General features: G+C 68.6%; 104 protein-coding genes, 2 tRNA genes and 1 pseudogene (1 of these 107 cut by a window edge). 66 read left to right on the top strand and 41 right to left on the bottom strand.

Features of this window, described 5'->3' with window-relative positions; translation table 11 throughout:
• Positions 1-212, bottom strand: the 5' portion of a protein-coding gene (locus tag Q9R27_RS14690; RefSeq protein WP_311253143.1) for a DUF202 domain-containing protein. Its footprint begins 136 nt before the window's first position; the window shows 212 of its 348 coding nt (coding positions 1-212); the start codon lies at positions 210-212; its stop codon lies off the left edge, out of view.
• 268 nt (positions 213-480) lie between these two features.
• Here Q9R27_RS14690 and Q9R27_RS14685 point away from each other — a divergent pair, with 268 nt between their 5' ends.
• The 5 genes from Q9R27_RS14685 to Q9R27_RS14665 all read left to right on the top strand — a co-directional run bounded on the left by Q9R27_RS14685 (position 481) and on the right by Q9R27_RS14665 (position 6,515).
• Positions 481-1,374 carry an IclR family transcriptional regulator gene (locus tag Q9R27_RS14685; RefSeq protein ID WP_311253142.1) on the top strand — a complete coding sequence of 298 codons (894 nt, stop codon included), beginning with the start codon at positions 481-483 and terminating at the stop codon, positions 1,372-1,374.
• A 195-nt stretch (positions 1,375-1,569) separates the two neighbouring features.
• Positions 1,570-2,463, top strand: a complete 894-nt coding sequence (locus Q9R27_RS14680) for an alpha/beta fold hydrolase (RefSeq protein ID WP_311253141.1) — start codon at positions 1,570-1,572, stop codon at positions 2,461-2,463.
• Positions 2,463-4,229 (top strand): FAD-binding protein, encoded by a 1,767-nt coding sequence (locus Q9R27_RS14675; protein WP_311253140.1) that lies wholly within the window; start codon positions 2,463-2,465, stop codon positions 4,227-4,229. The genes Q9R27_RS14680 and Q9R27_RS14675 overlap by 1 nt, the downstream gene beginning before the upstream one ends.
• A 118-nt stretch (positions 4,230-4,347) precedes the next feature.
• Positions 4,348-5,532 carry an acyl-CoA dehydrogenase family protein gene (locus tag Q9R27_RS14670; RefSeq protein WP_311253139.1) on the top strand — a complete coding sequence of 395 codons (1,185 nt, stop codon included), beginning with the start codon at positions 4,348-4,350 and terminating at the stop codon, positions 5,530-5,532.
• A gap of 59 nt (positions 5,533-5,591) precedes the next feature.
• On the top strand, positions 5,592-6,515 hold the full coding sequence (locus Q9R27_RS14665) for a VOC family protein (RefSeq protein WP_311253138.1): 924 nt from the start codon (positions 5,592-5,594) through the stop codon (positions 6,513-6,515).
• Positions 6,516-6,749: 234 nt separating this feature from the next.
• On the opposite strand, the gene Q9R27_RS14660 is transcribed toward Q9R27_RS14665, so the two are convergent.
• The 10 genes from Q9R27_RS14660 to Q9R27_RS14615 all read right to left on the bottom strand — a co-directional run bounded on the left by Q9R27_RS14660 (position 6,750) and on the right by Q9R27_RS14615 (position 19,889).
• Positions 6,750-8,291: an AMP-binding protein gene (locus tag Q9R27_RS14660; RefSeq protein ID WP_311253137.1), complete on the bottom strand. Its 1,542-nt coding sequence runs from the start codon at positions 8,289-8,291 to the stop codon at positions 6,750-6,752.
• Positions 8,278-9,075 (bottom strand): enoyl-CoA hydratase-related protein, encoded by a 798-nt coding sequence (locus Q9R27_RS14655; protein ID WP_311253136.1) that lies wholly within the window; start codon positions 9,073-9,075, stop codon positions 8,278-8,280. Before Q9R27_RS14655 ends, Q9R27_RS14660 begins: the two co-directional genes overlap by 14 nt.
• A gap of 64 nt (positions 9,076-9,139) precedes the next feature.
• Positions 9,140-9,793, bottom strand: a complete 654-nt coding sequence (locus tag Q9R27_RS14650) for a hypothetical protein (protein WP_311253135.1) — start codon at positions 9,791-9,793, stop codon at positions 9,140-9,142.
• A gap of 49 nt (positions 9,794-9,842) precedes the next feature.
• The gene (locus Q9R27_RS14645; protein WP_311253134.1) at positions 9,843-10,604 is read right to left on the bottom strand and encodes an SDR family NAD(P)-dependent oxidoreductase; all 762 of its coding nucleotides are present in this window, start codon (positions 10,602-10,604) and stop codon (positions 9,843-9,845) included.
• Positions 10,605-10,832: 228 nt separating this feature from the next.
• The gene (locus Q9R27_RS14640; RefSeq protein ID WP_311253133.1) at positions 10,833-11,630 is read right to left on the bottom strand and encodes an SDR family oxidoreductase; all 798 of its coding nucleotides are present in this window, start codon (positions 11,628-11,630) and stop codon (positions 10,833-10,835) included.
• Positions 11,620-14,094, bottom strand: coding sequence for a penicillin acylase family protein (locus Q9R27_RS14635; protein WP_311253132.1), 2,475 nt, complete (start codon positions 14,092-14,094; stop codon positions 11,620-11,622). Before Q9R27_RS14635 ends, Q9R27_RS14640 begins: the two co-directional genes overlap by 11 nt.
• Positions 14,095-14,126: 32 nt before the next feature.
• Positions 14,127-15,206, bottom strand: coding sequence for an acyl-CoA dehydrogenase family protein (locus Q9R27_RS14630; RefSeq protein WP_311253131.1), 1,080 nt, complete (start codon positions 15,204-15,206; stop codon positions 14,127-14,129).
• Positions 15,203-16,417 carry an acyl-CoA dehydrogenase family protein gene (locus Q9R27_RS14625; protein WP_311253130.1) on the bottom strand — a complete coding sequence of 405 codons (1,215 nt, stop codon included), beginning with the start codon at positions 16,415-16,417 and terminating at the stop codon, positions 15,203-15,205. Before Q9R27_RS14625 ends, Q9R27_RS14630 begins: the two co-directional genes overlap by 4 nt.
• Positions 16,414-17,175, bottom strand: coding sequence for an SDR family NAD(P)-dependent oxidoreductase (locus Q9R27_RS14620; RefSeq protein WP_311253129.1), 762 nt, complete (start codon positions 17,173-17,175; stop codon positions 16,414-16,416). The genes Q9R27_RS14625 and Q9R27_RS14620 overlap by 4 nt, the downstream gene beginning before the upstream one ends.
• A 107-nt stretch (positions 17,176-17,282) precedes the next feature.
• Positions 17,283-19,889 carry a LuxR C-terminal-related transcriptional regulator gene (locus tag Q9R27_RS14615; RefSeq protein ID WP_311253128.1) on the bottom strand — a complete coding sequence of 869 codons (2,607 nt, stop codon included), beginning with the start codon at positions 19,887-19,889 and terminating at the stop codon, positions 17,283-17,285.
• A gap of 234 nt (positions 19,890-20,123) precedes the next feature.
• Here Q9R27_RS14615 and Q9R27_RS14610 point away from each other — a divergent pair, with 234 nt between their 5' ends.
• The 5 genes from Q9R27_RS14610 to Q9R27_RS14590 are packed head-to-tail and all read left to right on the top strand — an operon-like array spanning position 20,124 to position 26,769.
• Positions 20,124-21,752, top strand: a complete 1,629-nt coding sequence (locus Q9R27_RS14610) for an ABC transporter substrate-binding protein (protein WP_311253127.1) — start codon at positions 20,124-20,126, stop codon at positions 21,750-21,752.
• Positions 21,749-22,690, top strand: a complete 942-nt coding sequence (locus Q9R27_RS14605) for an ABC transporter permease (protein ID WP_311253126.1) — start codon at positions 21,749-21,751, stop codon at positions 22,688-22,690. Before Q9R27_RS14610 ends, Q9R27_RS14605 begins: the two co-directional genes overlap by 4 nt.
• Positions 22,687-24,669 carry a dipeptide/oligopeptide/nickel ABC transporter permease/ATP-binding protein gene (locus Q9R27_RS14600; RefSeq protein WP_311253125.1) on the top strand — a complete coding sequence of 661 codons (1,983 nt, stop codon included), beginning with the start codon at positions 22,687-22,689 and terminating at the stop codon, positions 24,667-24,669. Before Q9R27_RS14605 ends, Q9R27_RS14600 begins: the two co-directional genes overlap by 4 nt.
• A 40-nt stretch (positions 24,670-24,709) precedes the next feature.
• Positions 24,710-25,705: an oligopeptide/dipeptide ABC transporter ATP-binding protein gene (locus Q9R27_RS14595; RefSeq protein ID WP_311253124.1), complete on the top strand. Its 996-nt coding sequence runs from the start codon at positions 24,710-24,712 to the stop codon at positions 25,703-25,705.
• On the top strand, positions 25,696-26,769 hold the full coding sequence (locus Q9R27_RS14590) for an LLM class F420-dependent oxidoreductase (RefSeq protein WP_311253123.1): 1,074 nt from the start codon (positions 25,696-25,698) through the stop codon (positions 26,767-26,769). The genes Q9R27_RS14595 and Q9R27_RS14590 overlap by 10 nt, the downstream gene beginning before the upstream one ends.
• Here the strand turns inward: Q9R27_RS14590 and Q9R27_RS14585 are convergent.
• The 5 genes from Q9R27_RS14585 to Q9R27_RS14565 form a co-directional block, all read right to left on the bottom strand.
• Positions 26,750-28,156 carry an alpha-L-fucosidase gene (locus Q9R27_RS14585; protein ID WP_311253122.1) on the bottom strand — a complete coding sequence of 469 codons (1,407 nt, stop codon included), beginning with the start codon at positions 28,154-28,156 and terminating at the stop codon, positions 26,750-26,752. The genes Q9R27_RS14590 and Q9R27_RS14585 overlap by 20 nt on opposite strands.
• A gap of 3 nt (positions 28,157-28,159) precedes the next feature.
• Positions 28,160-29,725: an AMP-binding protein gene (locus Q9R27_RS14580; protein WP_311253121.1), complete on the bottom strand. Its 1,566-nt coding sequence runs from the start codon at positions 29,723-29,725 to the stop codon at positions 28,160-28,162.
• Positions 29,718-30,632, bottom strand: coding sequence for an SDR family NAD(P)-dependent oxidoreductase (locus tag Q9R27_RS14575; protein ID WP_311253120.1), 915 nt, complete (start codon positions 30,630-30,632; stop codon positions 29,718-29,720). The genes Q9R27_RS14580 and Q9R27_RS14575 overlap by 8 nt, the downstream gene beginning before the upstream one ends.
• 117 nt (positions 30,633-30,749) lie before the next feature.
• Positions 30,750-31,580 (bottom strand): enoyl-CoA hydratase, encoded by an 831-nt coding sequence (locus tag Q9R27_RS14570; protein WP_311253119.1) that lies wholly within the window; start codon positions 31,578-31,580, stop codon positions 30,750-30,752.
• Between the two features lie 54 nt (positions 31,581-31,634).
• The gene (locus tag Q9R27_RS14565; RefSeq protein ID WP_311253118.1) at positions 31,635-32,753 is read right to left on the bottom strand and encodes an alpha/beta fold hydrolase; all 1,119 of its coding nucleotides are present in this window, start codon (positions 32,751-32,753) and stop codon (positions 31,635-31,637) included.
• A gap of 167 nt (positions 32,754-32,920) precedes the next feature.
• On the opposite strand from Q9R27_RS14565, the gene Q9R27_RS14560 reads away from it, so the two are divergent.
• Both Q9R27_RS14560 and Q9R27_RS14555 read left to right on the top strand, forming a co-directional pair.
• Positions 32,921-33,694 (top strand): class I adenylate-forming enzyme family protein, encoded by a 774-nt coding sequence (locus tag Q9R27_RS14560; RefSeq protein ID WP_311253117.1) that lies wholly within the window; start codon positions 32,921-32,923, stop codon positions 33,692-33,694.
• Positions 33,691-33,903, top strand: a complete 213-nt coding sequence (locus Q9R27_RS14555; RefSeq protein WP_311253116.1) for a hypothetical protein — start codon at positions 33,691-33,693, stop codon at positions 33,901-33,903. Before Q9R27_RS14560 ends, Q9R27_RS14555 begins: the two co-directional genes overlap by 4 nt.
• Before the next feature lie 23 nt (positions 33,904-33,926).
• Here Q9R27_RS14555 and Q9R27_RS14550 read toward each other — a convergent pair whose 3' ends face one another.
• The 3 genes from Q9R27_RS14550 to Q9R27_RS14540 are packed head-to-tail and all read right to left on the bottom strand — an operon-like array spanning position 33,927 to position 36,050.
• Complete coding sequence (locus Q9R27_RS14550) at positions 33,927-35,120, bottom strand: thiolase family protein (RefSeq protein WP_311253115.1); 1,194 nt, start codon at positions 35,118-35,120, stop codon at positions 33,927-33,929.
• Complete coding sequence (locus Q9R27_RS14545; RefSeq protein WP_311253114.1) at positions 35,113-35,577, bottom strand: MaoC/PaaZ C-terminal domain-containing protein; 465 nt, start codon at positions 35,575-35,577, stop codon at positions 35,113-35,115. Before Q9R27_RS14545 ends, Q9R27_RS14550 begins: the two co-directional genes overlap by 8 nt.
• Positions 35,574-36,050, bottom strand: coding sequence for a MaoC family dehydratase N-terminal domain-containing protein (locus Q9R27_RS14540; protein ID WP_311253113.1), 477 nt, complete (start codon positions 36,048-36,050; stop codon positions 35,574-35,576). The genes Q9R27_RS14545 and Q9R27_RS14540 overlap by 4 nt, the downstream gene beginning before the upstream one ends.
• A 421-nt stretch (positions 36,051-36,471) precedes the next feature.
• Between Q9R27_RS14540 and Q9R27_RS14535 the strand changes: the two genes are divergently transcribed.
• The 3 genes from Q9R27_RS14535 to Q9R27_RS14525 are packed head-to-tail and all read left to right on the top strand — an operon-like array spanning position 36,472 to position 38,797.
• A complete protein-coding gene (locus tag Q9R27_RS14535; RefSeq protein ID WP_311253112.1) occupies positions 36,472-37,638 on the top strand; it encodes a Rieske 2Fe-2S domain-containing protein in 1,167 nt (388 codons plus the stop codon).
• Complete coding sequence (locus Q9R27_RS14530; RefSeq protein ID WP_311253111.1) at positions 37,638-37,991, top strand: hypothetical protein; 354 nt, start codon at positions 37,638-37,640, stop codon at positions 37,989-37,991. The genes Q9R27_RS14535 and Q9R27_RS14530 overlap by 1 nt, the downstream gene beginning before the upstream one ends.
• Positions 37,988-38,797, top strand: a complete 810-nt coding sequence (locus tag Q9R27_RS14525) for an SDR family NAD(P)-dependent oxidoreductase (RefSeq protein ID WP_311253110.1) — start codon at positions 37,988-37,990, stop codon at positions 38,795-38,797. Before Q9R27_RS14530 ends, Q9R27_RS14525 begins: the two co-directional genes overlap by 4 nt.
• A 42-nt stretch (positions 38,798-38,839) precedes the next feature.
• On the opposite strand, the gene Q9R27_RS14520 is transcribed toward Q9R27_RS14525, so the two are convergent.
• From Q9R27_RS14520 to Q9R27_RS14510, 3 genes are read right to left on the bottom strand one after another with little or no spacing between them, the layout of a single operon-like run.
• Positions 38,840-39,718 carry a CoA ester lyase gene (locus Q9R27_RS14520; protein WP_311253109.1) on the bottom strand — a complete coding sequence of 293 codons (879 nt, stop codon included), beginning with the start codon at positions 39,716-39,718 and terminating at the stop codon, positions 38,840-38,842.
• Positions 39,715-40,710: a MaoC family dehydratase gene (locus tag Q9R27_RS14515; RefSeq protein ID WP_311253108.1), complete on the bottom strand. Its 996-nt coding sequence runs from the start codon at positions 40,708-40,710 to the stop codon at positions 39,715-39,717. The genes Q9R27_RS14520 and Q9R27_RS14515 overlap by 4 nt, the downstream gene beginning before the upstream one ends.
• A gap of 29 nt (positions 40,711-40,739) precedes the next feature.
• Positions 40,740-41,663, bottom strand: coding sequence for a LysR substrate-binding domain-containing protein (locus Q9R27_RS14510; protein ID WP_311253107.1), 924 nt, complete (start codon positions 41,661-41,663; stop codon positions 40,740-40,742).
• 81 nt (positions 41,664-41,744) lie between these two features.
• Between Q9R27_RS14510 and Q9R27_RS14505 the strand changes: the two genes are divergently transcribed.
• The 4 genes from Q9R27_RS14505 to Q9R27_RS14490 all read left to right on the top strand — a co-directional run bounded on the left by Q9R27_RS14505 (position 41,745) and on the right by Q9R27_RS14490 (position 47,163).
• Positions 41,745-42,959 (top strand): acyl-CoA dehydrogenase family protein, encoded by a 1,215-nt coding sequence (locus Q9R27_RS14505; protein WP_311253106.1) that lies wholly within the window; start codon positions 41,745-41,747, stop codon positions 42,957-42,959.
• On the top strand, positions 42,956-44,104 hold the full coding sequence (locus Q9R27_RS14500) for a CaiB/BaiF CoA-transferase family protein (RefSeq protein ID WP_311253105.1): 1,149 nt from the start codon (positions 42,956-42,958) through the stop codon (positions 44,102-44,104). Before Q9R27_RS14505 ends, Q9R27_RS14500 begins: the two co-directional genes overlap by 4 nt.
• A gap of 139 nt (positions 44,105-44,243) precedes the next feature.
• The gene (locus tag Q9R27_RS14495; protein ID WP_311253104.1) at positions 44,244-45,740 is read left to right on the top strand and encodes a sulfatase; all 1,497 of its coding nucleotides are present in this window, start codon (positions 44,244-44,246) and stop codon (positions 45,738-45,740) included.
• A 49-nt stretch (positions 45,741-45,789) separates the two neighbouring features.
• Positions 45,790-47,163: a GH1 family beta-glucosidase gene (locus tag Q9R27_RS14490; protein ID WP_311253103.1), complete on the top strand. Its 1,374-nt coding sequence runs from the start codon at positions 45,790-45,792 to the stop codon at positions 47,161-47,163.
• Between the two features lie 21 nt (positions 47,164-47,184).
• Here the strand turns inward: Q9R27_RS14490 and Q9R27_RS14485 are convergent, their stop codons facing one another.
• The gene (locus tag Q9R27_RS14485) at positions 47,185-47,976 is read right to left on the bottom strand and encodes an SDR family oxidoreductase (protein ID WP_311253102.1); all 792 of its coding nucleotides are present in this window, start codon (positions 47,974-47,976) and stop codon (positions 47,185-47,187) included.
• A gap of 145 nt (positions 47,977-48,121) precedes the next feature.
• On the opposite strand from Q9R27_RS14485, the gene Q9R27_RS14480 reads away from it, so the two are divergent.
• Genes Q9R27_RS14480 through Q9R27_RS14460 form a run of 5 tightly spaced genes read left to right on the top strand, consistent with a single transcriptional unit; the run spans position 48,122 to position 51,954 of the window.
• Positions 48,122-49,114, top strand: coding sequence for a thiamine pyrophosphate-dependent dehydrogenase E1 component subunit alpha (locus tag Q9R27_RS14480; RefSeq protein ID WP_311253101.1), 993 nt, complete (start codon positions 48,122-48,124; stop codon positions 49,112-49,114).
• The gene (locus Q9R27_RS14475) at positions 49,111-50,088 is read left to right on the top strand and encodes a pyruvate dehydrogenase complex E1 component subunit beta (RefSeq protein ID WP_311253100.1); all 978 of its coding nucleotides are present in this window, start codon (positions 49,111-49,113) and stop codon (positions 50,086-50,088) included. The genes Q9R27_RS14480 and Q9R27_RS14475 overlap by 4 nt, the downstream gene beginning before the upstream one ends.
• The gene (locus Q9R27_RS14470; protein ID WP_311253099.1) at positions 50,088-50,375 is read left to right on the top strand and encodes a muconolactone Delta-isomerase family protein; all 288 of its coding nucleotides are present in this window, start codon (positions 50,088-50,090) and stop codon (positions 50,373-50,375) included. Before Q9R27_RS14475 ends, Q9R27_RS14470 begins: the two co-directional genes overlap by 1 nt.
• Positions 50,365-51,501, top strand: coding sequence for a mandelate racemase/muconate lactonizing enzyme family protein (locus Q9R27_RS14465; RefSeq protein WP_311253098.1), 1,137 nt, complete (start codon positions 50,365-50,367; stop codon positions 51,499-51,501). The genes Q9R27_RS14470 and Q9R27_RS14465 overlap by 11 nt, the downstream gene beginning before the upstream one ends.
• Positions 51,502-51,513: 12 nt before the next feature.
• Complete coding sequence (locus Q9R27_RS14460) at positions 51,514-51,954, top strand: VOC family protein (protein ID WP_311253097.1); 441 nt, start codon at positions 51,514-51,516, stop codon at positions 51,952-51,954.
• 96 nt (positions 51,955-52,050) lie between these two features.
• Here the strand turns inward: Q9R27_RS14460 and Q9R27_RS14455 are convergent, their stop codons facing one another.
• Positions 52,051-53,265 carry a dihydrolipoamide acetyltransferase family protein gene (locus Q9R27_RS14455; protein WP_311253096.1) on the bottom strand — a complete coding sequence of 405 codons (1,215 nt, stop codon included), beginning with the start codon at positions 53,263-53,265 and terminating at the stop codon, positions 52,051-52,053.
• A gap of 80 nt (positions 53,266-53,345) precedes the next feature.
• Here Q9R27_RS14455 and Q9R27_RS14450 point away from each other — a divergent pair, with 80 nt between their 5' ends.
• Together Q9R27_RS14450 and Q9R27_RS14445 are read left to right on the top strand one after the other, a co-directional pair.
• A complete protein-coding gene (locus tag Q9R27_RS14450; RefSeq protein WP_311253095.1) occupies positions 53,346-54,128 on the top strand; it encodes an SDR family NAD(P)-dependent oxidoreductase in 783 nt (260 codons plus the stop codon).
• Positions 54,125-55,021: an amidohydrolase family protein gene (locus Q9R27_RS14445; protein WP_311253094.1), complete on the top strand. Its 897-nt coding sequence runs from the start codon at positions 54,125-54,127 to the stop codon at positions 55,019-55,021. Before Q9R27_RS14450 ends, Q9R27_RS14445 begins: the two co-directional genes overlap by 4 nt.
• Before the next feature lie 27 nt (positions 55,022-55,048).
• Here the strand turns inward: Q9R27_RS14445 and Q9R27_RS14440 are convergent, their stop codons facing one another.
• Together Q9R27_RS14440 and Q9R27_RS14435 are read right to left on the bottom strand one after the other, a co-directional pair.
• On the bottom strand, positions 55,049-55,831 hold the full coding sequence (locus tag Q9R27_RS14440) for an IclR family transcriptional regulator (protein WP_311253093.1): 783 nt from the start codon (positions 55,829-55,831) through the stop codon (positions 55,049-55,051).
• Positions 55,832-55,884: 53 nt separating this feature from the next.
• Positions 55,885-58,431, bottom strand: coding sequence for a LuxR C-terminal-related transcriptional regulator (locus tag Q9R27_RS14435; RefSeq protein ID WP_311253092.1), 2,547 nt, complete (start codon positions 58,429-58,431; stop codon positions 55,885-55,887).
• A 389-nt stretch (positions 58,432-58,820) separates the two neighbouring features.
• Here Q9R27_RS14435 and Q9R27_RS14430 point away from each other — a divergent pair, with 389 nt between their 5' ends.
• The 4 genes from Q9R27_RS14430 (at position 58,821) to Q9R27_RS14415 (ending at position 64,144) form a co-directional block, all read left to right on the top strand.
• Positions 58,821-60,236 (top strand): ABC transporter substrate-binding protein, encoded by a 1,416-nt coding sequence (locus Q9R27_RS14430; protein ID WP_311253091.1) that lies wholly within the window; start codon positions 58,821-58,823, stop codon positions 60,234-60,236.
• 44 nt (positions 60,237-60,280) lie between these two features.
• Positions 60,281-61,198, top strand: coding sequence for an ABC transporter permease (locus Q9R27_RS14425; RefSeq protein WP_311253090.1), 918 nt, complete (start codon positions 60,281-60,283; stop codon positions 61,196-61,198).
• The gene (locus tag Q9R27_RS14420) at positions 61,195-63,186 is read left to right on the top strand and encodes a dipeptide/oligopeptide/nickel ABC transporter permease/ATP-binding protein (RefSeq protein ID WP_311253089.1); all 1,992 of its coding nucleotides are present in this window, start codon (positions 61,195-61,197) and stop codon (positions 63,184-63,186) included. The genes Q9R27_RS14425 and Q9R27_RS14420 overlap by 4 nt, the downstream gene beginning before the upstream one ends.
• Positions 63,187-63,277: 91 nt before the next feature.
• On the top strand, positions 63,278-64,144 hold the full coding sequence (locus Q9R27_RS14415; RefSeq protein ID WP_311253088.1) for an oligopeptide/dipeptide ABC transporter ATP-binding protein: 867 nt from the start codon (positions 63,278-63,280) through the stop codon (positions 64,142-64,144).
• A gap of 17 nt (positions 64,145-64,161) precedes the next feature.
• Here Q9R27_RS14415 and Q9R27_RS14410 read toward each other — a convergent pair whose 3' ends face one another.
• On the bottom strand, positions 64,162-65,673 hold the full coding sequence (locus Q9R27_RS14410) for an FAD-dependent oxidoreductase (protein WP_311253087.1): 1,512 nt from the start codon (positions 65,671-65,673) through the stop codon (positions 64,162-64,164).
• 151 nt (positions 65,674-65,824) lie between these two features.
• Between Q9R27_RS14410 and Q9R27_RS14405 the strand changes: the two genes are divergently transcribed.
• From Q9R27_RS14405 to Q9R27_RS14380, 6 genes are all read left to right on the top strand, one after another.
• On the top strand, positions 65,825-66,433 hold the full coding sequence (locus Q9R27_RS14405) for a TetR family transcriptional regulator (protein ID WP_311253086.1): 609 nt from the start codon (positions 65,825-65,827) through the stop codon (positions 66,431-66,433).
• A 199-nt stretch (positions 66,434-66,632) separates the two neighbouring features.
• Complete coding sequence (locus Q9R27_RS14400) at positions 66,633-67,376, top strand: SDR family oxidoreductase (protein ID WP_311253085.1); 744 nt, start codon at positions 66,633-66,635, stop codon at positions 67,374-67,376.
• A gap of 188 nt (positions 67,377-67,564) precedes the next feature.
• A complete protein-coding gene (locus Q9R27_RS14395) occupies positions 67,565-68,488 on the top strand; it encodes a 3-oxoacyl-ACP reductase (protein WP_311253084.1) in 924 nt (307 codons plus the stop codon).
• 318 nt (positions 68,489-68,806) lie between these two features.
• Complete coding sequence (locus tag Q9R27_RS14390; RefSeq protein ID WP_311253083.1) at positions 68,807-69,982, top strand: steroid 3-ketoacyl-CoA thiolase; 1,176 nt, start codon at positions 68,807-68,809, stop codon at positions 69,980-69,982.
• A 3-nt stretch (positions 69,983-69,985) separates the two neighbouring features.
• A complete protein-coding gene (locus tag Q9R27_RS14385) occupies positions 69,986-72,220 on the top strand; it encodes an acyl-CoA dehydrogenase (protein WP_311253082.1) in 2,235 nt (744 codons plus the stop codon).
• The gene (locus Q9R27_RS14380) at positions 72,217-72,885 is read left to right on the top strand and encodes a PaaI family thioesterase (RefSeq protein WP_311253081.1); all 669 of its coding nucleotides are present in this window, start codon (positions 72,217-72,219) and stop codon (positions 72,883-72,885) included. The genes Q9R27_RS14385 and Q9R27_RS14380 overlap by 4 nt, the downstream gene beginning before the upstream one ends.
• A 48-nt stretch (positions 72,886-72,933) precedes the next feature.
• Here the strand turns inward: Q9R27_RS14380 and Q9R27_RS14375 are convergent, their stop codons facing one another.
• Both Q9R27_RS14375 and Q9R27_RS14370 read right to left on the bottom strand, forming a co-directional pair.
• On the bottom strand, positions 72,934-73,428 hold the full coding sequence (locus tag Q9R27_RS14375) for a nucleoside deaminase (protein WP_311253080.1): 495 nt from the start codon (positions 73,426-73,428) through the stop codon (positions 72,934-72,936).
• A gap of 159 nt (positions 73,429-73,587) precedes the next feature.
• Complete coding sequence (locus Q9R27_RS14370; protein ID WP_311253079.1) at positions 73,588-75,231, bottom strand: class I adenylate-forming enzyme family protein; 1,644 nt, start codon at positions 75,229-75,231, stop codon at positions 73,588-73,590.
• Positions 75,232-75,387: 156 nt separating this feature from the next.
• Here Q9R27_RS14370 and Q9R27_RS14365 point away from each other — a divergent pair, with 156 nt between their 5' ends.
• The 3 genes from Q9R27_RS14365 (at position 75,388) to Q9R27_RS14355 (ending at position 78,826) form a co-directional block, all read left to right on the top strand.
• Entirely contained in the window at positions 75,388-76,149 is a 762-nt protein-coding gene (locus Q9R27_RS14365) for an SDR family oxidoreductase (RefSeq protein WP_311253078.1), read from the top strand.
• A gap of 186 nt (positions 76,150-76,335) precedes the next feature.
• Positions 76,336-78,063: an AMP-binding protein gene (locus Q9R27_RS14360; RefSeq protein WP_311253077.1), complete on the top strand. Its 1,728-nt coding sequence runs from the start codon at positions 76,336-76,338 to the stop codon at positions 78,061-78,063.
• A 25-nt stretch (positions 78,064-78,088) separates the two neighbouring features.
• Entirely contained in the window at positions 78,089-78,826 is a 738-nt protein-coding gene (locus tag Q9R27_RS14355; protein WP_311253076.1) for a hypothetical protein, read from the top strand.
• 15 nt (positions 78,827-78,841) lie between these two features.
• On the opposite strand, the gene Q9R27_RS14350 is transcribed toward Q9R27_RS14355, so the two are convergent.
• Positions 78,842-79,447, bottom strand: coding sequence for a helix-turn-helix domain-containing protein (locus tag Q9R27_RS14350; protein WP_311253075.1), 606 nt, complete (start codon positions 79,445-79,447; stop codon positions 78,842-78,844).
• Positions 79,448-79,562: 115 nt separating this feature from the next.
• On the opposite strand from Q9R27_RS14350, the gene Q9R27_RS14345 reads away from it, so the two are divergent.
• The 11 genes from Q9R27_RS14345 to Q9R27_RS14295 all read left to right on the top strand — a co-directional run bounded on the left by Q9R27_RS14345 (position 79,563) and on the right by Q9R27_RS14295 (position 91,135).
• Positions 79,563-80,723 carry an acyl-CoA dehydrogenase family protein gene (locus Q9R27_RS14345; protein WP_311253074.1) on the top strand — a complete coding sequence of 387 codons (1,161 nt, stop codon included), beginning with the start codon at positions 79,563-79,565 and terminating at the stop codon, positions 80,721-80,723.
• The gene (locus Q9R27_RS14340) at positions 80,720-81,733 is read left to right on the top strand and encodes a MaoC family dehydratase N-terminal domain-containing protein (RefSeq protein ID WP_311253073.1); all 1,014 of its coding nucleotides are present in this window, start codon (positions 80,720-80,722) and stop codon (positions 81,731-81,733) included. The genes Q9R27_RS14345 and Q9R27_RS14340 overlap by 4 nt, the downstream gene beginning before the upstream one ends.
• Entirely contained in the window at positions 81,733-82,875 is a 1,143-nt protein-coding gene (locus Q9R27_RS14335; protein ID WP_311253072.1) for an acyl-CoA dehydrogenase family protein, read from the top strand. Before Q9R27_RS14340 ends, Q9R27_RS14335 begins: the two co-directional genes overlap by 1 nt.
• Positions 82,872-83,324: a MaoC family dehydratase gene (locus Q9R27_RS14330; RefSeq protein ID WP_311253071.1), complete on the top strand. Its 453-nt coding sequence runs from the start codon at positions 82,872-82,874 to the stop codon at positions 83,322-83,324. Before Q9R27_RS14335 ends, Q9R27_RS14330 begins: the two co-directional genes overlap by 4 nt.
• Before the next feature lies 1 nt (position 83,325).
• Positions 83,326-84,495 carry a lipid-transfer protein gene (locus Q9R27_RS14325; protein ID WP_311253070.1) on the top strand — a complete coding sequence of 390 codons (1,170 nt, stop codon included), beginning with the start codon at positions 83,326-83,328 and terminating at the stop codon, positions 84,493-84,495.
• A gap of 4 nt (positions 84,496-84,499) precedes the next feature.
• Positions 84,500-85,315 carry a MaoC/PaaZ C-terminal domain-containing protein gene (locus tag Q9R27_RS14320; RefSeq protein ID WP_311253069.1) on the top strand — a complete coding sequence of 272 codons (816 nt, stop codon included), beginning with the start codon at positions 84,500-84,502 and terminating at the stop codon, positions 85,313-85,315.
• A 219-nt stretch (positions 85,316-85,534) separates the two neighbouring features.
• Positions 85,535-86,485 carry an ABC transporter permease gene (locus Q9R27_RS14315; protein WP_311253068.1) on the top strand — a complete coding sequence of 317 codons (951 nt, stop codon included), beginning with the start codon at positions 85,535-85,537 and terminating at the stop codon, positions 86,483-86,485.
• Positions 86,478-87,500 carry an ABC transporter permease gene (locus Q9R27_RS14310; RefSeq protein ID WP_311253067.1) on the top strand — a complete coding sequence of 341 codons (1,023 nt, stop codon included), beginning with the start codon at positions 86,478-86,480 and terminating at the stop codon, positions 87,498-87,500. Before Q9R27_RS14315 ends, Q9R27_RS14310 begins: the two co-directional genes overlap by 8 nt.
• A complete protein-coding gene (locus tag Q9R27_RS14305) occupies positions 87,497-88,576 on the top strand; it encodes an ABC transporter ATP-binding protein (protein ID WP_311253066.1) in 1,080 nt (359 codons plus the stop codon). The genes Q9R27_RS14310 and Q9R27_RS14305 overlap by 4 nt, the downstream gene beginning before the upstream one ends.
• Position 88,577: 1 nt before the next feature.
• Positions 88,578-89,687, top strand: a complete 1,110-nt coding sequence (locus Q9R27_RS14300; RefSeq protein WP_311253065.1) for an oligopeptide/dipeptide ABC transporter ATP-binding protein — start codon at positions 88,578-88,580, stop codon at positions 89,685-89,687.
• The gene (locus Q9R27_RS14295) at positions 89,687-91,135 is read left to right on the top strand and encodes an amidase family protein (protein ID WP_311253064.1); all 1,449 of its coding nucleotides are present in this window, start codon (positions 89,687-89,689) and stop codon (positions 91,133-91,135) included. The genes Q9R27_RS14300 and Q9R27_RS14295 overlap by 1 nt, the downstream gene beginning before the upstream one ends.
• A 449-nt stretch (positions 91,136-91,584) precedes the next feature.
• Here Q9R27_RS14295 and Q9R27_RS14290 read toward each other — a convergent pair whose 3' ends face one another.
• Together Q9R27_RS14290 and Q9R27_RS14285 are read right to left on the bottom strand one after the other, a co-directional pair.
• The gene (locus tag Q9R27_RS14290) at positions 91,585-93,102 is read right to left on the bottom strand and encodes a glycoside hydrolase family 13 protein (RefSeq protein ID WP_311253063.1); all 1,518 of its coding nucleotides are present in this window, start codon (positions 93,100-93,102) and stop codon (positions 91,585-91,587) included.
• 3 nt (positions 93,103-93,105) lie between these two features.
• Positions 93,106-93,903, bottom strand: a complete 798-nt coding sequence (locus Q9R27_RS14285) for a hypothetical protein (protein ID WP_311253062.1) — start codon at positions 93,901-93,903, stop codon at positions 93,106-93,108.
• Positions 93,904-94,009: 106 nt separating this feature from the next.
• Between Q9R27_RS14285 and Q9R27_RS14280 the strand changes: the two genes are divergently transcribed.
• Positions 94,010-94,696, top strand: coding sequence for a metal-dependent transcriptional regulator (locus Q9R27_RS14280; RefSeq protein ID WP_311253061.1), 687 nt, complete (start codon positions 94,010-94,012; stop codon positions 94,694-94,696).
• A 42-nt stretch (positions 94,697-94,738) separates the two neighbouring features.
• Here the strand turns inward: Q9R27_RS14280 and Q9R27_RS14275 are convergent, their stop codons facing one another.
• Positions 94,739-94,975 (bottom strand): hypothetical protein, encoded by a 237-nt coding sequence (locus tag Q9R27_RS14275; RefSeq protein WP_311253060.1) that lies wholly within the window; start codon positions 94,973-94,975, stop codon positions 94,739-94,741.
• Positions 94,976-95,091: 116 nt separating this feature from the next.
• Here Q9R27_RS14275 and Q9R27_RS14270 point away from each other — a divergent pair, with 116 nt between their 5' ends.
• The gene (locus Q9R27_RS14270) at positions 95,092-95,946 is read left to right on the top strand and encodes a sigma-70 family RNA polymerase sigma factor (RefSeq protein WP_311253059.1); all 855 of its coding nucleotides are present in this window, start codon (positions 95,092-95,094) and stop codon (positions 95,944-95,946) included.
• 2 nt (positions 95,947-95,948) lie between these two features.
• On the opposite strand, the gene Q9R27_RS14265 is transcribed toward Q9R27_RS14270, so the two are convergent.
• Positions 95,949-96,836: an NAD-dependent protein deacetylase gene (locus tag Q9R27_RS14265; RefSeq protein WP_311253058.1), complete on the bottom strand. Its 888-nt coding sequence runs from the start codon at positions 96,834-96,836 to the stop codon at positions 95,949-95,951.
• The gene (locus Q9R27_RS14260; protein ID WP_311253057.1) at positions 96,833-97,102 is read right to left on the bottom strand and encodes a DUF2277 domain-containing protein; all 270 of its coding nucleotides are present in this window, start codon (positions 97,100-97,102) and stop codon (positions 96,833-96,835) included. The genes Q9R27_RS14265 and Q9R27_RS14260 overlap by 4 nt, the downstream gene beginning before the upstream one ends.
• 127 nt (positions 97,103-97,229) lie before the next feature.
• Here Q9R27_RS14260 and Q9R27_RS14255 point away from each other — a divergent pair, with 127 nt between their 5' ends.
• Positions 97,230-98,399: a saccharopine dehydrogenase NADP-binding domain-containing protein gene (locus Q9R27_RS14255; protein WP_311253056.1), complete on the top strand. Its 1,170-nt coding sequence runs from the start codon at positions 97,230-97,232 to the stop codon at positions 98,397-98,399.
• Positions 98,400-98,477: 78 nt separating this feature from the next.
• Entirely contained in the window at positions 98,478-98,708 is a 231-nt protein-coding gene (locus Q9R27_RS18775; protein ID WP_397219780.1) for an AbrB/MazE/SpoVT family DNA-binding domain-containing protein, read from the top strand.
• 101 nt (positions 98,709-98,809) lie between these two features.
• On the opposite strand, the gene Q9R27_RS14250 is transcribed toward Q9R27_RS18775, so the two are convergent.
• A tRNA-Arg gene (locus Q9R27_RS14250) sits at positions 98,810-98,882 on the bottom strand.
• A 173-nt stretch (positions 98,883-99,055) separates the two neighbouring features.
• Here Q9R27_RS14250 and Q9R27_RS14245 point away from each other — a divergent pair.
• Both Q9R27_RS14245 and Q9R27_RS14240 read left to right on the top strand, forming a co-directional pair.
• Positions 99,056-100,273: an LCP family protein gene (locus tag Q9R27_RS14245; RefSeq protein ID WP_311253055.1), complete on the top strand. Its 1,218-nt coding sequence runs from the start codon at positions 99,056-99,058 to the stop codon at positions 100,271-100,273.
• Positions 100,274-100,283: 10 nt separating this feature from the next.
• Entirely contained in the window at positions 100,284-100,553 is a 270-nt protein-coding gene (locus Q9R27_RS14240) for a hypothetical protein (protein WP_311253054.1), read from the top strand.
• Between the two features lie 174 nt (positions 100,554-100,727).
• Here Q9R27_RS14240 and Q9R27_RS14235 read toward each other — a convergent pair whose 3' ends face one another.
• Together Q9R27_RS14235 and Q9R27_RS14230 are read right to left on the bottom strand one after the other, a co-directional pair.
• The gene (locus Q9R27_RS14235; protein ID WP_311253053.1) at positions 100,728-101,093 is read right to left on the bottom strand and encodes an MscL family protein; all 366 of its coding nucleotides are present in this window, start codon (positions 101,091-101,093) and stop codon (positions 100,728-100,730) included.
• A gap of 69 nt (positions 101,094-101,162) precedes the next feature.
• Complete coding sequence (locus tag Q9R27_RS14230; RefSeq protein WP_311253052.1) at positions 101,163-101,795, bottom strand: SAF domain-containing protein; 633 nt, start codon at positions 101,793-101,795, stop codon at positions 101,163-101,165.
• Between the two features lie 129 nt (positions 101,796-101,924).
• Here Q9R27_RS14230 and Q9R27_RS14225 point away from each other — a divergent pair.
• Positions 101,925-102,017, top strand: a pseudogene (locus tag Q9R27_RS14225) (FmdB family zinc ribbon protein); the annotation flags it as partial.
• Positions 102,018-102,079: 62 nt separating this feature from the next.
• Here the strand turns inward: Q9R27_RS14225 and Q9R27_RS14220 are convergent.
• A complete protein-coding gene (locus tag Q9R27_RS14220; RefSeq protein ID WP_311253195.1) occupies positions 102,080-102,289 on the bottom strand; it encodes a hypothetical protein in 210 nt (69 codons plus the stop codon).
• 26 nt (positions 102,290-102,315) lie between these two features.
• Between Q9R27_RS14220 and Q9R27_RS14215 the strand changes: the two genes are divergently transcribed.
• On the top strand, positions 102,316-105,012 hold the full coding sequence (locus tag Q9R27_RS14215; RefSeq protein WP_311253051.1) for a penicillin acylase family protein: 2,697 nt from the start codon (positions 102,316-102,318) through the stop codon (positions 105,010-105,012).
• Between the two features lie 127 nt (positions 105,013-105,139).
• On the opposite strand, the gene Q9R27_RS14210 is transcribed toward Q9R27_RS14215, so the two are convergent.
• The gene (locus Q9R27_RS14210) at positions 105,140-105,736 is read right to left on the bottom strand and encodes a 5-formyltetrahydrofolate cyclo-ligase (protein ID WP_311253050.1); all 597 of its coding nucleotides are present in this window, start codon (positions 105,734-105,736) and stop codon (positions 105,140-105,142) included.
• A gap of 167 nt (positions 105,737-105,903) precedes the next feature.
• Between Q9R27_RS14210 and Q9R27_RS14205 the strand changes: the two genes are divergently transcribed.
• From Q9R27_RS14205 to Q9R27_RS14170, 8 genes are all read left to right on the top strand, one after another.
• Positions 105,904-107,283: a UTP--glucose-1-phosphate uridylyltransferase gene (locus Q9R27_RS14205; protein WP_311253049.1), complete on the top strand. Its 1,380-nt coding sequence runs from the start codon at positions 105,904-105,906 to the stop codon at positions 107,281-107,283.
• Complete coding sequence (gene glp, locus Q9R27_RS14200) at positions 107,276-108,493, top strand: gephyrin-like molybdotransferase Glp (RefSeq protein ID WP_311253048.1); 1,218 nt, start codon at positions 107,276-107,278, stop codon at positions 108,491-108,493. The genes Q9R27_RS14205 and glp overlap by 8 nt, the downstream gene beginning before the upstream one ends.
• Before the next feature lie 63 nt (positions 108,494-108,556).
• A complete protein-coding gene (gene moaC, locus Q9R27_RS14195; RefSeq protein WP_311253193.1) occupies positions 108,557-108,997 on the top strand; it encodes a cyclic pyranopterin monophosphate synthase MoaC in 441 nt (146 codons plus the stop codon).
• 5 nt (positions 108,998-109,002) lie between these two features.
• Positions 109,003-109,476 carry a molybdenum cofactor synthesis domain-containing protein gene (locus Q9R27_RS14190; RefSeq protein ID WP_311253192.1) on the top strand — a complete coding sequence of 158 codons (474 nt, stop codon included), beginning with the start codon at positions 109,003-109,005 and terminating at the stop codon, positions 109,474-109,476.
• Positions 109,473-110,060 (top strand): GNAT family protein, encoded by a 588-nt coding sequence (locus tag Q9R27_RS14185; protein ID WP_311253047.1) that lies wholly within the window; start codon positions 109,473-109,475, stop codon positions 110,058-110,060. Before Q9R27_RS14190 ends, Q9R27_RS14185 begins: the two co-directional genes overlap by 4 nt.
• 107 nt (positions 110,061-110,167) lie before the next feature.
• Complete coding sequence (locus Q9R27_RS14180; protein ID WP_311253046.1) at positions 110,168-111,007, top strand: hypothetical protein; 840 nt, start codon at positions 110,168-110,170, stop codon at positions 111,005-111,007.
• A 135-nt stretch (positions 111,008-111,142) separates the two neighbouring features.
• A tRNA-Ala gene (locus tag Q9R27_RS14175) sits at positions 111,143-111,218 on the top strand.
• Between the two features lie 76 nt (positions 111,219-111,294).
• Positions 111,295-111,783 carry a hypothetical protein gene (locus Q9R27_RS14170; RefSeq protein WP_311253045.1) on the top strand — a complete coding sequence of 163 codons (489 nt, stop codon included), beginning with the start codon at positions 111,295-111,297 and terminating at the stop codon, positions 111,781-111,783.
• A 46-nt stretch (positions 111,784-111,829) separates the two neighbouring features.
• On the opposite strand, the gene Q9R27_RS14165 is transcribed toward Q9R27_RS14170, so the two are convergent.
• Positions 111,830-113,050, bottom strand: coding sequence for an IS256 family transposase (locus tag Q9R27_RS14165; RefSeq protein WP_311253191.1), 1,221 nt, complete (start codon positions 113,048-113,050; stop codon positions 111,830-111,832).
• Positions 113,051-113,212 lie beyond the last annotated feature (162 nt).

The raw sequence follows: 113,212 nt of genomic DNA, 5'->3' as shown, positions 1-113,212 counted from the left end.
ATCGCGGTGCCCATGCCGGTGCAGACCAGCAGGAAGGCCAGAGCGGTCTGGCTCGACGCAGACATCGACAGGTCGACCACGTCGACGGCGACCCCGGCCGCCAGCAGGGCGAGCGCGGTGCGGATCCAGGCCAGGAAGGTCCGCTCGTTGGCGAGGCTGAACCGGTAGTCGGGCTCCTTGCCCTGCGCGTAGACCGAGCGTGGCCAGCGCATGCGTCCCATCCTGAGCGTCCTTCCTCCCGCCGAGATCTGCGGCAGTGCCTGTCCGACGATCTTGCCACCCGCGTCGCGGCGGACCCTGGCGGGGCGGAGGAGCAGGGATGGGCCGGCGGTGCCGGCCATCGAGCGATGCGGCGCCGCCCCACCCGCCGGAGCTTCGACGGCCCGATGCCATTTCGTGATCTTGGGACCTTGTCAGCGTGGCGCCGGTCACCTAGAATTCATTTCAGTTTTGGGGATCCGACACCGCCGAGGAGATGCCATGTCTGCAGTCGAGAGCGTCGAAGCACCACGGGCCACCGGCCGGGAGCTGCCGCCGTCCATGGTCGAGCGGATGACCCTGATCCTGGATGCCTTCCGCGGCCCGACCACCCGCCTGACCCTGGAACAGGTCGCCCGGGTCACCCACCTTCCGCGCTCGACCGCGCACCGGATCCTCGACCAGCTGGTCAAGCTCGCCTGGCTGGAGCACACCAGCTTCGGCTACGCGCTCGGCTCCCGCTCCCTCAAGCTCGGTGACGCCGGCGACCGCGGGGCCAACGATCTGCGGGCGGAGGCCGCCCCGATGCTCCACGACCTGATGGTCCGCACCGGCCTGGTGGTCCACCTGGCCGTGCTCGACGGCGACCAGGTGCATTACCTCGACAAGCTCGGCGGTCGCTTCGCCGGCGCCGTGCCGTCCCGGGTCGGTGGCCGCGCCCCCTCGCACTCGACCGCACTGGGCAAGGCGATGCTGGCCTGGCTCGAGCCGGAGGCCGTGGACGAGATCGCCGGCGACTCGCTGGCCCGCTCGACCGATCGGACCATCGGCGACCTCTCCACGTTGCACCAGGAACTGCACCGGATCCGTGGCCGCGGCGGCCTCGCCTTCGAGCGTGGCGAGTGCTTCCCCGACATCGCCTGCGTCGCTGCGGCAGTGCGCGGCCTGGACGGCCCGGTCGGCGCGATCTCGCTGGTCGGCGACGCCAAGGCTCCCCTGGAGCGGGTCGCCCCGCTGGTGGCCGCTGCGGCACGCACGATCTCCCACACGCTCTCCCCTGAACTTGCCCAGGCCAGCCGTGCCCGCCGGCGTACCGCCGCGGCAGCATCCGCGCAGGCCTGGCCGTCCGAGGACGCGGGCCGACTCGTGGCTGTCGGCCAGGGCAGTTGGGCCTGACCTGGATTCGTTCAGCCCGAGCTTCATCAAGCAGGGCTTCGTCGAGGCGGCGTCAGCTGACGCCGCCTCGACGTGATTTCGCGTCAACACGTGTCGCCTCGGCGTCGTACGGCGTCAACTCGTGCCGGCTCGGAGGCCTCCCGGTGATCGGGATCGAGACGCTCACCGGTGGGCGGGGAAACCTAGCGTGCAGGGGTGAGCGAACTGACTGACCTGACCCGCGAGGGCACCCTGCGTGAGCTCGAGACCGAGCACGGCACCCTGCGCTACCACGAGGCGGGTGATCCGGCCGCGCCCCCGCTGGTGATGCTGCACGGCTCCGGCCCCGGCGTCTCTGCCTGGCGCAACTACCGCGGCAACCTGCCACTGTTCAGCCAGCACTTCCGCTGCCTGGCCCTGGAGTTTCCGGGTTTCGGAGTCAGCGACGACACCGACCTGCACCCGATGGCGGCCGCCTTCCCCGCGGTCGGCACCTTCCTGGACGGCCTGGGCCTGGACCGGGTCCGGATGATCGGCAACTCGATGGGCGGCATCGTGGCCAGCCGGTTCGCGGTCGCCCAACCAGACCGGATCTCGCACCTGGTCACCATCGGCGGCATCGGGCGCAACATCTTCAGTCCTGCACCCGGCGAGGGGATCAACCTGCTCACGGACTTCGTCGAGGATCCCACCCGGGAGCGTCTCGTCGCGTGGCTCAACTCGATGGTCTTCGACCAGTCACTGGTCACCGAGGAGCTGATCACCGAGCGTCTCGAGCTCGCTCTCGATCCGGAGACCCTGGCCGCCTCCAAGCGGATGTATGGCCGCGGCGTGCTGGCCGCGATGGCGAAGATGGCCGAGAAGTCCCCGGAGCCGCCCCCATGGGCGATGTTGCACAAGATCAAGGCGAAGACCCTGATCACCTGGGGCCGCGACGACCGGGTCAGCCCGGTGGACATGGTGCTCCTGCCGATGCGCACCATTCCCGACGTCGAGGTGCACATCTTCCCCAACTGCGGGCACTGGACCATGATCGAGGCCAAGGCTGCCTGGGAGTCCACCGTGCTCTCGTTCCTGACCCGCGACCTCGAGCAGGACGGCCAAGGCTGATGGGCCTCGAGTCGAAGGGTTCCGCGTCGATGGCCCCCGGACCGATCGGCGCCGAGGGGTTGTCGTGCGCCGAGCAGTACGACGAGGAATACGACCTGGTCGTCGTCGGCTCCGGCGGCGGCGGGATGACCGCGGCCCTGGCGGCCCACGACGCCGGGCTCACCGCACTGGTGGTGGAGAAGGCGAAGAAGTTCGGCGGCTCCACCGGCATCTCCGGCGGCGGCATCTGGATCCCGAACAACCCCACGCTGCGCCGCAAGGGCCACGACGACTCGCGCTCCTCGATCCGGCGCTACCTCGACGTGCTGACCGAGGGCAAGGTCCCGGCCGCCCGCCTCGACGCCTTCGTCGACTACGGCCCGGCCACCATGGAACTGCTCGAGCGCTCGAAGTGGATGAAGTTCGCCTGGACCAAGGGGTACGCCGACTACCACCCCGAATACGAGGGCGGTCGCCCGCTGGGCCGGTCGATCGAGCCGAAGCCGTTCGACACCCGCAAGCTCGGCGACGACGAGCAGTTCCAGCGGCCCAACAGCATGAAGGGCCCGCTCGGCCTCTGGGTCACCGCGAAGGACTACCACGACCTGGCCATGGTCAAGCGGACCTGGCGCGGCCGGTGGGCATCCGTGGTCGCGGCCTGGCGGGTCTCCTCCAACGTGGTCCGCCGCCGCCACATGTCCACCGGCGGCCGTGCCCTGGTGGCGCGGCTGAGGATGGCACTCAAGGACGCCGGCATCGAACTCCGGTTGCGCACCGCGATGACGGACGTGATCACCGAGGGCGACGGCCCCACGGCCCGCGTGGTCGGCATCGTCACCACCGACCGCGACGGCGCCGTACGCCGGATCCGCGCCCGCCGCGGTGTCCTGCTGGCCTCCGGCGGGTTCGACCACAACCCCGAGATGCGCGAGGAACACCTGCCCGAGGGCGGCCGGGCCAACCACAGCCTCGGGGCCCGGGAGAACACCGGTGACGGCATCCGGCTGGGCCAGGAACTGGGCGCGGCGATCGACCTGATGGACGACGCGTGGTGGATGCCCTCGGTCGAGCACCCGGCCGGCGCCACCATCCCGCTGGTCTCCGAGCGCGCCATCCCCGGCCACGTGATCGTCGCCGGCGACGGCAAGCGATTCACCAACGAGGCGGCGCCGTACGTCAACTTCGTCCACGACCAGTTGGCCGGCAAGCACCTGCCTGCCTGGTTCGTGATGGACGCGCGTGCCCGGGCCCGTTATCCGTTCGCGCAGATCCTGCCCGGCGCCCCGATCCCCAAGGCGTTCTATGAAGCGGGGATCGCGCACAAGGCCGAGACCCTGGCCGAACTGGCCGGGCAGATCGGCGTACCGGCGGATGCGCTGGAGGCCACCGTGGAGCGCTTCAACGGGTTCGTGGCCGCCGGCAAGGATGCCGACTTCGGGCGCGGCGAGAGCGCCTACGACCACTACTACGGCGACCCGACGCTGCCGAACCCGAACCTGGACCGGATCGACAAGGCGCCGTACTACGCGATCCGGATCGTTGTCGGCGACCTCGGCACCAAGGGCGGCCTGGTCACCGACGAGCACGCCCGGGTGCTGCGCTGCGACGGCTCGGTGATCGACGGGCTCTATGCCACCGGCAATGCGACCGCCTCGGTGATGGGCAACGAGTACGCCGGGCCCGGCGCGACCATCGGCCCCTCGATGGTCTTCGGGTACGTCGCCGCGCGGCATGCGGCATGCGGCATGCGGCATGCGGCATGCGGCCGGCGTGACGGATTGACCTGACCGGCCGGGCGGCGGCGCGGGCTGGACCCGCCGCGGTCCCGATCAGCGGGAGGCCACCGCCGCACGGGGCGCCCGCAGGGCTGAACTGGAACCACACGACACAGAGAAGAGACCACCCATGACCAACCCCGTGCTGGACGCAGTCGAGAAGCACGCCGAGGAGATCGCCGCCCTCGGCCCCGAGAACGAGAAGCTCGGCAAGCTCACCGACCGGGCGGCCGAGATCCTGCGCGAGACCGGCGTGATCCGGATGCTGCAGTCCGCGAAGTACGGCGGGGCCGAGGCGCACCCGCGCGACTTCGCCGAGACCGTGATGCGGATCGCCTCGCTCGACGGCTCCACCGGCTGGGTGGCCGGGATCGTCGGCGTGCACCCGTGGGAGATGTCGATGATGCCCGCGCAGTTGCAGGAGGAGATCTGGGGCGCCGACCAGGACACCTGGATCGCCTCGCCCTATGCGCCGATGGGCGTGCTGCGCCCGGTCGAGGGAGGCTACATCTTCAACGGTCGCTGGCAGTTCTCCTCGGGCACCGACCACTGCGACTGGATCTTCCTGGGTGCCTTCCTCGGCGACGCCGACGGCAACACGATCATGCCGCCGAAGAACTACCACGTGGTCCTGCCGCGCTCGGACTACGAGATCGTGGACGACTCGTGGGACGTCGTCGGCCTGCGCGGCACCGGCTCCAAGGACATCATCGTCACCGACGCGTTCATCCCCGAATACCGCGTGGTCGAGTTCGCGAAGTTCCTGGACGGCTCCCAGCCCGAGGAGTTTGCCCCGGCCGACCCGGCGTACCGGGTGCCGTTCACCACTGCTTTCCCGCTCGGCATCACCTCGGCCGTGATCGGCATCGCCGAGGGCGCACTGGCTGCGCACCTGGCCTACCAGAAGACCCGGGTCCAGATCACCGGCACCAAGGTGAAGGACGACCCCTATGTGCTCTATGCGATCAGCGCTGCTGCCGAAGAGATCAAGGCGTCGCGCACCGCGATGCTGGACAACGTCACCCGGCTCTACGACAAGGTCGCGGCGGGGGAGACGGTGACCTTCGCCGAGCGCGCCGCGTCACGGCGTACCCAGGTCGCGGCCGCATGGCGTGCGGTGCGCGCGATGGACGAGGTCGTGGCCCGCTCCGGGGGCAACGGACTGCGGATGGACAACCCGATCCAGCGCTTCTGGCGCGACGGCCACATGGGCCTGGCGCACGCGATCCACGTGCCCGGCTCGGTCTTCCACGCCTCGGCGCTGCTCGACATCGAGGTCACCCCGCCGCCCGGCCCGATGCTCTCGATGATCTGAGCCACCCGGCTCCCCCTTCCCCCTTGCCCGCAGCCCACGACGAACCGAAGGACCCCGTGATGACCACCCAGATCCGCGCACTCGGCTACCTCAAGGTGCAGTCGCGCGACATCCCCCGCTGGCGCGAACTGACCGTCGACTGCCTGGCCATGCAGGAGACCACCGGCCCCGAGACCGATGGCCTCTACCTGCGGATGGACGAGCGGGCAGCCCGCCTGGTCGTCGTGCCCGGCGATGTCGACCGGGTGCTCGCCGTGGGGTGGGAGGTCCGCGACCAGTTCGCCCTGGCTGCCGTCGGCCGCGCGGTCGAGGCGGCCGGATACGGCGTGAAGGTGCTCAGCCAGGACGAGTGCGACGAGCGCCGGATCGAGGCCGGGATCTTCTTCGAGGACCCGGCCGGCACCCCGGTCGAGATCTTCTTCGGACCCGTGCTGGACCACAGCCCGGTGCTGACCGGCCACGCCCAGAAGTTCGTCACCGGGGACCAGGGGATGGGCCACGTCGTGCTGCCGACGACCAACGCCGAGGAGACGGTGGCGTTCTACGCCGAGGTGCTCGGCTTCCTGCCGCGCGGCGCGATCCGGGTCGGTGGCCCGAACGCTGCCGGGCCGCCGCGCCGGGTCCGGTTCCTGGGCGTCAACCAGCGCCACCACAGCCTCGCGGTCTGCCCCGCGCCGCACGGCGAGGCGCCCGGCCTGGTCCACCTGATGATGGAGGTCGACTCGCTCGACGCCGTCGGCCAGGCGCTCGACAAGGTCAACAAGGCGGGCTTCTCGCTCTCCTCCACGCTGGGCCGCCACACCAACGACAAGATGGTCTCCTTCTATGTCCGGGCTCCTGGCGGCTGGGACCTGGAATATGGCACCGAGGGAATGCTCGTCGACGAGACCTGGTACACGGCCGAGGAGATCACCGCGGACTCCTACTGGGGCCATGACTGGTCGGGCTCCGAGCCGCTGGCGGCGTTCACCCCGCCGCAGTAGGACGACGTACGACGGGGTCCGACGTGCGACGGGGCCGACGTGCGACGGGGCCGGTGCTCCGGGCGTACGCCGTCAACGGCGCGCCGCGACGTACGCGGTGACTGCACGGCGTACGTCGTATCGAGTGGTCACGCAAGAACACCTGTGCGGTGGCTCGATGATTCCAGGGACCGCCACTCGCCTGCAGCTCCTCCCGTGCCGTGTACCTGATTCCGCCGGATACGCAGCTCAAGTTCATCGATACTCGGCGCGGAGATCTCGTTTGAGGACCTTCCCGACGGAACTGCGAGGAAGGTCGCGCACGATGATCCTCTTGGGTGCCTTCACACTTCCCAAAGCCTGCTTGCACAGATCGATCAACGCCTCCGAGGCGACCTCTGATCCGTCAATGAACTCGACACAAGCAGTGACGGCTTCACCCCAATAGGGGTCAGGCACACCGATGACAGCACAGTCCCGAATTTCGGGGACGGACAGCAGGACCCGTTCGACCTCGCTGGGGTAGACGTTGAACCCTCCAGTGATGATCATGTCCCGTTCGCGGTCGACGATGTGGACGAATCCGTCAGCGTCCATCTTCCCGAGGTCGGAGGTCCCGAGCCATCCGTCACCGCGATCCACACTGGCCGTCTCCTCGGGTGATCCCAGATAGCCGATCATCCTCAGATCGGTGCGGACCGCGATCTCACCGACCTCACCGGGTGGAAGCCGACTCCCAGATCGATCGAGGATCGCAACCTGGGCAATCAGCGACTCCCGACCAGCACTGGCGAGGCGACTGGCCTTGGTGGGGTCCGTGAAGGCCTCTTCGTGGTCCTGCGGGCTCATGAAGGTGCACAGCATGGGTGCTTCGGACTGTCCGTAGAACTGCGTCATCACCGGCCCGAAGACACGGCGTGCCTCCAGGAGCTTGTCGGTGGACATGGGAGCGGCTCCGTAGAGGAAGTACTTCAGGGAGGAATAGTCGTGCTGTCCTGCTGCGGGGTGCGCCAACATCGAATAGATCGCGGTCGGGGGAAGGAACAGCCGGGTGACCCGGAACCGTTCGATGTCGGCCATGATGCTGGCCACGTCCACGCCCCGGTGGATCACAGTGGTCCCGCCCTGCATCAGGACCGGAAGGGTGAGGGCGCCGGCGGCGTGGGTGAGGGGCGCGGCAGCTAGTTGGACCGGCTGTTCGTCCGGCATGTGTGCCAGGAATCCAAGCGTCTGCGTCATCAGGGCGCGATGGGGGATGATGACCGCCTTGGGGCTGCCGGTCGTTCCTCCGGTGCCGGCCATCCAGGCCGGGTCCTCACCGCCGGCACGGGGCTGGGGGACCCGACAGCCCACCGGCCCCAACAGCTCGTCGAGGACGGCGTCGTCGCAGTCCACGTCACCGGGGACGAGGCGGATGCCCATCAGGTCGTGCTGCAGAGCTTCTCGGAGTGCGGCCACCTTGGCACCCAGAACCGGTTCGTAGAGGAGGACCCGGGCCTCGGTGAGTTCCACGAGTGGAGCCATCTCGGAGGCTGTCGAGCTCGGGTTGAGCGGCACGTAGACGGCATCGGCCCGCGCCACCGCGAGCATCGTCATCAGTGCAAGCGGGTGATTGCCGCTCAGCACACCGACTCGGTCACCGGGTCCCACGCCGGATCGGAGCAAGGCAGCAGCGATGCGGTGGGTCATCTCGCCCACCTCGTCGTAGGTCCAAGAGGGCGATCCGTCGGTGGGGCGCAGACACATTCGGTCGGGATGGTGTGCCCAACCCTTGTCGATGGTGTCAGTCAAGTTCATAGTGCACACCTGCCGAATAGGTGGGCGTGCGTGCCTCCGTGGTAGCGGCGAGCGCCTCGCGTGCCTCCGGCAACCCCGCCATCTCACAGGTGAGGCTCTGCTCGAACCGGTAGGCCTCCTGCAACTCCATGAACTCGATCTCGTTCAGCGCATGCTTGGCGAACCGCAGCGTGGTCGGACCGTGCCGGGCAACCTGTCGGGCACGACGGAGCGCTTCGTCCTGGAGTTCCTCGGGGGCGGCCAGGGCCACGACACCACCCAGTCGGTGCATCTCCGAAGCCGGGATGGGCTCGGCGGAGAAGTAGGCCCACCGGGTCATCGGCTGCCCGATCATCCGGGACAGGTGGGCTGCCCCTCCCATCACTCCCACGGATACCTCGGGGACACCGAAGCGGGCGTTGTCGGCGGCGATCACGAAGTCGGCGGATGCGGCAATGGCCAATCCGGTTCCGAGGGCGCTCCCGTGCACGGCGGCGATGACCGGGACTGGGCACTCCTGGATGGCGAAGAAGGCTGCACGCACCCGACGCATCCGCCCAGGCGCATTGGCCGGGGTCATCGTGGTGAACTCCTCGAGGTCGTTGCCGGCGCAGAAGTGCCGGCCCTCCCCGGAGAGCACCACCGCACGTACGTCAACGCCAGTCGAATCCACGTTCCGGAAGAAGTGCTCGATCTCGCGATACATCGGTTGGTGCACCGCGTTCACGGGGCCACGGGAGAGGGAAACCAAGACGATTCCCGACGCGTAGCGAACTTTCAGAAATTCGTAGTGGTGCTGGGTCATGCTCGCTCCTTGTGATCAAGGGGTGACTGTTACCGGAAGGGCATTAGGGCCCCCGGATGGGGCCTTATCTGAGGGGTGAGTACGGCAACGGCGTTGCTTCGACGAACGTCCAGGGGTCGCGCTCGGAGGCGGTGGAAGCGGTGAGCGCCTCCACCTCGGCGGCGAACGCCTCTAGGGTCGGTGCGGCGCCGATCAACCGAGTCGAGCCATGATCGCCGAAGAGGGTGTCGTAGGCGATGTGCACCGGAGTCCCGGTGCTGGCGAGGTCGTGAACGGCAGCAGCCACAACCGGCCTGACCGTGGCTGCTCCTGTGATGCCGTAGCGGGTGGTGGCGATCACGTGGATTTCCGCGTCGGGGCCGTCTCCACGCGGGTCGCGAGCTGATCGCTCACCCCGGGCGATCACGGGGCGCACGGTCCGGGTGTAGCGGATGTCTGCTCCGGTGATCCACGCATAGAGCCCGTTGTAGGGATGATCGGCAGGTAACTGGGCCATCTTCCGTCCGCTTGCGGTCAGCTCTGCCAACCCGGCGAGCGGCCCGTAGAGATGGAGCAGGAGGGGGCCTTCCGGGTCCGCAACGGCCCAGGCTCCGGTCAGGCCCAGCCCGGAGGACATCACGACAGGAAGTTCGACCTCTGCGAACTCCTGGGTGAACCGGTCGACCGTGACGGGGTCGCCGACTGGGAAGCGGACGAGCCCTTCAACGACGAAAGTCATGGTGTGTCCTCCAGGGGATCGATACGTGGAACACGGAGAGAAGGCGACACTACTGGTGCATCCTCATCCCGCCGTCGATGCGAATGCAGTCAGCGTTGAGGTAGTCGTTCTCCACGATGTGCTGCACCAGGCGTGCGAACTCCTCCGGCGCCCCAGCGCGCGCGGGATAGACGAAGTCTCGCTGGCGCTGCTCCTTGATCGCGTCCGACAGCGCGGCGTACATCGGCGTCTCGAACACGCCCGGCGCGATGCTCATCACCCGGATGCCCCACGGGGCCAGGTCGCGGGCCATCGTCTGGACGAGCGGCACCAGTGCACCCTTGGTGGCGGAATAGGCGGAGACCCCGAGACTCCCGTCGAGGGCTGCGATGGAGGAGATGTGGATGATGACGCCTCTACCCGTGGGATCGTCGGGATTGCGCGCCATGCACTCGGCTGCTTGCCGTGACACGTCCAGGGCGCCGACCAGATTGAGCTCCGTGACCGATCTCCATTCCTCGAGGTCAGTCATCGTGCCGCTGCGCGAGAGCACTCGACGAGGCGCAGACCCGCCCCCAGCGCAGTTGACCAGGACCGCCAGCGGGCCGATCGCCGCCGCGTCCTCGATCGCTCGTGCCAGGTCTTCGGACCGGGTGAGGTCACCGACCACGGTCGCGGCGATGGGGACCTCGTCCGCCATGCGCCGCAAGCCGTCGGCGTCGCGGTCGAAGGCAACGACGCGAGCTCCCAGCCCGGAGAAGTGCCGCGCTGTTGCGGCTCCCAGCCCGGAGGCAGCTCCGGTGATGAGCACCACCGAATCGTCGATCAGCATGGGGCTTCCTTTGAGTCGCGACGGACAGGTGAGAACGCGTTGTCCCGGACTCTAGGAACACCGAGCGCCTCTCGGAACTATGGAGAACCCTGCATTTAGCGATCCGCCTCAAGCGGTTCGGTGATCTCGTCGCGTGTGGTGGTCAGAGCGGACTCCGCGCAGCCGCCCGGGGCAGTTGCCGAGCAGGCCCCTGTCGCCGGCAGGGTGGCGTCGGTGAGTCTTGCCGGATCAGTCCTCGAGCCGGAAGTCGTAGGTCGAGGTGAGGCCGCCGTCGGCGACGATCGCTGCACCGGAGATCGCAGAGGCGAGTGGGCTGCCGAGGAAGATCAGCAGATGCGCGATCTCGAGCGGGCTGAGTAGCCGTCCTGCCGGCGTCACGCCCTCGAGTCGGCGCCTGGCCGCATCCGGGTTGGACGATTCGTTGAGGTGCTGTCGCAGCAGGGGGGTGTCGATCGCTCCGGGACAGACAGCGTTGATCCGCACTCCGTGACGGGCATGTTCGACCGCCGCAGAGCGGATCATTTGGAGGAGTGCCCCCTTGGATGTCGCATAGGCGCTCATCCGATCCTCGGCGAAGAGCGAGTCGACGCTGGCCACGGCCACCACCGATCCGTCCCTTCGCTCGGCCATCGCAGGCACGAGCCGCTGGATGCCATGAAGCACGCCCAGGGCGTTGACCCTGAAGAGCCGCTCAAAATCTTCGGGCGGTGTAGTGGCGAGGTCCCTCACCACGATGGCGCCAGCGCAGGTGATGAGCCCGGCCGCTCCGTCGTCACTGAGGCGACCCACAAGGTCCACTACACGCTGCCAGGTCGCGGTCTCGGCGACATTCCCCGAGACATGCCGGTCCTGCGGTGCAGGAGACGACGCGGCGAGATCGACCGTGACCACCTCTGCGTCGAGCTGCAACAGCAACTCCGTCACCGCCTGCCCGATGCCGGAGCCGGCACCGGTGACTACATACGGTCTGGACCTGTCAATGGGGACCGCCAGCTGAGCCATGCCATCTCCTGCTTCAACGGTCATCGGACGAGTCAGCCTGACGTTCTTGATCTGCGGTCGATGAAGGTCGCCGCCGTTGAGAGGTGTTCGGACCCATTGAGAATCCTCCTTGGCGCTCGTCCCGGCCCGGCACGAGGAGGATGCGGAGGGCGGTGTCCTGTTCGACCAGGTTGCGCGAGTAGAGAAGGGGGAATGAATCCCCGGCGGCCCAGGGAGCGAAGAGGTTCCGGTGGAACGGGCTGCGCGGATCTCCGGACTGCCCGGGTGCGTTCATGGCCAGGGACCGGTCCCAGTCGCCGACGTCGAAGGCGAAGCGGACCGTGGAGCCCAAGGTCTGACGGAACTCGTCGTCATAGCCGTTCACGCCCACGGTGCTGGGCGAGCCCGCACGTGCCACCGGCTGGACCTGCAGCCACGATTCATCCAGGGTCCCGGACAGGAGTGAGCGCAGCGGGTGGTGGGCCGCAGTGTGGCTGAGCCGACCCCAGGTCCAGGGCTCTTCTCCGTCCTCGGGGCCGAGGAGTCCGGTGATCTCGTCGTGGGTGGCCGTCAGTGTGGACTCCACCAGATCGGCGAGCTTCGCACCATCGAGGCCGAGATGGACAGGGGCGGCCTGTAGGAGCGCCACCTCGGTGCGACGGTCGTCGACCATGTGGGGGGTCCGCATCAGGAAGCGGACAGCACGGTCCATGTCGATCGCGCGGTCACTGTCGGAGAGCGGTTCCTGTTGCCGATGCTCGAGATGCGCACGCCACAGCGCCGGCCGCAGGTGGCGACGGAACCAGACTTCGAAGATGAGGGCGGCCCGTGATCCAGCATCCATCCGATGGTCCCAGTGCAACAGGTCCACCAGTCCCGGAACCGCTGAGGGGCTCCGGAAGGGCAGTGCCGCGATCACGGAGAGCAGGTCCCGGGCAGGCAGGCTCAGCGTGTCGCTCTGAAGCCGGAAGTGATCCGCGACGTCCCCGTCGTCCAGCTGCGACAGCACCTCATCGAGGCGTCCGTGGCGGTCCGGAGGTGACCAGAGGAAGCCGATCCCATCGTGCAGCGGGTGGTTGTCGGGCACGCAGAACTCGTTCGCTGTGGCGATCCAGCCGCGCTCGGGATTGAACTCGGACGGCAGCTGGTCGGATCGATGGAAGCCCGCCCATTCGTACCGACCGTCTCCCGGCACAGGGAGCATCCCGTCCCAGTTCGGTCGGATCGGGACGAATCCGGCCGGCTTCCAGCCGATGTTGCCGCTGGTGTCGGCGTACACGTGGTTCTCGCCCGGAGTTCCCCAGCGCGTCAAGGCGGTGAGGAATCCATCCCAATCGCTCGCCTGCATCAGCTCCAGGCTGCCCACATAGGGGGCGCCCCCGGGTTCCAGCCAGGCCACGCGTGCGGCACAGGCCAGGTTCGCGTCCTCGTCCTGGTGGATGACCGGGCCGTGTCGGGTGAATCGGAGCTGGATCTCGCGATGCTCTCCACCGGGCAGGCTGATCAGGTCCTGGTGCAGCTCGAAGGGCTCCCATCGGTCCTGGTAGCGGTAGGACTCCGGGTGGTCCGGCGAGGTCTCGTAGACGTAGAGGTCCTCGTAGTCGATCATGAAGACGGTGTAGCCGAACGCGATGGTCCCGTTGTGGCCGATGCTGATCCCCGGCAGGTGCGGCTCTCCCGCGCCGATCACGTCGAAGTCGGGGCACGAGAGATGGCTGATGTACCGGAGCCCGGGCAGTGAGGTGGTGTCGCGGTGAGGATCGTTGGCCAGGATCGGCCGGCCCGTCCTCGTCCTCTCGCCCGAGACGACCCAGTTGTTGCTGCCCTCCGACCGGGGGCCACCGGCCCTCGTGCCCTGCGCACGATCCAGGGGCAGCGGGCCGACGGCGCGCGCGAAGTCCCCGACCATCGCGGGAGATAGGAGAGTGAGGTCGAGGCCGTCAGGGACGGTAATGTCGAGCGCTGGCTCACGGGGTTGACGCAGGTCCTCGACAGCGCTCCCGAAGGTCTTCAGTGTCAGCGCTCGGACCATTTCCTCGCCGAGGTTGAGGTGCACGCTCTGGCTGCGGATGCGCACCACGTCGGCGGGGTCCCACTCCCCGGGTCTGTAGTCCAGGGCGGTGAACTCGGGAGGCAGCAGTTCAGGCTGTTCTTCGGTGAGGCGGATGAACGCGTTGACTCCCGCCGTGAAGGCTTTGCAGGTGCGCTCCGTGTCCGGACCGTATGCCGCCCATTCGGCGGCCATGGGGCCGCGATACAGGAAGAGTCTCGCGGCGCGGTCGGTCTCGACGTACTCCTCACCGAACACCTCGGCCAGGAGTCCGAGCCCCCGCCGTCGCCAGAAGTCGATCTGCCACAGGCGGTCGCGGGCCACGTTGAAACCCTGGGCCAGGAACACGTCGTCGCGCCCCTGCGCATAGATGTGCGGTACCCCGTGCGAGTCGACGAGCACCCGTGCGGGGTCCTGCAGTCCGTCAACGACGTAGGTCCGCTGTCCCTGGTCGGTCATCGGTCACCTCCACATCTGGATGGGGGCCGTGGTCAGACGTTGAGCAGATCACCGATGCGATGGACCGATGGTGGAGCCCCGAGGACCTGGCCCGATGCCTTGGCGCGCTTGAGGAACAGGTGCAGCGGATGCTCCCAGGTGAAGCCGATCCCGCCGTGCACCTGGATGCTCTGTTTCGCGATGTCCACGTAGTTCTCGGTGGCGACGAGATGGCTGATCGCTCCCCAGAGCTCGGCATCAGGCGCTTCGGCATCCACTTTGGCGCAGGCATGGCGTACGGCTGTACGGGTGGACTCCAAGCCGACATAGAGGTCGGAGAGTCGGTGCTTGATGCTTTGGAACGACCCGAGCGAGCGGCCGAACTGGAAGCGGGTCTTGGCATGGGACACGGCGAAGTCGAAGCACGCCTGGGCACCGCCGAACTGTTCGGCGGCCAGCAGGGTCGTCGACTGCGTCGCGAAGGTCTTCCGGACTTCCTGACCGATCCCGGGTTCGCCGACCATCGAGCACGGCGACTCCTTCGTCGTGACCCGGGTGATCTCACGGCTGGTGTCAAAGGGGGGCACCGGGTCGCGCACCAGACCCGGCGCGGTGCCGTCGACCCGGAACAGGCAGGACCCCAGGTCGCCGGCCTCGACCACGACCAGCAGGGTGTCGGCAGTCCCGTCGATGATGAGCCCCAGATCGCCCGAGATCCGCCACCCATCGGCCTGGTCAGGGAGCACCTTCACCTGATCGTCGGCGAAGGTGAGGGTGCCGGTCCGTTCGCCGTTGACGAGATCACAGAGCCAGGATGGCTCCGCCTCACCCAGGGCAACCCGGGCAGCGGGCAGGGCAAGACCCAGGGTCGAGAGCATCGGCAGTTGGGCCAGTCGGGCACCCACGACCTCGAAGCAGCGAGCCAGCATGTCGGTGCGGTGCGGCAGGTCGTTCTCCCAGGCCAGTTCTCCGATGCCCAGCTGCCCGCACACGGCGGGCCACAGGTCACGGTGGGCGCGGCCGTGCGCCGAGTCCGACGCAGGTGAAGGGTGTACGTCGTGCCGGTCGAGGAGCGTGCGCAGCGACTCTGCAAGCGCCTGTGTCTCCGAGGTTGTGGCAGTGTCGGTGCTCATCCTCGCCGGGTCTCCTTCCAGGAAGAGGTCTTGTCGACGCGTGGCTCCGGTTCCAGTCCCAGGACGCGTTCGCCGATGATGGTCCGCATCACTTCTGAAGTGCCGCCCTCGATCGAGTTCGCCCGGCTGCGCAGGAACCGGTAGTGCGGATACGAATGGGCGGTCGCCGTGGCTGAGAGATCGGGGCGGCGCATCGGATAGCCGTAGGGATATTCGAGGCCCTCGGCACCGAGCAGGTCCAAGCACAACTCTGCCATGTCCTGGGTGCATTCCGCCCAGAGGATCTTGCCGACGGGGCCGAGGTGGGCCGTCTTCCCCGGTGGCGCGTGGCGGGTCAGGTTCTTGAGGAGTTCGTTGCGGATCCAGAGACGGACCAGACGGCTTCGCTCGTCGGGGTCCCGATCACCGTTCGCCGCCCAGAGCTGGATGACGGCCTCCATCGGGTCCGCGCCGGGGCCCGATGTGGCGGCGAGGGCACCCCGCTCGTTGGTCAATGTCGTCAGGGCGACCCGCCACCCGTCTCCGACCTCGCCCAGTCGATAGGCGTCAGGGAGGACCAGCCCGTCGAGGCGGACCTGGTTGAACTCGGCCTCGCCGGTGAGCTGGTAGAGCGGGAGCACCTCGATTCCCGGGCTGTCCATCGGGACGATGAAGAAGGTCAGCCCCGCGTGCTTGGGAGCATCGGGGTCGGTGCGGGCCAGAAGCAGGCCCCAGCTGGCCTCGTGGGCGAGCGAGGTCCAGACCTTCTCTCCCTTGATGATCCACTGGTCACCATCGCGCACCGCGGAGGTGGAGACATTGGCGAGGTCTGACCCTGCACCGGGCTCGGAGAAGAGCTGGCACCACAACTCCTCCCCGACATAGAGCGGACGCAGGCGTGCCTGGTGAGTGGCGGTTCCGAACGCCATGATGGTCGGTGCGGCCATCCCCACGCCGATCACGGACTGTGGGGGAGTCGCGGGTGTGCCCAAGGCGCCGAGCTCCGCGAGCGCCCGTGGAAGTTCCTCCGGGGTCAACCCCATGCCTCCGAGACCCTCGGGGAAGGTGGGCCAGGCAAGACCAAGGTCGAAGATGTGGGCACGCTGGGCGGCGAAGTCGAGATCGGGATCAGCGAGGGCGGTCCGCAAGGCACTGATCCGCTCGGCGAGATGGTCAGGCAGGGATGCCCCTTGCTCGTGGTCGAACCCCGTGGTTCGGGTGGACGGCGTCACTGGTGCAACCTCATCCCTGCGTCGATCCGGATGCAGTCACCGTTGAGGTAGTCGTTCTCGATGATGTGCTGGACCAGCCGTGCGAACTCCTCAGGTGCGCCTGCTCGCTCGGGATAGACGTAGTCCTTCGCGCGACGCTCGCGCACCGATTCGGGGAGTGCGTCGAAGGCGGGGGTAGCGAACACCCCTGGCGCGACGGCCATCACCCGGATCCCCAACGGGGCCAGGTCTCGAGCCAGCGAGTGGACCAGCGGTGTCAGGGCACCCTTGCTGGCGACGTACGACGACATCCCCTGACTCCCGTCGAGTGCGGCGATGGAGGACACGTGGATGATGACGCCGCGGGAGTGTCCCTCCGGCTCCGCAGCTGCCATCGCGCTCCCGATCTGCCGGGTCAGGTCGTAGGCCGCGATCAGGTTGAGCTCGATCACTCCGCGCCACGGTTCAAGGTCGGCCGGTCGTCCTGCGCGATCGACGGTGCGGTGAGGTTGGATGCCTCCCCCGGCACAGTTCACCAGGACCCCGATGTGCCCGACCTCGCCCGCATGCCGCAGCAGGTTCGCGACATCGTCGGGAGAGGTGATGTCGGCCTCCACGACTACCGCCCCCGGGATCGACTCCTGCAGCCGCTCGAGTCCGCCGGGATCCCGGTCGACGCCGATGATCCGGGCGCCGTGGGTGGCCAGGAGTTCACTGGTGGCGCGGCCGAGGCCGGAGGCGGCGCCGGTGACGATTACGACCGTTCCATCGAGTTGCATCTTTTCGGTCTCCGAGTCTGGTGGCGTCACACGATGCGAGTCGCGTCTGCTGACGTCCAAACCCTAGGAATCCGGGGGACTCCTCGACACTAAGGATGCCCCTGCAATTAGCGCTGCCGCTCGGGCCCGTCCAACTTGAGGCGGCCCTCGTCCAGGGCCCGTGCCAGGTCGAGGCGATTGCGGCAATTCGTCTTGGCGTAGAGCCGACTCAGATAGGCCTCGACCGTTTTCACGCTCAAGAACATGATCTTGGCGATGTCCTTGTTCGAATGAGCAGCTTGGACGAGCCGGGCCAGCTGCACTTCTGTCTCGGTGAGGTTCTCGGAGTCGTTGCGTGGCCGTCGAGGAACCTTCAAGCCCCTGCTGCGCAACTCGGCTGCCGTGGACCGGCGCCAAGGGATCGCTTCGAGCTGCCCGAAGATCCTCATCGCGGCGACCAGGTCCGGTTCGGGATCGGACGCCAGGAGGCCTCGGTAGAGATGTGCCCGGCCAGTGAGCAACTGCAGTCGGGCTTCGCGTGCCTCCTCCAGGGCGGTGGTCAGAAGGACCGCATCGGAGTCCACCCGCCCCAGAGCGAGTCGGCAGGTGATCCTGCTGCGACGGCTCACACCGTCGAGGCCCCATCGCAGGTCGATCTCAGTCAGGCACTTGTCGACCAGAGCACGGTCCCCGCTGCTCGCCGCGGTGTCGGCCAGGCGGGTGAGCAGCGAGACCCGGAATCCGTCAGGAACGTCGTGTTCCTGGAGTTGGAGGGAGAGGCGTCCCGCCGCGGCGGTGGTGGCCCCCTCCATGACATCGATCTCGGCCAGTGCCTCACTCTGCAGGGACCTGCGCATCTCCGTGTCGCCGACCAGTGAATGGGCTACCTTGCGTGCACTGGCGACCTCGCCCCTGCCCACCAGGATCTCCACACGCAGGTGACGCATCAGGTTGAGAAAGCTCGTTGCCCCGGACAGGGCCAACTGCTCATCGCATTCCTCGGCGATCTGCAGTGCTCGGTCCCATTCCCCGATGTCGGTGGCGCCCATGGCCTGGGCATAGAGAACCTCAGGGAAGTGCAGCCCCCATGTCTCGTCGGAGAGGAGTTCCTTGGCCAGGTCTGCTGCGGCCAGGCTGTGCTCCGGGCTCCCGTAGACCGCATGGACGTGAGCGATCGTTGCGTAGGCGTTCAGCTGGGAGTCGGCCGGCGCTGCCAGCACGATGCGCTCCAGCCGGCTGACCTCCTCCCACGCGTCGTTGAACTGTGTGGAGACGCAGAGGCTGTGCAGGACGTTGGTCAGGACGTTGACCTGTTCCCGGGGTGTGAGCAGGTCAACGGACGCGCGAGCCTTGTCGATGCGTGACCTTGCCTCGGAGTGGCGGCCAGCCATGGTGAGCAGATAGGCGGCCTGCGCATCCTGGAGGGGGCCGGTCGGGCGGGTGCGTCCCGAGCTCAGCATCTCGCCAGCCTCGGCGACAGCTGCCGTCACCTTCATCGCCTCGGTGAGGACGGGCAGCAGCCACGGAGGCGTCGATCCGTCCGGGGCGGCCCCGCTCTGCTCTCGGAGCAAGGCGGCTCTTCCCAACTGGACCGCTTCCTCCGCCCTGCCGGCGAGCAGATAGGCGCGGGCCAGGCAGGCGCTCGTCTCGGGGATCTTCGGGGACCCGTCGGGGAGCAGTTCCAAGGCGCGCCGATAGCACGTCACGGCCAAGGAAGGCGCGTTGCCGCAAACCTTGTCCGCTGTGCTGATCAGCGCAGTCACCCCGGCTGGGTCGTCGGCGGACACATAGGCAAGCAGATGCTCGGCAAGAAGCGTCGCGGACCCTTCTCCTCGTTCCCGCAGGTGCAGCGCAGCCGCACGATGGATGTCGGTTCGTTGAACCGGACCGAGTTCGTCACGGAGCGCAGAGGCCAGCCACGGGTGCCGGATGTGCCACCGAGCCTCACTCTCCGTCTGCCGCAGCAGGCCGTGGCGCAGCATCGTGTCGATGTGTTCGGCAACCGTGGGGCGTGGCTGGCCAGTCAGTTCGACGATGAGGCCCAGGTCTTCGGGACCGACCGTGCGGAGAGTCGCGACGATACGGGCCGTGGACCTGACTGCATCGCTCTGGTTGGTCAGCATCCGACTGACCATCAGGCCGTCAGTCCCGGGTTGGACCACTCCGAGCATCCTCACCGCGATATGTCGGGCCACGAGAGGATTGCCGGCGGAGGAGACCACGATGTCATTGACCTGCTCGGGGGAAAGTTGGTCGGTCAGGCGCTTCCCGAGTGCCTTGGTCAGGCGTGCCTTGTCCAAGGGTTTCAGAACGACCACGGCGGTACGGTCCGCCGAATCTGGGTGGTAGAGCTGCCGACTCAGGTCGGCGTGGATCACTCGACCGCACGTCCTAGTTGCCACGACCACCGTTCCCGCCGGCACCGGCAGAGGAACGTTGCCCAGTGCGGGTCCCCGGGGTGCGAGATCGGCATCGTCGAGGAGCACGATCTGGGGTGGGGTGCTGCGGGGGGAGGAGTCGGGAGTGGGCTCGTAGCGGGACCAGGACACTACCTCCGCCCCCTGGGCGCCAAAGTGCGCGGAGATCCCCTGGAGTCCCCAGGTCTTGCCGATGCCGGGCTCGCCCTCGATGATGAGGACGCCGCCCAACGGCAGCAACCCACGGACCTGCCCGACAAGTTCGTCGTGTCGTACGCTGGGCGCGTGGTGCGGTTCCTCGTCTCCCGACCGACTCACGGAACAAGGTCCTTCCGATTGCAGCCAACAACGGTTCCGACAGTAGCGCTTCGCATTGGGTTGGGCCATGGATGCGCCGTGAGCCCTCGGCCAGGAGTGGCTGGACTGGTCAATCTCAACGACGTACCTGCCTAAGGGTGGGGGAGTCCCCACTCCCCGATCCAGGGGCATGGAGTCGAAGGTACAGGTGAGATTGTGCCGCGCCCAGTGGCCAGTGGATGAAGGGAAACAGCCGTGCTGAACTCACGGAAGAGATGGAGCGCAGGCGTAGCCGCCGCGCTCCTGGCCGGAGCGGTGGCTCTTGCCGGCTGCAGCACGCCGGCCGACACGGAACGAGCGGGTGACGAGCCCGTGCCGGGCGGCACACTGAAGTTCGTCGTGAGCGCCGACGCCAATGGCTTCGACCCACAGAACGACACCTTCTCGGGCCAGACCAACACCATGGCCAGGACCATCCTCGAGCCACTGACCATCCTCGACGCCGAGGGGAACTGGCAGCCCTACCTTGCCGAGTCCGTGGAGCCCAACGATGACGCAACCGAGTGGACCATCGTCCTGCGTGGGGGCATCAATTTCTCCAACGGAGACGTGCTGGATGCGGACGTGGTGGCGAAGAACCTCGAAGGTCACCGAACCAAGCCAGTCAACGCCGGAACCTTGGCTGACATCGAGTCGATCACCGTCGCCGGCGAGCGGACGGTCGTCGTCAGCATGGCCAGGCCCTGGGCGACCTTCCCGATGTATCTCACCACCCAGATCGGGCTGGTCGTGCCGGAGGAGTCCCTGGAGAACCCGGACGAGGCGAGCGCCAACCCGATCGGTACGGGCCCGTTCCTCTTCGGGAAGCACCTGCGGGACAGCTCCCTGACCGTCGAGAAGAACCCGGACTACTGGCGAGCGGACGAGGGGTTGCCCTACCTGGACGGCATCGAGTTCCGGATCATCCCCGATGACGAGGCCCGGGGACTGGCTCTGGAGTCCGGGAACGTGGCAGGCATCTCGACCCGGGATGCCAAGGACGTGGCCAAGTTCAAGGACGACGCCGACTACATCGTGACCCGGACGACCGGCATGGCCGTCCCCGAGTCGGTCTACGTGCTCAACACTGCTCAGGGCGCGCTGCAGGACGAGTCCGTACGACGTGCCCTGGCCGCGGCCACTGATCGACAGACCATCATCGACGTCGTGCGTGAAGGCTTGACCGAGCCCGCCAGCGGCCCGTGGTCGGAGGACTCTCCCTGGTACGTGGAGTCCGACTACCCCGACTTCGATCTGGAGGCGGCCCAGAGCGCGATCGCCGAGTACGAAGCGGCCCACGGGCAGATCGAGCTCACCCTGATGACGCTCGCGGACGCATCGGCTCTGCAAACGGCACAACTCGTCCAGGACATGTGGAAGAAGGCAGGTGTCGACCTCACCATCGACCAGCTCGACCAGGGAACCCTGATCGACCGGTTGATCAAGGGCAACTACGACATCTCTTCCATGGTCGAGTTCAGTGCACCTGACCCCGACATGGAGCGTCTGCTCTTCCACGGTGCCACGCTTGCTCCGATCGGCGAGATCTCGCCCAACATCACCCGGATCGACGAGGAGTTGATCAATGACGGGTTCGATCGCGGTCGTGCCTCGATCGACGAAGCCGAGCGCAAGGATGCCTACGCGCAGGTGCAGCGTCGACTCGGCGAGATCGTTCCGATCATCTGGATCGACCACCTCAGTACTGCCTCCATCATCACCAGCGCATCGGTCGGCGGGGTTGGACAGTACGAGCTGCCCAGCGGTCAGATGGAGTACGGCCCGTACGGCAATCCGTCCCCGGCACTCAACTTCCATGCAGTCTGGATCGTGGACCAGGAATGATCGGATTCCTTGCAACCCGAGGATTGCGGCTCTTCGCAGTGCTCGTCGTGGTCAGCTTCCTGGCACAGCTCCTCATCGAGCTGCTGCCCGGAGACCCGACCACCGCGATCCTCGGGCTGCAGGCGTCCCCGGAGGCCCGGGCCCAGCTCCACAGCGATCTCGGACTCGACCAGGACCCGGTCAGCCGCTACTTCTCCTGGGTCGCGGCGGCAGCCCAGGGAGACCTCGGCACCTCGATCTCGTGGGGGACGCCCGTCACCGACACGATCCTGGAACGACTCCCGATCACTCTCGAACTGTTGGGATGGTCGATCCTGCTGGCGCTCCTGATCGCCGTTCCCCTGGCCGTGCTGACGGCCGACCGGCCCAACGCCTGGACCAACCGCATCGCAGCCGTCTCCAGCCTCACCCTGATCTCGACCCCCGTGTTCATCCTGGGAGTTCTCCTGGCAGGGGTGGTGGGACTGAAGCTGGGCTGGGTCGACGTCAGTGGCTATGTGGGGTGGGACGGCGGACCGGGTCCCCACCTGCAGTCACTGGCACTGCCGGCGGTGACCCTCGCGCTCGGGCAGGTCGCGATGTACTACCGGATGCTGCAGAGCGACCTGTTGAGGACACTGCGCGAGGACTACCTGCTGCTGGCGAGGACGCGTGGGTTCGGCCGGCAGCGCATCCTCTGGGTGCATGCGCTCCGGCCCTCGTTGACCTCGCTGTTGACCGTCCTGGGGCTCACCATCGGGTCCTTGATCGGTGGTGCCGTCATCATCGAGTCGATCTTCGGGATCCCCGGCCTGGGGCGGCTGCTGATCAACGCCAGCCTTGCCCGCGACTTCGTCATGGTGCAGGGCGTGGTTCTGGTGATCGGCCTGACCTACGTGGTCGTGAATCTGACCGTGGACTTCTTGTATGCCGCCTTTGATCCAAGGATTCGTCTGTGAGTACCTCCATCGGCCTGCGTCGGGCACGTGCATCGCATGCCCCACGCTCTCGGCTCCTCCTGTGGCTGTGCGCGGCCTGGGTGGTCCTGGTCATCGGGTTGGCTCTTCTGGCCGACGTGCTTCCCCTCGCTGACCCGACCGAGACGCTGGTGGGTGACCCCCGCAGCGGGCCCAGCAGTGATCACTGGCTGGGCACGGACGTGCTGGGCAGGGACGTGCTGGCCAGGGTCGCCCACGGGGCCAGGGTCTCCTTGGTGGTCGGGCTGGGGGCGACTCTGATCGGGCTGGTGCTGGGCGGCGTCATCGGACTGCTGGCCGGCTATTTCCGGGGCTGGGTCGACACCGTGCTGATGACCGTGGTGGACGCTGCGCTGGCCTTCCCCAGCCTGGTCGTCGCGCTGCTCGTGGTGACCTTCATGGGACCGTCACTGCTCAACGTGCTGCTGGTCCTGGGAATCCTCAGCGCTCCGGCCGCGGCACGTGTCGTCCGGGGCGGAACCCTGACCGTCTCACGTCGCGAGTTCGTGACCGCAAGCCGAGCGCTCGGTGCTCGACCGAGGAGGACCATCCTGCGCGAGGTGCTGCCGAACGTCGTGCCAGCGACTCTCTCCTTCGGATTCCTCAGTGTCGGCCTGGTCATCGTGGCCGAAGGGAGCCTTGCGTTCCTGGGCCTCTCGGTCAGGCCACCGACCCCGACCTGGGGGGCGATGGTCGAGGAGGGTCGGGCCAGCTTCGAGGTGGACCCGTGGGCGACCCTGGGGCCTGCGGCCGTGATGATCCTGACCGTCCTGGCCATGAACCTGATCCACGACGTCATGACCAGCGATGTCACCACGCTGGCCGAGTTGGAGGTTGATCCGGACGAGTCGGTCCCGCTCGCATCCTTCGAGGAGCTACAACCGAGCTCCGACGATGGCGGCCTGGTCAACGGCGTCGAGCCGAGTGACGCGGCCCTCGCCGTGGAAGACCTCCGGGTGACCTTCGACACACCCTTCGGGCCGTTGTACGCCGTCAATGGCGTCTCCCTGGCGGTCCGGCCCGGGCAGACCCTGGGGATCGTGGGGGAGTCCGGGTCAGGAAAGTCGGTGCTGATCAGGTCCATCCTGCGCATCCTGACCGGTTCGGTCCGGGAGCACCGGGGTCGCGTGTGGATCAGTGGAAGTCAGGTGTCTGGACTCTCGGACGAGGAGTTCTCCACCCATGTCCGGGACCGCACCGGAACCATCTTCCAGGACACGAGCACGGGGCTGAACCCGGTGCGCAAGGTGGGTGTTCAACTGCGCGAGGTGATCCGGTTCCAGACCGGTTGCAGCCGTGACGAGGCAGGGGCCCGCGCTCGGCAGTTGCTCCAGGACGTCGGCCTGTCCGACCCGGACCGACGGCTGAGGCAATATCCGCACCAGCTCTCCGGGGGCATGCGCCAGCGCGTGATGATCGCGATGGCACTCGCCTGTGATCCTGAGGTGATCCTCGCCGACGAGCCGACGACAGCCCTCGATGTCACGGTCCAGGACCAGGTGCTCCAGCTGTTGCACGAGCAGCACGAGACACGAGACACCGCACTGGTTCTGGTCAGCCACGACCTGCCGCTGGTGGCGAACTGGGCGGACGAAGTCGTCGTGATGTACCTGGGCAGGATCGTGGAGAGTGGGCCGGCGGACGAAGTTCTCGCCCATCCGCGGATGCCCTACACGAAGGCGTTGTTGGATGCCGTGCCCTCACCCTTCGACGAAGGAACGGCGCGGCTCAAGGCAATTGGGGGTCAGCCACCACGGCCAACGGATGCCGGAAGCGGGTGTGCCTTCGCGACTCGATGCCCCTTCGTCCAGGACAAGTGCCGCCAGGAGACCCCTCCGTTGCTGCAGGGTGACGGTCCGGTGCGGCACCAGTACGCCTGCTGGTACCCCCTGCCTGCCACGGGCGCGGGCGGCTCCCCTGAGCCATCGACCCTGCACGAGGAGGCTCACCATGGCCGGTAGTGGACAGGATCACCTGAGACCGGAGCCGACGGTGCTTCGCGTGGAGCGACTCGAGGTCCAACACCGGGTCGGCCCTCGCAAGGTGCTGCGCGCCGTCTCCGACCTCAGCTTCGACATCGCCAGGGGTGAGACACTCGGAGTCGTCGGCGAATCGGGCTGCGGCAAGTCGTCGGCCGCGATGGCGATCATGCAGCTCGCCGAGCAGACCGGTGGCTCGATCAGCATCGAAGGACGGGACCTGCCCGGACTCTCCGCAGCCAACCTGCGCCGCGCCAGGCAGCAGATGCAGATCGTCTTCCAGAGCCCCCAAGCGTCCTTGAACCCGCGGCGCCGGGTCCGCGACCTGATCGGCGAAGGCCTACGGATCTGGGAAGGGAAGGTCGATCCGGATCGGGTCAACGAGCTGATGCTCGCCGTTGGCCTCGACCCGGAGATGGCGGATCGTCGTCCCGGAGAGCTCTCCGGCGGCCAGTGCCAGCGGGTCAGCATCGCTCGCGCGCTGGCAGTCCAGCCCACCCTGCTGGTCTGCGACGAGCCGGTCTCCGCCCTCGACGTCTCGGTTCAGGCGCAGGTGCTCAACCTGCTCAAGGACCTCCGTGACGAGTTGGGGCTTTCGATGCTCTTCATCTCGCACGACCTGGGCGTTGTCAACTACATCAGTGACCGCGTCCTGGTGCTCTACCTGGGCAAGTCCTGCGAGATTGCCGGCACCAGAAGCCTCTTCAACCGACCGCGCCACCCCTACACCCATACGCTGATGGCGGCACTGCCGGGCGCCAAGGAGCGTGGCTTGAAGAGTCACGCACAGGTGGGGGTCGAGATGCCCTCGCCGATCGACCCTCCCAGCGGATGCCGATTCCACACCCGTTGTCTGCTTGCCACGGAGAGGTGCCGGACGGAGGAGCCGGCCCTGGCCGAGGTGGAAGCCGACCACTGGGTCGCGTGTCATCACCCGATCGACCCGGACCTCGCCCTCACCGACCCGGAAGTCACCCTCACCGACACGAACCGACAGGAAGAGGAACAATGCGTCTAGGGATCACGACGGCCTCGTACACCGCCAACTTCGAGGAGAGTGTGGAGCTCCTGGCGGACTACGAGGCCGCCGGAATCGAGCTCGTCGCCGTCCCCGAGGCCTACTCGTTCGATGCCGTGAGCCAACTGGGCTACATCGCCGCCAGGACGAGGACGATGCGGTTGACCTCCTCGATCATGCAGATCTACTCGCGCACGCCGAGCCTGACCGCGATGACCGCGGCCGGACTCGACTACGTCTCCGGTGGGAGATTCATGCTCGGGATGGGGGCGTCGGGACCGCAGGTCATCGAGGGCTTCCACGGCGTCCCCTACCACGCACCCCTGGCGCGCACGCGGGAGATCATCGAGATCTGTCGCAGCATCTGGCGACGCGAACGCCTTGTCCATGACGGTGCTCACTACCAGATCCCGCTGCCGGCCGAACGTGGCACCGGGCTCGGCAAGCCACTCAAGCTGATCGACCACCCGGTGCGTGAGCGGATCCCGATCTCCCTGGCCGCGATCGGGCCGAAGAATGTCGCCCTCGCAGCTGAGCTGGCGGAGTCATGGCAGCCGTTGTTCTTCCATCCACAGCTGGCGTCGCAGGTCTGGGAGGAGCCCCTGCAGGGGGGGTTCTCGCGACGGGACCCCTCACTCGGGGCACTCGACGTGATGCTGCAGGTGAGTTTTGCCCTCGGCGAGCCCAGTCCGGAGAGTCTGGCCGCGATCCGTGGGCAACTGGCCCTCTACATCGGCGGGATGGGAGCTGCCGGCCGCAACTTCTATCACCGACTGGCTTGTCGCTACGGCTATCAGGAAGAGGCAGACGAGATTCAACGGCTCTACCTGGCAGGGAGGAAGGCCGACGCCGCGCAGGCGGTCCCGGAGGACCTGGTTCGGGCCGTCTCCCTGATCGGCGATGAGGACGAGGTGCGTCGCCAGCTCGATGAGTTCGCAGCGGCGGGAGTGACGACCCTCCTGCTGACTCCGTTGGCCGGCGACCCGGCGCGACGTCTGGGCGACGTACGTCGACTCGCGCAACTGGCACGTGGCAGTGCCGCCGTCACGGCTCCGGCCGGGTGACGGGTCCGCGTTGTTCGTTGCTGGCTTCCAGCGGCCGCACCGACGACGAAGGCGTCAGGCGCAGCGCCATCACGGTGCCCGCCTCGGCGCGCTCCGGCAGGATCACGGTCACCCCCGAATCGTCACAGGAGTGCTGCAGGGGGATGTTGCCGTCGACCATGGTGATCGAGACATCCTCCCCAACCTCGAGGGGCAGGTGGACGTCCCCCTGGGGCACCTCGAACCGGGGGAGTGCGAACAGGTCTCCGTCCCGTTCGGTGAACCACGTTGCTGGACCTGCTGATGCTCGCCGGGGGGCCGACGGCCAGGGCGTGGTGCCGAGCACGGCGGAACCGTTGCGCCTCATCCACCAACCGATCCCCAGGAGGGCCTCGGACTGCTTCCAGGGGATGCCGCCGTGCGCCATCGGCCCCAGGTTGATCAGGAAGTTCCCGCCGCGCCCGATCACCTCGACCATCTCGGAGATCAGGTCGGAGGACGGGGCGTAGCTCTCGTCCTCGAACCGGTTGTACCCGAACGACGTGCCGATCCCCCGACACGCCTCCCACTTCTGTGTGGTGGGAGCTCCTGCGTAGTCAGGCTCGCACTCCCAGGTGCGGAAGTCACCGCGGATCTTCTGCCCGTCGCGGGAGAACGTGCCGAACCGGTCGTTGACGACGCCGTCCGGCACCTGCTCGCGGTAGCGCTCCATAAGGCCACTGAGGTTCAGGTCGCGCGGACAGCCGTAGTCGTTCCACAGCACCGAGGGCCGGTAGCGATCGATGAGCTCGCGCCAGTGGGAGTCGGCATAGGCGACGTACGCGGGCGACTGCGGGAGTGCGTCGTGCATGGACGCCTCGTCGGTGATCGGGATGCCGCCGAAGGTCCAGTCGACCCCGCAGTAGTAGACCCCGAAGCGGATGCCGCGTGACCGCACGGCGTCGGCGAGCTCCCCGACGATGTCCCGCTCGCTCTGCCACGACGGCTGATGCGGATTGGGGTGCTTGCTCGGCCAGAGCAGGAAGCCGTCCTCGGGCTTGGTCACCAGCACCACGTATCCCGCTCCCGATGCCTCGATCAGGTCGGCCCAGGCGGTCGGGTCCCACGCCTGCAGGTGGGCATGCCACCGGGGCGCGAAGTCGGCGTAGGTCATCCCGGGAAAGTGCTCTGCGTGGTAGCGAGCTGCGGAGCTGCCGGGGATGTTGATCGTGTTCTGGTACATCTCGGCGTAGGGAATCTCCTGCCACGCCTTGTGCTCGTCTCCTTCGCGGGACTCCTGCACGAAGCTGTTGACAGGGGCATAGCCGGGAATCGCCGCCATGGTCCAGTGGATGAAGACACCGAGCTTCACCTCGTCGAACCAGGAATTAGGCGCCGGTGATCGGAGGTCGTCCGTGGACTCGTCCACCGCTCAGCTCCCGGCTTCCTGGAGGGTGGCGGCGTACTGGCGTGCCAGGTCGCGCAACGGTGCCTTGAGCAACTTGCCGGCATCGCTTCGGGGCAGGGAGTCGACGAGGTGGAACTGGCGTGGGCACTTGTAACCAGCCAGCAGTTCGCGGCAGTGCTCGCGGAGAGTGTCGGCCAAGGCGTCGGACGAGTCGTCGACGTGTGCGTCGGTCTGGACGAAGGCCACCACGGACTCCCCGAACTCGGGGTCGGGGATCCCCACGACCGCGACGTCGAGCACCGCGGGGTGGGAGTGCAGGACTGCCTCGATCTCCGCGGGATAGATGTTCACGCCGCCCGAGATGATCATGTCGATCTGCCGCCCCGATATGTAGAGGTAGCCGTCCTCGAGGTGGCCGATGTCGCCTCCGCTGCCGAACCCGTCGCGGTCGTGGGCCTCGTCCGTCTTGTCGGGGTCGTTGTGATATTCGAAGTCCTGCCCCTCACGACGGGTCCAGATGATGCCTGTAGCCCCTTCGGGCACCGGGTGCCCGGCCTGGTCGGTGATCCTCAGGTCCACCGTCGGGATGGCACGTCCGACCGAGCCCGGGCGGTCGAGCCACTCGGAGGCGGTGATCTTGGTGGCCATCCCGGTCTCGGTGCCGCCGTAGTACTCGGTGATGACGGGACCCCACCAATCGATCATCCTGCGCTTGGTCTCGAGGTCGCACGGGGCACCACCGTGGGCGACCACCTCCAAGGAGGCACCGTCGAAGGCGTCCTTGGTCTCCTGGGAAAGGCGCAGCAACCGGACGAACTGCGTGGGCACCAGGTGGACATGAGCGATCCGTTGCTCGTCGATCGTGCTGAGCAGGTCGGTCACGGAGAGACGTCCCGGCGTCACCAGGGTGGAGCCGCAGACGAAGGGGAGCAGCGCGAAGGACCACGGTGCCGAGTGATAGCCGGGACCGGCCAGCAAGGTCGGCCGGCCTGGCGCCATCTCCATCAGCTCGAGGAAGCCCCGGGCGCCGGCCAAGAACTCCTCCGGGCTCTCCCCACCACCGTGTGCGCGGACTCCCTTGGGGTGCCCGGTCGTTCCTGAGGTGTACATCATCGGCCGGATGGCCAGCTGGTGCGCCGGTTCGTGCTCGGGCTCCGCGGCCATGGCCTGGTCGAGGCTGATCGCATCTTCGGCCGGGGAGCGGTCATCGATCACCAGGATCGGGAGAGCGGGGCGCTCGCTGCGTGCGTTCGCCTCGTGAGCGACCTCGACGAACTCCGAGGAGACGAAGACCAGTCTGGACCCGCTGTCCTGGAGGACGTAGGCGAGTTCGTCGCTGGTCCAGTGCCAGTTGACCGGAATGGTGACCACACCGAGCTGCAGCGTCGCCAGAGTCACTTCCCACCAGGCGCTCGAGTTGCGGCCCATCAGGGCGATCCGGTCACCCGGCTCGCATCCCATGCCGGCGAGCAGGTGCATCAGCTGGTTGACCCTGGCATTGGTCACGCCCCAGCTCTGCGCGCCGAGCTCATCGATCAGGGCGGCCCGGTCACCGTGAGCATCGGCATGGGCACGAAGCAGTTCAGCCATGGGTTGCCTCGGCGATCATGGGGAGCAGCAACTCGGCCTCCTCAGCCGCATTTCGCGGAACGACAGCAGGTTCGGTACGGCGGATGTCCGCGATGTGTTCTCCGATCCTCTCAGCATCGGGCAAGGTGTCCCCGGCCGCGAACCACCCCGGCCCGACCCCCACGAACACGCGGGCGAATCGACCGCCGCCGGCGCTGAAGATCTCCTGGGTGACCGAGCTCTTCTCGGAGCAGAGATAGCTGACCAGGGGGACGACAAGGCTGGGCTCGACCAGACTGGCTGCGTCGCCCATGATCTCCTCGGTCATCCGTGAACGGGCGACTGGTGCCACCGTGTTGCAGAGGACGCCCTTCCGTTCGCCTTCGATCGCGACAGTGCTCGCCAGACCCACGAGTCCCATCTTGGCCGCCGCGTAGTTGGCCTGCCCGAAATTCCCGAAGAGGCCCGCCGCCGACGTCGTCATCACGATGCGTCCGTAACCCTGCTCGGCCATCACCCGGAAGGCCGGCACGGTCATGTTGAATGCGCCCCGCAGGTGGACGGCCAGAACCGGGTCGATCAGATCGGAGTCCAGCTTCATCAGGCTCCGATCGCGCAGGATCCCGGCATTGTTGATCAGCACGTCAAGGCGCCCGAACTCCTCCGTCGCGGTCTCGACGAGTGCCCGGGCCGCATCCTCATCGGTCACCGAGGCCGTGGACGCGAGAGCGGTACCCCCTGCATCCCGGATCTCCCGGACGACCTCCGAAGCCGGACCCGAATCCGCGCCGGACCCGTCCAGACCCGCACCGGCGTCGTTGACGATGACCGCAGCGCCGCGCTCGGCCAGGTCCAGCGCATAGTGGCGTCCCAGCCCTCGTCCGGCGCCGGTGACGATGGCCACACGGCCTGTGAAATCGATGGTCATGTCGTCATTCCTTGAGTCAGTTCCGACAGTGTCGTCTCCACCCTGTGGGCCGGGGACCGGCCTCACCAGTGGGGGAGCCTCTTCGAATAGTGTGCGGCGCGGCTGGGCCGTGCCGGTTCACTTGCGAGCCAGCGTGAAGGACGGATCGATGGGCAACCCGAAGAGTTGCTGGTTGTGGCTGTGGCACAGCTGGTGGTTGGCGAACGCAGTCTGCATGGCACTGGAACGCCCCTGTGCGTCCTGGGCGGCGTTCACGGACGCCTTGGCCAAGCGCAACGCCAGGCTCGGCTTGGTGGCGATCCTCTCGGCAAGATCCAGGGTGACCTGGATCAGGTCCTGGCGAGGAACGACATGGTTGACCATCCCGAACCGGTGGGCCTGCTCGGCCGTGAGGGCTCCGGAAGTGAAGAGCATCTCCTTGGCGATCCGCGGCGGGAGCTCCCACGGGTGGTTGAAGAACTCGGCGCCTGCGACCCCCATGTCCACGGTGTTGTCGATGAACTCCGCATCGTCGCTGGCCACGATGAGGTCGCAGGGCCAGGCCAGCATCAGGCCTCCGGCGATGGCCTTGCCCTGGACAGCGGCGATCGTGGGCTTGGGCAGGTTGCGCCAACGCTCGCTGAATCCGAGATAGATCTCGCTCTCCTTGGCGAGGACTCCTTCGGCTCCCGGCAGGTGGTGGCCGCACCAGGTACCGACCCGTGGGCGTCGGTCGAAGGTCTCGTCCATCGTGGTCTCGGTCAGGTCGTGCCCGGCCGAGAAGTGTGGACCGCTGGCGGTGAGGACGACTGCTCGGACCGTGTCGTCGGCAGCGGCGCGGTCGAAGCCGTCGTTCAACTGGTAGAGGAGCTCGCTGCTCTGCGCGTTGCGCGCCTCCGGTCGGGCGAGCTCGATCCGAGCCACCCCCGGCCGCGGAGTTTCGTAGGTGATGAGAGGGATGGTTGACATGGTGCTGCTCCAGACAAGACGTCAAGGGTGGGGTCGGTGATGCGTTCGGTCCGTTCAGGCAGGACAGTCATCCGGTGCGGGCTCACCCGCGAGACGAGCGTCCAACCAGTCGATCGCGTCGGGCATGGCCACGTCGGTGATGTCGAGGTGCCCGGTGTCGGGGTAGAGCGTGAGCTTCTGCTCCCAGTCCAGGGAGCATGCCTTCTCAGCGATCCACTCGGCCCCCAGCGGGGGATTGATCCAGTCCTCCTCACCCTGCAGGATCAGCAGCGGTGCATCGGAACCTGCCCGGGGGACGGCGTTGTCGCTCAGCAGGGTGCGCAGCCGATCAACCGCGACCGGGTCGGAGACCTCGAACTCCTCGGCCGGCAGTTCGTAGTAGGCGCCGACGACCTCCTCGTAGCACTCGGTGCGTGCCACGGGGAGCAGGTTCATGGCGTCGGGACCCAGGTAGTCCTGCAGGTCCAGCCGAGGGTTCTGGGTCTTCAACCCGAGGAGCATCATCACGTACAGGCCCCGGACGAAGGGGTCCAGTGTGTGCACCTCGCCGGCTATCGGACTGGCATCGGGTGCCGGCGCGAAGGAAATGGTGCCGCGCAGGTCCAGACCGTCGCCGTACCGCTGCGAGGCGTCTCCGGCAGCGACCGCGGCGTGGCCACCCTGGGAGTGCCCGACGGAGAACCAGGTGTCGGAGAACTGGGGTCCAAGCCGATCGGCCGCTCGGACCATGTCGATCATGCTGCGGGCTTCGCTCTCGGCGACCAGATAGGGATGGAGGCCGAGGCCGCCCAACCCCTCGTAGTCGGTCGCCACCACCGCGTAGCCAGCATCGAGGAACGCTTGGAAGGGGGCATAGTTGACGTAGTCGTCGTCGCGCGACGGCGCGCACTTGTCGGCGAGCCCGGTGGTTCCATGACCCCACGAGACCACGGGCCATCCGCCCGCGGGTGGAGTGCCGGCCGGTCTCATGACTAACCCGGTGACCAGCACCGGGATGCCGTTCGTGGCCGTGGAGAGGTAGGTCACCCGGTGCGCGATGACGTCGCTCGGCGTACCGGGCACGGCCTGCTTGGTGAGCACCAGGCCGCGGAGATCGAAGAACCAGCCCGTTCCCTTTGCGTTGACGGGTGGGTGGAGCATCAACGAGATGCTCATCACGAGCAAGATTGCCATGCTGCGAGCCAAGACCTTCATTCGAACTCCTTTGCCGGAACGTCTCTGTGAGGGACGCTAGGGAGCCGCCGGCGCACGGACTACTCAAGGTCTCCCTACAGTTAGGAGGGCGACCCGCGAACCGCTTGTCTGCTCGCCCGTCACCCGGCACGGTTCCATCCGTGCGCATGACCGATTACCTCCTTCGTGGTCGCTCGCTGGCGGCCGAGAGGATCGCCTTCCGGGACGACTCACACGCCTTCACCTATGCCGAGGTGGACTCGATGACCCGGGAGGCGGCCAGCGGGATGATCGACCTGATCGGACCAGGGCGGTCCTTCCGGGCAGCGATTCTCTCGCCCAACGATTCCCGCGCCTTCATCGCGCTGATTGCCGCAGTCCGTGCGGGGGGCGCCTGGGTGCCGGTCAACGCCCGCAATCCGGTCTCGGTGTCGGCGTCCTACCTGGCCGCTGTGGGCTGCGACGTACTGCTCTTCCACTCCGACCTTGCGGCCGAGGCTCAGCAACTCGCCCAGCGGGTCCCCTCGATCCGCTACCTCGTCTGCGTCGATGACCGGCCGGCGTCCGGTCAACATGGCCTCTCCGACCTCAGGGCGCGTGGTGCGAACCGCCCTGCGGAGGACCTGGGTGCTGACCCCGATCGGATCATGGCCGTCTATCCCACCGGTGGAACGACCGGACTGTCCAAGGCGGCCATCTGGACGGATTGGGTGTGGCAAGCGGCAACGACCGCCTTCTGGACCTCGATGCCGGTTCGGAGACCGCCCACGCACCTCGTGGTGGCGCCGATGAAGCACGCTGCCGGAGGCGTCGCGCTGTGGATGATGGCGCAGGGCTCAACGAATGTCATGTGTCGCAGTTCGGACCCACGTGATGTGCTCGAGGCGATCCAGGAACACCGCGTCACGCATCTCTTCGTCCCCCGACGCTGCTGTACATGATGCTGGCCCATCCCGAGGTAGGGAACTTCGACTACTCCTCCCTCGACCACCTGCTCCTGGCCGCTGCCCCTGCAGCACCGGAGAAGGTGCGTGCGGCGATGGACAGTGAGTCCGTGGTGCAGGATGCCGAGTGCGGCCATGCGTACGCCTCCATGAGAGTCGGGGCCGCCGCACCGATCACTTCGGTGCCTGGCAGCAGGGTCGGCTGACCCCGGGACCAGCCGGACCGGTGTCAGTCCAGGCGCTCGATGATCGTCGCGTTGGCCATGCCTCCGCCTTCGCACATCGTCTGCAGCCCGAATCGGCCACCGGTGCGTTCCAAGCCGTTGAGCAGGGTGGTCATCAAACGGGTCCCGCTGGCACCCAGGGGGTGGCCGAGGGCGATCGCGCCGCCGTAGGGGTTGACCCTCTCGAGCCGGGCGCCGGTCTCCCGTTGCCACGCCATCGTGACGGAGGCGAAGGCTTCATTGCACTCGAACTGATCGATCTCCTCGACCGAGAGGCCGGCTCGATCGAGAACCTTGCGCGTCGCCGGGGCGGGGGCATCCAGCATCACCACCGGGTCCGAGCCGACCACGGCGAAGGCATGGAGACGGGCCCTCGGCCGCAGCCCCAGCTCCTTGGCGCGCTGCGAGGTCATGATCAGCATGGCGGATGCGCCGTCCGTGATCTGGCTCGAGTTGCCGGCGGTGATCAGGCCGTCCTCGATGAATGCCGGCTTCAGGCCGGCGAGCACCTCGGTCGTGGTGCCGGGGCGGATGCCCTCGTCGCGCGTGACCGTGGCTGTGCTCGCGCGCTCCTCACCCAGCCGGTGCTCGGCAACGGGGACGATCTCGTTCTCGAAGTCCCCGCGCGTGGTCGCGGCTTCGGCGAGCTCATGGCTCCGGGCGGCGAACTCGTCCAGGTCGCGCCTGCTCAGGTTGTGTCGGGCAGCCAGCATCTCGGCCCCGACGCCCTGGTGGGGCAGACCCTTGACGCCGTAGTTCTCCTGGTCGGCATAGCGGGCGCTGGCCGCAGGCCCGATCGGGAACGTGTCAGGCAGGAGCGCGCCGCCCATCTTGGTGGTGGACATCAGTTCGGTGCCGGCCGCGATGGCCACGTCATAGGCCCCAGAGATGACTCCCTGCGCCGCGAAGTGGACGGACTGCTGCGAGGACCCGCACTGACGGTCGATGGTCGTGGCGGGGACCGACTCCGGGAATCCTGCGCCGAGCACCGCATAACGTCCGATGTTGCCGCCCTGGTCACCGATCTGGGTGACACAGCCCATCACGACGTCATCGACGAGGGCCGGGTCCAGTCCGGTCCTGGCGATCAGCGCCTTGAGGGTCTCGGCAGAGAGGTCGGCGGGGTGCCACCCGGACAGCACGCCGTTGCGCCGCCCTCCGGCTGTGCGAACGGCGTCGACGATGACTGCGTCACGCATGGGGAAGCTCCGATCGATCGGTGTTGGATTCGGTTGAGGAAGGCGTGGGGACGAACAGCGCAGTCGCGGACCCGGTCAGCACGACGGACTCATCCTGGTTCGTGACGGCGAGGTCGAGGTGAACCTCGAGACCGAGCTCCGATTCGCGGCGCTCGAGCACGGTGGCGACTGCCTTGAGCGAGTCGCCCGGCCAGACCTTCTCCACGAATCGGGCGCGGTACGTGCGGAGCGCGGGTGGCCCGACCAGGGACTGGAGGAAGGAGCCGCAAAGCCCCATCGTCAGCATTCCGTGACCGAAGACACTCGGCAGGCCCGCGGCTTCCCGGGCATAGACCTCGTCGGTGTGGATGGGGTTGAAGTCGCCTGAAGCGCCGGCGTACTGCACGATCTGGGACCGGGTCAGGCCCTCGACCAGCGTGCCGGTGTGCTTCGTGCCGACCTCCCACTGGGTGCTCATTCGTTGCTCGATTCGGTGATGACGGAGGTGGAGGTGGAGGTGATGACGAGTTCGCCGCGCTGATTGCGGAACTCCTGCACTCCTTGACTGAAGGTCAGCTGCCCACCTCGTCGGCCCGTCTTCGTCCAGGTCGCGCCGGGGATCGTGGTCACCGTCAGCACGTCGCCAGGGTGAACGGGGGCGTGGTACTCGTACGCCTGCTCGGCGTGCAAGAGGTTGCGGGCGCTGTCCTCCTGTGCCGTTACCCCCGTGGCTCCGCGGCCCGATCCGATCCAGGGGACACCGGGGCGCGGCCGCAGCTCCCAGTCCTCGTCGAAGTGTGCCTGCGCGGCGGTGAACGTGGGAGGCGCGGTCACGGAGGTCGGATCAGTCAGGCCGGGCCCGTCGAGCCGGTACATCTCGTGTTCGTCGCCGACTGCACTGGCGAACATCGCCATGTGTCCCCACTCGATGGGGAAGGCATTGATCTGCAATGTGTCGCTCCTGTGATGACGGTGATGCGTGCCGATCGTTCGGCTCCTGCTGCATCGACCATAGGAACGCTCCCCACCTCGCGGGTACTACGGAATGCCCTGCACTTAGCGCGGGCGGGCTGGTCAGGGTCAGGTCGTCCTCGGCAGCGATCCCGAAGGCGCTCTTGCGGTAGAACGACAGGGCCCGCATCACGTCGTTGGCTACGGCCCGATCGGTGAAACCGGGAAACAGGGACCGGAGGCTCACCAAGACGTCTCGGCTCATGGAGACAGCGATCCTCGGGGCCGCGCCGACCCGACGCACTTCTTCCGATGAGTGGGACTCATCCGGGCGCCGGTCGGAGTAGCGTCACAGACTCGGACACAGGCATGGAGCGGCACCGTGGCCAGGCCCGGCCCCAGCACGGATGGAGACGAGAAGATGACTGCAGTCGAGGACGAGGTCCGCAAGATCGAAGCCGATGCGGCACCGACCCGGTTCGCCCGTGGTTGGCACTGCCTGGGGCTCGCGAAGGACTACCAGGACGGCAAGCCGCACCAGGTGATGGCGTTCGGCGAGAAGCTGGTCGTCTTCGCCGGCCAGGACGGCAAGGTCAACGTGCTGGACGGCTACTGCCGCCACATGGGCGGCGACCTCTCCCAAGGCACCGTCAAGGGCAACGAGATCGCCTGCCCGTTCCACGACTGGCGCTGGGGCGGCGACGGCCGCTGCAAGGCGATCCCCTATGCCCGGCGCGTCCCGCTGCGCGCCCGCACCGCCTCGTGGCCGACGATGGTCCAGGACGGCATGCTCTTCGTCTGGAACGACCCGCAGGGCAACCCGCCGCCGGCCGACGTCACCATCCCGGTGATCGACGGCGCCTCCGACCCCGGCTGGACCGACTGGCAGTGGTACTCGATCACGATCGAGGGCGCCAACTGCCGCGAGATTGTCGACAACGTCGTGGACATGGCGCACTTCTTCTATGTCCACTACTCGTTCCCGACCTACTTCAAGAATATCTTCGAGGGCACCACGGCCACCCAGTTCATGAACGGGGAGGGACGTGACGACGTGATGCGTCCCCAGAGCTCCGGCAGTGGCGCCCCGCGCGCGACCGGGAACTCGTCAGTGGCGGCGTACCACGGGCCGTCGTTCATGATCGACGACCTCGTGTACCACTACGAGGGGTTCGACGTGAAGAGCGTCCTGATCAACTGTCACTACCCGATCGACGCCAACTCGTTCGTGCTGCAATACGGCATCATCGTCGAGAAGCTTCCCGGGATGGACGACGAGGCTGCCGACGCGATGGCCCGCAAGATGGGCGAGTTCATCAAGATCGGGTTCGAGCAGGACGTCGCGATCTGGAAGAACAAGGCCCGCATCGACAACCCCCTGCTCTGCGAGGAGGACGGTCCCGTCTACCAGCTGCGCCGGTGGTACGAGCAGTTCTACGTCGACGTTGAGGACGTCACCGCGGAGATGACCGACCGGTTCGAGTTCGAGATCGATACCAGCCGTCCCAACGAGGCGTGGAAGGCCGAGGTCGCCGCGAACATCAAGGCCCGCGAGGCCGCGGCCGCCGAGCAGGGCCAGACGGTCTGATGGCCGTCCGGCCCGACAACCGCCTCGAGGACGGGGCGATGCAGCCGGTGGAGTGCACCGCCTGCGGCGCCTGCGTCCTGGTCCGCAAGAGCAGCTGGGAGCAGACGTCGCTGCAGTGGTCGGGTGAGGCGATCGAGGCCTGCCTCGAGCGCCGTGCCGCCTCGCCGCGCTCCGGCCCGAACGGGGCAGCGTTCTCCGGCTGCGGTTCGCTGCGCGACTCGGTCACCGCTGCGGTCAACCGTGGCGACGTCACGGTGCAGATCGAGGACCCACTCAAGACCAACCCCGAGGCGGCCCACGCCGACGGAGCCGGCCATGGACATGGCCACGGACAGGAGCACGCACACGCATGAGCAGCAACATCACGGTCGAGAAGTACGGACCCTGGGCGGTCATTGCCGGGGGCTCGGAGGGAGTCGGCGCGAGCTTCGCCGACCAGCTGGGCGCGGCGGGGCTGAACCTGGTGCTCCTGGCCCGCAAGCCGGGTCCGCTCGAGGAGACGGCCGAGCAGGTACGGCGTGCCCACGGCGTCGAGGTGCGCACCCTGTCGGTCGACCTCACCGAGGCCGACGCCGTCGAGCAGATCGCTGGTGTCACTGAGGGCCTCGAGGTCGGGCTGCTCGTCTTCAATGCGGGCGCCAACACCTATGGCCACGAGTTCGTCACGGGCGACCTGGCGAAGTTCGGCAAGGTGATCGACCTCAACATCAACGCGCAACTGGCGCTGGTCCAGCACTTCGGTGCCCCGATGAAGGAGCGGCGTCGCGGCGGCATCCTGCTGGTCGGGTCGCTGGCCGGCTTCATGGGATCGGCGCAGATCAGCATCTATGCGGCGGTCAAGGCGTTCTGCCGGGTCTTCGCCGAGGGCCTGTGGCTGGAGATGCGTGACTACGACGTGGACGTGGTCGAGTTCGTCCTCGGGGTCACCCGCACCCCGGCCATGGCGCGCGCCGGCCTCAACTTCGACATCCCCGGCATGCACGTCTCCGAGCCCGACGACGTGGCCCGGCAGGCGCTCGCCGCGCTCACCGAGGGACCGGTCCAGATCGCCGAGGGCAACGAGAAGGCCGTCGAGATCCGCAGCGGCACCGACCGTCACAAGTTGGTGCTCGGGGCGCACGAGGCCTCCAAGCGGATGCTCCCGCCGGCCTCGGACTGATCCGCCTCCGGTGGCGGAGAGGGTAGTTCCGACACTCGGGGCCTAGCCGATCTGCCCCTGACGTCGCCCGCGGGCTCGGATCGCCTCGGCCCTCAGCCGGACGGGACGATCGATCATCTCCCCGTGCAGAGTGGCAACTCCATCGTCGGGGACGGCCAGGACCTGTTCTGCCCATGCCATCTCGCGGGCACTGGGTAGGAAGGCGGCGTTGACGGGTGCCACCTGGCCGGGGTGGATGCACAGTTTGGCCCCCATCCCCATCTCGAGTCCATGACGAAGGTCGTCGATGACCGCATCGGGGTCGCGGAGGGTGGTGGTCACGCCGTCGACCGGTGCTGCGATGCCCGCTGCTGCACTTGCATGGACCAGGCTGGAGCGGGCGAACGCCAAGGCGTGACGAGACGTGGGTGGAACGCCGATGCTGGCAGCGAGGTCAACATTGCCCAGGGCCAGGCGGACCACCCCGGAAGCTGAGGCCAGGGCACGGGCCTCGAGCACGCCGATGGGTGTCTCGACCAGAGCAAGGATCGCGGTCCCCGGGAGCCGACCGGACAGCGCTTCCAGAGCTGCCGGGTCCTCCGCTTTGGGCACCATGACCGCCACGTCGGAGCCGCTCAGCGCAGCTACCTCGGCAGCGTGCCACCGGGACCGGAGGGCATTGATCCGCACGACGATCTGCGGTTGTGATTCCTGGCCTGCCTGCTCCTGGTCTGCACGGTCATCGGTCCGTTGCTGGGAGAGCCAGCGGACCATCGTGCTCAGTGCCTGCTCCTTCACATCCACGCCGACCGCGTCTTCGAGGTCGATGATGATCGCGTCGGCTCCGGTGGCGATCGCCTTGGCGTAACGGTCCGGCCGGTCGGCGGGCACGAAGAGGAAACTGCAGGCCGAAGCCAGGATGCCGCCGTTCCTGGTGCTCATGCGAACACCACCACCGGCCGGTAGGCCAGCACGGCACGGTCCTCGGGGTCCGCCGCAGCGAAGGTCGAGACCTTCAGTGACGCGAGGCCGCCGCCTCCCTCGAGCGGGTGCAGCGACTCCACCTCGACCACCGAGCGCAGGGAGTCGCCCTCATGAACCGGGCCATGATGGTCGCAACCGTGCCAGCCGGCCACGGTCACCACATTGGGCAGCGCTCGGGTGAGGTGGTGCAGGGCCAGGCCGATCGTGTGGCCCCCGTAGACCAGTCGCCTCCCGCCGGCCGCACGCTGGTCGTGGTGGACCTTGGCGATGTTCCCGGTGAGCCGAGCCAGGTCGGGAGCGCCGGTGACGACATCCATGCCGTCCACCTCCCAGGCCATCCCCGGGGCAAGGTCCGCGAAATGCTTGCCGGGAAGCTCGCGGATCGGCGACAGGTCCCAATCGGCGGAGGGAACGAGCAATTCTTCGAGGGCGAGGTCGCCCGCCGCGCCCAGGGGGTCCTGGTGTCCGGTCGGTGCGCTTCCCGGTCCCAGGGGCAGCATCGCGCAACGGCGGTAGTCCAGAACCCGGCGGCCCGCCTGATCGATCGTGCTGATCTGCAACACCGCCATTCCGGTGGGCGGCCGTTGCGGTTTGACCGAGTTCTGCTTCAACGCCTCCACCCGGGTCGTCGTGTGCAGGGTGTCACCGACCTCGGGGACCCGGTGGAACCACAGCCCCCGATAGAACAGGTTGGCCCGGACGAACTGTGTTGCTGCCGTCGATTGACCGATCGAGATGTCCCAGACCAATCCTGGGGAGGCGAGCGGTCGACGGCCGGTGACCCTCCTGGCCAACTCGTGGTCCAGCAGCAGCCGGATGCGGTTTCCCACGATCGAGTGGTGCACGGCCTGCATTCCTTCGGTGAGGGTCACCGCGGGGGCACTGGCGAAGGTGGTGCCGACCACCAGCTCGTCGAAGTACGGTCCGCGGACGGTCGTGCTGCTCGTCACTTCTGCTCCATTCCATGAACGGTGGGTCCCTACTGCCGCATCCCCGGCCACGACCCGGTGGATCGTGCCTGGTCGATGCAGCGGGTGAGCTGGGCGGCGACGGCCTGGATCGAGGGCTGCTGCCTCTCCTGCTTGTGGGTGACCAATGAGACCGTACGACGAATGTCGGGTGCGCACAGGGGTGCGCCACTCAAAGTCCTCGAAGCGACCTCGGCTGCCGCGCCGACCGCCGGGAGGATCGTCCAACCGTGGCCCTGCTGGACGAGAGACTTCTGAATGCGCATCGAGTTCGTCTCCACAGATGCGTGCGGTTGGAGGCCTAGTCGTGCGAAGGCCCGGTCGATCAGGACCCGCAGGCCGTGGCCGCTCTCCGGGAGTATCAGGGGAACATGGGTGAGCTCGGTTAGCGGGATCGGTGTACCGACGCGGAGGGCGGCTTCGGGAGGCGCAAAGGCCCACAGTTGTTCTTCCCCTGCGGGTTCCACGCTGAAGGAGGGAGACGGGGGCAGGTCATAGAGGACGGCCAGGTCCAGGTCTCCGGCGTTGAGCCAGTCACGGAGGTGACCGCTGTACGCCGTGAGGACGCGAAGGTGCACCCGGGGATGGGCCTCGCGTACCCGGGTGACCAGGGGCCCGGCCAACAGGTCGGTCATGCTCTCGAGGAGCCCGACGGAAACAGTCCCGCCGACGTCGTGCGGAGTGGGTTGCAGTTCGACCCTGGCCCGGTCGAGCTCGCGGATCACGCGACGCGCCCGTTCCACCAGCAGGGAGCCGGCCGGGGTCACTAGCATGCCGCTTCGGGTGCGTTCGAACAGGGCGACGCCCAGTTCCTTCTCCAAGGTCTGGATCTGCCGTGAGACGGCCGGCTGGACCAGACGGAGCCGACGTGCCGCACCGGTCACGCTGCCTTCGTCCGCGATGGCCACCACTGCCTCGAGCTGTTTGACCTCCACCTCAAGACCGCCTGTTGCCCATCAGCAGGGACGATGAACCCATCACGAAATGGCATTATGCACCACTATCCATGCCGAGTCATGATGAAGTCCGAACCTAGGGAAGGACTTCGTATGCCGCCGCGCCCCCACTGGATGGCTGACCAGCTCGAGGAAGACGAGCTCGCCATCGTTTCTCTGATCAGGGAGTTCGTGGATCGTGAGGTGAGGCCCACCGTGCGAGAGCTCGAGTCAGCGAACACCTACCCGCGCGTGCTGATCGAGCAGATGAAGGAGATGGGTGTCTTCGGACTGGCCGTCCCGGAGCCCTGGGGCGAGAACCAGGTGAGCATCCCGTGCTACGCGGCGGTCACGGAGCAGCTGGCGCGTGGGTGGATGAGCCTGGCCGGTGCGATGGGTGGACACACTGTCGTCGCCAAACTGCTGGTCGCCTTCGGCACGCGTGAGCAGCAGGACCGCTACCTTCCACGGATGGCGAGCGGGGAGGTGCGGGCGACGATGGCCCTGACTGAGCCCGGAGGTGGGTCTGACCTTCAGGCGATGCGGACCACCGCCCGTCGCGCGGGCAACGACTATGTCGTCAACGGCTCCAAGACGTGGATCTCCAACGCGCGCAACTCCCAGCTCGTCGCACTGCTGTGCAAGACGGACCCGTCGGCGGAGCCTGCTCACAGCGGGATCAGCATCCTGCTGGTCGAGCATGGCCCCGGCTTCGCGGTCTCGCGCGACATCCCCAAGCTCGGTTACAAGGGGGTGGAGAGTTGTGAGCTCTCCTTCGATGACTTCCGGACGCCGATGTCGAGTCTGCTGGGCGAGGAGGAGGGCAAGGGCTTCACCCAGATGATGCACGGCTTGGAGATCGGCCGGATCCAAGTTGCCGCCCGCGCTCTCGGAGTGGGTACGGCGGCTCTCGAGGACGCCCTCGCCTACGCCCAACAGCGCGAGTCCTTCGGCAAGCCCATCTGGAAGCATCAGTCCGTCGGGAATCACCTGGCCGACATGGCCACGACCCTAGAGGCCGCTCGGGGCCTGGTGCTGCGGGCCGCGCAGACCTGTCAGCGAGGTGGCCGCGCTGACATGGAGGCGGGAATGGCCAAGCTGTTTGCCTCGGAGGCAGCGATGAAGATCGCCTTGGACGCCGTACGGGTCCATGGTGGCTATGGCTACTCCACGGAGTTCGACGTGGAGCGCTACTTCCGTGACGCCCCCTTGATGATCGTCGGCGAGGGCACCAACGAGATTCAACGCAACGTCATCGTCCGTGAACTCATCCGACGCAATCCGGCGCACGGATGAGGCCGCTGCAGGGTGTTGTCGTCGTGGCCTTGGAGCACGCGGTCGCGGCCCCGTTCGCCACGCGTCAACTCGCCGACCTGGGGGCGAGGGTGATCAAGGTGGAGCGTCCCGGTAGTGGGGACTTCGCCCGGGACTACGACCGGATCGCCCACGGGCACTCGAGTTACTTCGTCTGGCTCAATCGCGGCAAGGAGAGTGTTGCCCTCGACATCAAGTCCACGGGCGACCGGGCCGTGCTGGACGAACTGGTCGGACGCGCCGACGTGCTGATCGGCAACCTCGGGCCGGGTGCCCTCGAGCGCCTGGGCCTGGACGCGGAGACGCTGCGCAGGAGCCATCCCCACCTGATCCACTGCAGCATCTCGGGCTACGGCCAAGGCGGTCCCTACGACGATCGCAAGGCCTACGACCTCCTGGTTCAGTGCGAGACCGGCATGCTCTCGGTCACCGGAACCACCGACGAGCCGGCCAAGGCAGGCACATCGATCGCCGACATCGCGGCTGGCATGTATGCCTACAGTGGGATCCTCACGGCGCTCTACCGACGTGAACGGACTGGCGAGGGCGCGGAGCTGCGCGTTGCGATGATCGACGCCCTGAGTGAGTGGATGGCACAGCCCGCCACGGTTGCCGCCTACTCGGGGGCCGGCCCGACCAGATCGGGCGCCCGGCATCCGACCATTGCCCCCTATGGTCCCTTCAGGTGTGGCGACGGAACCATCTTCCTGGCTGTCCAGAACGACCGGGAGTGGGAGGCTCTGTGTCGCGATCTCCTCGGGGACGGTGCTCTGGCCCACGACCGGCGCTTCAAGCGCAACCCCGACCGGGTGGCCCATCGTGATGCGCTGGAGCGGCTCGTCGTGGAAGCGACCTCGCGACTGCCCGTGATCGAGGTCGAAGCGGTTCTCGACCGTGGCGGGATTGCCCATGCCCGGCTGCGGGATGCCGATGAGTTGCTCACTCATCCGCAGCTGGTCGCGCGCGACCGCTGGGGAGACGTGCCGGTTCCCGGTGCCGAGTCCGTGCGGGGCCTGCTGCCACCGGTCCAGTTGATCGGCGATGCGCCGAGGCTGGGAGCAGTCCCGTCCCTGGGCGAGCACACCGAGGCGGTCCTGGCTGAACTCGGGATGCAGCGGCGACGGTGAAGTTTCATAGTATGTATTTGATTCCATAATATATCGTAAGGACGATGTTTTCATGAGCCCTGCACGGGATCCCCGGTCTCGTCCCCGCGACTCCTCGAGCGCGGAGGCAGGCAGGTCGGCGCCTCCCACCCATGTGGTCGTGTTGCTCCTGGACAGCCTGAACCGACACATGCTGGGCGGTTATGGGAGCCAGGAGTTCGAGACGCCGAACCTCGATCGAGTGGCGGCGCGGTCCCTGCGATTCGACAACCACTATGCGGGATCCTTGCCCTGCATGCCGGCTCGTCACGACATCCTCTGCGGTGCTCTCGACTTCCTCTGGCGGCCCTGGGGGTCGGTGGAGGCGTGGGAAGCGACGCTGCCCTCGTTGCTGCGCGACAGCGGTGTCGTGTCGGCGCTGGTGACCGATCACCCTCACCTGTTCGAGACCGGCGGCGAGAACTATCACACGGGGTTCACTGCTTGGGACTTCGCCCGCGGCAGCGAGGACGATCCGTGGCAGACGCGGAGAGATCCGAGTGCGCATGGCACGCCCGCGGGGCTCCCGACGATCCGCGAGAGTCCATTGCACGCGGCGTACGACCGCTCACGGAGCTACTTCCGCTCGGAGGCTGACTTTCCCGGACCGCGGACCATGAGTGCCGCAGCGGATTGGCTCGAGGCAAACGCCGACGAGCACGACCGCTTCTTCCTGTTCATCGACGAGTTCGATCCGCACGAGCCGTTCGACACCCCGGTGGAGTGGGCATCGAAGTACGACGACACCTGGCACGGTCCACGTCTGGTGTGGCCGCCGTACGTGCGTGGCGGGCTGCGGCAGGGACGACTGAGTGAGCGGGAGGGGTGGCAGCTACGGGCCAACTATGGTGCGAAGCTGAGCATGATCGACCATTGGCTCGGGCGGATTCTCGACGTCTTCGACCGCAACGACCTCTGGCAGAACACCGCGCTCTTCGTCTGCACGGACCACGGCCACTATCTGGGGGAGCACGACAACTGGGGAAAGCCTGCCTCCCCCATCTATCAAGAAATGGGGCAGCTGCCCCTGTTCGTCGCCTGGCCGGGCCGTCCGGCGGGTTCGACTCGTGCGCTCAGCACCAGCGTGGACCTCTTCGCCACTCTCGCCGAGATCTTCGCGGTCACGCCGAAGCATCGAACACACGGACGCTCCTTGGTCCCCTTGATCGAGGGTCGGGCGAGCGAGGTCCGCGAGCACCTCCTCTCAGGGGTGTGGGGACGGGAGGTTCACGTGGTGGGGGACGGGGTCAAGTACGCCCACGCCCCGGCCGAGCAGAATGGTCCGTTGGCCATGTGGTCCAACCGGTGGTCCACCATTCCGCTCCACGCCTATCCCGCTGGCACGTTGGCGCCGCTCGATGCTCGGGCGCGACTGGACTTCATGCCGGGGTCGTCCGTGCCGGTGATTCGACAGCCCTTCGTGCCCGGCGACATGCTGCCGATCTGGGCCCAGGCCCCCTTCGAAGGGAACGTGTTGTTCGACCTTCACAACGATCCGGGCGAATCGGAAAATCGGGCCGGGAGCCGTCTCGAACGCGATGCGGAGGACATGTTGGTGGCCGCGCTCGACGAGGTCGAGGCCCCGGCCGAGCAATATCAGCGGTTGGGACTGAGGTGACCGCCTTGATCGTCGGTCGAGCGACACGGAACGTACTCGAGGGGTGCCCATGAGCAACCAGGCAGACCGCTTCCTCTGGGGAACGGCAACAGCCGCCCTGCAGATCGAGGGGGCCAGCCATGACGACGGTCGTGGCGATTCGAGTTGGGATGTCTTCGCGCGTCAGGAGGGCAACACCTATCGTGGCGACACGGCTGACATCGCCTGCGACCACTACCACCGGTGGGAGCAGGACCTGGAGTTGTTGAACGCGCTCGGTGTCGGCGCCTATCGGTTCTCGGTGTCGTGGCCACGGGTGATGCCGTCTGGGCGCGGGGTCGTCAATGGCCCCGGACTGGACTTCTACGACCGGCTCGTCGACGGACTCTGCGCTCGAGGCATCGTGCCCATGGTCACGCTGATGCATTCGGACCTGCCCCAGGCCCTGGAACTGGCCGGGGGGTGGGCGAAAAGGGAAACCGCCCTTGCCTTCGCCGAGTATGCGTCGGTCGTCCATCGGCGTCTGGCGGACCGGGTAGACCTGTGGCTGACGGTCAATGAACCCTGGGTGATGGCCTGGCAGGGCTACGGCTACGGGCGGCACGCACCGGGGTTGCAGGACCCGCGGCAGGCCGTTGCGGCGCTCCATCACATGTTGCTGGGCCACGGGTTGGCGGTCAGGGCGATGCGAGCCGATGGTTCGGAGAGTTCGTTCGGAGTCGCTGCGAACGTCAACCCGGTCCGTCCGATCAGTCAGCGCTCCGCGGATGTCGCTGCAGCTCGGCGTTGGGACGGCCACGTCCATCGCTCGGTGCTCGACCCACTCTTCGGTCGACCCTTGTCCGACGACCTGGTGAGCCACTACCGCGCTGTTTCCGACTTCGAGCATGTTCGCCCAGGAGACGCGGAGACGATTGCCGGGAGCAGCGACTTCCTCGGGATCAACTATTACCGACCGGAGTACGTCGGGGCCGGGGGCGACGCCGGTGACAGAGTGACGAAGACCGAGCTCATCGTGCCGGAGGGAGTTGCGACGACCGGGATGGGGTGGCCGATCGATCCGGCCGGCCTCACCGAGACGTTGCAACGCATCCATGCGGAATGCCCCGGCGTGCCGCTCTTCGTCACCGAGAACGGCACAGCCTGTTACGACTACCCGGACCCGTCGGGCCTGATCAATGATGTCGAACGTGTCGACTTCCTGCGCAGTCATGTCGCCGCCGCCCTGGCCGCTCGCGAACACGGGGTCGACCTACGGGGCTATTTCGCCTGGTCGCTGCTCGACAACTTCGAGTGGGCCGAGGGGTATGCGCAACGTTTCGGCCTCACCTATGTCGACTTCCGCACCCAGGCCCGACTGCCGAAACGGTCCTTCCACTGGTATCGCGACGAGATCGCACGTCGAAGTGTCCGGACCGGATCTGCCGCAGCGGCCTCCCCGTGACGTGACGACCCGGAGGCCGGGTCAACCCCTCGGGGTGAGGGAGAAGTCGTAGGTCGAGGTCAGGCCGCCGTCGACCACGAGCACCGATCCCGACATTCCGGAGGCGAGTGGCCCGGCCAGGAACGCGAGGACGTTCGCGACCTCGTGGGCAGCGACGAGTCGACCGGACGGCGTCTGGTCCTCCAGCCGGCGTTGGACCTCGGCGGGGTCCGGCATCGATTCGAAGCTGTGCCGCAGCATCGGGGTGTCCGTGGCGCCGGGGCAGACGACGTTGATCCGGATGTTGTCGCGGGCGTGTTCCACGGCGGCCGTTCGGGCCAACTGCACGACGGCTGCCTTCGAGGCCGAGTAGGCAGCCATCGCGTCCTCGGCGAACAGGGCGTCGACGCTCGAGACGACCACGACAGAGCCGTCCTTCCGCGCGACCATGGCAGGGAGCACCGCCTGCATGGCCTTGAGGACGCCGATCACGTTGACCTCGAACAGGCTGCGGAACTCCTCTGCGGTGGTCTCGATGATGCGTGCTGCGCGGTTGGCGCCCGCGCAGGCAACCAGGCCCGATACGCCTGCGGGGGCGATTGCGCGGATCAATTTCCCCACCTGCTCCCAGGTCTCATCCGCAGTGACGTCACCGACCAGGGTGTGTACGCCGCGAGGCAGGGGAGAGGCGGCGGGCTGGGTGTCGACCGAGATGACTGTCGCCCCCGATTCCGCCAGGACGCGGCACGTCGCCCAGCCGATGCCGGAAGCGCCCCCGGTGACCACGAACGACCGATCCTGCAGTGCTGTTCCGTGTCCGTCGTGCAAAGGCATGGGCCTGTTCCTCCATCAGTCGTCTGGTCAGTGGCCTGGGCCTGGTCTCAGCTCTCTCGTCCCGGGGCTCTCATCTTGACCTTGCCTCAGCGCCTGTCTACTGTTCACTATAATGAAACTAGTTCATATTGTGAATGAGGCGAGTATGGAATATCCCGATCGGGTCGCGATTGACGACGACCCGTCCCTCGCGGACGGCGAGCTGCTGGGCATGCTGAGGTCGATGCTCGAGATCCGTGGGTTGGAGGACGAGATCCAGCGAGCCTTCACCAAGGACTTGGTCCGGGGCTCGACCCATCTGTGCAACGGCCAGGAGGCGGGGGTGGTGGGAGCGTGCACCGCACTGGCGGAACAGGACACGATGGTGTGCACCTACCGTGGCCACGGAGCCGTCCTGGCGATGGGGGCTCCGCTGGACGCCACCTTCGCGGAGATCGTCGGACGCGAGACCGGCCTCTGCGGGGGCAAAGGCGGCTCGATGCACCTCACCGACGTCCGGGTCGGTGCCTACGGGTCCTTCGCCATCGTCGGGGCGCACCTGCCCATCGCCAACGGGTTGGCCCTGGGAGCGCGGCAGCGTGGCCGCGACAGCGTCTCCCTGTGCTTCTTCGGTGACGGCAGCACCAACATCGGCGCCTTTCATGAGTCCCTCAACCTCGCTGCGGTCTGGTCACTGCCGGTGATCTTCTTCTGCGAGAACAACCTCTACGGGGAGTACACCCCTTGGCGGGCCACCACGCGGGTGGAGCGACTGGCGGACCGGGCGGCCTCCTACGGAATGCCCGGTGTTCGGGTCGACGGCAACGACGTGGTGGCGGTGCACCAGGTCACTGCCGAGGCAGTTGCCAGGGCACGCTCCGGCGCAGGCCCGACGCTGATCGAGTCCGTCACCTACCGCCATCGGGGACATTCCCGCACGGACCCGGCGACCTATCGGCCGGAAGGAGAGTTGGACAGGTGGCTCGAGGTCGACCCGGTGCTCCGACTCCGGGCGCTGCTCACCACCCGGGGCATCGGGGAGGACCGGATCGCCGGGACCGAGGCGGCGGCCAAGGAGTCCGTGCGCACCGCCGTCGAATCCGCGCTCGCCGCCCCACCACCTCGTCCCGACGCGCTCTTCAAGGATGTGTATGCATGAGTGTCACGACGTACAAGGAAGCCATCAGGCAGGCACAGGCCGATGCGTTGAAGGCGGACCCCACTGTCTTCCTCCTCGGCGAGGACATCGCCGCGGCCGGAGGCGCATTCAAGGTCACCGATGGACTCATGGAGTCGTTCGGGGGCGAGCGGGTGATGGACACGCCGATCTCGGAGCAGGCCATCATCGGAGCTGCGATCGGGGCGGCGATCATGGGCTCCCGGCCCGTGGCCGAGTTGATGTTCGCGGACTTCGCCGGTGTCTGCTTCGACCAGATCGCGAACCAACTCGCCAAGTACCGCTACATGAGTGGGGGGCAGGTGTCGGTGCCGGTCACCGTCCGACTCGCCAACGGGGCCGGGCAGGGATTCGCCTCCCAGCACTCCCAACCGGTGGAGAACTGGTTCCTCAACTGCCCGGGCCTCAAGATCGTGACGCCCGGGAGCGTTGAGGACGCCTACGGCCTCCTGCGGTCGGCGATCGCCGACGAGGATCCGGTGTTGTTCTTCGAGCACAAGGCGATGTACAACCTGAAGCGGGTGCGCACCGGGGAACTGGCCCCGGTGCCGATCGGGCAGGCCGAAGTCGTGAGGGAGGGAGGTGATGTCACGGTGGTGGCCACGCAACTCATGCGACAGTGCGCCGAGCGTGCGGCCGAGCAGATGGCCGACCTCGGTGTGACGGTGGAGGTCATCGACCCGAGAACACTCGTCCCGTTCGACTACGGGACGGTGGCGGAGAGCGTCGCCAAGACCAACCGCCTGATCGTGATGCAGGAAGGCTCTGCCGGCGGCAGCTGGGGTGCGACCGTGGTGGCGAGGATTGCGGGGGACTGCTTCGAGTCGCTCGACCTGGCCCCGGTCCTCATCTCCGCCCCGGACACGCCCGTCCCGTACGCCGGAGGGTTGGAGGCCGCCTGGCTCCCCGATGTCGACACCCTGTGCGAGGCGATCAAGGCGATGGACCGCTACTGATGGAGTTCCTGGTGCAGATCGCCGTGGCCCTCCCTCACGACATGCCCGAGGAGAGGCAACGAGAACTACGAGCCGCTGAACTCGCAGCAGGGCAGCATCTGCTGTCACGTGGGACGATTCAGCGCATCTGGAGGGTGCCCGGGACTTCGGGAAACCTGGCGATCTGGCGTGCCGTCGATGCGGATGAGTTGCATCGGGCGATCAGCTCCCTTCCGCTGTTTCCGTGGCTGACCGTCTCGGTGCAGGCGCTGGCCTCCCACCCTGTCGAGGAGCGTCATGACGATTGACCCGATCAGCACCATCGCCGCGTATCCACTCATCTATGAGGAGCCGCACTATCGAGGTGCCCGACGCTGCGTCACCCTGGCCCGGATCGAGACCCGGTCGGGTGTCGTCGGCTGGGGTGAATCCATCTCGCAGATTCCCGAGGCAGCGCTGGCCACCGCAGTCATCATCGACCGCGGACTTGCGGCCACGCTCGTCGGCGAGGACGCGCGGGACGTGACCCGGCTGTGGTCCCAGATGTGTCGCCACGCCTACTGGTACGGCGTGGAAGGCATTGCCGGCTTCGCGATCAGCGCCCTGGACATGGCGCTGTGGGACCTGGCCGGCCACCTGGCCGGCAGGCCGGTGACTGCGTTGATCGGCGACATCGGTCGACGACGGGTGCCGGCGATGGGCTCGGTTATCTTCGACATGCTGGACCTGGACGCCACGCTGGAGGAGTTCCGGTTCATGCGCGATGCCGGCTACCCCATCCTCAAGGCCGGCTGGGGCATGACGAGCGAGGCCATGTTCGGCCAGGACGCGGCGCGCGACGATGTCTATCTTCGTGCAGTCAGGGACCTGATCGGCCCCGACCTGGGACTCGTCGTCGACGTGCCCGGTGCGCAGCGCCTGTGGGACCTGAAGACCGCGATGCGCCGTCTCAAGGACTGGGAGCCCCATGGCCTGCGCTGGGTTGAGCAGCCCCTTCACCCAGCCGAGCTCGAGAACCATCGCATCCTGCGCGCGCACACGACCACTCCTGTCGGCACGGGTGAGGACGAGTGGTCGCCGGAGAGCTATGGCCACGTGCTCCGGGCGGGTGCTGCCGACGTCATCCAGATCGACCCTGGCCGATGCCTCGGCCTGACCGGCGCCCTGAGGGTGATCCGCGAGATCGAGAGCGCGGGTGTCAACTACAGCATGCACAGTTGGAGCAGCGCGTTGAACACTGCTGCGAGCTTGGCGCTGCTGTCCGTGTCGGACCACGGCGACACACTCGACTTCAAGCCCCACGAGTCGCCGATGCAGCACGACCTGGTCACCGATCCGTGGGAGCTGGTCGATGGGCACCTTGAGCTCAGGGAGCGGCCGGGATTGGGTGTGACCGTCGAGCCATCTCAACTGGAGCGTTTCCGTCTCAGCTGAACGAGGAGTCCCATGATCACCAAGTGCGATCACATCGGCATCCAGGTCGAGGACCTGGACCGGTCCATCGCCTTCTACGCGGGAGCGCTCGGGTTCGAACTCCGTGAGCGCTTCATCAAGAGCGAGCCCTATCTCCAGGAGCTCGTCGGTTGTCCCGGTGCTGAGCTCGACATCGCCATCATGGGCATCCCCAGCACCGAGGTGGAGCTCGAGATCCTGGAATACCGCAGGGTCGCTCGTCGGGCGGTCGACCCGAACACCGCGAATCCGGGCACCGGTCACTTCTGCCTCTTCGTCACGGACCTGGACGAGATCGTGGAGCGCGCCCATGAGTTCGGTGGCGGATCGGTGTCGCCTGTCCAGACTTCGACGGCTGGGCCTGTGGCGGGGTCGCGGCTCGTCTATCTCACCGATCCGGACGGCATCCGGGTCGAGCTGGTCGAACGTCACTGAGTTGGTCGCCCGTCACCGGGGCAGAGGAAATCATCCGGCCGCCGAGATCCGCGGAGCGGGGTGGTCTCCCGCTCACCCCGTCCACGGATCGCCCGATCACTGCATCAGCTGAGGCTCCTGCAAGGTGATCTCGAGGTCGCGGAGGAACGCGGCGGCGTGTGCTCCGTAGATGATGCGGTGGTCGCAGGTGAGAGTCAGCTCTGCCCGCCACCCGACCTTGAATGCCCCGTCCACCACGGAGACTGCTTCGTGCACGGCGCCGACGGCGAGAATCGCGGACTGGGTGCCGTTGATGATTGCGGTGAAGTGCGATGCGCCGTACATGCCCAGGTTGGACACCGTGAAGGTGCCGCCGCGCAGGTCGTCGATCGTGAGGTGCCCTTGCCGGGCGAGCGTGGTCAACCGTCTGGTGGTGCTTGCGATCTCGGCCAGGTCGAGACGATCGGCACCGTGGATGACCGGGGCGTGCAGGACCGCATCGGTGGACACGGCGACACTGAGGTTGACCCGGTCGCTGTAGACGATGTCGCCCTCCATGAAATGGGCGGTGAGCAGGGGGTGGTGGGGCAGAGTGCGCGCGACCGCGGCCAGGAGCACGTCGTTGTACGACGGCACCCGCTCACCGCGCGACTTCAGGTCGAGACGCAGGGCGTGGACCGCGTCGAAGCTGATGGCGCGACTCACGCTGAAGTCCGGGATGGTGCTCTTGCTGGCCACCATCCGTTCCGCGACCAGCCGCTGGACTCGAGTCAGCGGGACCCGGCGGCCCTCGAGCGACGGCTGAGTCCCGGGCGAGGGTGGAGAAGCCGACGTCTCGGGCACGGTGCCGTCGGATGTCGACTCCGGGGGCGCCGACTCCCGGGGCGGCGACTCCTGGAACGGCGTGGTGTCGTACGTCGTCTGGGTTCGGTCCTGCCGCGCCTCATGCAGCTCGATCACGTCTCGTCGCAGCACCCGCCCGCCGGCCCCGGAGCCGGAGACGTCCTCGAGGGGGACGCCGACCCGTCGGGCGAGACGGGCTGCGGTGGGGGAGGCCGAGGGAGTGGGGTCGCCCCCGGAGGACTCGGTGGTGCTTGTCGCGATCGCATCGATTGAGCCGATGCGATCGCCCACGATGACGCTCTCCCCGGGGTCGGCTCCGTGACGGAGGATGCCCGAGGCCTCGGCCTCGAAGGCCATGTTGGCCTTGTCCGTCTCGATCTCGACGATCTCGTCACCTTCTTCGACGGGCATGCCGTCCCCCACGAGCCACTCGAGGATGACGCCCTCTTCCATGGAGTCGGAGAGACGGGGCATGGTGACCTCAGGCACGGGCATCCTCTTTCATATAATGATAACCTAGTTCTGTATGTGAATGTTACTCTAAGTTAGACCACGACGAAAGGGATCGCATGTCCGGGATCGATGGACGGAAGGCACTGGTGACCGGGGGCGCCTCGGGGATCGGCCTGGGCATCGCCCGGCGGCTCCGTGCGGGTGGAGCCGAGGTTGCGGTGCTCGACCTCCCCGGCGACAACCTGCGGGACGTCCGGGCGGACGGCTTCTCGGTCGTGACCGCCGATGTGCGGTCGCGCGACGAGGTCGCGGAAGCGGTGGCAGAGGCGTGCGAGATCCTCGGTGGCCTCGACACCCTCGTGCTCAGCGCCGGCGTCATCCACATCAAGCCACTGGGGGAGGTCACCGAGGAGGATTGGGACCTGACCCTGGACGTCAACCTCAAGGGCGCGTTCCTTGTCACGCAGGCGGCCGCACCCCAATTGGTCGCCTCCGGCCGCGGGCGCGTGGTGGCGATCAGCTCGGACGCCGGTCGCTGTGGGGTTCCGCTGTTGCATGCCTACTCCGCCTCCAAGGCCGGCCTGATCGGACTCGCCCAGGCTCTCGCCAGCGAACTCGCGCCGCATGTCACCGTCAACTGCCTGTGCCCGGTGAGCACGCCCGAGACAGGCATGGGACAGCAGGTGCTCGCCTGGAAACGGAAGGCCACCGGTGGATCGGATCGGAAGGTGCTCGACGAGATCAGCCGGATCTTCCCGATGGCGCGGGCGGGAACGAGCGACGACGTCGCCGCCGCCGCCGAGTTCCTGATCTCCGACGGCGCAGGATTCATCACCGGTGTCGCCCTCGACGTCGATGGAGGCGCTGCGCTCAACTCCCTGCCGGGCGCCGCCCAGTGAGCCCGACGGAGCGCCCGGAGTTCGTGGACACGCACGTCCACTTCTGGGACCAACTCGTTCCCGGTTTGCGCTACGACTGGCTGACGGCCTCGGGTGATCCGGAGGAGACCGCCGTCCTCGGTGAGTACGGGGCGATCCGTTCGGAGAAGTACCTGCCCGAAGACTTCCGGCGAGAAACCCGCAGCGTGGTGCCGAAGGGGGTCGTCCATGTCCAGGCGGCCGGGGGCTCCCCCGACCCGGTGGCGGAGAGCGACTGGCTGGCGGCCGCTCGCCGTCGCACGGGGCTTCCCACGGCCTTCATCGGGGACGCGCGTCTCGACGATCCGGTCGCGCTGGAGCGCACTCTGGCGAGGCACCGCCGCCACTCCGGATTCCGGGGGATCCGAGATCTGCAGCTGTCGCGCTATCTGTCGGAGTCCGGCTGCGCGGAATCCCTGGGCGTCCTCGATCGGGAAGAGCTGATCCTGTGTGATGCGGATGCGCTGAGCCGTTTGGACGAGACGCTGGCCCTGGTGAGGCGGCACGAAGGCCTGACCTATTGCGTGGACCACGCGATGATGCCTCTCCGACGTGATCGGGAGTACTTCACCATGTGGCGGACCGCGTTGTCGAAGGTGGCCCGGCTGCCCAACACGGTGATCAAGGTCTCCGGGCTCGGGCAGGTGGATCACGACTGGACCGTCGACTCGTTGCGTCCGTGGATCCAGGCGTGCTTGGAGATCTTCGGCGCCGACCGGGTCGTGTTCGGTACGAACTGGCCGGTGGATCGTCTCTACAGTTCCTATGCGGATGTGGTCGATGCCTATGTCGAGGCTTGCGAGGAGCTCACTGCGGACGAGCGGACAGCGGTCCTCAGCGGGAACGCGTGGCGACTCTTCGGCTTGGACGGGTAGCGGGACAGGCCGCTGAGATCGGGAGAGTCACGTCGCCGCCGTGCCAGTGATGGATCCGATGACGTGCAGCAAGGTGTGTTCCAGGGCCGTCTCGTTGAGACGGAAACGGTCGGTCGGGACCGAGATGCCGAAGGCGGCGACGACCTCACCGTGCAGCAGGAATGGCGCGGCGAGGCAACTGACCCCTTCCTCGTATTCCTCAAGGTCCCGCGCGACACCCGTGGCATGGACCCGTGCCAACTCCTGCGCCAGGCGGTCACGGCTGACGATCGTGTTCGGGGTCAGCTTCGTGAGAGGGTGCCGAGCCAGATAGGCGTCGCGGATCTCGGGTGGCGCCCAGGCGAGGAGAACCTTGCCGTTCGCGCGTGCGTGCGCATGCTCATAGGGACCAGCGGTGACATCACCCACGCGGACCGTCTGGGAGCTCTCCACGGAGGCGCGGACCCGGATCTCCGACTCTGCCCAGTCGACCAGGTAGACCGTCTCGTGCGTCTCGTCCGCCAGACGCTTCAGTGCCACCAGCAGTCGTTCCGATGCGCCGCCGTTGCGCACATAGGCTTGAGCGAGCACGGCAGTGGCGTCGCCGAGGACGAAGCGACGCTGTCCGTTGCGCGACAGCAGGCCCTGATCCAGGAGGGTGTTGGTCAAGTGGTACGTCGTCGGCAGGGCCAACCCGAGATCCGCGGCGAGTTCCTTGACGCTCGCTCCTTCCCGGTAGTGGGCCACGCGGAGGAGCAGTTGAGAGGCGCGGGCGACGGACTGGATGCGGGTCCCGCCGCTGCCGGCACCCTGGGACGGAGCTGTGTTCACAATGTGAAATTGTATCTCACGTGGGAATCCTCGGCTCCGCCGATCGCCCGGAACTAGTTCAGTGGCAGACGTCCTTCGTCCGCCGCCCGGGCCAGGTCGAGTCGGCTCTTGCAGTTGGTCTTGGCGTAGAGCCTGCTCAGGTAGACCTCGACAGTCTTCACGCTCAAGGACATCACCTCGGCGATCTCACGGTTGGAATGAGCTGCCTGGACCAGGCGCGCAAGCTGGACCTCGGTCTCGGTCAGCGCACCCACCCGCGACCGGGAGCGGCGCGGCACCTTGAGGCCCCGACTGCGCAGCTCGGATGCCGTCGTCCTTCGCCAGGGCACGGCCTTGAGATCGCCGAAGATGTTCATCGCCCGGACGAAGTGCTCTTCGGGGTCCTTCTCGAGTTGCCCCAGGGTGAGCTGTGCCCGGCCCTCGAACAACTTGAAGCCATGGCCCTGCGCCTCGCTGAGTGCGTCGCGGGCCAGCGCCGTCGACTGGTTCACCGTCGCCAGGGCCAAGAGCATCTCCAGTCGGACCTGCCGGCTTGCCTCGGCGATCCCCCAACGTTCCTCCACCTCGGCCACACAGGCCCGCACCAGTGCATCGTCCTTGCGCACCACTGCGACGCTGGCCAGCAGGGCGAGGAGGGCGGCGCGGATCTCCCCCGGCAGACGTTCCTGGGTGAGGGCCAGGTTCAGCCGTTGACCTGCGGCATCGTGGCTTCCGGAGAGCATCTCGACCTCCGCCAGGGCCAGGTTGCGCATGGCACCGAGGAAGTACGGGACATCAACGGGTCCCCCGCCAACCTTGCGGGCCTGGGTGAACTCTCCACGATTGGCCAGGACCCGACCCCGCACATGTCGCATCAGGTGGAGATAGCTGACCGTGCCCGAGCGGGAAAGGGGGGCGTCAGAGGCGGTCGCGATGGTCAGGACGTCGTCCCAGGCACCCGCCGCGAATCCGACCGCCGCCCTGGCATAGCGAACCTCGGGCACGTAGATGCCCCAGGTCTCGCCGGCCAGCAGCGCTTCAGCGTTGTCAGCGGCTTCGGCGCTCGCGGCCAGGTCACCCTCGACCGACTGGACGTGCGCCAAGGTTGCCCAGGCATGGAGTTGCGACTCTTCCGGAGCGAGCTTGATGATGCCTCCGAGCTGGTCGGCATCATGACGCAGCCCGGCGAAGTCACCGGCGATGCACTGCGCGTGCAACAGGTTGCTCAGCACGTTCACTTGGCCACGGATCGAGCGCCGCGTGAGCGAGCTGCGAGCTCGACGTACGTGATCGCGTGCTTCGACGTCGCGTCCCGACGCAGCGAACAGGTAGGCCACCTGAGTGGCCAGCACCGCGGTGACCCCGTCCGAGCCGTGGGAGCGCAAGATGCTCTCGGCCTCGTCGACTGCCGATGTCGCCTTCATCGCCTCGGCAACGACAGGCAGCAGCCACGGGTAGGTGGACGTGGGCCCGTTGCCCGATTCCGTCAGCAGGGCACGGCCGACGTCGGCGGCCTCCTGCGGGCGTCCGGCCAAGAGATAGGCGCGAGCCAGAAGCGCAGTGAGCTCCGCGGTTCGCTCGGACGTGCCTTCCAGGTGCGCCAACGCACGCTGGTAGCACTGCACCGAGACATCCGGCGCGGATGCCGTGAGCGCGTTTGCCGTCGACAGGAGACGGGCGGTCTCGTGCGGGTCCGTGGTGGGCGAGGAGCGGAGCAGGTGGTGGGCCACCAGGTCGTGCCGGACCACCGAACGGCGTGAGAGCGCGTCGGCCGCGCAACGATGAATCCGGTCACGGGTCGCCGGGCCCAGGGTGGCGTAGAGGGCCTCCGTCATCCAGGGGATCGTCAGGTGGTGCTCGTCTCCTGCGGCGCGAGAGATCAACCCGGTGGACGAGAGGCTGTCGAACAGCCCGTCCACGTCTTGTTCCGAGACGGCGCACAGTTGGGCGACCAGAGGCAGATCCTCCAGCGTCACCGCCTGCAATGCGGCCAGCGCAGCGGCGATGGACAAGCTGTCCGGGCCGAACCGGGCCAGGATGCGGTTGAGCACGACGCGGTCCAGTGCAGGCTGCTGGAGATGACCGTGACGAGCCAGGTGGGTGGCGATCAGCGGATTGCCGGCAGCAGCGGTCACGTGGTGCTCCACGTCAGCGTCCGGCACCTGCGCCGCCTCCCCTCGGAGGATTCCCACCACGATGTCGTGGGGCAAGGGGCTCAGTCGCACGACACTCAGCCTCGCCTCGCCGAGCAGACGTGCTGCCGTCATGGTCAACTCTTCCCCCCACGCCAGCCCAGAGGTGACCGGGACGATGACCACGGCCTCGTCGACGTGGCGCGTGGGTGCTGGTCCGCCATCGGCCAGGACCACCGCGCGGCTCGGGATCACGCCGGTGTGGTCCCGGTTGTCGATCACCCGCCAGCCGCGGCGGTGGAGTTCCTCGGCGACCACGGAGAGCAGATGCGTCGCACCGGCACCCGGCGGTCCCTCGATGACGACCAGGCCTCCGGTCCCCCGAAACCTCGAGGCCGCATCGAGCACCGCATCGATCGCGGCCTCGGGTGGCTGGGGCGAGGCAGTCTCTTCTCGGTCACATGTCGTCACCGAGCCCGTCCGTTCCATCCCGCGCCCTCTCTGGGTTGCTGTCGGTAGACACCCATTGTCGCTCGTTTGACGGGGGATCGGTGGGTTCCGCGTTAAGAGGTAGGGCTTCCCTACTCTTGTGAGCCACGTTACAGAAAGAGGATCCCTTCAAGATCGCTCCATACGTGACCGCATGGAGCCGACGAAGGGATCAAGACGTGAGAGCACGACTCGCGAGAATGTGTGCTGGCGCCGCTGCGATGGTGTTGGCCGCCTCTCTGGCCGCCTGTGCAGGCAGCGACGGGAATGAGGGGAGTGGCGGCGGGACCCCTGTCCCAGGAGGAACACTGACCTTCGTACTCAGTGCCGATGCCGCGGGGTTCCACCCGGTCAACGACCCATACTCCTTCAGCGGCCAGACCTACACCATGGTCCGCACTATCCTGGAGCCGCTGGTGGCCCTCGATGAGGACTTCAACTGGCAGCCCTATCTCGCGGAGAGTGTGGAGCCCAACGAGGACGCCACCGAATGGACGTTCACCATTCGTGAGGGCATCGAGTTCTCCAACGGGGACAAACTCGATGCGGCAGTAGTGGAAGCGAACCTGAAGGCGCAGCAGGAGGCTGTGGCCAACGCGGCGACCTTCGCGACCGTCACGTCGATCGAGGCGACCGGGCCGATGACGGTGGTCGTGGGCCTCTCGGAGCCCTGGGCCACCTTCCCGCACTATCTCACCGGCGCCGCCGGAATGATGATCCCGATGAGTTCGCTCACGGATCCCGAACCTGCGAGTGCCCACCCCGTTGGCACGGGACCGTTCGTCTTCGTGAACCACGTGCAGGGCTCCTCGCTCTCGGTGGAAAAGAATGAGAACTACTGGCGGGCAGACGAGGGTCTGCCCTATCTCGACGGCATCGAGTTCCGGATCATTCCCGACGGCACTCAGCGCACGATGGCGCTGCAGGCCAACGACGTCGACGGCATGTCCAGTCGTGACCCCCAGGACGTGCTGCGCTTCCGCGACGATGCTGGATACACCACCACCAGGGTCAAGGGGATGGCAGGAACTGAGGCGATCTTCTTCCTGAACACGGCCAGCACTGCTCTCGCAGACGTAGAGCTCAGGCGAGCCCTGGCCATGGCTACCGACCAGAACTCGTTTATCGAGACGCTGCGCGGCGGACTGACCGAGCCCGCCACGGGACCCTGGTCCAAGGACACGCAGTGGTACCACGAGACCGACTATCCGACGTACGACCTGGATGCGGCCAGGGCGGCGATCAGTGCCTACGAGGCGAGCAACGGTCCGGTGAAGCTCCGCCTTATGACCTTGGCAGACCCGGCCGCCGCGATGAGCGGCCAACTCCTCCAGGACATGTGGCGAGAAGCAGGTGTGGACCTCGAACTCGACCAGGTCGACCAGACCACGTTGGTGGAGCGCCTGGTCACCGGGGACTATGAGATCAGCTCTGCCTACGAGTTCGGCGCCTCGGACCCGGATCTGGAGAGGCAGCTCCTGCACAGCAGCGGCCTGGCCCCGATGGGGCAAGCCACCGGCGTTGTCACCCGGCTCCAGAGTGACGAGCTCGATGAGGCCTTCGACAAGGGGCGGGCATCCATCGAGATGGCGGACCGGGTCGCGGCGTATGCCACCGTCCAGGAGGTCCTCGCACGAGAGGTTCCGATCATCTGGATCGACCACGCAGACGCTGCGGCAGTGATCACGAACAGCAAGGTTCACGGAGTCGGTCAGGGTACGTTGCCCAGCGGCCAGGTTGAAGCCGGTCCCTACGGGAAGCCCTCGCCGGCGCTCTCCTTCGTCAGCGTATGGATGGAGCGCTGAGGCAACGAGTGTTCGGCCATGTCACGGGGCTTCTGGCCATCCGTGTGACGCGCCTCCTCATCGTCCTGGTCGCCGTCAGCTTCGCCTCACAACTGTTGATCAACCTGCTTCCGGGTGATCCGACGGTGGCGATCCTGGGGACCAACGCGACTGAGGAGGCGCGCGCGGAGCTGCGGGCCACGATGAACCTCGACCAGAACGTCTTCGCGCGCTACCTCGAGTGGGTGAGCGGTGCGATGCAAGGGGACCTGGGCCACTCGGTCACCAACCGCCGTTCGGTGACCGAGACCATCTCGGAGAGGCTCCCGCTCACGCTCGAGCTGCTCTTCGCCTCCGTCGTCCTTGCGGTGGTGATCGCCCTGGTGCTGGCGCTGTTGACGGCAGAGAAGCCCTCTGGTCCCACGGCCCGGGTCAGCTCCGGGGTGAGCCTGGTGTTCCTGTCCAGCCCGGTGTTCGTGACCGGCATCGCCCTGGCCGCCATCATCGGGCTCAAGCTCGGGTGGTTGGACGTCAGTGGATACAGACCCCCGGCTGATGGGCTCGTCCCGCACGTGCGGTCGATCATCCTGCCCGTGCTCACCATGGCACTGGGCCAGATCGCCTTGTACTACCGCATGTTGCACGCCGAGATGAGTGCCACCCTCAAGGAGGACTACATCCTGCTGGCCCGTGCCCGAGGGTATGGGAGGGTCCGGGTCCTGGTGCGGCACGCGATGCGCCCCTCCTTCACCTCCCTGCTCACCGTGATCGGCCTGAGCCTGGGCGCGATGATGGGTGGCTCAGTGATCGTCGAGAGCCTCTTCGGACTCCCTGGTCTGGGCCGCTTGCTCATCGATGCGAGCTATGCGCGTGACTTCGTCACGGTCCAAGGAGTGGTAGCGGTGATCGCCTTCGCCTACGTCGTCATCAATCTCACTGTCGACGTCTTCTACGCCGTTCTCGACCCGAGGATCCACACATGAGTGAAGCAAGGGGAGCAGTCAGCGCCCGTGTCGACTCAGTCGACTCGCGTCGGCGCGTCAGCCGCGGTCCGCTCTTCTGGTGCTGCGTCGCCTGGTTGGTAGTGGTCGTCGTGGCCGCCCTGTTCGCGGACCTGTTGCCGCTGGCAGACCCCCTGCAGACACGGACAGGACCACCGCGGAGCGGGCCTTCGTCGGACAACCTGCTGGGGACCGATGCGCTGGGCCGTGACTTGTTGGCCCGGGTCGTCCACGGAGCCAAGGTCACGCTCGGCGTCGGGCTGGGGGCGACGGCGATAGCAATCGTCTTCGGGGGCCTGGTCGGAACCGTTGCGGGATACTGCCGCGGCTGGGTCGACACCGTCGTGACGATGATCATCGATGCGGTGCTGGCCTTCCCCAGTCTTGTCGTGGCCCTGGTGGTGGTCACCTTTCTGGGGTCGTCCTTGATGAACGTGACCCTGGTGCTCGGCGTGCTCAGCGCACCGGCTGCGGCACGGCTCACCCGAGGCAGCACGATCGCCATCCGAGAGCGGGAGTTCGTCATCTCCAGCAAGGTGCTGGGCGCGCGAACCCTGCGTACCATCCGCCGGGACGTGGTGCCCAACATTCTTCCACCGGTGCTGTCCTTCGCGTTCCTGCTGGTCGGGGTCATGATCGTGGCCGAGGGGAGCCTCGCCTTCCTGGGGCTCTCGGTGCGGCCGCCGACCCCCACCTGGGGCGGGATGATCGAGGAGGGCCGGATCAGCCTCGACACCAGCATGTGGGCAACCCTCGTGCCAGCGGGAGTCCTGGTCATCACAGTGCTGGCCCTGAACTGGATCCACGACGTGCTGTTGGCCGAAGGAGGAACCTCTCGTCGGAGCCGCGTCCAGGTCATGCCGGACGTCACGGCCGACGCGGACCACACCCGGGCCACCGATGCGACCCAGCTGGCCTCGGCCGGTTCCGAGCCCGGGACGGACCCGGGAGAGTCGGCGTTGTGCCTGTCGGACGTGCGGGTCACCTTTGACACCCCGGCGGGCCCCCTGCACGCCGTGGATGGCGTGACGCTCTCCGTCGCGCCGGGTCGCACCCTGGGCATCGTGGGTGAATCCGGTTCCGGGAAGTCGGTCCTGATCAGGTCCTTCCTGCGCATCGTCGGGGGCAGCGCGGAACGGAGTGGTCGTGCCTGGTTCGACGGCCAGGAAGTCACCGACCTCAGCGATGCCGAGTTCACTCGTCTCACCAGGTCACGGATCGGCATGGTCTTCCAGGACACGTCGGCTGCCTTGAATCCCGTGCGCACGATCGGCAGCCAGATGCGCGAGCTGCTGCACCTGCAACTCGGCCTCGGCCGAGCGGAGGCCAACGAGCGAGCCTGCGCACTCCTCACGAGCGTCGGCCTCTCCGATCCGGAACGACGACTCAAGCAGTATCCCCACCAGCTGTCGGGCGGGATGAGGCAACGCGTGTTGATCGCGATGGCGTTGGTCGGTGACCCCGTCCTTCTGCTCGCTGACGAGCCGACCACCGCACTCGACGTGACGGTGCAGGACCAGGTCCTGAGGTTGCTCCACGACGTTCGGGACGACCAGGAAGCGGCCTTGGTGCTGGTCAGTCACGACCTGCCACTCGTCGCCCACTGGGCCGACGACGTGGTGGTGATGTACCGCGGCCGCGTGGTGGAGAGCGGGCCGGCAGAGGACGTCCTTTCTCACCCGCGGATGCCCTACACCCGTGCTCTCCTCGACGCGGTCCCGGACCCCTTCGAGGACGTCGAGAGTCTCTCGCCGATCAGTGGTCAGCCGTCGACGCCGATTGGTGACGCGGTGGGCTGCGTGCTGGCCGGCCGCTGCCCCCTGGCGACCGAGATCTGCCAGTCGACAACCCCGGCCCTGGAACGTGTCGCGGGGGCGTCGGAGCATCGATTCGCCTGTTGGCATCCCTTGGAAACCGCGGACACGGACGTGTCCGCCCCGGCGAGAGGAGCGAGTGCAGATGGCCGGTAGTGGACGGGGGCACCTGCGCCCCGAAGCGGTCCTGAGTGTCGAGGGCCTAGACGTACGGCACCGGATCCGTCGTGGGGTCACGTTGCATGCGGTGAGCGACCTGAGCTTCGACGTCGCTCGAGGCGAGACGCTCGGTGTGGTGGGTGAGTCCGGGTGTGGCAAGTCATCTGCGGCAATGGCGGTGATGCAGCTGTCCAAGGGGGCGACGGGATCCGTTCGCCTCGACGGCGAGGAGATCACCGAGCTCCCGGCCTCCCGGGAGCGACTGCAGCGACGTGCCTACCAGTTGGTCTTCCAGAGCCCCCAGGCCTCGTTGAACCCCCGTCGCAAGATTGGCGAGATCATCGCCGAAGGCTTGCGGATCTGGGGATGCGACGACGTCGACGAGCGAGTCGACTCGGTGATGCAGTCCGTCGGTCTGGACACAGCACTGCGCAACCGGCTTCCCCGCGAACTGTCCGGCGGCCAGTGCCAACGGGTCAACATCGCCCGCGCTCTGGCGGTCGAACCGAAGCTCATAGTCTGCGACGAACCGGTCTCCGCGCTGGACGTCTCCGTGCAAGCCCAGGTACTGAACCTTCTCCGGGACCTCCGTCGGGAGCTGGACCTGTCGATGATGTTCATCTCCCATGACCTGGGGGTGGTGAAGTTCGTGAGCGACCGCGTGCTGGTCCTCTACCTGGGCAAGACGTGCGAGCTGGCGCCCACAGCCACCCTGTTCTCCCAGCCGCGTCATCCCTACACCCACAGCCTGATCTCTGCGTTGCCCTCCGCGGCCACCCGGGGCATCACCACCAAGTCCGTCCCGAACGCCGAGATCCCCAGCCCGATCAACCCTCCGGCGGGTTGTCGCTTCAGCACCCGCTGCGTCCTGGCCACCGAACGCTGCCGAATCGAGGAGCCGGCCCTGGTGAACGTGGGTGAGGACCACTGGGTGGCTTGTCACCATCCCGTGTAAGGGCTGTCGCCGGTGGGTCAGGTAGCGGCGAGGTGGCGCACCGCCCGGCTGGCGAAGGCCATCGCGGTCCCGATCGGGGCGCCGGGGCCCGGGTAGAACTTCCCGGTCATCGACGCCGACGTGTTCCCTGCGGCGTACAGGCCCTCGATCGGCGACCCGTCGCCACGCAGCACGCGCGCGTCCACGTCGGTGACCAGCCCGCCCTTGGTGCCCAGGTCGGAGAGGACCAGGCGCGCCGCCCAGAACGGTCCCTCGGCAACGGTCACCAGCACCGGCGAGGCGAAGTAGCTGGCGAACTCGTCCTTGCCGCGGTCGAAGTCCTCGTCGTCGCCAGCGGCGGCGAACCCGTTGAACCGCTCCACCGTCGCGACCAGCGCGTCTGCCGGCACGCCGATGGCGGCGGCCAGGTCGACCAGGGTGTCGGCGCGGTGCCAGGTGCCGGCGGCGAGGTGGTCCTCGGGGTTGCCCTCCGGGATCGCGATCGCCGGCAGGTGGCCCATCGAGGTGGAGTCGAAGACGACGTACGACGGGATGCGTGCGGCATCGGCGGCCATGGCGCGCCCCATCTGGTCGTAGGGGAGCGACTCGTTGGCGTAGCGCTGTCCGTTCTGGTCCACGACCAGGCCGCCGCGGAAGCCCAGGGTGAAGGCGGCCGAGCCGTCTGGGTGTGCGATGCCCGGCGTGAACCAGGCCTGGTCCATCAGGTCGGTGGCCGCGCCCAGGGCGACGGCGGCGGCGATCGGCTCGCCGGTGTTGCTCTCCTCGGGCGCCATCGTCCACGCCGCGTTCCCGGGTACGCCGTGGCGGGCCCGCTCGTCGTGGTTGCGCTCGAATCCGCCAGCGGCCAGGAGTACGCCGCGCCGTGCACCGTAGGTGACCCGGTTGCCGTTGCCGTCGGTGCCGGCCACCCCCACCACCCGGTCGTCCTCGGTGAGGAGTTCGTCGACCGCGGTCCGGGTGTGCACGGTGGCGTTGCCGGTCGCGTCCAGGGCCATCAGGAAACGGCCGATGTAGGCACGCCCGGCAGCGAGTGGCTGCCCCAGGTGGTGGCCCTTGCCGACCCGCTCGCGGTCCACCGGGGGCCGGACCAGGTCGCGCCGCTCACCGATCTCCTCCAGCGGCAGGGGCGTCGGCACGAACGAACGGCCGCCGGGCACTCGCCCCGGCCGTTCGAAGTAGTCGGGGAAGGCCTGGAACTCGAACGAGAGCAGGGGATCCTCTTCCAGTTGCGCGACCAGCCGCGGTGCCTCGGCCAGGAAGGCCTCCAGCTTGGCCTGGTCGGGCTCGTCGAGGAGTGCGTTGAGGTAGGTCCGGGCGGACTCGGTGGAGTCGGGCAGCCCGGCCCGCTCCTGGACCTGGGTGCCGGGCAGCCAGGCGGCGGCGCCGCTGTAGGCGGTGGTGCCGCCGAGCTTGTCGGTCTTCTCGACCACGGCGACACTCAGTCCGGCCCGTGCTGCGAGATAGGCACCGGTCATTGCGCCGGCACCCGAGCCGACCACCACCACGTCGTACGTTGCGTCCCAGGTCATAGCTCCGCATCCCATCTCTCGCGCGATCCACCGTCTGCGCCCATCCCACCGCAGGGTGGTCGGCGGGCGCGAGCCTCGTCCCAGTCACCGGTAGCGGTTGGCCCCGTGCCCGGGGCTCGGGCGAGAATGGAGCCACCAACCGAGGGGGAACGTGCCACGCATTGCCGAGGTCAGGGCGCCTGCCCGGCCGAACTCAGCCCAGCAGAGGTTGCGGGTCGACCGCATCCTCCATGCCGCCGCGCGCCACGGCGCGATGCACGGGCTGGACCACGTGCAGATGCACGAGGTGGCCAAGGAGGCCGGCGTCGCGATCGCCACGCTGTATCGCTACTTCCCTTCCAAGATGCACCTGTTCACCGGCGTACTGCGCAGCAAGGTGCTGGTGCTGGACGAGACCTTCGACGACGAGCACGTGGTTCTCGATCCGGTCCACGAGGTGGAGCAATTGTTGCTCCGCCTGACCCGGGAGATGCTCGCCGCGCCCCTGTTGGCGCACGCGATGATGATCTCCAACAACGCCGCTTTGCACGACACGTCCGAGGAGGCCGTCGAGGCGCACGTGGCCTTCTCTCGTCTGGTGCTCCGCACGGCCGGGATCACCGAGCCCACCGAGCGTGACCAGCAGTTGGGCTCGCTGATCGAGCGGGCCTGGTTCGGTGAACTGACAGCGGCGCTGAACCAGCACCTGGGCCAGGACGTGATCGAGGACGACATCCGGGTGCTCTGCGCGTTGCTGCTCCGGGAGTGGGCCCGCGACTGATCGTCGCACTCGATCGCACAAGCACCCAGAGCCGCACCGGGACGACGGGCAGCACCGACTCGTCGGCTGATCCACGGGCGCGCCACGTACCCCACGACACCCGCGGTGGAGCGCTGCGCGACGACGTACCGTTGAGGCGGTTACCGCTGACCGGGAACGACCTGCGACGAGGAGGCCGCGGCGACCTAGCGTCGGCGCCATGAACAGGTTCAGTGGTGTGAACGTGCTCCTCACGGGCGCCGCCTCCGGCATCGGCCGGGCCACGGTACGCCGCCTGGTCACCGAGGGCGCCGCCGTCTTCGCCGTGGATCGGGACGAGGCGGGCCTGGCCGAGACCGCCTCCGCGGCGATCGGGCCGGGGCGGGTGGTCACCGGGGTCGTCGACGTCGCGGACGAAGCCCAGGTGATCGCCTGCGTCGACGACGCGGCCCGGGCCCTGGGCGGCATCGAGGTGCTGGTCAACGTGGCCGGGATCCAGCGGACCACTCCGATCCAGACCCTGACCGTGGCCGACATGCGCGACCTCTTCGAGGTGAACACGATCGGCACGATGCTCTTCTGCCGCGAGACGCTGCGGCACCTGCCCGACGGCGCGGGCGTGATCGTCAACGTTGCCTCCACCGCGGCCGACCACGGCAATCCGTACATGAGCGCGTACGCCGCATCCAAGGGTGCGGTGCTGGCACTGAGCAAGACCCTGGCTGCCGAGCTGGTCGGGCGCGGCATCCGCGTTGTCCCGGTCTCTCCGGGCACCACGGCCACCCCGTTGACCGCGGCGGTCACCCCGGGCGACCTGGACTTCGGCTATTTCAACCGGGTCCGGTCCCTGCTCGGTGTCGCCACCCCGGAGCAGATCGCCGGTGCCATCGCCTTCGCCGCCTCCCGCGACGCGTCGTACCTGACCGGCGCCGAACTGCGAGTCGACGGCGGCTCCCACACCTGACCCCATCCCACGAACGCTCAATGGTTGTGTCGCGAACGCTCACTCGTTGATGCCCGAAAGCTCAATCGTTGCGCCCCTGGTCCTGTGGTCGGGACGACCGTCGGCCACTGGCCGGGACTGACCGGCGCAGCCACCCCGCCCCACGTCGTACCGTCCGCGGCGAACCCACTGAATCCACGAGGAGAGCAATGAACGACACTAGCCTGGCCGGACGGACCGCGATCGTGACCGGGGCCGGTGGTGGCCTGGGTCGCGCCGAGGCACTGGCCCTTGCCGCGGCCGGAGCGAATGTGGTGGTCAACGACTACAGCGAGGCCGGCGATGCGGTGGTCGCGGAGATCAAGGCGGCCGGTGGGCAGGCGCTCGCGGTCCGCGGCGACGTCGGCGAGTGGGCGCTGGGCGACGAACTCGTTGCGGCCGCCGTCGACACCTGGGGCTCGCTGGACATCGTCGTCAACAACGCCGGGATCCTGCGCGACAAGATGATCTTCAGCCTCACCGAATCGGACTGGGATGACGTGATCCGGGTCCACCTCAAGGGCCACGCGTCGCTCTCCCGTGCGGCCGCGGTCCACTGGCGTACGGCTTCCAAGGCGGCCGGTGGGCCGGTCTACGGGCGCCTGGTGAACACGGCCTCCGAGGCGTTCCTCTTCGGCTCGGCGGGCCAGCCCAACTATTCGGCCGCCAAGGCCGGCATCGTCGCGCTCACCCTCTCCGCCCACCAGGGGCTGAGCCGCTATGGCGTGACGGCGAACGCGATCGCCCCGCGGGCGCGCACCGCGATGACCGAGAAGGTCTTCGCCGGCGACCCCGACGAGGCGCGCGAGCTCGACATCCTCGCCCCCGAGCGGGTGGCGACGTTCGTCTCCTACCTGGCCTCGCCGGCTGCCGCTGCGATCAGCGGGCAGGTCTTCGTGGTCTATGGCGACATGGTCGCGCTGATGGACTCGCCGAAGGTGGAGCAGAAGTTCACCGCCGCCTCCGGTGTCTTCTCCGCCGACGAGCTCGCCACCCAGCTGGGCGCCCACTTCGAGGGCCGCTCGCCGCACCAGACGTACGCCGCGTACTCGGTCGCCGAGCTCGACACGACCGGGGTGCAGAACCTCACCTGACCCGCGAACGCTCACTCGTTGATGCTCCACAGTGCAATCGTTGTGGTTATCGCGTCCGTGCAAGTGGGCGGTGCGGACCGGATCGGCGGGCTGCGGAACCGGCGAGGGGGATCGGCGTACGTCGCGGGGTGATCGACGTACGCCGTGCCGACCGACGCGGCATCAACGAGTGAGCTTTCGGCCATCAATGATTGAGCGTTCGCGACACAACGAGTGAGCGTTCGTGGGCCCGACAGTAGGCCCGATCAGTGGGACAGCCAGCCCCGCGGCGCAGCAGGAGCGGCGAGGGTTCAGGCAGCAGACTTCACAGGAGGAACCATGCCCGAAGCAGTGATCGTCGAAGCCGTACGGACGCCGGTGGGCCGCCGCAACGGGTGGCTCTCGGGCCTGCACCCGACCGAGATCCTCGGCGCCGCCCAGCGCGGACTGCTCGAGCGCGCCGGCGTCGACGCCGCCACCATCGGACAGGTCGTCGGTGGTTGTGTCACCCAGGCCGGCGCCCAGTCCAACAACGTGACCCGCAATGCCTGGTTCGTCGCGGGCCTGCCGCACACGGTGGCCTGCACCAGCATCGACTGTGCCTGCGGCTCCTCCCAGCAGGCGATCCACCTGGTCTCCGGCCTGATCGCTTCGGGCCAGATCGATGCTGGCATCGGGTGCGGTGTCGAGGCGATGAGCCGGGTCTGGCTCGGTGCCGCGCTCGCCCCTGGCGCCGGGATGCCGATGCCGGACGGGTTCGAGCTCGATCTGCCCGACCAGTTCACCGCGGCCGAGCGGATCGCGCAGCACTACGGGATCACCCGCGCCGCTGCCGACGAACTCGGCCTGCTCTCCCAGCAGCGCGCCGCAACGGCGTGGGCCGAGGGCCGCTTCGACGACGTACTCCTGCCGGTGACTGCACCGGTGATGGCCAAGCAGGAGGACGGCACACTCGCTGCCACCGGCGAGGAGCAGGAGGTCGTCCGTGACCAGGGCCTGCGGGAGACCACCGCCGAGGGCCTGGCCGCCCTCAAGCCGGTCATCGACGGCGGCATCCACACCGCCGGCAACTCCTCGCAGATCAGCGACGGCGCCGCAGCAGTACTGCTGATGAGCAGGGAACGGGCCGAGGCCGAGGGCCTGCGCCCGCGCGCCCGGATCGTTGCCTCCGGGATGGTCGGCTCGGACCCGCACTTCCACCTCGACGGGCCGATCGCGGCCACCCACCACGTGCTCGACCGGGCCGGGATGAAGCTCGGCGACATCGACCTGGTCGAGATCAACGAGGCGTTCGCCTCCGTGGTCCTCTCCTGGGCGGCCGCGCACGACGCGGACATGGAGAAGGTGAACGTCAACGGCGGCGCCATCGCACTGGGTCACGCCGTCGGCTCCACCGGCGCCCGGCTGATCACCCAGGCGGTCGCGGAGATGGAGCGGGCCGACAAGTCGACCGCACTGGTCACCATGTGCGCCGGTGGGGCGCACGCCACCGCCACCATCCTGGAACGGATCTGAACGATGGGAGAGAACGGGCTGGCCGCCGGCCTGGTCGCCAGCGGCATCGGAGCGATCGGCTTGGGCGAGGACCTGGTCGACCTGCGCGACTCGGTGCGCGGGCTCTTCCGCCGCCACCTCGGTGACGACACGATCCGCGTGGCCGCCGACGCCAAGACCGAGGAACTCCCCGAGTGGTGGCCACACCTGGCGGCCCAGGGACTGCTCGGGCTGCACCTGCCCGAGCCTGACGGCGGGGCCGGCTTCGGCCTCGGCGAACTCGCCGTGGCGGTCGAGGAGAGCGGGCGCTGGCTTGCGCCCGGCCCGTTCGTGCCGACCGTGCTGGCCTCGGCGGTTCTCGACGCCGCCGGCCACCGCCACCACATCGCCGGACTGGCCGACGGTACGACGATCGGTGCCGTCGACCTCTCCGGCGCGGCACCCGGTCTGGTCGGGGAACGGGGCGCCGACGGTTCCCTGCGCATCAGTGGCACCAGCGGGGCAATCCCGGGCGGCCAGCTCGCCGGGATCTTCGTGCTCCCGGTCGCCGTCGACGGCGCCACCCGGTGGGTCGTGGTGGACCGCGACGAGGGCGAGGTGATCGCCCGCGACAGCTACGACGTACTGCGCCGCCTCGCCACGCTCACCGTCGAGGGACTGGAGGTGCCGCGCGACGACGTACTCGACATCGACCCGCAACGCCCCCTCGACCTGGCCGCCATCCTCCTCGGCGCGGAAGGGGCCGGGATCGCCGACTGGGCCACCGCCACCGCCGCGGAGTACGCCGCGACGCGCGAGCAGTTCGGTCGACCGATCGGCCAGTTCCAGGGCGTCAAGCACCGGGTCGCCCGGATGCTGGTGCGCACCGAGCAGGCCCGTGCCTGCGCCTGGGATGCCGCCCGCGCCCTGGACGAGCCGGGGGGCGATCGGGACGAGAGCAGCCTGGCCGTCGCCATCGCCGGGGCCACCAGCGTGCCGGCCGCCTTCGAGGTCGCGAACGCGCTGATCCAGGTGCTCGGCGGCATCGGGCACACCTGGGAGCACCTGGCCGGCTTCGCGCTGCGGCGTACCCAGTCCAGCCTGATCCTGCTCGGCGGCACCGCAGCCTGGGAGTGCCGGGTCGCCGGGATCTCGCTGGCCGGCGTACGTCGTCCACTCGGCCTGGAGTTGCCCGCGGAGGCCGAGCAGGTCCGCGCCGACGTCGCGGCCGAACTCGACCAGGTGGGCGCGCTGGAGGAGGGCGAACGGGTCACGCGGCTGGCCGATCTCGGCTACACCGCGCCGCACTTCCCGCAACCGTGGGGCAAGGGCGCCGACGCGGTGGCCCAGGTGGTGATCGCCGAGGAACTCGCCGCACGCGACCTCAGCCCGCACGACATGATCATCGGCAACTGGGCGGTGCCCACGCTCCTGGCCCACGGCGACGCCGCGCTCCAGGAGCGACTGGTCCCGCCGAGCCTGCGCGGGGAGCTGGAGTGGTGCCAGATGTTCTCCGAGCCGGGCGCCGGCTCCGACCTGGCCGCGCTGACCACCCGCGCTGACAAGGTCGACGGCGGCTGGCGGATCAACGGGCAGAAGGTGTGGACCTCGGGGGCGACGCACTCCGACTACGCGATCCTGCTCGCCCGCACCGACCGCGAGGTGGCCAAGCACAAGGGCATCTCCTACTTCGTGCTCGACATGACGACGCCGGGCATCGACATCCGGCCGCTGCGCCAGATCACCGGCGAGGCGCACTTCAACGAGGTCTTCCTCGACGACGTCTTCGTGCCCGACGACATGCTGGTCGGCGAACCAGGTGACGGGTGGCGCCTGGCGATCACCACGCTCGGCAATGAGCGGGTGCACATGACCTCCAACTCCGCCACCGGCACGGCCGAGCTGCTCTTCGCCCACGTGGACCGCGCCGACGCCGTACAGATGGCGACTCTGGGGCGGGTGCTGGCCGACGCCCAGTCCGGCGGCCTGCTCGGCCTGCGCCAGACGATCCGCTCGGTCAACGGCCTGCGCCCCGGCGCCGAGGCCAGCCTGGCCAAGCTGGTCAGCGCCGAGAACATCCAGGCCACCTGGCAGGCGCTGATGGAGTTCCAGGGGGAGGCCGCGCTGATGGTCGACCCCGCGGAGCGCAGCGCGACCTGGTGGTTCCTGAGCAGCCGGGCGCTGACCATTGCCGGCGGCACCACCGACGTACAGCTCAACATCATCGGTGAGCGGTTGCTCGGGCTGCCGCGTGACCCGGCTCCGCAGGTACGCCGATGACCACCGAACCTGCGGCGGCGTCCGGGCCCGAACTGGTCGCGGGGGAGACCACGCGCCTGGACGTGCTCACCGCGACGCCCAACAACACCGGCGTGGACAAGGCAGTGGCGGCTGCGCGGCGGGTGATCGAGGCGCTGCTGCATGCCGGTGACCGGTCCTCGGCCGAGATGGGCGCGGTGGCCGCGCAACTGAATGCGGTCGCCGACCACCTCGAGGAGCACGCCGGCAGTGTCGACGAGCGGCTGGTCGACATGTGGGCCGGTGAGGGGGTCACCCGGCACGACCCGATCACCGGCCCGGAGAACGCGATCGCCCCGCCGCTGCACCTGGCCGGTCGAGACGACGGCTCCATCGGCGGCACGGTCGCGCTGGGGCTGGCCTACCAGGGGCAGCCCGGCCATGCGCACGGCGGTGTGTCGGCGATGCTCCTGGACCACACGCTCGGTGTGGCGAACGCGTGGGCCGGCAAGTCCGGGATGACGGCGCGGCTGGTGTTGAACTATCGCCGCCCGACGCCGCTCTTCAAGCCGCTGGAGGTCACCGGGCGCCAGGAACGGACCGAGGGCCGCAAGATCTGGACGACCGGGTCGATCTCGGTCGACGGCCAGGTCTGCGTGGAGGCGGAGGGTCTCTTCATCAACAAGGAACTGCCGCGCCCGCGCTGATCCGGTGCTTGCGCTGATCTGACGGCCGTGCTGATCCGGCGCCAGGTGTCAGTCGACCCCGTGCAGCCGGGCATGCAGCGCCCGCACCTGCTGGCTCAGCTCCGGGTCCGGCCCGGCCACCGGGACCTGCGGCGCGACGGTGCTGATCGGCAGCGGCGCGACCGGGCCGGCCGCAATGCCCCATTCCCGGTGCCACGCAGTGAGCTGCTCGCTGCTGCTGGCGAAGACGATGCGCCCCAGCCCCACCCAGGCATGCGCCGCGGAGCACATCGGGCAGTGCTCGCCGGAGGTGTAGACGGTGGCGGCGGCCCGCTGCTCGGGGCTGAGGTTCGCAACCGCCCAGCGGGCGATCTCGAACTCGGGATGCCGGGTGTGGTCACCACCGGCGACCCGGTTGCGATCGGCGTACCGCTCGGTGCCGTCGGCGTCGACCAGGATCGACCCGAACGGTTCGTCACCGGCATCGAGTGCCTCACCTGCCAGGGCAATGCAGCGGCGCAGGTGTGCGCGGTCCTCGTCGGTCACGTGGCCAAGGCTCGTCATGCCCGCACCCAACCACATCCGGGCCTTCCCTGGGCGATGTGCTCGCTCTACTTGTGCGGTGGTGTTGCCCGACTTGTGCGGTGCTGTTGACGGAAAATCGCGTCACAGCACTACTCAAGCGACGAGGACACCGCGTTACAGCGGGGTGGGGGAAGCTGGTCAGGCCTGGCCGAGCACCGCAGCGCGGACCACCTTGCCGGTGGCGTTGCGGACCAGGGGAGTGGTGGTCAGGGTCCAGTGCGCCGGGACCTTGTAATAGGCGATCTCCTGCTTCAGCCAGTCGGTGAGTTCCTCGACGGTGGGGGCCTCGTCGCCGTGCACGACCACGACCGCCACTTCCTGGCCGAGGTCGTCGTGGGCCACGCCGTACACCATGCACTCGACCACCTGCGGGTGCTCGGCCAGAGCACTCTCCACCTCGACCGGATAGACGTTCTCCCCGCCGCGGATGATCAGGTCCGAGCGGCGCGAGCTGAGCCGCAGCCGGCCCTGCTCGTCGAGTTCGCCCAGGTCGCCGGTGTGCAGCCAGCGGTCCTCGCGGATCGCGGCCTCGGTCGCTTCCTCGTTGCGCCAGTAGCCCACCATGTTGTAGCAACTGCGCACGCACACCTCGCCCTCCTCGCCGGGGCCCAGCGCCTTCCCGAGTGCGTCACGGATCTCCATCTGGACGCCGTACGTCGGTCGGCCCAGGGTGCCCGGAGACTCGGCCAGGTCGGCCGCAGTCGCCACCGAGACGCCGGTGCAGGTCTCGGTGAGTCCATAGCTGTCCACCAGCGCAGTGGCGAAGGGGAGCCCGTCACGCAGGCGCTGCTTGAAGGCCTGCGAGGACGGGGCCGAGGCGAGCGAGAAGGCGCGCAGCGAGCTGAGGTCGAACCTGTCGGCGATGCCGGCGTCCAGCATCCGCGAGGCCATCGTCGGCACTGCGCCCCAGTTGGTCACCTTCTCCTGCTCGATCAGCGCATAGATCCGCTCCACGTCGAAGGCCCCGGTGTGCAGGGCGACCTTGGAGCCGGTGGCCAGGCGCGGGATGGCCAGGTTGTGCAGGCTGGCGATGTGGAAGAGCGGCGAGGCGAGCAGGTAGGACCGGTCGCGCGGGTCGGTCGGGTCGCCGAAGGCAGCCATCAGCGCGTCGTTCATCCGGTGGTACTCAACGACGGCGAGCAGGTTGCGGTGCGAGTGGGTCGCGCCCTTGGGGCGGCCCGAGGTGCCGGAGGTGAAGATCACCGCGGCCGGGTCGTCCTCGGCGACCTCCGCAGAGGGCAACGGCGCGTCCGGGTGGGCGGTGCGGAGCCGGGTGACGTCGTCGAAGGTGAGCACGGGTACGTCGTGGCGGCGCAGCGCGTCGACCCGCTTGGCGTCGGCGATGCCGAGCACCGGTCCAGTCAGGCCGACGGCGTGCTCCACCTCGCGATCGGACCACCATGCGTTGAACGCGACGGCCACGGCGCCCAGGGAGACGACCGCCCAGAAGGTCTCGATCCACTCGATCGTGTTCGCTCCCGAGATGGCCACGGTGTCGCCACGACGTACGCCGTGGGTGGTGGCGAGTTCGTGGGCCAGGGAGGAGACCCGGGCGGCGTGGTCGGCAAAGGTGACCTGGTCGTCGGCGGTGGCCAGGTAGACGCGGTCCCCGTGCACGACGGATCCGGCAAGCACCTCGTGCAGGGCCCGCTGGCGGTTCTTGTAGACCGGCAGCATCGTGCCGAGCACCTCGACCTGCTCCATCTCGTACGGCCCGCCGGGACCGACCAGTGCTGCATAGGCGGCCATCGGGTCGGTGGATGTCTCCTGGCGGGTGGTCATGCGGGCGCTCCTCGATCGGTCGGACAGGTGCCCGGGATGGCGACGCGGGCTCACGGCGGACCAGTCTTGCCGCGCGAGGCGCCGGCCACCGGGCAGGCTCCCGGTCACCGGGACGCGGCGCCGACCGGCGCGTGGGTGGCCCAGCACGATGACCCCATGGACACCCTCAACGGACACGTCGCCCTGATCACTGGCGCCGGCCAGGGCGTGGGACGCGGCATCGCGGTCGCCCTTGCCGAGCGCGGCGTACGGATCGCGGTGCTCGGTCGCACCCTGGCCAAGCTCGAGGACGCCTGCACGGAGCTGGAGCAGCTCGGCGTCGAGGCGCGCCCCTACGAGTTCGACGTCACCGACGAGGAGAACGTGCCCGGCCTGGTGGACCGGGTGGCCGACGACTTCGGGCGCCTCGACATCCTGGTCAACAACGCCTACTTCGGCGCCTACGGCAAGCTGCTGGAGATGACCGACCGCCAGTTCCAGCGCGGCTTCCGCAGCGCCCCGTTCGCGGCGTTCAGCTTCATGAGGGCGGCCCACCCGCACCTGGTCGCCCAGGGCGGCGGCTCGATCGTCAATCTGGTCACCTCGGCGATGGTCCGCTGGGACCCCACGACGTACGGCGCGTATGCGGCATGCAAGCAGGCCCTGCGCTCGTTGAGCCGGACCGCCGCGGTCGAGTGGGGGCCGGACAACATCCGGGTCAACTCCATCGCGCCGCACGCGCTGACCCCGGCGCTGGCTGGCTGGACCGAGCGGAACCCGGAGGAGGCCGAGGAGTTCGTCGCCTCGATCCCGTTGCGCCGGATCGGTGACCCGGTCGCCGACATCGGCCGCGCCGTGGCCGCCCTGGTCGGCCCGGAGATGGCCTACCTGTCGGGTGCCACCATCCCGCTCGACGGCGGCCAGGCGTTCTTCGGCTGAGCGCCGAGCCGGCACGTGTTGACACAGATCAACGCCGAGTCGGCACGTGTTGACACTTTTCTGCGTCGAGGCGGCGTCAATTGACGCCGCCTCGACGACGTACGGCGTCAACACGTGCCGCCTCGCGGTTCCGATGAGTGGGAGGTGCCACGAGGGCCGCAGGTACGCCGACCTAGCGTGCGCACCATGACGTCGACCAGCAACGCCCGCGCCATCAGGGAGGGGCCCCGCAGCCGTCCGCCGGTGCCCGACGAGGAGCGCCTCGAGACGATCGCCGACCTGCTGCTGGCCCGCCTCGGGGACGACCACCCGGGCCTCATCGACGGGGGCGACCGCTGGACCTGGGACGAGGTGGTCCGGGAGAGTGCGGCCCGTGCCGCATGGGCGCGGAAGCTGCGCGATCCGGACAAGCCGTTCCACATCGGCGTACTGCTGGAGAACCACCCTGAGTTCATCTTCTGGCTCGGCGCCGGCGCGCTGGCCGGGGCCACCATTGTCGGGATCAACTCGACCCGCTCCGGCGACTACCTCGAGCAGGAGGTGCGCCACGTCGAGCTCCAGGCGGTGATCACCGATGCCGCCGGGCAGGAGCTCCTGGGTGGCCTCGACATCGGCGTACCGGTCGAACGGTTCCTGCGCATCGATGACCCGTCGTACGCCGCCCGGATCGCCGACCACGCCGGGGAACCGCAACGCGACCCCGCGATTGACGCGAGCACCCAGATGCTGCTCCTCTTCACCAGCGGCACCACCGGCGCCTCCAAGGCAGCCCGCTGCAGCCAGGGGCGCCTGGTCGGCCTGGGCTACCAGAACAGCGCCAAGTACGACGTCACCCGCGACGACGTCTCCTACTGCTCGATGCCCCTCTTCCACGGCAATGCGGTGATGGGCCTGTGGGCGCCGACCCTGGTCGCCGGCGGCACGGTCGCACTGTCGCGCAAGTTCTCTGCCTCCCGGTTCGTCGACGAGGTCCGGGCCTGCGGGGCGACGTACTTCACCTATGTCGGCAAGGCGATCGGCTATGTGCTGGGCACCCCGCAGCGCGCCGACGACGCATCGCTGTCGCTGACCCACGGGTTCGGCACGGAGGCCTCGCCCGAAGACCGGGTGCGGTTCAAGGAGCGGTTCGGGGCCACCCTGCTGGAGGCGTACGGGTCCAGCGAGGGGGCAGGCATGGTGCAGCTGGATCCGCAGGCGCCGCTCAACGCGCTCGGCCGCCCGGCCCACGACGGCGTGAAGATCGTGGATCCCGAGACCCGGATCGAGTGCGCGGTTGCCGAGCTCGACGAGCACGGGCGGGTGCGCAATGCCGAGGAGGCCGTGGGCGAGCTGGTGAACACCACCGGCGCCGCGGCGTTCGAGGGGTACTGGAAGAACCCGACCGCGGACGCCGAGCGGGTCCGCCACGGGTGGTACTGGACCGGTGACCTGGGCTTCGTGGACGCCGCCGGGCTGCTCTACTTCGCCGGCCGTTCCGGCGACTGGATCCGGGTGGACTCGGAGAACATCTCCGCCCTGCTCACCGAGCGGGTGCTGCGCCGCCACGGTGACATCGTGATCGCAGCCGCCTTCGCGGTGCCCGACCCCCGCGCCGGCGACCAGGTGATGGCCGCGATCGAGATCGCCGACGGTCGCCGCTTCGAGGACCTCGACCTGGGTGCCTTCCTGGCCGCGCAGCCGGACCTGGGCACCAAGGGCGCCCCGCGCTTCGTCCGGGTCTCGCACGCCCTGCCGACCACCGGCTCGAACAAGCTGCGCAAGAAGGAGATCCAGCTGGACGGGTGGCGCACCACCGACCCGGTCTTCGCCTGGGTCGGCCGCGGAGCCCCGTCGTACGTCGAGATGACCGCGGCCGACAAGGAAGCCCTGGTGGCCGAGTTCGAGAAGAACGGAAGATTCCGCTTCCTGCCCTGAGCCGCTGCCTGACAGGATCTGCGCCATGCGCCGACTCCTGGTCCCCGTTGCCCTCAGCCTGTCCCTGGGCCTCACGCTTGCCTCCTGCTCGAGTGCGGAGGACGACTCGCCGGGTGGCCTGCCCGGATCGGGGACGCCCAGCGACCTGGTGCCGGGCGGCACCGGCGAAACCGATGCGCCGGGGACCGGTGGCGGGGCGGGCAGTGGCACGGGTGGGGCCGACTCCGCCCGGATGATCGGCATCGAATCCTGCGCAGAGCTGACCCCGCTGGTCGCCTCGGCGCTGACCGGCGCGCACGTGCTGTACACCGACGACGTACCCGAGTCGAACTATCCGCGGCTGGGTTCGATCTATGGGTTCTCGTGCACCTGGATCGTGCCCGGCGGTGAGGACAGGGTGCACGTGCAGGGGTCCGCCGACTGGGACGGCACCTCCCGCGACGACGTACGCGCGGAACTCGGCGAGGACCGGGAAGTGGCCGCGCAGCCGACCTCGTTCGGCGCCGACAACTTCGTGGTCATCGAGCAGGAGGGCAAGTGGGAACTGCAGGGAACCTACCGGCTGGAGTTGCTCAGCCCGGTTGCGCCCAAGAGCGCGCGGACGGGATGGATCACGCTCAGCTACACCTACGGCGAGGGGTTCTCCACGAGCCAGCCCTACAACGGGGCGACCCAGCAGATGATCGATGAGGCGCGCGAGGTGCTTTCTGACCAGGTGGCGGCCCAGGTGCTGGTGGCGCTGCTGGAGCCCGACGACTCCTGAGCGCGCCCGGCGCCCTCAGGCCAGGAGGCGCTCGGCGGCGCTGGAGAGCAGGGCAGCGACTTCGCGGTGGTCGCGGCCCGAAGCGACGCCGATCATGGCGCCGAGGAACATCATTGAGAGCATCGGGGCGGCGGTGGCGATCTGGTCCTCGGCCAGGCCGTCGCCCTCGCCCAGGCGCAACGTGGCGCCGATCCAGGCAGCCTGCTCCGGTCCGAAGCCGGGTGCGCCGTCGGCGCCGGCCAGGCCGGGTGCGCTGGCGACGTACCCGCGATAGAGCGCCTGGTAGAGCAGCGGCTTGCGGCCCGCCTCGCGCAGGATCCGGGTGAAGACCTCGCCGAGCCGTTCGGCGGCGGTGGCGCCCTTCGGCGGGCGTGCCGCGACGGCATCGGTGGAGCGCTCGCCCAGCGACATCAGCGCCTCCATCAGCAACTGGTCGCGCGAGGAGACGTGCTGGTAGACGGTGGGCACCGAGACCCCGGCGGCTGCGGCGACCTGGCGGATCCCGACCGCGTCGTATCCACCCTCGGTGGCGAGCTCGATCGCGGTGGCGATCAGCCTGGACCGCATGGCTGCGCGGGCAGGGGAGAGCACGCGCTGTACGACGCGGGGTGCGGTGGCCATGTGCCCACCCTAGACGCTCGGGCTCCCGTTGGGTAGACAACTGGTTGACACCCGTATATTCGAGTGACAACCTTCTCGTACGCCGCATTCCTGCCCAGCGCGGAGAAGGAGCAACATGGACCTGCGCGAGACACCCGCCCAGTTGGCCCTGCGCCAGGAGCTGCGGGACTACTTCGCCCAGCTGCTGCCCGACGACGAGCGCCGCGAGATCGGCGAGGCCGGCGCCGGCGGCCCCCGCTTCCGCGAGGTGGTCCGGATGATGGGCCGCGACGGCTGGCTCGGCGTCGGCTGGCCCAAGGAGTACGGCGGTCGGGGCATGTCGGCGGAGGAACAGTTCATCTTCTACGACGAGATCCAGCGCGCCGGTGTCCCGTTCCCGCTGGTCACCATCAACACCGTCGGGCCGACCCTGATGCAGTTCGGGACCGAGGAGCAGAAGCGGAAATACCTCCCCGGCATGCTCACCGGGGACATCGTCTTCGCGATCGGCTACACCGAGGCCGCGGCCGGCACCGACCTGGCGTCGCTGAAGACCCGGGCGGTCCTCGAGGGCGACGAGTTCGTGGTCAACGGCTCCAAGATCTTCACCACCGGCGGCAACACCGCCGACTATGTCTGGCTGGCCTGCCGGACCGACCCCGAGGCACCCAAGCACAAGGGCATCTCGATCCTGATCACGCCGTGCGACGACCCCGGCTTCTCGTGGAGCACGATCAAGTCCGTGGGTGGTATCCACCCGACCGCGACCTATTACCAGGACATCCGGGTGCCGCGCAGCGAACTGGTCGGTGAGCTCAACGGTGGCTGGTCGTTGATCACCTCCCAGCTCAACCACGAGCGGGTCGCCTTGGCCGCGCTCGGCGGACGGATGATCCAGCTCTGGGAGCAGACGCTGGCGTGGGCGAAGGAAACCGGCGTCATCGACAAGCCGTGGGTGCGCCAGGAGTTCGCCCGCACCCACGCCAAGCTCGAGGCGATGCGGTTGATGAACTGGAAGCTGACCACCGCCGTCGGCGACAACACCCTGCGCGGGGAACAGGCCGGTGCGGCCAAGGCCTATGGCACCGAGACGCACATCGACCTGCAGCGCACCCTCTTCCAGATCCTCGGTGCGGCCGGCCGGATCCGGCCCAACTCGCACGCTGCGGTGTTGCACGGACAGGTTGAGCAGCTCTCCCGCCAGGGCCTGGTCAACACCTTCGGTGGCGGGGTCAACGAGGTGCTGCGCGACATGATCGCCACGATGGGTCTCGGCATGCCGAGGAGCAAGCGATGACACAGTCGTACGACGAGCAGCTCCAGGCATTCGTGGGCCGGGTGCTCAACAAGCGGACTCCGGGCCAGGACCCGGTCAACGTGCCGATGATCCGCCACTGGGTGGAGGCGATGGACCTGGCCAACCCGGTGCACCTGGACGCAGAGGCGGCCCGCGCCACCGGCCGCGAGGACGTGGTGGCCCCGGCCTCGATGATCCAGGCCTGGACCATGCGCGGCTATGCCAGGACGGTGCGCCCGGCCCCCGGCACCGGCGCCGGCGCGGGCTTTGCCGAGTTGATCGCCCTGCTCGACGAGGGCGGCTACACCTCCGTGGTGGCGACGGACTCCGAGTTCGACTTCGTGCGCGAACTCGTCCCCGGCGACGAGGTCACCGTGGAGGAGGTGGTCGAGTCGATCAGTGACGAGAAGACCACTGGTTTGGGCACGGGACGCTTCGTCACCTCGGTCAAGACCTACCGCGACGCGGTCGGCGAGACGGTGGCCACCCAGCGCTGGCGCACCTTGCGGTTCAAGCCGAAGCAAGCTGCGCCGCAGCAGGCCGAGGCACCGGCCCCAGGAGCACAGGCCTCGGAAGCACCGGCACCAGCGCCCGAGAAGAAGGCGCTGCGCCCCCGCCCCGCGATCAACCTGGACAACATGTTCTGGTTCGAGGCGGCCAAGGAGAAGCGCCTCGTGGTGCAGCGCTGCACCAACTGCCAGGCACTGCGCCACCCACCAGGCCCGGGCTGCCCGGAGTGCGGCTCCTTCGACTGGGACACCGTCGAGGCGGGCAACACCGGCACCGTCCACGCCTTCACGGTGGCCCACCACCCGAAGCACCCGGCGTTCGACTACCCGTTGGTGATCGCACTCATCGACCTGCCGACCGGCACCCGGCTGACCACCAACCTGGTCGGCGTCGCGCCCGAGGACGTGACGATCGGCATGCCGGTCGTCCTGGACTGGCTCGAGGCCGACGAGGAGCTCACCCTGCCGGTCTTCCGGCCCGACCCGGAAGGGCAGAACTGATGGACTTCTCCCTCGACGAGGACCTCGTCTCCCTGGCCGACCTGGCCCGCACCATCTTCGACGACCTGGCCACCACCGACCGCGTCCGCGAGGTGGAGACCAGCCAGACCCGCATCGACGCCCCGTTGTGGGGCGCGCTGGGTGAGGCCGGACTGATCGGCCTGCCCGTGCCCGAGGAACACGACGGCGCCGGCCTCGGCCTGGACGCGCTCTGCGTCGTGCTCGAGGAGCAAGGCCGCCATGTTGCCCCGGTCCCGCTGTGGAGTGCGGGCGTCGCCGCCCTGGTGCTGGCCCGCTTCGGCACCGGGCAACAGCGCGCCGACCTGCTCCCCGACCTCGCCAGCGGAGCATCGCGGACCACCCTCGCGCTCGAGGAGTACGACGGGGCCGAGCCGTCCGCGCCGCTGGCCACCGCCCGGAAGGAAGGGGACGGGTGGCGGGTCACCGGCACCAAGGCCGTCGTGCCCAGCCTGACCGGTGCCGACCACGTCCTGGTCTCGGCCACCGCCGAGGCCGGCCCCGGGCTCTTCCTGGTCGCCCTGGACGGTGCCGGTGCAGGGGACGGCGTCTCCAGCACCCTGTCGGAGACCACCAGCTGGGACCTCGCCGGCGAACTCGTCCTCGACGACGCTCCCGCCACGGCCGTCGGTACGCCGGGCGACCGGGCGCTGGCGGTCACCTTGCGGACCGCGGCGATCGCCCTTGCCGCGCTCCAGGTCGGTGTCGCCGACGGCGCCATGCGCCTGGCCGCGTCGTACCTCTCCGAGCGCGAGCAGTTCGGCCGCCCGCTGGGCACCTTCCAGGCCGTCCAGCACCAGCTCGCCGACTGCTTCATCGACATCGACGCGATGCGGGTGACCCTGTGGCAGGCGCTGGTCGCCGACGCCGACGACCCGCTCGGCGCCGAGCCGGGCGGGGTTGCCGAGCGCGCCGCGCTGGTCGCCAAGTGGTGGTGCGACAAGGGCGGCCTCGACGTCGTCCACCGCACCCAGCACGTGCACGGCGGCATCGGGGTTGACACCGACTACCCGGTGCACCGGCACTTCCTGCTCGGCAAGCAGGTCTCCGCCACGCTCGGCGGGGAGCACGCCGCCCTGGCCAGCCTGGGCGACCTGATCGCAACCACGGAGGTGGCCTCATGAACAACACCCCGACGAACGCCGCACTGGCGCCGACCCGCACCGCCGACCAAGTCAGCGTTGGCGAGGCACTTCCCCCGCACCCGATCCCGATCACCCGCACCCTGATCGTGGCCACCGCGATCGCCAGCCGCGACTACCAGGACGTCCACCACGACCCGGAACTCGCCCGCGAGCGCGGATCGAAGGACATCTTCATGAACATCCTGACCAGCAACGGACTGGTGGAGAAGTACGTCGTCGAGTGGGCCGGTCCCGCCGCCGTGGTGAAGAAGATCAAGATCCGCCTCGGCGCCCCGAACTACCCCGGCGACACGATGACGATGACCGGCACGGTCTCGGCGGTCGAAGGACGCCTGGTCACCGTCGACGTCACCGGCACCAACAGCCTAGGCCCGCATGCCAGCGGCCAGGTCGTCGTGGAACTTCCCGCCGGACAGGAAGGCAACTGAGATGGGCAACCTCTCCGGATCCGCCGCCATCGTCGGCATCGGCGCCACCGAGTTCTCCAAGGCGTCCGGGCGCAGCGAACTGCAACTCGCCTGCGAGGCCGTCCAGGCGGCCATCGCCGACGCCGGCCTCAAGCCCTCCGACGTGGACGGGATGGTCACCTTCACCGCCGAGTCCAGCTCGGAGAACCACGTCGCGCGCAACATCGGCATCGGCGACCTGACCTACTTCTCGCGGGTCCACCACGGCGGTGGCGCCGCGGCCGGCACCGTCGCCCAGGCGGCCGCGGCGATCCACTCCGGACTCGCCGAAGTGGTGGTCTGCTGGCGCGCCTTCAACGAACGCTCCGGCGAACGCTATGGCCTGGGCCAGGCCAACCGCCCGATGGACACCAACGCCGACCGCGCGGCGTACTCGTGGATGACGCCGTTCGGCCTCTCCACGCCGGCGCAGTGGGTGGCGATGTTCGCCAGCCGCTACATGCACGAGTACGGCGCCACCTCCGAGGACTTCGGCCGGGTCGCGGTGCTGGCCCGCAAGCACGCCGCCACCAACCCGAACGCCTGGTTCTACGAGCGGCCGATCACCCTGGCCGAGCACCAGGCCAGCCGCTGGATCGCCGAGCCGCTGCACCTGCTGGACTGCTGCCAGGAGACCGACGGTGGCCAGGCGATGGTCGTGGTCTCCGCCGAGCGGGCCAAGGACCTGCCGCACACGCCGGCGATCATCCGCGCCGCTGCCCAGGGGCAGGCCAGGGACCAGCACATGATGACCTCCTACTACCGCCCCGACATCACCGGCCTGCCGGAGATGGGTGTGGTCGGACGGCAGTTGTGGGCACAGTCGGGGCTGCGCCCCGAGGACATGGACGCCGCAGTGCTCTATGACCACTTCACCCCGTTCCTGCTGCCCCAGTTGGAGGAGCTCGGCTTCTGCAAGCCCGGCGAGGCCCGGCACTTCATCGCCGACGGCCACCTCGAGCTCGACGGAAGGCTGCCCACCAACACCCACGGCGGCCAGCTCGGCGAGGCCTACCTGCACGGGATGAACGGGATCGCCGAGGGGGTCCGGCTGATCCGGGGCACCTCGGTCAACCAGCCCGGCGAGGTCGCGAACGCGGTGGTCACCGCGGGCACCGGCGTGCCGACCAGTGCCCTCGTGCTCGGAGTGTGAGGCGGTGCCCGGCCATCACCGGGACACGGACGCCGGTGCCTGGGTCGGCCGTCCCCTCGGCGAGCGGACGGTCGGGTACGACGATCGGGACCCGATCCTCTTCGCGCTCGCGGTCGGTGCGAACCCGGAGGCACTCGACCTGGTCCACGAGGACCGCCTCCGGGTGCTGCCCGGCTTCGGACTGACCCTGGCCCAGTGGGCCCCGGATGCGCTGGGGGCTGCCGGTGCCTTCGACACCAGCACGGCGGTCCACGGCGCGCAACGCCTCGACGTGCTCAAGCCGCTGCCGCGCGCCGGTGAGGTGGCGATGTCCGCCCGGGTCGCGGCGGTCCATGACAAGGGGTCGGCCGCGGTCTTCGACGTGGAGGTCGCCAGCGACTATTTCGTGGCCACCTGGTCGCTCTTCGCGCCCGGCGCGGGCGGTTTCGGCGGGGAACGGGGACCGGCCTCGCCCGCACTCCCGGAGGGTGCGCCCGACCGGAGCCTGGCGGTGGCGACCCGCGCCGACCAGGCCGTCCTCTACCGGCTGCTGGGGGACCGGCATGCGATGCACGTCGACCCGGTCGCGGCCCGCGCCGCCGGCCAGGCCCGCCCGTTCATGCACGGGCTGTGCACGGTGGCCACCACCTCGCTCGCCGTCGCCGCGGCGTACGACGTACACCCGGCCGACCTGTCCCACCTCGAGGCCCGCTTCGCGGCACCGGTATTTCCCGGCGAACCCCTCGACGTACGCCTGTGGGAGGCGCCCGGAGCGGTCCGCTTCGAGGCCGGCGTGGGCGACCGTACGGCGCTGCGCGGCGGCGTACTCGCTTTCTGCTGAGCCGCCCGCCGGGCCGGTGCGGATCGGGGCGGGCAACGGTTCCGGTGAGTGGGATCTTTCCCGCTGTGGGCAGGGTCACCCGACCTAGCCTGCATGGACTCCACCGGTATGGCAGGGAGCCGGCACTTCGTGAGGCCGTCCCTGTCGTGCCCGAACCGATGAAGGGACTCCGCTGATGACGCAGCCGGTCCGAAGCCTCCTGAGGGAGGACGGCCACTGATGCGCCGCTTCCTGCTCCGCGGTGGCGAACTGCTGGCCGTGCTCTTCGTGGTCAGCTTCGGCGTCTTCGCCATGATCACCCTGATGCCCGGCGACCCTGCCGTGAGCATCCTCGGCGAGGGCCACCCGCCGGAGGCGTATGCGGAACTGCGCCAGGAGCTCGGCCTCAACGACCCGCTGCTGAGCCGCTACTGGGACTGGCTCTCCGGCGCCGTCACCGGTGACCTCGGCAACTCGCTGGTGCCCCCGCAAAGCGATGTGGTCGACCGGATCCTGGGCGCCTTCCCGGTCAGCCTCCAGCTCGCGGTGATGGGCCTGGTCCTGGCCCTGCTCCTGGCCGTCCCGCTGGCGATGTGGTCGGCCTCCCACGCAGGTGGCGCCGTGGACCGGATCATCTCCGCCTCGATGTTCGCCACCCTCTCGGTGCCGTCCTTCCTAGCCGGCCTGATCCTGATCATGGTCTTCGCCAACGGGCTGGGCTGGTTCCCCCGCGCCCAGTGGGTGCGCCTGGGCGAGGACCCGATCGGCAACCTGCACCACGCGTTGCTGCCGGCCTTCGTGATCGCGCTGACCGAGTTGGCGCTCTTCACCCGGATCCTGCGCAACGACCTGATCACCACGCTCAACGAGGACTACATCCTCGCCGCGCGGGCCAAGGGGATGCCGCCGTGGCGGATCATGGTCACCGACGCGCTGCGGCCCTCCTCCTTCTCCCTGGTCACCCTGATGGGGCTGAGCCTGGGACGCCTGATCGGCAGCACCGTGATCGTCGAATACCTCTTCGCGTTGCCGGGCATGGGCAGCATGATCATCACCGCCGCCAACCAGGGCGACTTCCCGCTGGTGCAGGGCGCAGTGCTGGTGATCGCGATCGCCTACGTCGCCATCAACGCGACCATCGATGCCTCCTATGGCTACCTCGACCCCAGGACGCGCCGTGTTCATGCCTGACAACTCCGTCAACCGCCCCCGCACACTGGCCACCGGCGCCGCGCTGCTCGTCGCCGGCATTGCGCTGACCGCCTTCGGGTGGAGCACGCCGGCCCTGGTCCTGGCCGTGAAGGCGCTGCTCTTCCTGCTCGGCCTGGCCGTGACCTACCAGGGCCTGTCCCGGCTGCTGCTCGGGATCCGCGGCAAGCGGACCGACCTGCTCTTCAACCTGGCGATGATCTGGCTGGTGGGCATCGTGCTCGCCGCGATCCTGGCCCCGGTGCTGCCGCTGGGCGAGCACAACAACGTGGCCGCGACGCTCTACGAGCCGATCAACATGTCGCCGCAGCTGCTCACCGACCACCCGCTCGGCACCAACAACCAGGGCCTCGACCTGCTCTCCCGCTCCATCTACGGCGCCCGTACGTCGTTGGTCATCTCGCTCCTCGCGATCGCCATCGGCACCGTGGTCGGCGGCAGCATCGGTGTCATCGCCGGCTACTTCCGCAAGGGCACCGACAGCATCATCGGGATCTTCACCAATGCGCTGCTCGCGGTGCCGCCGCTGATCCTGCTGATCGCGCTGAGCACCTTCCTCACCCCCAGCACCCGGAACCTGGCCTTCGCCCTCTCCCTGCTGAGCATCCCCGGCATGGTCCGCCTGGCCCGGGCCAACACGATCGCCTTCGCCCAGCGGGAGTTCGTGATGGCGGCACGGCTGATGGGGGCGACCCGGTTCCGGATCATGCTGCGCGAACTGGTGCCCAACGTGGTGCTGCCGGTCTTCTCGATGGCAGTGGTGATGATCTCGGTGCTGATCGTCGCCGAGGCCTCGTTGAGCTTCCTGGGCCTCGGCATCCAGCAGCCCGACCCGACCTGGGGCAACATGGTCGCCGAGGGCGAGGGTGGCGCGATGGAGGACTATCCGCACATCGTGCTGGTCCCCGGCACCTTCCTCTTCCTGACCGTCTTTGCCTTCAACCTGCTCGGCGAGAAGGCCCAGCAGCGCTGGGACACGAGGAGTGCAAAGCTGTGAACGCGAACAACGACCTCGTCCTCGAAGTGAACGACCTGCGCACCACCTTCCTGACCCCGCGCGGTCCGGTCGGTGCGGTCGACGGCGTCTCGATGTCACTGCGGGCGGGGGAGACCCTGGGCATCGTCGGCGAGTCCGGCTCCGGCAAGTCGGTGCTCGGGCGCACCGTGATGGGCCTGATCGCCGACAACCCCACCACGCGGGTCAGCGGCGAGGTCCGGATCGGTGGCCACGACGTACACGCGATCACGCCCCGGGAGCGCCGCCGCCTCTGGGGGCCCGAGGTCGCCATGGTCTTCCAGGACCCGATGACCTCGCTCAACCCGGTGAAGAAGGTCGGCACGCACATCACCGAGGCACTGCGGCTGCACCTCAAGCTGGACAAGGCCGAGGCCCACGCACGCGCCGTGGAGTTGCTGCGCCAGGTCTTCATCCCCGAGGCGGAGCGCCGGATGCGCCAATATCCGCACGAACTCTCCGGCGGGATGCGGCAGCGGGTGGTGATCGCGATGGCGCTGGCCTGCGACCCCAAGTTGCTCATCGCCGACGAGCCCACCACCGCCCTCGACGTCACCGTGCAGAAGCAGATCCTCGACCTGCTCGCCACGCTCGCCGCCGAGCGCAACATGGCCACCATCCTGATCAGCCACGACCTCGGCGCCGTCGAGGGACGCACCGACCGGGTTGCGGTGATGTACGCCGGCCGCACCGTGGAGACGTCGCGGACCTCCCGGGTCTTCCACGCTCCCGAGCACCCGTACGCCGAGGCGTTGCTGGCCTCGATCCCGCGGCTGGACGACGACCCGCACACGGTGTTGCGGGCGATCGAGGGGACGCCGCCCAACCTGTTGAACCCGCCGGTGGGGTGCCGGTTCGCGCCGCGCTGCCGCTTCACCGTGGACCGGTGCCGCACCGAGGACCCGGCCCTGCGTGAACTCGGCGACGCAACCGGTGCCACCCACCTGGCCGCGTGCCACTTCCCCCTCGTCGCCTCCGGCGACCGGGCGGCGGAATCCTCCGCCGGTGAGCCGGCGAATGCGGCCGCCACCGCGTCCCCCACCCAGGAGGTGAACTGAGATGGCAGGCAGCGGCACCGCGCACATGCGCCCCGACGCCGATCCGGTGCTCTCGGTCGACCAGATGGTCGTCGAGTTCCCGGTCGGTCGGCGACAGGTGGTCCATGCCGTCTCCGGCATGAACATCGACCTGCTCCCCGGCGAGACACTCGGCATCCTGGGCGAGTCCGGCTGTGGCAAGTCCAGCGCAGGGCGCGCGATCATGCAGGAGCCGTCCCCGACCAAGGGGTCGGTCCGCCTGCAGGGCACCGAACTGACCGGGCTCCGGAGCGCCGACCTGCGCCGCAAGCGGGCCCGGATGCAGATGATCATGCAGGACCCGGTCTCCTCGCTGAACCCGCGGCGCAAGGTGCACGCGCTGGTCGCCGAGGGCCTGAAGATCTGGGGCTTCGACGGCGACGACCTCGACACCGCGATCCGCGAGACGCTGGTCGCCGTCGGCCTGGATCCCGACGCGGTCTGGGACCGCCGCCCGCACGAACTCTCCGGTGGCCAGTGCCAGCGGGTCTGCATCGCCCGGGCGCTGATGATGAACCCGGACGTGCTGATCTGCGACGAGCCGGTCTCCGCCCTCGACGTCTCGGTGCAGGCCCAGATCCTGAACCTGCTCGAGCGGACCAAGCAGAACTATGACCTGTCGATGATCTTCATCGCCCACGACGTCTCCGTGGTGAAGAACATCAGCGACCGGGTGATGGTGCTCTACCTGGGCAAGACGTGCGAGGTGCTGCCCAGCAACGACATGCACGTCCGCGCCGTGCACCCCTACAGCCGGACCCTGATCGCCTCGATCCCCGGTGGCGAGGAGATCGCCTCGACCGACGACCCGGTGGTCGGTGACCTGGCCGCCGAGAAGCCGCAGTCGGCCGGCGTGACCGAGTTGCCCTCGCCGCTGAACCCGCCGTCGGGTTGCCGGTTCCGGACCCGCTGCCCGCTGGCCACCGACCTGTGCGCGGCCGAGGAACCGGAACTGCGCGAGATCGCCACCGGACACTTCGTGGCGTGCCACCACGTGGCCGTCGACGGGGCTGGCCCGGCCGCCGCAGCTGGTGCCGCAGCGGCCGGCGCCGACCCGGCCTCCCCGGGCGACCCGGCCGTCGGAGTCGCCTGATGAGCCAGGCGGACGCGGTGGACCGGGGCCGGATCGACACGTCGGGGGCACCGAGCCTGCCGGAGACCGATGCGGTCGGGATGGCCGAACTGGTCCGCTCCGGCGAGGTGGGCGCTCGCGAACTCGTCGAGACCGCGATCGCACGGATCGAGGCGCTCAACCCGACCCTGAACGCGGTGGTCAACGAACGCTTCGAGCAGGCACTGGCCGAGGTCGACGCCGGACTCCCCGAGGGCCCCCTGCGCGGCGTACCCGTGCTGGTCAAGGACCTCTCGATGCCGGTCGCCGGCCTGCCCGCGACGAACGGCAGCCGCCTCTTCGCCGACGCGATCGCGCCTGTCGACGGCGAACTCGTGGCCCGCTACAAGCGGGCCGGGATGGTGGTGCTGGGCACCACGAACAGCCCCGAGTTCGGGCTCAATGCCAGCACCGAACCGCTGCTGCACGGCCCGACCCGCAACCCGCGCGACCTGGCCCGCTCACCGGGCGGGTCCAGCGGTGGCTCTGCGGCCGCGGTCGCCGCCGGGATGGTGCCGGTCGCCCACGCCAGCGACGGCGGCGGTTCGATCCGGATCCCGGCCTCGATGAACGGACTCTTCGGCCTCAAGCCCAGCCGCGGCCGGGTCACCCCCGCGCCGGCGCCCTCGGTGCTGGCGGCCCCGGCCTCGGTGCACCACGCCGTGACCACCACGGTCCGCGACAGCGCCGTGCTGCTCGACATCGCCTCGCCGGTGGTGCCGGGCACGGTGATCGGGATCCCGGCCCCGGCGACGAGTTTCCTCGACGCCGCGATGACGGCCCCGCAGGCGCTGCGGATCGGCGTACCTGACGCGTTCGCGGACCTGGCCACCGACCCGCAGGTGCAGGCGGCGCTCGATGACGCGGTTGCCCTGTGCGCGTCGCTGGGCCACGTGGTCGAGCCGATGCCGACGCCGTTCGACCGGAGCCTGGCCGCGGTCGCCAACGCCCCGTTGATGGGGGTCGCCTTCGCGGTCGCCATCCAGGACCGCCTCGCTGCGCTGGGGCGGGACCTGGCCGAGGACGACCTGGAACCGTTCTCCCGGGTCCTCTTCGGCCACTACGCGCAATTGCCGGCCAGCGACCTGGTGCGTGGCCTGCAGGCGGTGCAGCAGCTCGGCTGGCAGATCGGCGCCCACTTCACCCAGTACGACGTGATGGTGATGCCGACGCTGGCCATGCGGGTGCCGGCACTCGGCGTGCTCGACACCAGCGACGTGGAGGGCATGTACCAGCGGGCCGGTGACTTCGCGGCGTGGACCAGCGCCTTCAACACCACCGGGATGCCGGGGATGTCGGTGCCGCTGGGCACGGACGCCGACGGCCTCCCGATCGGCGTCCAGTTCGTGGCGCAGATGGGCCAGGAGGACCTGTTGCTCTCCCTGGCCGGCCAACTGGAGGCGGCAGCCCCCTGGCAGCGCCACCTGTAGCCCTCCCCATCTCGTCGAGGCGGCACGAGTTGACAGGAAATGACGTCGAGGCGGCACGAGTCGACGCCGTACGACGCCGAGGCGGCGTTAATTGACGCCGCCTCGACAGTCCAGTGCGTCAACACGTGCCGCCTCGACGGAAATGGAGCGACCCGCAGGTGTGGCGCGGTTTCCCCTGGTGGGGACCTGCGGCCGCCTCCGGTGGACTGACGTCCGGAGCACCTGCGGGTCGGGTGACTGCCGTTGGATTGCTGGCGGCTACGACACTGCCAGCGTGGCCCGGAATGGGGCCGCAGCAGTGGAGCTGCTAGCCGGCAGCCACCTCACGAGTCCCAAAACCAATCATTGATCGGACCACCTCCTTTCCCGTGTCCCACCAAGGTACGACGTGGCCCAGACAGCGGCAAGGGATTTATTGATCCCCGCCCGGACCAGCACAGTCAGGCGGTTCAGGGCAGGCGGATCCAGGCCGCCGCATCGGCAGGCAGGCCACCCCCGACCAGCGGTGCGCTGGCGATGAGCACCTCGCCCGGCGGCAGGTCGATCGGTGCGTCTCCGGCGTTGAGCATGACCTGCAGTGCACCGCGGCGGAAGGCGAGTACGTCCTCGCCCGCGTCGAGCAGTTCCACCTGGTCCTCCAGGCCGCGTACGACCCTCCGGCGTACTCGCAGCGCGTCGCGGTAGAGCTCCAGCGTCGAACCCTCCACGCCGGTCTGCGCGGCCACGCTCACCGATGCCCAGTCGTCGGGTTGCGGAATCCACGGCTGCCCCGCGCCGGGGCCGAAGCCATAGGGCGCCGTCGTACCGGACCACGGGATCGGCACGCGGCACCCGTCGCGCCCGACGACGCCGGTGCGCACCGCGAACGGGTCCTGCCAGTGCTCGGGCGCCACGTCCACCTCGGCCAGGCCGAGCTCCTCGCCCTGGTAGACGTACGTCGAACCGGGCAGCGCCAGCATCGTCAGCGCGGCGGCGCGGGCCCGCGCAGCGCCCACGGCACCCCCGCCATAGCGGGTCGGGGCGCGGACCACGTCGTGGTTGCCCAGCACCCACGTCGGCGCAGCACCGACCTGGGCCAGGTCGGCCAGGGTGGTCGCGATCACCGACCGGAAGGCCGGCGCGGACCACTCGGCGGAGAGCCAGTGGAAGTTGAACGCCTGGTGCAGTTCGTCGGGACGCAGGTAGCGCGCCATCGCCTCGGGCGTCTCCACCCAAGCCTCCGCCACGGCCATCCGATCACCCGGATAGGAGTCCAGGATCCTGCGCCAGGCGCGGTAGACCTCGTGCACCTCGGGCTGGTCGAAGGCCGGGTCCGGTCCACCATCGACGCGGTTCGGCAACCCCGGCGCCTTGAAGAGGCCGTGCGCCACGTCGATCCGGAAGCCGTCGACGCCGCGGTCCAGCCAGAACCGCAACACACCCTCGTACATCGCGGCGACCTCGGAGTTGCGCCAGTTCAGGTCGGGCTGGGTGGTGTCGAAGATGTGGAGATACCACTCACCGTCGTCGACCCGGGTCCAGGCCGGGCCGCCGAACATGGAGCCCCAGGCATTGGGCGGCTCGTCGGCGGCGACGAAGTGGTAGCGGTCCCGTTCCGGGCTGCCCGGGCCGGCGGCGAGTGCTGCGCGGAACCAGGCGTGCTCGCTGGAGGTGTGGTTGGGGACCAGGTCGACCACGACCCGCAACCCCAGCCCGTGCGCGCGGGTCACGAGTGCGTCGAAGTCGGCCAGGTCACCGAAGAGCGGATCGACGTCGCAGGGGTCGGCCACGTCATAGCCATGGTCGTGTTGCGGCGAGGTGTAGAACGGCGTCAACCAGAGCGCATCCACGCCGAGGTCGGCCAGATGGTCCAGGCGCGCGGTGATCCCGGGCAGGTCACCGATGCCGTCGCCGTCACTGTCGGCGAACGAGCGGACATAGACCTGGTAGATGACCGCATCCCGCCACCACGGCACACCCGACTCCATGGCCTACTCCTGTCCCGGCTGCGGGGGATCGATGCTGATCCAGACCTGTTCGGCGCGTGCGACCACCCGCTCGTCGGCGTCGAGGATCGTGGTGGTGGTGAACGACTTGCGTCCCTCGGTGCGGTGGTGGAGGCCCAGTACGACGTGCTCCTCGCCGATCACGGGAAGGGCGTCGACGGCCGCGGTCATCCGGCCGAGCACCATCATCCGTTCCCCGACATCGGCCGACCAAGCGCCGGCGCAGTCGAGGGCCGCCCAGGTCACCGGCAGTGCGGCTCGCGGTGGCCCGTCGGCGCCGTCGTACGTCGGGGCGTGCGCGGTGTCCGCCAGGCTCTCGTGCGGCACCCAGGTCGCCGCGACCCGTTGCAGGCCGTCCTGCGGGTCCACCACGCCGGGGAAGATGCGCAGGCCGTCGCCCGGTTCCCGGTCGGGGCCACACGAGAAGCAGGTGCCGAAGGGGTGGGTGACCAGGCCCGGGTACGTCGCCTCGGCCGCCCGCGCGAGGTCTGCGGGGACCGGCTCGATCGGTGCCGGGTCCGCCTCGGGAGCCGGCCGGGCACTGAGCACCACGGAGCCGCCGAAGCTGGCCACGATCCCGTCGTCGCTGGGCGTGACGACCATGGCAGCGTCCAGCGGCGGGGGCTGGCGCAGCGTCACCTCGACCGGCGGCCACCCGTCGCGGTCCCCGTCCGGACGTGGCAGCAGGGCGGCCAGTGCACCGGCACTCCAGCCCCCGTTCCCCGAGGTGGGCGGGCCGCAGAAGCGTGACGGGACGACCAGTTCGACGACAGCGGAGGGCATTGCTCGGTCCTTCTCCTCTTTCCGGTTCCGACGAACCTAGCCGCTGCGACGTGCCGGTTGAAGGCCCCCGTCCCAAAGTTGGGTGCGATGGGCCACAATGGACCCTGTGAGCGACCTGATCGACACCACCGAGATGTACCTGCGCACGATCTATGAACTCGTGGAGGAGGGGATTGTCCCGCTGCGCGCCCGGATCGCCGAGCGCCTGCACCAGAGCGGCCCCACCGTGAGCCAGACCGTGGCGCGGATGGAGCGCGACGGCCTGCTCACCGTCGAGGGCGACCGGCACCTCCAGTTGAGCGACGAGGGCCAGCGGCTGGCCACCCGGGTGATGCGCAAGCACCGCCTGGCCGAGCGCCTGCTGACCGACGTGATCGGTCTCGACTGGGAACTGGTCCACGCCGAGGCATGCCGCTGGGAGCACGTCATGTCCGAGACCGTCGAGCGCCGCCTGATCGAGCTGCTCGACCACCCGACCGAGTCGCCGTACGGCAACCCGATCCCCGGCCTGGACGAGCTCGGCGAGAAGGAGGTCGGCGAGGAGTTCATGGACGGCGTCGAGCCGCTCTCCTCGGTGGCCGGCGAGGCGGAGGCGCGGGTCCACGTGCGCCGCATCTCCGAGGAGATGCAGAAGGACGAGGAGCTGATGACGGCGCTGCGTCGCGTCGGCGCCCAGCCCGACCAGACCATCGTGGTCAAGGCCACCGACGGCGGCATCCTGATCGGCTCCGGGGGCGAGAGCGCCGAGATCATCACCGAGGCCGGCGACCACATCTTCGTCAAGCGCCAGTAGCGCCGCTTCCCCCGCCGTACGGGCGCCGGCACAGGTCCCGGATCAGTCCTCGGGGAGTTCGGCGAAGCGACGCTTGACGTCGTTGTACCAGTTCATTGACTGCTTCGGCCGGCGCCAGCGTCCCTTCATGTCCTGACGGGCCGGGACGTGGGCCTCGTCGCCGGCCTTGACGACCTCCTTGAGGTGCTTGTCCTGGGCGACGATCACCTCGTCGGCCGTCTGGCCGCGGTGCGCGAGGTCGCAGGGGCCGCCGAGGTCGGCGCAAGTCATGGTCTTCATCGGTTCCTCCGTGGGAGTAGGTGGGGTCGGATTCCGCGCCGCCGACCCTGCGGTCACACCGGGCCGTCCGTGCGCGTCATCCAGTTGACGGACCCCGAGATGAAAGTGTGACCACCATGGCCGAAGAAACCTCTCGTGACCAGACCGAGGCATTCACCGCCGAGCGCCCGCGCCTGGTCCGCCTCGCCGCCCACGTGCTGGGCGATGCCAGCGAGGCCGAGGACGTCGTCCAGCAGGCGTGGCTGCGGCTGCACGGCACCACCGCCACGATCGACAACCTGCCCGGTTGGCTGACCACGGTCACCACCCGGCTCTGCCTGGACCGGCTCCGTGCCCGTACGCCGATCCCCGACGAAGCGCCCGAGCCCGACGACACCGCACCGGACCCGGCCGAGGAGATCGCGCTGGCCGACACCGTCGGGGTGGCCCTGCAGGTGGTGCTGGACCGGATGAGCCCCCGGGAGCGCGTCGCCTTCGTGCTGCACGACAGCTTCGGGTTCGGCTTCGACACCATCGCCGCCATCCTCGACGCGACCCCGGCGGCGGCCCGCAAACTGGCCTCGCGGGCACGCGCCCGGCTGGCCCAGCCGGTGCCCGAGGACGCGCTCGCCGACTGGGAGGTGGTCGATGCCTTCCTGACGGCGGCGAAGGGTGGCGACTTCGCCCGACTGCTGCAACTGCTCGCCCCGGACGCGGTGATCAGTGCCGACGACGCGGCGCTGCTGGCCGGCACCCCGGAGCGGATCGCGGGACGCGAAGCGGTCGCCACCTTCTTCAACGGTGCCGCCCATGCCGCCTTCCCGGTCTTCCTCGGCGAGCGCCCGGGGGCGGCCTGGATCCACCAGGGCCAGGCCCGCGTCGCCTTCGACTTCACCGTCGTCGCCGGCGTGGTGCAGGCGATCACCTTCCGGGCCGCGCCCGACGTGCTGGCCGGCGTACGCCGTCGTGACGGGTCGGTGCCGCGCACCTGAGGTCAGGCGGCCTCGAGCAGTGCGGTGAGGAACTCGCTGCACCCCTGGTCGATGCGGTACGTCGCCAGCGCATCGCCCCGGGTCGCACCGCGGTTCACGATCACCACCGGTACGTCGAGGCTAGCGGCACGCTTGACGAACCGCAGCCCGGACATCACCACCAGCGACGACCCGGCGACCAGGAGCGCGCCCCCGGAGTCGGCGAGGGCCTCGACCGCGTCGTAGCAGCGCCGCACCCGGTCGGCGGGCACGTTCTCGCCGAAGAAGACCACGTCAGGCTTCAGTACGCCGCCGCAGGCCGGGCAGGCAGGGACGTTGAAGTCCGCGGTCTCGGCCAGGTCGACGTCGCCGTCGGGGAGGGAGGCGACGTCGCGGTGCGCCTCGGCGTACCCGGGGTTGAGCCGGTCCAGTTCAGCGGCCAGTGCCTCGCGTGACGACGTACGCCGGCAGCCCAGGCAGATCACCTGGGCGACCCGTCCGTGCAGCGCCACGGGATGCGACCCGGCCGCCTCGTGCAGGCCGTCGACGTTCTGGGTGATCAGCGTCTCGACGTGCCCCTGCTGCTCGAGTTCGGCGAGCGCGCGGTGCCCGGCGTTGGGCACGGCCCGCGCCATCCGCGACCAGCCCAGGTGGCTGCGCGCCCAGTACCGCTGCTGCGCGGCGGGCCCGGAGACGAACTCGCCGAAGGTCATCGGGGTGCGGGCCACCGAGCCCGGGCCGCGGTAGTCGGGGATGCCGGAGTCCGTGGAGAGGCCGGCGCCGGTGAGCACCACCAGTGGCCGTTCGGCGAGCAACTGCACCGCGTCCCGTGCGTCCTGGTCCGTGGCGAGGGCACCGGAGGCGGCGCCCTCGGGGAGGGCAACCGGGCGATCGCCGGCAGCGTTGCTCAACTGGCGTAACGCGCCCGGGCCCGCGCCCGTCGCTTCTCGGCCTCGACCTCGCGGTCCTTCGGCGGCGCGGTGGTGACCAGCGCCTCGAGCAGGTGCTGGGTGGCGTGCGCGACCTCAGCGACGGCGGCGTTGAAGGCGGCCTCGTTGGCAGCCGACGGCTTGGTGGTGCCGGCGACCTTGCGGACGTACTGCAGCGCTGCGGCGTGCACCTCGTCGGTGGTGGCCGGCGGCTCGAAGTTGTTCAGCGGTCGGATGTTGCGGCACATGCCCCCACGGTACGCCGCCCCACTCCATGTAAAGCGCTGTTCACGCGGGTGTGCACCCCGCCAGCAGGGTGCAAGCCCACATGGACGGCGCGTTACAAGGGAAGCACGGGGTGGCAGAGTTGGGCGCATGGCAGATCGTGACTACGACATCGTCCTCTTCGGTGCCACCGGCTTCACCGGTGGACTGACCGCGAAGTACCTCGCCCGCCACGCCCCCGCGCGGCTGCGCTGGGCGCTCGCGGGACGGAACCGGGCCAAGCTCGAGAAGGTCCGCACCGAACTTGCCGGGATCGACCCGCGCCTGGAAGTGATGGACCTGGTCGTGGTCGATGCCGCGGACCGGGACGCACTGGCCGAGGTGACGGCCCGGAGCCGGGTGGCGATCTCCACGGTCGGGCCCTACGTGCAGCACGGGGAGCCGCTGGTTGCCGCCTGCGCCCAGACCGGCACCGACTATGTCGACCTGACCGGTGAGCCCGAGTTCGTCGACCGGATGTGGCTGGCCCACCACGCGACCGCGCAGGCCTCCGGCGCCCGGCTGGTGCATGCCTGCGGCTTCGACTCGATCCCGCACGACCTGGGCGCCTTCTTCACAGTCGGGCTGCTTCCCGACGACCAGCCGATCACCCTGCGTGGCGTGGTCCGCTCGAATGCGTCGTTCTCCGGCGGCACCTTCCACTCCGCACTCGGCGCGATGGAGCGCGCGCGACAGATGAAGGCCGCGTTCGCCGAGCGCCGCAAGGCCGAGCCCCGCCCCGAGGGACGCTCCAGTCGGGCCGTGGCCGGCAAGCCCCACCGGGACAAGGAACTGGGCTACTGGCTGTTGCCGCTGCCCACGATCGACCCCCAGGTGGTGCAGCGCAGCGGCGCCGCGCTGGCGGCGTACGGGCCGAAGTTCCGCTACTCCCACTACGCCGGCACCAAGACCCTTCGGTACGCCGCGGGTGGCGCGCTCGGGGTGGGTGCGATCGCCGTGTCGGCCCAGGTGAAGCCGGTGCGCAACTTCCTCAAGGGGAAGGTCAAGCAGGGCGAGGGGCCCTCGGAGGAACGGCGTCGCAAGTCGTGGTTCACCGTCGACTTCGTCGGTGAGGCCGGGGGCGAGAAGGTGCACACCCGGGTCTCGGGCGGCGATCCGGGCTACAGCGAGACGTCGAAGATGCTCGCCGAGTCGGCCCTGTGCCTGGCCTTCGACGACAACCCGCCGACTGCGGGCCAGGTGACCACAGCAGCAGCGATGGGGGAGAACCTGCTCGCCCGGCTGCGCAACGCGGGCATGTCGTTCGAGGTCATCGACTGATCACGTCGTAGCAGTTGGCGCTTGCGACGTAGCAGTCTTGAATCAAGAATCCTTGAGATCTCAAGAATCGAGCGCCTGATGAATCTTGCCAAGTTGTCGGCCAACGGTCAGATCACGGTGCCGGTTGAGGTGCGACGGCGGTTGCGGTTGGTGCCCGGTGACAAGGTGCTGTTCGTTGAGAAGCCCAACGGCGAGGTCGTCGTGGCCAATGCTGCTGTCGGCGTTGGGCGATGCACAGAATGCGTTCGCTGGTGCTGCTGGAGATTTTGGCGTGGCCGGCGAGGAGGACGTGCAGGCGTTGGTCGATGAGGTCCGTGATCGGGGCCGCGCTTCGTGAGGCGGGTGTTGGTTGACACCAACGTCGTCATCTCAGCGCTGCTGTTCCCGGCGCATCGGCGGGTCCTGTTCGGTGCCCCCGGCGCGAGTCGAACGCGCGACCTTTCGCTTAGGAGGCGGCTGCTCTATCCACTGAGCTACGGGGGCGTGGATGCAAACGGCATCCGCGCACGTAGTTTGCCACGTCGTCGAGCGGGACGCGCTTTTGCCCTCGGGTGCGGTTCCCGGTAACAATTTGGATACCTGCCCTAGTCTCGGTCGTTGGCAGGACCAAGCCTTGCTGCGCCCAGCAGCCTGGCCCGAGCGAATGAGACAGGCGAGTGAGCGACGTATCCATTGGGCGTCACCGCGGCAAGGCGGCGCGCAGGCACCCCGTGCTGCGCGGCTTCGGGTACACGATCCTCACGCTCACCCTGGCCATCGGCCTCTTCTCGGTCTACACCTATCGCCACCTCAACGAGAACCTCACCAACGTCGACCTGCGCGAGCAACTCGGCGACGACCGCCCCGCCGGTACGCCGAAGGGTGACGGCCAGCCGATCAACGTGCTGGTGATGGGCTCGGACACGCGTGACGGTGAGGGCAATGACGCGGTCGGTGGCGCGCAGAACGTCGGCCAGCGCTCGGACACCACGATCCTGATGCACGTCTCCGGTGACCGCTCGTTCGCCTACGGGGTCAGCATCCCGCGTGACGCGATGGTGGAGCGTCCCACCTGTTATGACGAGGACCTCAACGAGATCCCCGGCGGCTTCGGGATGTGGAACAAGGCGTTCGACCTCGGCGGCCCGGCCTGCACCATCCGCCAGGTGGAGCAGTTGACGGGCATCCGGGTCGACCACTGGGTGGTCGTCGACTTCAATGGCTTCAAGGGCATGGTCGACGCCCTGGACGGGGTCGAGGTCTGCATCCCCGAGGATGTCAACGACACGGTCGGCAACATCTACCTCGAGGCCGGGACTCGCACCGTCAGTGGTGACGAAGCCTTGGACTATGTCCGGGTCCGCCACGGCATCGGCCTGCGCGAGAACGGCGATATCGGCCGGATGAAGCGCCAGCAGGCGTTCGTCGCCTCGATGGCCAACAAGGTGATGAGCAAGGGGATGCTCGCGCACCCCAAGCAGTTGCTGGACTTCCTCGACGCGGCGACCAAGTCGCTGACCCTGGACCACGAACTGGACTCGATCATCAAGATCGCCGACCTCGGCGCCCAGTTCCAGGAGATCGGCCTCTCCGAGATCCAGTTCATCACCGTCCCGTGGCGGACCTACCAGCCGGACAAGAACCGGGTGGAGTGGGTGCCCGAGGAGGCCGAGGAACTGTGGCAATTGATCCGCGAGGACCGGCCGCTGAGCCGTCGTCTCTCCGCGGAGGCGATCACCGCTGACACCGAACCGGGCACGCGTCCCACCGAGGAGGAGAGCCAGGCCGCAGGCCCCGACCAGCCGAGCGCTCCGGAGACCTCGCAGCAGGCCGACGACCCGGAGTCGATCCTTCCGGACCCGAACGAGAAGGCCCGCGAGAGTGGCCTGTGCTGAGCCTCCCGCGATGACCGAACCAGATCCGCATCACGAGGCAGGGGAGCCCATGTCGGGGGAGACCCCGGCCGCGGAAGCAGAGTCCCCGAGCACCCCAAAGGCGGCTGAACCGGCTGAGCCTGCCGAGCCGGAGTGGAAGCGTCGCAAGCGCATGGCCGCGGTCTTCGGTGACGGTGGCTTGCCCCAGGTCTCGGCCGAGGAACGGGCCCGCGAGGGCGGGGACCGCTCGGGCACTCCGGATGACTGGTTCCGCAGTCAGGTGCCTCCGCACCACGGCTGAGTCCCCAGCACGGCTCGGTCCCACCGGGTTGAGTCCCCGTGCGGCGGCCGAGTGCGTCACGCGCACTGTTGGCGGCATCCCCGCTGCGCGCCGGCATGACGGGATGAAGGCTCCGAGACGGCGACGACCCCCGCAACCGAGGTTGCGGGGGCCGTCGGATCCGGCTCAGGTGAGTCAGGCCTGGCCGTTGCGTGCGGCGAGGAGGTCGCGGATCTCCTCGAGCAGGACGACGTCGTCGTCCTTGGCGGCCGGGTCCTCGGCGAAGAAGCGCTCCTTGGCCTTGTTGTAGGGAGTCACGATGAAGAAGTAGACGACTGCGGCGATGATCAGGAAGGTGATCACCGCGTTGATGAAGAGACCGATGTTGACGTCGGCCAACTCCACGCTGGCGAAGTTCGGCTCACCGCCGACCTTGCCGATGAAGCCCATCAGGACGCCGGTGAAGGTCTCGACGACCGTGGCGAAGGCGGTGGCCATGATGAAGGCGACCGCGAGCTCGATCAGGTTTCCCTTGAGGATGAATTCCTTGAATCCCTGCATTTCTTGACTCCTTCGTGTCGAGCCCGTTGCTGGTGCCCGAGCATGGAACGGATTGGACAGCGGCACACGCTAGCGTGAAATCACTGCTGTCAGATACATCCTGACCGACGCGCTCGTCACTTTTGTGGACATTTGCGGTGTGGTTCCCAGCACGACCAGACGTCCGCTGGCAACGCCCCGCTGCGCGGATCCCGCCTCCGCTGGAAGGGCGATGACCGGAAGACCACTGCCCACCTGCCGGGTCTCCCCGTTCCCGGGGTTGGTCGCGAGCAGGTCGATCCGGTCGCCGACCCGGAGCAGGCTCGCGGCGGCGGCGTCCGGCAATCGGACCGGGATCGCGACCAGGCCCGGGTAACCCTCCAGCAATGGCTCGCCGACCAGGCGTACGTCGGTCAGCGTCTCGCCGCGCCGGACCGGAGAGGCGATCGTGCGCCCCACGACGTACGACGGTCCCAGCGCCCCGTCCGGCACGGCCTCGGCAGGGAGGTGCGCCACCACGACGTCGTCCTCGGCCAGCACGGTCCCCGATGGCAGGTCTGCGGCTGCCACCACCACCGAGACCGTGGCGGCGGGAGGCGGTGCGAGCACCGAGAGGGTGGCGAAGACCGCGATCCCGACCAAGAGGGCAGCCAGCAAGCGGCGCCGGCGCAGCACGGCGCGGCGCAGTGTGCGGCGTACGTCGTCGAACCCGAGAAACTCCATGGCGACAACGCTAGGCGGCCGGGACGCTGCTGCGAGGAGTTCTCCACAGGCAGGTAGAATTGGCACTCGGCCCACGCGAGTGCCACCGGCGCCTCAGCGGCCATCTCCCGACGTTCGAAGGATTGACCCGTGCCCACCTACCAGTACGCCTGCACCGAATGCGGCCACGCGTTCGAGCAGTTCCAGAGCTTCAGCGACGACGCCCTCACCGTCTGCCCGCAGTGCCAGGGGCGACTGCGCAAGGTCTTCAACGCCGTGGGCGTGGTCTTCAAGGGCTCCGGCTTCTATCGCACCGACTCGCGCAGCGGCGGCAACTCCTCCACGGCGTCCTCCTCGGGCTCGTCAGGCTCGTCGGACTCCGCCTCGTCGGGGAAGGGTACGTCGAGCGATTCGGGCTCCTCGGCCGGCTCGTCGACCTCCACCGGCTCGACCAGCTCCAGCAGCTCCAGTTCCACCACCTCGACCACGCCGAGCGCCTCCTGAGCCGATTCCACCGCCACCACAAGGAACAATGACCCGCGTGGAAGAGACGGAAGCAGGACCGAACCGCCCGCCGATGCAGTGGTGGCGCGCCTTCCGGGCCTGCCCGTGGGGCGTGCGCTGGGCGGCGTACGTCGCGATCGGCCTCGCGGTCACCCTGGTCGTGGGGCTGCTCGCCGGCACGGTGATGGTCCGGCGCCCCTTCCCGCAGACCAGCGGCGAGGTCGAGATCGCCGGGCTCCAGGCGAACGTCGAGGTGCTCCGCGACGACAACGGCATTCCCCAGATCTATGCCGACTCCACGGCCGACCTGATGCTGGCGCAGGGATATGTGCACGCCCAGGACCGCTTCTTCGAGATGGACGTACGCCGCCACATCACTGCTGGCCGCCTCTCCGAACTCTTCGGCGAGGCCACGCTGGAGACCGACAAGATGGTGCGCACGATGGGCTGGCGCCGCGTCGCCGAGCAGGAACTGCCGCTGCTGGCACCCGCGACCCGCGCCGCGCTGGAGTCGTACGCCGCCGGGGTGAACGCCTACATCGCCGATCGCGGCAACAGTCGGCTCGCCCTGGAATATACGGTGCTGGGACTCGGCGGGCTCGACTACACCCCCGAGCCGTGGACCCCGGTGGATTCGCTCGCCTGGCTCAAGGCGATGGCGTGGGACCTGGCCGGCAACATGGACGACGAGATCGCCCGGGCGCTGCTCCTGGCCGACCACACGGAGGAACAGGTCGCCGACCTCTACCCGGCGTACCCGATGGACGACCACGCGCCGATCGTGAACCAGGGCGCCCTGGTCGACGGACGCTACGAGCCGGAGGCGACAGCGCCCGGGAGCCGCAACCCTGCCCGACCGGCGTACACCGCGGACCAGGCGGACGCGCTGCGCCGGACCCTCTCCGCGATCGACGGCGTCCCCGAGTTGATCGGCTCCGGCCCCGGCATCGGGTCCAACTCGTGGGTCGTCGACGGCGCCCACTCGGCCACCGGGGAGCCGCTCCTGGCCAACGACCCGCACTTGGGCGTCAGCCTGCCGAGTGTCTGGTACCAGGTCGGCCTGCACTGCCGCACGGTCAGCGACGCCTGCCCGTTCGAGGTGGCCGGGTTCAGCTTCGCCGGGGTGCCTGGTGTGGTGATCGGCCACAACGCCGACATCGCCTGGGGATTCACCAACCTCGGTCCCGACGTCACCGACCTCTACCTGGAGCGGGTCGAGGGCGACGAATGGGAGTACGACGGCGAGATGTTGCCGCTCACCGTGCGCACCGAGACGATCAAGGTCGCCGGTGGTGAGGACTTCGAACTGAAGATCCGCGAGACCAGCCACGGGCCACTCATCTCGGACGTCTCCAGCCAACTCAGCACCGTCGGCGCCAAGGCGGCAGTGCCCACCACCGGCGACGTGGGTCGGGGAGCCACCGGTGCCGATGACTCCACTGGCGACGAGGACTCCACCGGTGACGAGGACCGGGCCGACAACGACGACGGCGAGGAGCGGGCACACGCCGTCGCGCTGCGCTGGACGGCGCTCGACCCGGCCCCGACCGCGGACGCGATCCTGTTGCTCAACCAGGCCTCGAACTGGCAGGAGTTCCGCACTGCCGCATCGCACTTCGCAGTACCGGCGCAGAACCTCGTCTATGCCGACCGTGAGGGACACATCGGCTACCAAGCGCCGGGTCGGATCCCGATCCGCAAGTCCGGCAACGACGGGCGCGAGCCGGCGGCGGGATGGCTGCCGGAGAACGACTGGAGCGGGCGCTACATTGCCTTCGACGCCCTGCCCAAGCTCTTCGACCCCGAGGAGGGGTTCATCGTCACCGCCAACCAGGCCGTGGTGGGTGAGGACTATCCGCTGCACCTGACCGACGACTGGGACTACGGCTACCGCTCGGACCGGATCCGCGAACTCATCGAGGCCGAGGCCGACGTCACCGTCGACGAGATGCTGGAGTTCCAGAACGACGACTTCAACGCGCTCGCCCCGGTGCTGGTGCCCTACCTGCTCGACATCAACCTGCCGCCCGGCTATCGCAGCGACGGCCAGGGCGTGCTCGCCGAGTGGGACTTCCGCCAGCAGGCGGATTCGGCTGGGGCGGCGTACTTCAACGTGGTCTGGCGCAACCTGCTCGAGCTCACCTTCCACGACGAGATGGCCGAGGACCTGTGGCCCGACGGCGGGTCGCGATGGTGGCTGGTGATGGAGCGGCTGCTCGCCGACCCGCGCAACCCGTGGTGGGACGACGCCGGGACCGAGGACGTCGTGGAGCGCCGCGACGACATCCTGGAGCAGGCGCTGCTGGCGGCCAGCGACGAGATCATCCGCAAGATGGCGCGCGACCCGGCCGACTGGGAATGGGGCAAGTTGCACCGGCTCGACCTGGTCAACCAGACCCTGGGCACCTCGGGGATCGGTCCGGTCGAGGCGCTCTTCAACCGCACCGGCTGGAAGGTCTCCGGGGGCTCGTCCACCGTGAACGCGACCAACTGGGACGCAGCGGAGGGCTATCACGTGACCTCGGCGCCGTCGATGCGGATGGTGGTCTCGATGGCCGACCTCGACCGCTCCCGCTGGATCAACCTGACCGGCAACTCCGGGCACGCCTTCCACCGCAACTACACCGACCAGACCGAGCTGTGGGTGCGTGGCGAGACGCTGGCCTGGGCGTTCAGCCGGGGCGCGGTCGAGGCGGCGGCGGAGCATCGCCTGGTGCTCCACCCGGCCGGCTGAGTCCGGTCTCACCGGCGCCGCGGCGCGTGTGGAGCGACCGCAGCCGCGCATATGCACCCTTGCGGCCCCGGGAAGCGCGAGATCAGGGCCACTACTGCGCATATGCACCCTTGCGGTCCCGGCCTCGTCACTTGGGCATGCCGGGGTGGGACGTGGGGAGCGGCAGGCGGCGTACGCCGGCCGGGGTCGCCACCGCAGTGACCGGACGGTCGTGTGCCTCGGCAGGCACCCGGTCGAGGACCTCGTGCTCGTGCAACAACACACAGGTGAACGTCCCGACCGGCACCCGGGACAGGGCGCGGTCATAGGAACCGCCACCGCGGCCAAGCCGCATCCCGTCGCTGCCCACCGCGATCCCGGGCACCAGCACCACGTCGCAGGTGGCGATCGCATCGGCGCCCAGGCGTGGTCCGGTCGGCTCGAGCAGTCCGCGCCCCGCTGGCGCCAGTGGTCCGTCGTACGCCGCCCAGTCCAGATCGTTGTCCGCCAGCAACACCGGCAGCAGCACGCGCTTGCCGGCCGCCCGCAATCCGTCCAGGAGCAGGCCGGTGCCGGGTTCGCGCCCCACCGACACGTACGCCGCGACGCTGGCCGCCCGGCGTACCTGTGGCGTGGCCAGTAGGTGCTCACTCAGTGCGACAGCACTGGCCGACAGTTCGGCCGGGGTCAGCCGGTTGCGCTCGGTGAGCACCTGGTCGCGCAGTGCTGTCTTGGATCCGGACATGGACCCAGTGTGCCGTGCCCCGTTCGCCGAGGCGGCGTCAGTTGACGCCGCCTCGGCGTCAGAATGCGTCAACACGTGCCGCCTCGACGCAGGAAAGCGTGAACACATGCCGGCTCGACGTGCATGCGCGTCAACACGTGCCGCCTCGGCGACGTACGATCGGCCGCATGGGCAGTTCAGCGCTGAACCGCGCGCTCGAGAAGATGGCCGATGCCGGGATCGACGAGACCGCGCGGGAGGTGTTCGCACACTACTTCCGCCTCCTGGAGGCGGGGGAGACCGGCTACATCGCCGAGGAGACCATCGAGGCCCTCGAGATGGAGTCCATCAACGACATCCGCGTCGATGACGCGACCGCGACACAGGCGCTGGCCACCACTGCGGTGATCAAGCTCAACGGTGGCCTGGGCACGTCGATGGGGATGGACCGTGCCAAGTCGCTGCTCTGCGTGCGCCGCGGGCTCTCCTTCCTCGACATCATCGCCCGGCAGGTGCTGGCCCTGCGCAAGCAGTACGACGCGCCGCTGCCGCTTGTCTTCATGAACTCGTTCCGCACCTCGGCCGACACCATGGAGGCGCTGGAGCGCTATGAGGACCTGCCGGTGGGTGACCTGCCGATGGAGTTCCTCCAGAACAAGGTTCCCAAGCTGCTGGTCGATGACCTCTCGCCGGTCGCCTGGCCCGAGGACCCCGAGCTCGAGTGGTGCCCGCCGGGCCACGGGGACATCTACACCGCGCTGGTCGACTCCGGGATGTTGCAGCGGCTCCTGGACGCTGGCATGGAGCGGATCTTCGTCTCCAACTCCGACAACCTTGGCGCCATCCCCGACCCGAAGCTGGCCGGTTGGTTCGCCGAGTCGGGCGCGCCGTTCGCGATCGAGGCGACGCGACGCACGGCCTCGGACCGCAAGGGCGGCCACTTCGCCCGGCGGCGCAGTGACGGCCGGATCATCCTGCGCGAGAGTGCGCAGGTCCTTCCCGGCGAGGTCGGGCTGCTGGCCGACCTGAACATCCACCGGTTCATGAGCACGAACAGCCTGTGGATCGACCTGCGTGCCCTCCGGCGTGCCCTGGCCGAGCGGCACGGGATCCTCGGCCTGCCGCTGATCCGCAACGTCAAGCACGTCGACCCGGCCGACCCTGGTTCGCCGGAGGTGATCCAGGCCGAGACCGCGATGGGTGCGGCGATCGAGGTGTTCGAGGGCGCGCGGACCATCGAGGTGGGCCGCGACCGCTTCGTGCCGGTGAAGACCACCGACGACTTGCTGGTGCTCCGCTCGGACGTCTTCGACCTGGGCGCGGACTTCCTCCTGGAACAGGTCTCCGACACGCTGCCCTATGTCGCGCTGGACCGGGACGTCTATCGTCTGGTGCGGGACTTCGACCAGAGGTTCCCGGAGGGGGCGCCCTCGCTGCGGGGCGCCACGTCGCTCACCGTGGACGGTGACTGGACCTTCGAACACGGCGTACGGGTCATCGGCCAGGTGGCCCTGGAGAAGCAGGCCACGGCGCAGCGGGTGGCCTCGGGGAGTGTCCTGGGTGAGTGATCTGATTCCGGTCCGTGAGCACCTTGACCGGGTGCTGGCCACGATCCGTCCGCTCGGCATCTATGAGCAGTCGCTGCTGGATGCGTGCGGCCTGCCCACCGCCGAGGACGTCACCGCACCGATCCCACTGCCCGCTTTCGACAACTCCGCGATGGATGGCTATGCGATCAACTACCTCGACGTGGTCGACGCCACCGAGGACCACCCGATCCACCTGCCCGTGGTGGGGGAGATCGGCGCCGGACAGAACCGGATCCTGGCGCTCTCCCCGGGCACGGCCGTGAAGATCATGACCGGCGCACCGGTGCCGTCGGGTGCCACTGCGGTGGTGCCGTATGAGTGGACCGACCGGGGTGTCGCCCAGGTGCGGATCACCAAGGCCCCCCGCCAGGGCGCAAACATCCGCCGCGCCGGTGAGGACATCGAGGCCGGCGACGTGCTGATCTCCGAGGGCAACGTGGTCGGCCCGCGCCACGTCGGCCTGCTCGCCGCGGTGGGCAGGGCCACGATCAAGGCCCGTCCCAAGCCACGCGTGGTGATCCTCTCCACCGGCTCCGAGTTGCGCGACCCCGGCACGCCACTGGGCAGCGACTCGATCTATGACTCCAACTCCTACATGCTCGCCGCGGCGATCCGCGCCGTCGGCGGCATCCCCTACCGCGTCGGTGCGGTGCCGGACGAGCGGAAGGTCTTCACCGAGACGCTGCACGACCAACTGGTCCGTGCCGACCTGGTGGTCACCAGCGGCGGCGTCAGCGAAGGCGACTACGACGTGGTCAAGGAGTCGCTGAAGTCGATCGGCCACGTCTGGTTCGGCCGGGTCGCGATGCAGCCCGGCAAGCCGCAGGGGTTCGGCCTGATCGGTGACGAGCGGATCCCGATCTTCACCCTGCCCGGCAACCCGGTCTCGGCGTACGTCTCCTTCCAGGTCTTCGTGCTGCCGGCGATCCGCAAGCTGATGGGTTGCCGGGTGCTGGAACGCCCGCGCTACACCTGCCGGCTGACCCACGGCCTGAGCTCGCCGGAGGGGAAGACGCAGTTCGTCCGGGCGACCTACGACGCGCGGGTGGCGACCCCGGTCGGTGGCCACGGCTCGCACCTGATCGGCGACCTCGCCGAGTCCAATGCGCTGATCGTGATCCCGCCGGAGACCACCACGCTCAAGCCCGGCGACTCGGTCGAGGTCATGCTCCTCGACGAGGAGTTCTGAGCGGTGCCCGACGGGCAGCCCCGGCGTGGGTTGACCCATGTGGACGCCTCCGGTGCGGCCCGGATGGTCGACGTGTCGGCCAAGCCGGTGACCTCGCGATCCGCCACCGCCACCGGACGGGTGCTGGTCTCTGCCGAGGTGATCGCCCTGCTCCGCGGCGAGGGCGTGCCGAAGGGCGATGCGCTGGCGGTGGCCAGGATCGCCGGGATCATGGGCGCCAAGCAGACCCCGGCCCTGATCCCGCTGTGCCATCCGCTCCCGGTCTCCGGGGTCGAGGTCGACCTGGCGGTGGGTGACGACGCCGTCGAGATCACCGCGACGGTGCGCACGAATGGCCGCACCGGCGTGGAGATGGAGGCGCTCACCGCGGTCTCGGTGGCGGCGCTGACGCTCATCGACATGGTCAAGGCGGTCGACAAGGAAGCGGTGATCAGCGACGTACGGGTGGTGGCCAAGTCCGGCGGCACCTCCGGTGACTGGCACGCGGAGACGTGGTCGGTGTGAGCGGGATGCCTGCCGCCGTGGTGGTAGCCTCCAACCGCGCCGCCGCCGGGGTGTACGCCGACGAGACCGGTCCCCTGATCGTGGCGGCGCTGCGCTCGTGGGGGTTCGCGCCGGCGCCGGTGGTCGTCGTACCCGACGGCGAGCCGGTGGCGGAGGCGGTCACCGCAGCGGTGGCAGCGGGTGCCCGGGTGGTGCTGACCACCGGTGGCACCGGGCTGACCCCGACGGACCGTACGCCGGAAGTGGTGCGGCCCCTGCTGGAGCGCGAGGTGCCCGGCATCGTCGAGGCGATCCGCGCTGACGGGATCAGCAGGGGCATCGCGACCGCGGCGCTGTCGCGTGGCGTCGCCGGAGTGATCGGCCAGGCCCTGGTGGTGACCCTGCCCGGTTCGCGCGGGGGCGTCGCCGACGGACTGGAAGTGCTGGCCCCGATCGTGGCGCATGCGGTGGACCAGATCGCCGGGGGAGACCACCGGTGACCCGCGCCTGGCCGGTGACACTGCGCCGCGGTGGGGTGGAGTTGCGCCCGCTGGCGTTCTCGGATGCCCGGGCTTGGCGCGAGGCGCGCAACCGCAATGCGGTCTGGCTGCGGCCGTGGGACGCCACGGTGCCGCCGGGATCCGAGGGGCGTCCGGCAACGTTCCGCGGGATGGTCAAGCGACTGACCAGGCTGGCCCACATGGACGAGGCGATGCCGTTCGCCGTGGTCGTCGACGGGGAGTTCGCCGGGCAGGTGACGGTGAGCAACATCGTGCGTGGCTCGGCGCAGTTCGCCTCGATCGGCTACTGGGTCGACCAACGCTTCGCGGGGCGCGGGGTGATCCCGCTGGCGGTGGCGATGGTGATCGACCACTGCTTCATGATCGCCCGGCTGCACCGGATCGAGATCGCGATCCGCCCGGAGAACACCAACTCGTTGCGGGTCGCGGAGAAGCTGGGCCTGGTCGAGGTCGGCTATGCGCCGCGGTTCCTGCACATCGACGGCGAGTGGCGCGACCACCGCCTCTTCGCCGTCACCGTGGAGGAGTGCCCCGGCGGCATGGTCAAGCGGCTCGAGTCCTGAACCCTCCCTGCTTCGGCACCTCAAATCACACGAGTCACACCAGTTGTTTTGCGACACACCTATGGACATCCGCCTCAATGTGGGTTATCGCTCCTAACCTCTGAGGCGTGGACCTGTCCGGAATCATCTTCGTAGCCCTTGCCATCGCGTGGGCCGTGTACCTGATCCCCAAGGCGCTGCGTCACCACGACGAGGTCGCCCGGAGCCGGTCCGTGGATCGGTTCTCGAACACGATGCGCGTCCTTGCCCGTCGCGAACCGGTGGGCGCCACCGGGGCGCGCCTGGTGGTCCAGCCCGGCCGCGGCCAGACCCCTGCCACCGTGACCGTGAAGGGCAGTCCTGCTCCCGTCGGCGAGACGGCCCGCCCGCGGCGGCCCAGCCGGGGGCACCTGGCCGCCCGTCGCGAGGCCGCCCGGGTCGCCGCGCAGCGCCGCCGTCGCGTGCTCGGCACCGTGCTCGGCCTCAACCTCCTCGTTGCCGGCCTCGCCCTGGGCGGGGTCGTTGGCTGGCCGTGGGTCGCGGCGCCGGTGGCGCTGCTGGTCGCGTGGCTGGTCGCCTGCCGCCTGATGGTCCGCCAGGAGATCGCTGCGGACACGGTGCTCGTCGGGCCCCCGGTGCGTGCCGAGGAGGCCGAACAGGTCGATGAGTCGGTCCCCGCGTCGTACGACGTGGACCGCAACGAGCAGGGCTTCGACGAGGTAGCCGCCGACGCTGACACCTCGGTCATGGCCGCCGTCGACGCGGAACTGTGGGACCCGGTCCCGGTGACGCTGCCGACCTACGTCACCAAGCCCGCCGCGGTCCGTCGCAGCGTGCGCACCATCGACCTGGGCGAGGACGACGTGTGGACCTCGGGCCACAGCGAGGAGTCGACCGCCCTGGCCCGCGAGGCCGACGCCGCCGCCCGCGGCGACGAGGGCGACCAGCCCCGGGTCGTCAACGGCTGACACGAACGCTCACCCGTTGCGTCGCGAACGCTCAATCATTGATGCGCGAAAGCTCACTTGTTGTCGTCGGCCCCGGATTCGGAACGCCGCGCGGGTGGGTGCTATCTTTCTCAGCGCGTGAGTACGTCGACGCATGGGGCTGTGGCGCAGTTGGTAGCGCGTCTCGTTCGCAATGAGAAGGTCAGGGGTTCGAATCCCCTCAGCTCCACCACGGTGTCCTTACTCAAACAAATGGACTGAGTAAGTGCCACCGAGTGGATTGAAGAAGAGTCAAGAGGCTCGCCGGGATGACCGGCGGGCCTCTTGGCGTTTGTGAGGACCGTGTCGAACGGTTCGGCGAGCTTGGCTTCGAGTCGTACGCCGACGCGGTCGTTCTCGTCGGGCAGGACGAGGATCTTCTCGAAGAAGGCTTGGTTGAACAGGCGCCGGATGTGCTCGGGTGCGCTGAGGTAGGCGGCTTGGGTGTCGGTGGCCAGGTCGAGTGCCAGCCCGAGGTTGCTCTCGATGACCTCCCACTTCTCGTTGGTGGCGTCGAGTTCGGTCTTGATGCTGGCGAGTGCCTTGCTGATGCGGTCTTGCTCTTGGCTGAGGAGGTCGACTGGGATGGCTCCGGCGTAGTGGGCTTCCATGAGCTTGCCGCGCTCGCGGTTCAGCTGTTCGTGCTTCTTCTTGAGCTCGATTCGTCGCCGCTCGACCTGGTTGCGTGCGTCGCTGAGCTCGGCCTGCATCTGTGCCTCGATGTGGTCGCGGAAGGTGGCGTCGAGCTGGACGCGTAGGTAGAGGTCTGGGTCTGTCCGATTCTTTGTGTAAGTGGGCATCGGCTTAGTTGATTCCTAGGCGGTTGCCGTAGGTCATGGACAGGACGTTGAGGATGTTCTTCCAGCCGGCGATGCGGCCGGTGGGGTTGGGTCGGTTGGTTTCCCGGTGTCGCACGGCGAGGTAGAGCACCTTGAGGGCCGCCTGTTCGTCGGGGCAGTGTCCGCGGCGCCGGGTAGCGGCCCGGAATCTGGCGTTGAGCGACTCGATCGCGTTGGTGGTGTAGATGATCTTGCGGACCTCCACGGGGAAGTCCAGGAACGGGATGAACTCCTCCCAGGCATTGCGCCACAGGTTGATCATCGCCGGATACTTGCCCTGCCACTGCTCGGTGAACTCCTCGAACTCGACCTCGGCGGCCTCCAGCGTCGGTGCGGTGTAGATGCGCCGCAGCTGGCCGGTGATCTTCTGCCAGTGTTGCCGCGAGGAGTAGCGCAAGGAATTGCGCACCAGGTGCACCACGCAGGTCTGCACCACTGCTTGGGGCCACACGGCGTTGATCGCCTCCGGGAGCCCCTTGAGGCCGTCGCAGCACACGATGCATGCGTCGAGGATGCCACGGTTCTTCAGATCGGTGAGCATGTTGATCCACTGTTTCGCACCTTCCCCACCCGAGGGACCCATCCACATGCCCAGCACGTCACGGAACCCGTCCAGGTTCACCCCCATCGCCACGTAGACCGGCCGGTTGGCCACCGCTCCCTCACGGACCTTGAGCACGATCGCATCGATGATGATCACCGGATAGACCGGATCCAGCGGACGAGCCTGCCACTCCTTCATCTCCGCCACCACCTTGTTCGTCACCGTGGAGACCAGATCACGGGAGACCTCGGTCCCATAGACCTCGCCCAGGTGGGCAGCGATGTCGCCGGTAGTCATGCCCTTCCCATAGAGGCTGATCACCGCCTCATCGAACCCCGCCAACCGACGCTGATGCTTGGCCACCACCCGCGGCTCGAAGGACCCCTCCCGATCCCTGGGGACATCGACGGTGACCTTACCTATCTCAGTGGTCACCGTCTTCGGCGTCGACCCATTACGAGAGTTCCCCCGATTGCGACCCGCCGGATCATGCCGGTCATAACCCAGATGGTGAGCCATCTCGGCCTCCAACGCCGACTGAAGAACCTGACGGGTCAGCGCGGTCAACAACCCATCCTCACCCGTCAACGCAATCCCGCGCCCGGACGCCGACGCCACCAACGCCTCGGCCAAGGCCACCATGTCCGGCTCCCGAACCACCGGAACCGTCGTACTCTCAGACTCGTGCTCGCTCATAACGTGATGCTCCTTCCACCACGGACCCAGTCCGCGGCATCACGCCGAGCCAGTTACACAAAATTCCTGACAGACCCAACTGCGGAATCGCTTGGGACTGGTGAGCAG

The organism is Nocardioides sp. AE5, from assembly GCF_031844485.1.
Taxonomy (GTDB): domain Bacteria; phylum Actinomycetota; class Actinomycetes; order Propionibacteriales; family Nocardioidaceae; genus Nocardioides.
Note: the sequence above shows the minus strand (reverse complement) of the source record. Positions and strands in the feature narration are given on the sequence as shown.

Coding starts and splice junctions, on each gene's coding strand:
- Q9R27_RS14685 (WP_311253142.1), top strand. CDS start 481: ATGTCTGCAGTCGAGAGCGTCGAAGCACCACGGGCCACCGGCCGGGAG.
- Q9R27_RS14675 (WP_311253140.1), top strand. CDS start 2,463: ATGGGCCTCGAGTCGAAGGGTTCCGCGTCGATGGCCCCCGGACCGATC.
- Q9R27_RS14670 (WP_311253139.1), top strand. CDS start 4,348: ATGACCAACCCCGTGCTGGACGCAGTCGAGAAGCACGCCGAGGAGATC.
- Q9R27_RS14665 (WP_311253138.1), top strand. CDS start 5,592: ATGACCACCCAGATCCGCGCACTCGGCTACCTCAAGGTGCAGTCGCGC.
- Q9R27_RS14660 (WP_311253137.1), bottom strand. CDS start 8,291: ATGAACTTGACTGACACCATCGACAAGGGTTGGGCACACCATCCCGAC.
- Q9R27_RS14655 (WP_311253136.1), bottom strand. CDS start 9,075: ATGACCCAGCACCACTACGAATTTCTGAAAGTTCGCTACGCGTCGGGA.
- Q9R27_RS14650 (WP_311253135.1), bottom strand. CDS start 9,793: ATGACTTTCGTCGTTGAAGGGCTCGTCCGCTTCCCAGTCGGCGACCCC.
- Q9R27_RS14645 (WP_311253134.1), bottom strand. CDS start 10,604: ATGCTGATCGACGATTCGGTGGTGCTCATCACCGGAGCTGCCTCCGGG.
- Q9R27_RS14640 (WP_311253133.1), bottom strand. CDS start 11,630: ATGACCGTTGAAGCAGGAGATGGCATGGCTCAGCTGGCGGTCCCCATT.
- Q9R27_RS14635 (WP_311253132.1), bottom strand. CDS start 14,094: ATGACCGACCAGGGACAGCGGACCTACGTCGTTGACGGACTGCAGGAC.
- Q9R27_RS14630 (WP_311253131.1), bottom strand. CDS start 15,206: ATGAGCACCGACACTGCCACAACCTCGGAGACACAGGCGCTTGCAGAG.
- Q9R27_RS14620 (WP_311253129.1), bottom strand. CDS start 17,175: ATGCAACTCGATGGAACGGTCGTAATCGTCACCGGCGCCGCCTCCGGC.
- Q9R27_RS14605 (WP_311253126.1), top strand. CDS start 21,749: ATGATCGGATTCCTTGCAACCCGAGGATTGCGGCTCTTCGCAGTGCTC.
- Q9R27_RS14590 (WP_311253123.1), top strand. CDS start 25,696: ATGCGTCTAGGGATCACGACGGCCTCGTACACCGCCAACTTCGAGGAG.
- Q9R27_RS14580 (WP_311253121.1), bottom strand. CDS start 29,725: ATGGCTGAACTGCTTCGTGCCCATGCCGATGCTCACGGTGACCGGGCC.
- Q9R27_RS14575 (WP_311253120.1), bottom strand. CDS start 30,632: ATGACCATCGATTTCACAGGCCGTGTGGCCATCGTCACCGGCGCCGGA.
- Q9R27_RS14570 (WP_311253119.1), bottom strand. CDS start 31,580: ATGTCAACCATCCCTCTCATCACCTACGAAACTCCGCGGCCGGGGGTG.
- Q9R27_RS14565 (WP_311253118.1), bottom strand. CDS start 32,753: ATGGCAATCTTGCTCGTGATGAGCATCTCGTTGATGCTCCACCCACCC.
- Q9R27_RS14560 (WP_311253117.1), top strand. CDS start 32,921: ATGACCGATTACCTCCTTCGTGGTCGCTCGCTGGCGGCCGAGAGGATC.
- Q9R27_RS14555 (WP_311253116.1), top strand. CDS start 33,691: ATGATGCTGGCCCATCCCGAGGTAGGGAACTTCGACTACTCCTCCCTC.
- Q9R27_RS14550 (WP_311253115.1), bottom strand. CDS start 35,120: ATGCGTGACGCAGTCATCGTCGACGCCGTTCGCACAGCCGGAGGGCGG.
- Q9R27_RS14545 (WP_311253114.1), bottom strand. CDS start 35,577: ATGAGCACCCAGTGGGAGGTCGGCACGAAGCACACCGGCACGCTGGTC.
- Q9R27_RS14535 (WP_311253112.1), top strand. CDS start 36,472: ATGACTGCAGTCGAGGACGAGGTCCGCAAGATCGAAGCCGATGCGGCA.
- Q9R27_RS14530 (WP_311253111.1), top strand. CDS start 37,638: ATGGCCGTCCGGCCCGACAACCGCCTCGAGGACGGGGCGATGCAGCCG.
- Q9R27_RS14525 (WP_311253110.1), top strand. CDS start 37,988: ATGAGCAGCAACATCACGGTCGAGAAGTACGGACCCTGGGCGGTCATT.
- Q9R27_RS14520 (WP_311253109.1), bottom strand. CDS start 39,718: ATGAGCACCAGGAACGGCGGCATCCTGGCTTCGGCCTGCAGTTTCCTC.
- Q9R27_RS14505 (WP_311253106.1), top strand. CDS start 41,745: ATGATGAAGTCCGAACCTAGGGAAGGACTTCGTATGCCGCCGCGCCCC.
- Q9R27_RS14500 (WP_311253105.1), top strand. CDS start 42,956: ATGAGGCCGCTGCAGGGTGTTGTCGTCGTGGCCTTGGAGCACGCGGTC.
- Q9R27_RS14490 (WP_311253103.1), top strand. CDS start 45,790: ATGAGCAACCAGGCAGACCGCTTCCTCTGGGGAACGGCAACAGCCGCC.
- Q9R27_RS14485 (WP_311253102.1), bottom strand. CDS start 47,976: ATGCCTTTGCACGACGGACACGGAACAGCACTGCAGGATCGGTCGTTC.
- Q9R27_RS14480 (WP_311253101.1), top strand. CDS start 48,122: ATGGAATATCCCGATCGGGTCGCGATTGACGACGACCCGTCCCTCGCG.
- Q9R27_RS14475 (WP_311253100.1), top strand. CDS start 49,111: ATGAGTGTCACGACGTACAAGGAAGCCATCAGGCAGGCACAGGCCGAT.
- Q9R27_RS14470 (WP_311253099.1), top strand. CDS start 50,088: ATGGAGTTCCTGGTGCAGATCGCCGTGGCCCTCCCTCACGACATGCCC.
- Q9R27_RS14465 (WP_311253098.1), top strand. CDS start 50,365: ATGACGATTGACCCGATCAGCACCATCGCCGCGTATCCACTCATCTAT.
- Q9R27_RS14460 (WP_311253097.1), top strand. CDS start 51,514: ATGATCACCAAGTGCGATCACATCGGCATCCAGGTCGAGGACCTGGAC.
- Q9R27_RS14450 (WP_311253095.1), top strand. CDS start 53,346: ATGTCCGGGATCGATGGACGGAAGGCACTGGTGACCGGGGGCGCCTCG.
- Q9R27_RS14435 (WP_311253092.1), bottom strand. CDS start 58,431: ATGGAACGGACGGGCTCGGTGACGACATGTGACCGAGAAGAGACTGCC.
- Q9R27_RS14430 (WP_311253091.1), top strand. CDS start 58,821: ATGGTCCGCACTATCCTGGAGCCGCTGGTGGCCCTCGATGAGGACTTC.
- Q9R27_RS14420 (WP_311253089.1), top strand. CDS start 61,195: ATGAGTGAAGCAAGGGGAGCAGTCAGCGCCCGTGTCGACTCAGTCGAC.
- Q9R27_RS14410 (WP_311253087.1), bottom strand. CDS start 65,673: ATGACCTGGGACGCAACGTACGACGTGGTGGTGGTCGGCTCGGGTGCC.
- Q9R27_RS14400 (WP_311253085.1), top strand. CDS start 66,633: ATGAACAGGTTCAGTGGTGTGAACGTGCTCCTCACGGGCGCCGCCTCC.
- Q9R27_RS14395 (WP_311253084.1), top strand. CDS start 67,565: ATGAACGACACTAGCCTGGCCGGACGGACCGCGATCGTGACCGGGGCC.
- Q9R27_RS14390 (WP_311253083.1), top strand. CDS start 68,807: ATGCCCGAAGCAGTGATCGTCGAAGCCGTACGGACGCCGGTGGGCCGC.
- Q9R27_RS14385 (WP_311253082.1), top strand. CDS start 69,986: ATGGGAGAGAACGGGCTGGCCGCCGGCCTGGTCGCCAGCGGCATCGGA.
- Q9R27_RS14380 (WP_311253081.1), top strand. CDS start 72,217: ATGACCACCGAACCTGCGGCGGCGTCCGGGCCCGAACTGGTCGCGGGG.
- Q9R27_RS14375 (WP_311253080.1), bottom strand. CDS start 73,428: ATGACGAGCCTTGGCCACGTGACCGACGAGGACCGCGCACACCTGCGC.
- Q9R27_RS14370 (WP_311253079.1), bottom strand. CDS start 75,231: ATGACCACCCGCCAGGAGACATCCACCGACCCGATGGCCGCCTATGCA.
- Q9R27_RS14365 (WP_311253078.1), top strand. CDS start 75,388: ATGGACACCCTCAACGGACACGTCGCCCTGATCACTGGCGCCGGCCAG.
- Q9R27_RS14360 (WP_311253077.1), top strand. CDS start 76,336: ATGACGTCGACCAGCAACGCCCGCGCCATCAGGGAGGGGCCCCGCAGC.
- Q9R27_RS14355 (WP_311253076.1), top strand. CDS start 78,089: ATGCGCCGACTCCTGGTCCCCGTTGCCCTCAGCCTGTCCCTGGGCCTC.
- Q9R27_RS14350 (WP_311253075.1), bottom strand. CDS start 79,447: ATGGCCACCGCACCCCGCGTCGTACAGCGCGTGCTCTCCCCTGCCCGC.
- Q9R27_RS14345 (WP_311253074.1), top strand. CDS start 79,563: ATGGACCTGCGCGAGACACCCGCCCAGTTGGCCCTGCGCCAGGAGCTG.
- Q9R27_RS14340 (WP_311253073.1), top strand. CDS start 80,720: ATGACACAGTCGTACGACGAGCAGCTCCAGGCATTCGTGGGCCGGGTG.
- Q9R27_RS14335 (WP_311253072.1), top strand. CDS start 81,733: ATGGACTTCTCCCTCGACGAGGACCTCGTCTCCCTGGCCGACCTGGCC.
- Q9R27_RS14330 (WP_311253071.1), top strand. CDS start 82,872: ATGAACAACACCCCGACGAACGCCGCACTGGCGCCGACCCGCACCGCC.
- Q9R27_RS14325 (WP_311253070.1), top strand. CDS start 83,326: ATGGGCAACCTCTCCGGATCCGCCGCCATCGTCGGCATCGGCGCCACC.
- Q9R27_RS14315 (WP_311253068.1), top strand. CDS start 85,535: ATGCGCCGCTTCCTGCTCCGCGGTGGCGAACTGCTGGCCGTGCTCTTC.
- Q9R27_RS14310 (WP_311253067.1), top strand. CDS start 86,478: ATGCCTGACAACTCCGTCAACCGCCCCCGCACACTGGCCACCGGCGCC.
- Q9R27_RS14300 (WP_311253065.1), top strand. CDS start 88,578: ATGGCAGGCAGCGGCACCGCGCACATGCGCCCCGACGCCGATCCGGTG.
- Q9R27_RS14295 (WP_311253064.1), top strand. CDS start 89,687: ATGAGCCAGGCGGACGCGGTGGACCGGGGCCGGATCGACACGTCGGGG.
- Q9R27_RS14290 (WP_311253063.1), bottom strand. CDS start 93,102: ATGGAGTCGGGTGTGCCGTGGTGGCGGGATGCGGTCATCTACCAGGTC.
- Q9R27_RS14285 (WP_311253062.1), bottom strand. CDS start 93,903: ATGCCCTCCGCTGTCGTCGAACTGGTCGTCCCGTCACGCTTCTGCGGC.
- Q9R27_RS14275 (WP_311253060.1), bottom strand. CDS start 94,975: ATGAAGACCATGACTTGCGCCGACCTCGGCGGCCCCTGCGACCTCGCG.
- Q9R27_RS14270 (WP_311253059.1), top strand. CDS start 95,092: ATGGCCGAAGAAACCTCTCGTGACCAGACCGAGGCATTCACCGCCGAG.
- Q9R27_RS14260 (WP_311253057.1), bottom strand. CDS start 97,102: ATGTGCCGCAACATCCGACCGCTGAACAACTTCGAGCCGCCGGCCACC.
- Q9R27_RS14255 (WP_311253056.1), top strand. CDS start 97,230: ATGGCAGATCGTGACTACGACATCGTCCTCTTCGGTGCCACCGGCTTC.
- Q9R27_RS18775 (WP_397219780.1), top strand. CDS start 98,478: ATGAATCTTGCCAAGTTGTCGGCCAACGGTCAGATCACGGTGCCGGTT.
- Q9R27_RS14240 (WP_311253054.1), top strand. CDS start 100,284: ATGACCGAACCAGATCCGCATCACGAGGCAGGGGAGCCCATGTCGGGG.
- Q9R27_RS14235 (WP_311253053.1), bottom strand. CDS start 101,093: ATGCAGGGATTCAAGGAATTCATCCTCAAGGGAAACCTGATCGAGCTC.
- Q9R27_RS14230 (WP_311253052.1), bottom strand. CDS start 101,795: ATGGAGTTTCTCGGGTTCGACGACGTACGCCGCACACTGCGCCGCGCC.
- Q9R27_RS14210 (WP_311253050.1), bottom strand. CDS start 105,736: ATGTCCGGATCCAAGACAGCACTGCGCGACCAGGTGCTCACCGAGCGC.
- Q9R27_RS14205 (WP_311253049.1), top strand. CDS start 105,904: ATGGGCAGTTCAGCGCTGAACCGCGCGCTCGAGAAGATGGCCGATGCC.
- moaC (WP_311253193.1), top strand. CDS start 108,557: ATGGTCGACGTGTCGGCCAAGCCGGTGACCTCGCGATCCGCCACCGCC.
- Q9R27_RS14190 (WP_311253192.1), top strand. CDS start 109,003: ATGCCTGCCGCCGTGGTGGTAGCCTCCAACCGCGCCGCCGCCGGGGTG.
- Q9R27_RS14170 (WP_311253045.1), top strand. CDS start 111,295: ATGACCGGCGGGCCTCTTGGCGTTTGTGAGGACCGTGTCGAACGGTTC.
- Q9R27_RS14165 (WP_311253191.1), bottom strand. CDS start 113,050: ATGGTGGCCTTGGCCGAGGCGTTGGTGGCGTCGGCGTCCGGGCGCGGG.